The sequence below is a fragment of the Erwinia sp. INIA01 genome (genome assembly GCF_025947915.1).
GTDB lineage: Bacteria > Pseudomonadota > Gammaproteobacteria > Enterobacterales > Enterobacteriaceae > Erwinia > Erwinia coffeiphila.
This window is the reverse complement of record NZ_JAPDNC010000005.1, coordinates 57492-172834: the sequence shown is the minus strand read 5'-3', so window position 1 is coordinate 172834 and position 115343 is coordinate 57492. Positions and strand designations below refer to the sequence as shown.

Sequence of the window (115343 nt, the reverse complement as noted above, 5' to 3'; positions counted from 1 at the left end):
TGATGGCGATTTCGGTGGTGATAACGCCAAAAACAGCCACAGACAGCGCCAGTAAAAGCAGCGCGCTTTTATTTTGCATGAAAAACCCCTGGAAAAATCGCAGATGAAATCTGAAAGTTAAATAGCGAGAAATAACCTTGAAGCATTATTTCCCGCTTAACTTTCTGGAATGTGTATCATCGCTGAGTTTAATCAGGGCGGAAATACGGGTTCAGGCGTATCTATGGTGACATAGATTCTTCAATAAAATAATTATAATTCAGCAAGCAGGGCTGCCTTTACCGCTGGTCGTGACTCGATGTGCGTCATATAAGTCGACAGCGCGGACCAGCGTTTAAGATCGATGGCGAAGAACCTGCACCAGCGCAATACGGTAAACAGATAGGCATCGGCAACGCTAAAAGTATTCCCGGCCAGATAGTCGCTCCCTGAAAGGACCTGCTGGAGGAAATCAAACCGCCGGAACAGTTTTTCGCAAATAGCCGACCGGGCTTCCTCGGGCAACGTGGTGTTAAACAACGGCGCAGACCCGGCGTGGATTTCACTAGTGATAAAATTCAGCCACTCCTGCAAACGCAGCCGCTCCCAGCTTCCTGCCGTTGGCACCAGCCCGCACTCCGGCTTCAGTTCGGCCAGATACTGCACAATAACCGGCCCCTCGGTCAGAATCTGACCTTCTGTAAGCTCCAGCGCAGCTACATAACCCTTGGGATTGATGGCGAGAAAATCACGTCCGTCCTCGGTCTTTTTAGTTTTATTGTCTACTTTGACCAGTTCGAACGGCAGGCCAAGCTCGCGCAGAACAATATGCGGTGACAGCGAACAGGTATTGGGGGCGTAATAGAGTTTCATGATGGCTCCTGGAGTATTAACAATCAGCGATGCGCCTGTCGTAACGCGCTGTGGGCACTATGTTTATCGCGAGTGTTTCTGTAAAATTAATCTTTAAATCAATAAGCATTAGCTGAGCTACTGTTCATCATGATGAATCTCCTCCACTGGCGTCTGCTGGTCGCTGCGGCTGAGGCCAGCAGCATCTCGCGTGCCGCGGAACGCGTTGGCATAACTCAATCCGGTGCCAGCCAGGCGATTGCTCAGCTGGAAGCTTCGCTGGGATTCCAGGTGTTTATTCGTGAAAGGCGGCATTTCTCCGTCACCGCGCTGGGCGAGCAGGTAATCGCCCATGCGCGTAACATGATCGCGGAACTGGACGCGATCCGCGATCTGGCCAACGACAGTAAGGGCTTAAGCCATGGATGCATCCGGCTTGGCAGTTTTCCCTCGGTCATTTCAACGCTGCTACCGACACTGCTGCGTGACTTTCACCGCCTGCATCCGGGGATCGATCTGGTCGCGCTGGAAGGTAGCGATGAGGAAGTTGAGGAATGGCTGGCCGCAGATACTGTAGAGCTGGGAGTGGTGCTTAATCCCGAGCCCGGCCGGGCGGAGGTGGTGCTGGGGCGTGATGAGTGGGTTGCCGTGCTGCCTGCAGGCCATGCGCTTGCCCGGCGCGCAACTACCGGAGGAATCACGCTTGATGAGCTGGCCACTCAGCCTTTCATTCTGGCAACCGGCGGGTGTACGGTGAATGGAAAAAGCCTGGTGGAGCTGGCCGGGCTGCACCTGGCCGATGTAAGGGTAACCGTGCGCGACTGGATCAGCGCCTGCATGCTGGTGCGTGAAGGCATGGGCGTGGCGATTGTACCCGAATCAGCACTGCCTGAAGATCGGCGAGGGCTGCGTATGCTGCCGCTGACGCCGACCATTTACCGTGAGTTCGCTCTGGTGTGCTCCTCGGCAGGCAGGTCTTCCCGGGCAACGCAGGCGCTACTTGCAGGACTGAAAAAAAACGGCCGCTGATGTGCCTTGCAGGGCACTGTACCTAGCGGTTAACCGTAATCCCCATCCTGTCCAGCAGCACCAGCGCCTGCACGCTGTCGAGCGTCACGCCTTCAAGATTCATCCCGCGCAGGTCAAGATCGCCCAGTTCGGCACCGCTTAAATCGCAGTGGGTAACGTTGACGCTTGCCCAGTCAAATGAGGCAAATTCGCCGCCGGACAGGTCTGAGCCACTGAACGTGGCACCGCGCGCGACCACGCCGAGCCAGCGGTTGTCTTTCAGTTCACATTTTTCAAGTATGGTTTTCGAGAGATTGGCATAGCTGAGGTTGCTGCCGGTGATGATCGCGCTGCAAAACCAGCTGCGGGTGGTGATCATGTTCATAAAGCTGGTTTCACGAAAGTCCGCGCCTTGTAACCGACAATCGCGAATTTCAATGCCCAGCGCGCTGGCATTTCTGAAATCGGCCATGGTTAAATCACAGCTTTTAAAGCTGGCATCCTTGAGGATTGCGCGGCGGAAGTTCGCGCCCTGCTGCGTCTCTTTGTTATAAAAAATACAGCCGGTGAAGACGGTACCGGTCAGATCGGCACCGGAGAAATCACAGTTCAGAAAGGACGCGTTCTCAATCTTTTCGCCGGTGAATCTGCCCGCAACAATCTTTTCATTGTTCAGTATCAATGCCATTTAAAAGCCTGTTTATCTGCACAGTTGTTCAGCGCATTCTAATCGGGCTGCAAGGGCAAGGAAACCGCCCCGACGGGTTCAGGGCCGGAGATCGCACAAACGTCAAAATGGAAATGTCATTCAAGAAACCGCCTGCTTAACCATCACCTTGGCTGCGTGAGGTGACTGAGGGTTTCCGTTGAGAAGATTTTTGTGCGCCTTTATACTGTATATATATTCAGTGTTGTTGATAACGGAGTAACAGCGAAATGAGTCGTGACAGATATAACCTATCGATAGCCGTCTTCGTCCTGCTTCTTAAGGGGGATGAAATCTGCATGCTGCGTAGAGGCCATACTGGTTGGATGGATGGTTGCTTCAGTTTACCCGCAGGTGGTCTGGAGCAGGGTGAAACCCTTTGCGCCGCAGCGATCAGAGAATTAAAAGAAGAAACCGGCGTTGATGCCGTGCCTTCAGAACTGACGCTGGCGCATACCATGCACGTATGGACTGAAAACCGCTCATGGATAGGGCACTATTTTATTTGTCGGGAATGGAGTGGTATTCCCTGTCTTGCGGAACCCGACAAGCATGCAGAAATAGCCTGGAAAAAAAGATCGGATCTGCCAGAAGAAACTATCCCCTATGTCCGGCAGGCCATTGCCGCCGTTGAAGACGGTGAACGTTATTCCGAATACGGCTGGTGACAGGGATCGAACACATTGCCAAGATACGGTTAAGCTTTCGAAAGCGGCTTAACCGTATAGCGATCTTTTGCGTATGGCGTTGTCACAACAGAATGGCGTTATTCTGCCTTGAAAATACCCAGCATCGCTGGGAAGTCATCGACCAGATAATCGGCCTGAGAGGCGAGCAGCTGTTCCCGGCTGTGCGCACCCCACGTCACCGCACAAGTCGACACGCCTGCCGATTTTCCCATCATAATATCGGTTGTTGCATCGCCGATCATGATGGCGTTATCTTTCCCTGGCGATTCCGCCCCGAACGACTGGAGCGCGACCTCAATACCCTGAGGGTGTGGTTTATAGTGCTCAACAGAGTCGGAACCAATAAACAGATCGATATACTCCGCCAGGCCAATACTCTGAGCATTACGCTGCGCCACGTCGGTCTTCTTACTGGTGATAATCGCCGTCTTCTTGCCTGCCGCTTTTAGCTGCTGAAGAAACGCCACTGCCCCCGGAAAAGCAGTGATGTGTGTGTCACCCGCTTCCCGATAGATTTCACGGAATCGGCTAAGCAACTGGGAAAATTGTTCTTCGCTAAAGTGTGCCGCACCCATTTCACGGAATGAAATCTCAATAGGTATTCCCATAAAATGGACGATCTGCTCGGCTGAAGGAGCGGACAGGCCGAAGGATTCGAAAGCGCCACGGGTGGCAATCACCGAGCATTCTGATGAATCGGCAAGCGTGCCGTCGAAGTCAAAAAGACAATATTTGTACATTGTGTTATCTCAATTACAGGAGTGAAACATCAATGCTGCGAGATTATTCACTAAAAACCGCGCTCATCAAACCCGACCATTCTCTGGTTTTCAGCAGGCTGGACATCTCATCATCCGTCAGCTGCCTCTTTTCAACGCCATTAGCGGTAACCGTTTTCAGCATATTACCCAGCAGAATCACGCGTCCTTCGGGGAGGTGCTGCACGATTACCAGCTTTTGCACAAAAATGGCATCAGGATGCGTGGAATTAAGGTAGTTGGCCGGGGCGAAATCAATCCACTCCTGCGGGGTCAGATCGAAGCCGTATTGATTGCACCATTCGCCCTCGACCTTCGCCTGTAGCAGATACTCGCCTTTAGCATCACGGGACAGCCGGAAGGTGTCGAAGTCCTGAGAAATATCGCTATCAAGATCGTCCAGCGCCACTGGCGCGCGGATACCGTAGCTGCCGAAACCCAGGTCGCAAAGCCACTGACGGCCATCGACTTCAGCCACCACGGCCATATGGGTTTTCGGCCGACGTACAGGGTAAAACATCGGACGCGCGGCGACGAAACGGTAAGGAATTCCCAGTGCTTCCAGCGCCATGGCAAACAGCCCGTTGACCTCATAGCAGTAGCCGCCGCGGTCCCGCTGCATGAGTTTTTCGGTTATCTCTTCCGGAACCAGTGAAACAATCCTGCCCGCCTGCACATCCAGATTCTCAAACGGCACCGCAAAAAGCTGATGGCGCATGATTGCCCGCAGCGTTTCGGCGCTGGCGGCTGTCGGGCCGGTGTAGTTGATTCGGCGTAAATAGGTAGATAGATCAAAGTTGTTACTGTGCATAATGCCTCCCTGACATGTGTGTGGTTGAGACTATAGATGGTGCAACGCATTGCCTGTATAGTCAGATTTATCGAAAATCAGACTGTACAGATCGCTATGTCCGCCCCGTCACTTTCTACTCCACACTATCGTCGAATCGCTGAAATGCTGCGCCAGACCCTGGCTTCAGGTGCCCTGCGGCCGGGCGATCGGATGATCTCCGCACGTAAACTGGCGGAGCGCGAACAGGTCAGTCTGCCCACCGCGCTCGAAGCGCTTCGCTGCTTGGAGGCCAAAGGGCTGATTGTTGCCCGCCCGCGCTCGGGATATTTTGTCAGTCAGGTAAATGCAGCCCGCAGCAAGCACTCCTTCGCTCCATCAACCGGCCCCGTTCCGGTGACCATGTCCGCCGTTGCCCGTTCGTTGTTCAGTAGTGCTGAAACGCGGCTGGTGCCGCTTGGCGCGGCGCTGCCCGATCCGGCCTGGCTACCCGGGGCGACGCTTCAGCGCGCGCTTCATGCAGCCAGTCGTCGGCTGGATGCGCACGGCCAAAGCTACAGCCTGCCGCCGGGCAGGGCCGATCTGCGCAATAATATTGCCACGCGTGCCGCAAAGTGGGGAGCCCGCTTTAGCGCGGACGATCTGGTGATCGCTGCCGGTGCAACCCAGGCGCTGCGCCTGGCTTTACGCGCCGTGAGCAAGCCTGGCGACGTCGTGGCGATTGAGCAGCCCGCCTACTTCGGTACGCTTTTGCTGCTGGAAGATCTCGGCCTGAAGGCGCTGCAAATTCCTACCGATCCTGCCGAGGGGCTGCTACTGGCGCCGCTGGAAGATGCCATTCAGCGCCATCGCCCGGTGGCGGTACTGGCCTCGCCGACGGTGCAAAATCCGCTCGGTGCCAGTATGACGGTAGCGAAAAAGCAGGCGCTGGTTGCGCTGATGGAACGCGCTGGCATTCCGCTTATAGAGGACGATGTTTACGGCGATCTGGTGGGTGAAGAACAGCGCCCTCCGGCCTGTAAGGCGTTCGACCACAGCGGTAATGTGATTTACTGCAGTTCATTGTCTAAGACCCTGGCTCCCGGCTGGCGAATCGGCTGGATTGCCGCCGGGCGCTACCACCCGCAGGTGATGCAGGCGCGGATGGCCGGGGAGTGGGCCGGTGCGCCGCTACTGGAAGCCGCAACCAGCGAGATCCTGGCGAGCGGTGACTACGAGCGCCATCTGCGCCGCCTGAAAACCCGAATTGCAAAGGGAGTGCAGGCGGTAATCGCGCGGGTCAGATCCAGCTTTCCGGCGGGTACGCAGGTCATCATCCCCGCCGCCGGTTTTCTCTTATGGGTAGAACTTCCCAGGTTGGTCAACGCGCTGGAAGTGCATCGCCGCGCGCTGGCGCTGGGCATCGGCGTCAGCCCCGGTCCGCTGTTTTCCCCTGGTGCGGAACTTCAGAACTTTCTGCGATTGAACTGCGCCAACGAACCGACGCCGCATCTGCTGAATGCCGTGGATCAGATAGGTGCGCTCTGTTATCAGTTGGTGGGGGAGGCGGTAAGGTGAGTCTTTTTATGATCATAATCTTACGTTCTAAATCTAACTGACACTCTTTAGTGTTGCTGGTGGTGATTGATTTATCAGGATATGCTGTTACCCATTCATCAAAGGACTTGTGAATAAAAATGTTTATTTTATGCGTTTCTGTCATCCTTGGAATATATGCTGTGATTGACAGCTACAGGTCGTATAAAAAAGGGATATTCAAAGAGTACAGGAAAATGGCACCCTTTGTGATCCATTATCGAAAAGACCGATCGTTTCTTCCTCATGTTATAGGTAATGCCCTGCTGGGTATTGGCATGATCGGTTTTGGGATTTGGTTTTGGTTTTTCACTCACTAACGGTTTTTGTACTGCAGTATTTTTCACTCATTAATGCACCAGCATAACGCGATGCAGGTTGCTCTGAGGAGGTAATTTAACAATATAATTTCAATCGGATTTTTCCTGGTTAGAGTCAATGATTTCCTTTCTGAACACCTACAATGGCACGGTGAAAACTGTAATTTGACCAAGATAGACTGTACTAGTCTATTATAATTCTAAGGCGTGGACTTGAATGTCCCTGACATGTCATGATGTCGTTTGGTTAAATTTTTGTATATAGCCGCAGGCTGTAGCAGATACAAATGGCATACATATTCAGGCGATAAAAGATGGCATATCTGGACTATTTATTTAAGTTTATGGAAGGGAATCCGGCGCTCGCCGTGGGTTTTAACATTATTTTGCTGATTGTTTCCGGCATGTTTACCCACATTTTGTGCAAATTCCTGCTGATCAAAGTGGTGCGAAGAGTCTTCTTTGCCAGCCACAAGCAGGATGTGCCGCTGGAAAAAGACCGCCGCATCGCCGAGAAGCTGTCGAACTTTATGCCGGTGATTATCGTCTATTACGTTCTGCAGTTTATGCCGAATATGCCGCCATCGCTGGTGACGGCGATTAATACCTTCTGCGGCATTTTGTTTTTTATTTTCCTGTCGATCTTCTTCAATGAAATGCTGGATATCGTCAACAGCTCTTACGTCCGCAAAAGCAAACGTAAAAATCATTCTATTAAGGGCTATATCCAGATAGGGAAGATTTTAATTCACGTTATTGCCGCAATTATGATTCTTGCGGTGATGTCGAATAAATCACCCGCCATTATTATTTCCAGCCTCGGTGCCGTGGCTGCGGTGCTGATGTTAGTGTTTCAGCATACTCTGCTGTCGCTGGTCGCCAACGTCCAGCTCTCTTCGAATGACGTCCTGCAGCTGGGCGACTGGATTGAGATGCCCGACAAGAATCTCAGCGGGGAGGTCACCGATATTGCGCTGCACACCATCACCATCCGCAACTGGGATAATACAATCTCACGTATCCCGACCAAAAACTTCCTCACCGAGACCTACACCAACTGGCAGGCGATGTTTTCTTCCGGCGCGCGGCGGATAATGCGCAGTACCAGCATCGATCAGCACTCGGTTAACTTCCTCTCTCAGGAGATGCTGGCGCCGATGTTGTCTGTTCGCGGAGTCAATGAGCCGCTGGCGAAACTGCTTGATGGCCGTGATCCTGGAGGAGTGGCCGACAGCTGGTTTATTGATAACGGACTGACTAATTTAACGCTGTTCCGCCACTACCTGATGGCCTATCTCGCCGAACGGCCGGACATTATTAAAGACATGTACATTGTGGTGAGAACGCTGAAGCCGTCACCGTCCGGCATGCCGCTGGAAATATATTGCTTTACCTCGTCGATTTATTGGATGGATTACGAAAATACGCAGTCAGAGATCTTCGAATATATCACTGCGGTGGCCGGGAAATTCTCCCTGCGTCTGTACCAGTATCCGGCGGGGCACGATTTCTGGCGGCTATCACAGGAAAGAAGCGGCCGGGATAGCGCGCGATAAATCTCCTGCGGGCCTGCATGTCAGGCAGGCCCGGACACTCTTCTTATTTCTCAATTTCATCCAACGAAGAAAAATCAATAACGAACTGTTTAAGCAGGCGTTCAAGCTGTACACGGTCTTCCGGTTGCCATTGCTGGAAAACTTTCTGGTAAATTTCTTCTCGCGCCGCGTCAATCTTATCTGTCATCGCTTTACCCACTGCAGTGATAACGGCTTCATTAATCCTCTTATCTTTCGCGTTCTTCTGCCGCTGTGCCAGGCCCGCTTCTTCAAGCTTTGTGACCTGACGGCTGACCGTGGTGTAATCGCGGCCCACTCTGTCTGCCAGTTCGACGACACCGATAGGACCAAACCGGCTGATTTGAACCAAAAGAGGAAACAGTGCGCGATCGAGATTAATTGTCGACGCTTTAATCATTAATTCATCACGTTGCGGGCGATTAAACACGCCAACAAGGGTGAGTAATGCATCATGCAGATCGGAAAAACTCTGAGTATTATGTGTATTTTGCACGCTTTTTATTGACGCCGACTTTGGTTGAATTTAATGTGTGCATTATACACATAAATCATATTGGCGACAGGTGAACATTCAAATGAAAGCAGCGATTATCAACCAGCAGGGCGAAAAGCCGGTGTACGGTGAGTATCCCGATCCCCAGGCCAGCGATCGTCAGGCCGTTATTACCGTCACAGCCGCCGCGATTAGCCAGTTGGCAAAATCACGCGCGGCTGGAAAGCATTACAGCTCGATGACCTCTGCTCCCTTCATTCCCGGGATTGACGGGACCGGTTACCTCAGCAACGGCGATCCGGTGTACTTCCTGTCATTTAACGCTCCCTGGGGAAGCATGGCGGAGAAAACGCGGGTTTCACTGGACAATGTTGTGCACTTACCCGCAGGACTGGACCCCGTACTTGCCGCGGCGATTGCAAACCCCGGGATGTCATCCTGGGCTGCGTTAACGCGCCGGGCAATTTTACAACAGGGCGAAACGGTTCTGATCAATGGCGCAACCGGCACGTCGGGCGGTCTGGCCGTCCACATCGCTCGCTGCCTGGGGGCCGGGAAAATTATTGCAACGGGGCGAAATAAAGATGTTCTGAACAAATTACGTGAAGAGGGCGCGGATGTTGTGTTAACGCTGGACTCCCTGCCATCTGAATTACCCGCCTTAATGGCTGAGGGAATTGACGTTGTTCTTGATTATCTCTGGGGTCAAAGTGCACTGGATATTATGACGGCGGCCGTTGCCGGTGGCGCAAAAACCGTGCGCTTCGTTCAGATTGGCTCACTTAGCGGCCAGGAAATTAACCTGCACAGTAAATTGCTGCGTTCATCAGGCTTGACGCTGATGGGGAGCGGGTTGGGTAGCGTTTCAGATGCAGAATTGATTGCCGCGATAGGTGAGCTTTTTCAGGCAGTATCCACCAGTGGCTTGTCTGTTCCGTTTATACAACGTCCTCTGGATGAGGTGGGAGAAGCCTGGGCCGAAGACGACAGCCGCTGTCGGACCGTTCTCATCCCCTGCAACGATCCTGACAGGAAATGGCGTTGATCGGTCGGAATAAGGTCTGACATCCGGACTGAGTCAGGCGCTTCAGTTTCCGCGCCTGGCGTATCGGGGCTGGCCGGAACACGGACCCGCTGTCACTTCCCTGTCCGCTCGGCCTCGCACTTCCCTGTCCGCTCGGCCTCGCACGTCCCTGTGCTCGGACGGTCCGCTTTTCCGGCCAGCCCCGATTGCTTTAAGCATTGATGTTGCTGCATCAATAACGGTATCTTTTCTGCCAGCAACATAATGATCTGAAAGGGAGACAGTGATGGGACAGATTAGCCGGGTTTATGCGGTATGGATGGCGGTAATGCTGATAACCGCCTGCACCAGTAAGCCAAACCTGCCGCCAACCGATACCATTGTGGCGGTTAAACCGACCCAGTCCGGTGTTATCGCCAGCTCGGCAAAATACGGTTATCGTTTTGTTCGTGATGGCACGCCGCAGGAATATCAGCGTTACAAGACATTTTACGAACGTTTCAATCAGCAGGCTTCCGGCGTCAGAGTTAACTTTTTGGTTAAAGAGCATGAGGTGACGGCGGAGTACCTGGTGGTGATGGATAACCGCAAGCTGGACGCCGGGCAACGTGACGTGCTGGTCAATCAATATAAGGCGGTTCCCATTGATAACGATCGCCTGGGCGTCCTGTTTAAAGCTAAAGGATTTTGGTCCTCCTCCCACGCGCCGGAACTGGCTGCCCCTTACCGGCTAGACAGACCGGTCGTGGTCGCCATCAACGACAAAACCCAAACGCTAAGCACCTTCGGTACCATCGCCCTGATACCGCTGTTGCCACTGTTCCCGCTGTTTATGATGTACGGATGTGCCACGGGTCCGTGTTTGTGATGCTCATACCGCAATAAATATCATATCCAAACCTGCCGCGAAAAATGCGGCAGCAGCGTATTTCATTTAGCTCTCCGGTGCGGCTGGCAGAAAATGGGTAGCCGCACACCGCACACCGCACACCGCACACCGCACACCGCACACCGCACACCGCACACCGCACACCGCACACCGCATACCGCATACCGCATACCGCATTGTAGCTGGCTGCCCGTAGCAGCGCAGATGCTCGCCCCGTATTGCTTGTCAGCAAAACCTCTTCCTCTGCTTGACTCGTCAACATTGCTATCCCTTAGAAACTCGCGAATCCATTGTTTCAAATTTGCAATGATGAGTTGCAAACCATTCTATTTTGAAAATTATCGCACGCGGATATGCTTCTCTCATCGCGACAACAAACGTCGTCGCCAACGACAGATGACCCAATAAACCTATCCATACTTAATTTAAGGAACGACATCATGAGTAAAAAACTTTCAGACAAAATTGCGTTAGTGACCGGCGGCAGTTCTGGTATTGGCCTGGCATCAGCACAGGAACTGGCAGCGCAGGGTGCCACCGTTTACATCACCGGCCGTCGTCAGGAAGAACTGGATGCTGCGGTAGCGTTAATCGGACCGTCGGCCAAAGGAATCCGGGCAGATGCTTCTGTTCTGAGCGACCTCGATACCGTGTTCTCTACTATCTTGAGCGAATCCGGCAGGCTTGACGTGCTGTTCGCCAATGCGGGTGGCGGCGACATGATGCCTCTGGGTGCCATTACCGAAGAGCACTTCGACCGTATTTTTGGCACCAACGTGCGCGGTGTGCTGTTCACCGTACAGAAAGCGCTGCCGTTAATGGCTAAAGGGGCCTCCATCATTCTTACCGGTTCAACGGCAGCAGCGAAAGGCACCGCCAGCTTCAGCGTCTACAGCGCAAGTAAAGCCGCCGTCCGCAGCCTGGTCCGTTCCTGGGCACTTGACCTGAAGGATCGTGGTATTCGCGTCAACGTGGTCAGCCCGGGCCCAATCCGTACGCCTGGTCTGGGCGGTCTGGTTCCTGAAGAACATCGTCAGGGACTGTTCGATGCGCTGGCAGAGGGCGTGCCGCTGGGCCGTTTAGGCGAGCCGGAAGAGATCGGTAAAACGGTGGCATTTTTGGCCTCTGACGATGCGAGTTTCATCAACGCGGCGGAAATTTACGTTGATGGTGGATTAGCGCAGATTTAATTCACGGTCAGACCCACACCTTTAAATTTAAAGCCACCACGGCACGATTTTAAATACGTGCCGATGGGATCGCCTGCACATCATTATGGAGAAATAAAAATGAGCTTTATTACTACCTCTGACAAAACGCGCATCTTTTATAAAGACTGGGGCGACAAAAATGCTCAGCCGGTTATTTTCTCGCACGGATGGCCACTGAGTTCAGACGCCTGGGATGGGCAGATGCTTTATCTTTTGCAGCAGGGTTACCGGGTTATCGCTCACGACCGTCGTGGACATGGCCGCTCCGATCAGCCAGCTTTTGGCAATGATATGGACACTTACGCCGACGACCTGGCCGCCGTGATTAATGAACTGGACATTCAAAATGCGGTTCTGATTGGTCACTCAACCGGCGGCGGTGAAGTGGCTCACTATATTGGCCGCCACGGAACCGGCCGCGTGGCGAAAGTGGTGCTGATTGGTGCCGTACCGCCGATTATGATATCTACCGAGCAGTGGCCTGAAGGCACGGATATTTCGGTATTTGATGGTATCCGTAAGGGGGTATTCGACAACCGCTCAGATTTTTATCTTAATCTGGCGATACCTTTCTTTGGCATGAATCGCGAGGGCGTGGAGATCAACGAAGGTCTGCGTCTGAGCTTCTGGAATCAGGGAATGGCCGGTTCAATTGTCGGGCAGTATGCCTGCATCAGGGAGTTCTCTGAAGTTGACTATACGGAGGATTTGAGAAAAATCACCGTTCCGGCGCTGGTTATTCATGGTGATGACGATCAGATCGTTCCAATTAGCCACTCCGGCCTCTTATCGGCTGATATTATTCCTGATGCTGAACTGAAGATATATCCTGGCGCATCGCACGGGCTTGCGGCAACGCATCAACATCAACTTAATAACGATCTGCTGGCGTTTATTCAGTCGTAGTGAAGCTGTGTTTACCACCTCATTAAATAATGAGGTGGTAATGGATTGCATCCGAATACTGGATTCAGTCGTATCAGACTTTGTGCCTGGCTTATCGGGGCTGGTCGGAACGCGGACCCGCAGTCACATCCCTGTACGCTCGACCTCGCACATCCATGTGCTCGGACGGTCCGCTTATCCGTCCAGCCCCGATTGCCTGCATGCATTGGTGGTGCTGCCTGAAACCATTTATTTTGGCAGCAACGCAAGGATTCAAAAGGGAGACCGTAACGGGACAGGTTAGCCGGGTGTCTGCCGCACGGATGCGGCAGCCAAGCCCCCAGGGACCGGGTTCACGGCGACCCGGCGATCTGCCCGCTACGGTCGCCCGCGAACACTGACCTAACAGCGACCTACGGACAATCACTCAGCCGGATGATACTCAATATTAATCGGCTCATCCGGCAGCTTGGTGAACTTCTGGATAATCTGGTGGTAATCTGCCGTCGGATTCATATCCTTAAACTGCTGCGGATAGAAATCCTTCGCCAGCATCTCAATACCGATAATATTGTACGGATGATTGTAGAAGTGATGGTAAACCGCCGCGACCTTGCCCGCCTTCACCGCCGGAATATCCTTCACCCCGTTACGATTACGCAGGCGATCAAAACTCTCTTTGATCTCCTCAACGCTGGTATTGTAACCCAGCGGGATCACCGTACTGGCTTTGCCACCGCGCTTTGAACCGCTCATCACATAGTAATCAGGATTCATCGAAATCACCTTCTCCACCGCCACGTTACCGCTGGTGCCCGGCAGCAGCTCGGAGCCGATATTGCGTGCGCCCGTCGCTTCAACCAGTGCGCCCCAGCCGTTACGGCCGTGGGTAAAGCAGCAGGCATCGCCGCCGCCGCCGATACCGGCAATCGGCTCAACGAACACCAGGGGCTTCGGTGAAATATCCTTCACCTTATTTTGAATGGCAGTCAGCTTCTGCTGATAAAAATCGGTATAGGCTTTGGCGTTGTCTTCCTGATTCAGCACCTTGCCGAGCAGCGTCACGCTGGCGGCGGTGTTCTGCACCGGGTGCAGTTCAACGTCCACAAACAGCACCGGAATATTCAGCGCCGCCAGCTGCTTCAGCACGCCGGTCTGCTGGAGCGACGGCTTCGCGCGCAGCTGGGCAATCATCAGATCCGGATGCTTAGCGATCACCGTTTCCAGATTCACTTCGCCCTGGTCAGAGAAGCCCATATCCAGGATTTTATCCGCCTGTGGCCAGCGGCTTTTCAGCATATTCCAGCTGCCGGTGTCCTGCTTCTTCATCAGGTTGTTCCAGGAAACCACGCGCTTGAACGGATTATCGCGGTCAAGCAGAGCCAGGCTGAGGATCTCGCGGCCGTCCTGCAAAATAATGCGCTGCGGCTCCTGCTTGATCACCACTTTCTGGCCGTCCATATCGGTTACGGTCAGTGGATAGGTTGTGGCGAAAGCCAGGGCGGGAAGGGTGGTAACAAGGAGAGCGGAAAGCTTCAAAGCCGGAACAGTTTTCATATTCGGAAAGACTCGGAATAATAAGGTGATGATAATTATTCTCATTTTTATCTAAACCGCACCTAAACTTTGTAACTTTTTTATAAAAAATTCACACTTTTACCAGTCCAGCCCCTTCATCTTCGTGTTCGTCTTCAGGTGCATCCGGAATCCCGAATTCGGGATCTGGCATCTGCATTTCGCATCCGTTACCCGATATCCGGCTCCTGCATGCTTGTCCGCATCCGCGGCTTTCTGCCCTCATGGGGTACCTGCAACCCTCTGGGGAGCCTTTGCCCAGTGCGAGCGACGAAGAACCCCATCAAACCACATCGGCTATCTTCCGTTAGTTTTGTCATTGCATTGAAATGTAAGCGTAAATTTAAATAAACTTACTGACGAGTAATAAATTTATACGCAGATTGTGATCCCGCTCGCTTTTCCGTACGGATTGTTTGGACAAAAAAGGCGCAATAAATAATAGTGTTTGAATAATAAATCATGCTCGAATAATTATTCACAGCGGAGATAAAAAAAGATGAAACGTACCCTGCTTACCGGACTGTTGCTTTCTGCCATGACCCTCTCATCAGCCTCTTTCGCGGCGGATAAAGGGTTGATCGTCATCATCACCCCGTCCCACGATAATCCATTCTTCAAAGCCGAAGCCGACGGCGCATCGCAAAAAGCGAAGGCGCTGGGCTACACCACGCTGGTGGCATCGCACGATGATGACGTCAGCAAGCAGAATCAGCTGATTGAAACCGCCATTGGCCGCAAGGCAAAGGCGATTGTGCTGGATAACGCCGGTGCGGACGCGACGGTAGGGCCAGTACAGAAGGCGAAAGATGCCGGGATTCCTACTTTCCTGATCGACCGGGAAATCAACAAATCCGGCGTGGCGGTGGCTCAGATTGTTTCCAATAACTATCAGGGCGCGCAGCTGGGGGCGGAAAAATTCGCCAAACTGCTGAACGGCAAAGGGGAATACGTTGAGCTGCTGGGTAAAGAGTCGGACACCAACGCCGGGGTGCGCTCACAGGGCTATCACGACATCCTCGATGACTACCCGGATATGAAAATGGTGGCTCAGCAGAGCGCCAACTGGAGCCAGACCGAAGCCTTCAGCCGCATGGAAACCATTTTACAAAAAAATCCCAATATCGTTGGCGTGATCTCCGGTAACGACACGATGGCGCTGGGTGCGGAAGCCGCGCTGAAAGCCGCCGGAAAAACCAACGTCGTGGTGGTGGGCTTTGACGGCAGTGACTACGTGCGCGACTCCATTATCAATAAAGGCAACATCAAAGCGACGGTGCTGCAACCGGGCTGGGCGCAGGCGCAGATGGCCGTTGAGCAGGCCGATTACTACCTGACTAACGGCAAAGCGCAGAAAGAAGAGAAGCAGCTGATGGACTGCGTGCTGATTGACGACGCCAACGCCAGCAAGCTGAAAACCTTTAATCTCTCTAACTGATTCGGGAGCCGATGATGGTGACGAAACTTCCGCTCGCCGTTCTGCTGAGCGCCAGTATGCTGCTCAGCGGCTGTACGGTGGTTGACCTTGATGAAAACGGTCAGCCGATCCTGCCAAAGGATCCGGCAGCGAAAGCCAGCTTTAGCAGTCAGACCCCGCAGCAGATCGCGCAGGAGAACTGGGACAGCAGGGTACTGAAAGGGGCGCAGGAGCGCGCCCTCACCTGGAATGACATGAAGAATAAAAGCGCCGCGCTGAAAGCGGAGACCAGCAGCAGCGTCTTTGTGCACGCTGCCGGAACGGTTACTGCGGTCAGCGACGCCGCCGAGCGTGAACGCCTGCTGACGGTGACGATTAATGGCGAATCGGTGCCGGTCGCCATCGGGCCGGTGATCCGCAGCAACGCCATTCGGGATGCGGCCGGCTTTAAATTTGAAGAATTCACCAACCAGGTACAGTTCGCCAGGCTGACTAAAGCGCTGAACCAGCAAAACGTTCAGCAACTGCCGAAGATCGACGGCAGCTGGGTTGGCAAGCCCGTTCAGCTGACGCTGGCCGTGACCCTGCAACCGCAGCGGATAGAGGATGCGGTCGCCGTGGTCATCAAGCAGGAGCAGCCGTAATGAGCCACACCGATCCGATTATTCTGCAAACCCGCGCGGTGTCGATGCTGTTTCCCGGCACGCTGGCGCTGGACAACGTCGACTACCGCGTCTGGCGCGGCAAGGTCAACGTCATTATCGGCGAGAACGGCGCGGGTAAATCCACGCTGATGAAAATCCTCGCCGGGGTGCAGCAGCCGACCAGCGGTGAGATCTGGCTCAACGGCAAGCAGGTGCAGCTCAGCAGCACCCGCGCGGCATCGAAGCTGGGGATTGGCATGGTGCATCAGGAGCTGAACCTGTTTGAAAACCTGTCGGTGGCGGAAAATATTTTCCTTGGCCGCGAACTGCAAAAAGGCGTGCAGCCGATCGATGAAAAAGCGCAGGAGGCACGCACCGCCGAGCTGATGCAGCGGCTCGATCAGGCGATTTCGCCGCGCGAGCTGGTCGCTAATCTGAAAGTGGGGCAGCAGCAGCTGGTGGAGATTGCCAAGGCGCTGGCGGAAAACACCGACATTCTGATCCTCGACGAGCCGACCTCGGCACTGAGTAAAACCGAGGTTGAGATCCTGTTCCGGGTGATCCGCGAACTGACCCGTCAGGGAGTGTCGATTATCTATATCTCGCACCGTCTGGAAGAGCTGATGGCGATTGGCGACACCATCACCATCCTGCGCGACGGCCGCTTCCAGGCGGAAGCGCAGGTTAACGAGATTGACGTGCCGTGGATCGTCCGTGAAATGCTCGGTAGCGAGCCGGTCAGCAGCTTCCTGACCCCCGATCGCCAGTTCGGCGCGACGGTGCTGGAAGCGGAAAACATCACCTGCGTCGGCCCTGCCGGTAACGCGGTGGTTAACGACGTCTCATTCAGCGTTCGCGCCGGGGAAATCGTCGGTATTTATGGCCTGATGGGCGCGGGGCGCACCGAACTGTTCGAATGCCTGCTTGGCACCCAGCCTTCGTATCTTGGCAAGCTGTGGCTGGACAGCAAACCGGTGCCGCAGCGACTGTCGACCGCCGACCGCATCCGTATGGGCATGAGTCTGGTGCCGGAAGACCGCAAGCGCACCGGCATTTTCCCCATCTCATCGGTAGCCAGCAACCTGACGATTGCCAGCCTGTGGCAGCGTCTGGAGCACCGTTTTGCCATCTCTCACAAACAGGAGATAGCGGTGGTCAGCAGCACGGTCAGCAATCTGTCGATCAAAATTTCCTCGCCGGAGGTGGCGATCAACGCGCTGAGCGGCGGTAACCAGCAGAAGGTGGTGATTGGCCGCTCGCTGCTGACCAACCCGCGCCTGCTGCTGCTGGATGAACCCAGCCGGGGCATTGATATCGGGGCGAAGGCCGACGTGTTCCGCATGATGGTCAAGCTGTCAGAGCAGGGGATCGCGGTGCTGTTTTCCACCTCGGATCTGAAAGAAATTATGGCGGTTTCCGACCGTATTCTGGTGATGTCAGGCGGCAAGCTGACCGCCGATATTCCACGCGCGGCGGCAGAAGAGTCCGCGCTGGTGAAAGCAAGTGCACAGGGGTTTTAACATGACACAACTTTCCGGGAAAGCGCAGTCGGCGCCTGCGATGAAAGCCTTTAACTCGCGGGAGGGATTGATCCTGCTGCTGTTAAAAATGCGCACCTTTATTGCCCTGATTTTAATCGTTGGATTCTTCGCCATCACCGTGCCGGACTTCCTCGCCGTCGGTAGCATGGTGATCATGATTAAACATATCGCCATCAACGCCTTCCTGGCGCTGGGCATCACCTTCGTGATTATTACCGCCGGGATTGACCTGTCGATCGGGGCCACGCTGGGGCTGTGCGGGATGATTGCGGGCTGGCTGATTACCAAAGGCATCGTACTGCCCGCCTTCGGCATCGCGATTTTTCCCAGCGTCTGGGTGGTGGTGCCGCTGGTGCTGCTGATCGGCGGGCTTATCGGTGCGGCCAACGGCTGGATCATCACCCGCTATAACGTCGCGCCGTTTATCTGCACGCTGGGCACCATGTATATCCTGCGCGGTGCAGCGATGCTCACCTCCGGCGGTGAAACGTTCCCCGGGCTACAGGGCAATCCGCAGCTCGGCAATACCGGCTTTGACAAGATCGGCTCCGGCTACTTCCTCGGCCTGCCGTGGGCAATCTGGATGATGATTTTGCTGGCGCTGGTCATCGCCTACGTCGCTCGCCGCCTGCCGTTTGGCCGCCAGGTCTATGCGATTGGCGATAACGAGCGCGCCGCCGAACTGTCCGGCGTGCGGGTAAAGCGGGTGAAAATCTTTGTTTACGCCATCTCCGGCCTCTGTGCGGCGATCGCGGGCATCGTGGTGTCCTCGCAGCTGGTGGCCGCCCACCCGGCAAACGGTACCGCCTTTGAGATGAACGCCATTGCCGCCGTGGTACTGGGCGGCACCTCGCTGGCCGGCGGGCGCGGCACCATCCTCGGCACGCTGATCGGCGCGTTCGTTATCGGCTTCCTCGCAGACGGCCTGATTATGATGGGCGTCAGCGAATTCTGGCAGATGGTGATTAAGGGCATCGTGATCATCATTGCGGTGATTATCGACCAGATGCAGAGCCGCATGCAGCAAAAGGCGGCGGTGGTGGCGCAGAAGGCGCTGCTGGTTGAAGCCGAAGCCACGCGGACAGCCTGAGGTCCGACCGTGCCAGCCTGACGTATAGCAAAACGATTTCGACCCCGGACGGGTGACCCCGTTCTTATTTTCATCCCCGGGCGGCGGCGGCGGCGTGATCCGCAGCGTGCCGCCCGGCAGATAAATTAACAACCTTGCAGCCCCGGCTGCGTGATATTCAGCATGGAGAAGACCCATTATGACAACCTACAACTACCCAAAATTTGGCGCTGGTCTCTGGCATTTTGCAAACTACGTTGACCGTTACGCGGTAGACGGCTACGGCCCGGCGTTGAGTACTCTTGAGCAGATCAAAGCGGCGAAAGAGGTCGGCGATCTTTCCTATGTTGACGTGCCGTATCCGTTCTCGCCGGGTGTAACCCTCAGCCAGGTGAAAGAGGCGCTGGCCGATGCCGGACTCAAAGCGATCGGCATCACCCCGGAGATCTATCTGCGCAAATGGTCGCGCGGGGCCTTTACCAACCCGGACCCGGTGGCGCGTGCAGAAGCGCTGAAGCTGATGAACGAAGCGGCGGACGTGGTGCGTGAGCTGGGTGCCAGCTACGTAAAAGTCTGGCCGGGCCAGGACGGCTGGGACTACCCGTTCCAGGTCGATCACAAGCAGCTGTGGAAGCTGGCGGTAGACGGCATGCGCGAGCTGGCGTCAGCCAACCCGGACGTGAAATTTGCCATTGAATACAAACCGCGCGAGCCGCGCGTAAAAATGACCTGGGATTCGGCGGCGCGCACACTGCTGGGCATTGAGGATATCGGGCTGGATAACGTTGGTATCCTGCTGGACTTCGGCCACGCGCTGTTTGGCGGCGAGTCCCCGGCGGATTCCGCTCAGCTGATTATCGATCGCGGTCGTCTGTTTGGTATGGACGTTAACGACAACCTGCGCGGCTGGGACGATGACCTGGTGGTGGGTACCGTGCATATGACGGAAATTTTCGAGTTCTTCTATGTACTGAAGATCAACAACTGGGACGGCGTCTGGCAGCTGGATCAGTTCCCGTTCCGTGAAGATAACGTTGAGGCCGCGCGCCTGTCGATTCGTTTCCTCAAGCACATTTACCGCGCGCTGGATAAGCTGGATATTCCTGCATTACAGGAAGCGCAGTCGCGCCAGGATGCGATGCAGGCCCAGCGCATTATTCAGAACGCGCTGCTGTCATCGATCGAAGAGTAATCCCCGCTTCAGAAATCCGTCGGGCAACCGGCGGATTCTCACATTCCTCCCTCTTCAAAGTGTTAAATCCCCGTAAAAATCAGGGTTTGATATCGAAAATCTTAATAAAAATACAAATGAAAATCATTACCATCTGTTTCAAATTTTATATATTCTAAACACACTTCGTTGACGTTGCTGCGCGCGAATCGCGATTTGGCCGATGCATAAAGCCCCGGTTGGATAAACGTTAACGTGTTAACTCTTTGGCCGCGTTAGCGTTTAGCGGCTATCCCTGCTGGGAAACACAGCACTGCAGCAAAGATCGCTGTTATCCAGAGTGTTACTGCGAGGTTTGGTTGATGTGGAACCTGAAAAGCCTGTTTAATAAGCATGCTCAGGAAATTCAACGTTTTTTGCAGAAGCGCGGGCATGGTCCCGACGTGGCTGCGGATTTAACCCAGGATGTGTTTCTGCGGATTTTAGGCTCCGCAGCGCCAAAACGGGATGATAATCCGCGTGCCTATCTGCATATGGTGGCGCGCAGTCTTTCGGTGGATCTCTATCGCCGTGAGAAAATCGCCTCGATCGACTATCTGTCGGAAGAGGCCTACTGCGAGCTGCCGGATGAATCGCCCGATCCGGAAAGGGTGACCTCCGATCGTCAGCAGCTGGCGGTGCTTGACCGTGGTCTGACGGCGCTGCCGGAGCAGACCCGGCGTGCCTTTGAGCTCTATCGCTTAGGGGATATGACCATTGCTGAAGTGGCACAGGAACTGGATTTATCGGTGTCCCATACCTGGACGCTGATCCGCCGTGCCTACCAGCATTTACGCACCACGCTGGATGATGATGCGAAGCACTGATGACTTTGCACAGCGACAGCGCGTGTAATTCCCTATAATCTGAATTACCTTTTATTCCCGTTGCCGCAAAGCCGCCGGAATTTGCCAATAATGACTGAGAAAATGTCGCAACACGAAAAGCTGTTTGAAGAAGCCTTCGACTTGATTATTCGCCTGCACGGTGATCCGGGGAATCCGGCCGCGCGCGAACTGGCCGAACGTTGGCGCGCGCGCGGCAAAGAGCATGAGGCGGTGTGGGCCGAAGCCGTTCATCTGCACGGCATGACCGGCAGGGTGGTTCAGGCCCGCAGCCAGACCGTTGCGCAGCCGGTGGGTATTTCTCGTCGGCGCTTTGTGCTGGGCGGTTCCGTTGCCGTGGCGGCAGCCGCTACCGGCCTGGCGCTGGCACCCGGCGTTCTGTTGCAGATGAAAGCCAGTCATTTAACCTCGACCGGCGAAATCCAGCAAATTCCGCTGGAGGACGGTTCAGAAATTATTCTTGGCCCCAACAGCGCCATTGCTTCCCGTTTCACAGCCGATGAGCGCCGCATTGAACTCCTGAACGGAATGGCCTGGCTTAATGTTGCCGACGACGCCCGTCGGCCGTTTAACGCGGTGGTGGAAGGGATGCAGGTGGTGACGCAGAAAGGGGCTTTTGACCTCAGCCGCGATGCCGACCTGCTGACCGTTGCCGTTGAACAGGGCGCGGTGGACGTCGCCACTCCTGGCCTGTCGCTGTCGCTAAACGAATCGGTCACCGCCGGCAGCTGGCTGTCGCTGGATCGCGATGGCGGTCTGGTGGAGCGCGGCACCCGCAATCCGCAGCAGTTTTCGTCCTGGCGCAGCGGCATGCTGGTGGCAGAGAGTGAAACGGTGGCCGCCGTGGTAGCGCGCATTTCCCGCTGGGTGCCGGGTAAAGTGCTGATTGCCAGCCGCGAGCTGGGCGAACAGCGTATCAGCGGCGTGTATAACCTCGCCAATCCGCAGCGTGCGCTGGCGGCGGTGATCCAACCCTACGCCGGAAAAGTGCGCGAAATTACCCCCTGGTTGACCATTATTTCCGCAGTCTGAAAAAAAATTTAAAATTTCTCAGAAAAATCTCAACTCTCGTTCGTTTTATTAAGTAAGAACTGGCTCGGATACGAATCCGCAAAGCCAGCGTACTGATTAATAACACCTGCGGAGTTAAAATGAAGTCTGTGAAGTGCAAACGCGCGGAATCGCGCAACGGCAAAAAGTGGCTGGTGGCAGCCGTGTTCCGTACCAGCGCAATTTCTCTGGCGCTGATGTCGATGCAGCAAAGTGCGTTTGCGCAAACTTCGCCGGTCTCCTTCAATATTCCGGCTGGCTCCCTTTCCGGCGCTATCGCCGAGTTTGGCCGCCAGTCCGGCGTGCAGGTCAGCTATCCACCGGAATTCGCCGCAGGCAAACAGTCGGCGGGCGTCAAGGGTGCCGTCTCGTCGGAAGCGGCGCTGGGCCGCATTTTACAAGGCTCCGGGCTTTCATATCAGTTTGTGAACAGCGACAGCGTCACCCTGGTTAACGGCGGTGCGGCGGCCAACACGTCTGCGTCTGCATCAGCGGCGGACGACTCGCTGCTGCTGGGCACCATCACCGTCACCAGCCGCGCGGGCAGCGATCCGGCCGATGCGCCCTGGCAGGGGGCCAGCTCTCGCGCCCACCTCTCCGCCGAGCAGGTTGAGCGTTTTAGCGGCACATCTGTTGGTGATTTTTTATCGGGTATCCCGGGCGTACTGAACGGTGACGGCCGCAACTCCGGCGCGGTGGACGTGAACATTCGCGGCCTGCAGGGGCAGGGGCGCGTACCGGTGCTGGTTGACGGCGCCAGCCAGGAAACCACCGTCTATCAGGGCTATAACGGCTCCACGGCGCGCACCTATATCGACCCGGACTTTATCGGCTCGGTTGATATTGAAAAAGGGGCCAGCATGGGGGCCGATTCTACCGGCGCGGTCGGCGGGATTGTGCGAATGAGCACCATCGGCGTGAAGGATATCCTGCTGCCGGGCCACGATTTTGGCGTGCGTCTCAAAGGTAACTTTAATACCAACAGCCGCAGCGCGCCGTCGCCGGGCACCACCGGCGGCCTGACCAACCTCGGCACCTATTACAGCTGGGATGAGTTCCCGAGCGGCTTCGGTGATTCATCCGGGACAAATCGCCCGTCGGCGCTGAAACCGACCGGCGGCTCCGGCAGCATCGCCATCGCTGGCACCACCGATGCGGTGGATGTGCTGGCCGCCTATGCCCAGCGTTATAACGGCAACTATTTCGCCGGTAAACGCGGTGGAGACGATGCTCACGCGGTGATTTCAGGCCCAACCGGGCCATTCGGTGAGGTTAACGTCACCGACGGTAATCCACTGACGGCATACCGTGCGGGCGAGGAGGTATTAAACACCTCGCGCGATACGGAGTCATGGCTGCTGAAAGGCACTTTCCGCTTCCAGGACAACCAGAAGTTTGAGCTGGGCTACTCACGCTATATGACCCGCTACGGCAATATTCTCGGTTCGCAGCTGATGAGCTACTTCAATTCGCAACCCTATCAGGGATTGCTGAGTACCATCGATCTGGCAACATGGACCGGTCGCTACAGCTGGAAACCGGAAGACAGCAACCTGATTGATGTGAAGGTCGATACCTTCTACTCCGACGTAGACAACCGCGTTAACTCTGTATTCAACAGCTCTGGCACGCTGTATCCGCAATACTTCTGGCTGGCGTCGAATCGCTGGGGCGGCAACGCGTCGAACACCTCACGTTTCTATAGCGATATTGCCGATGTGACCTGGCAGTATGGCGGTTCATTTACCCGTGAAAACGTGGGATTGCCTGACGGCGTGGATGAAGCGACCATGTCCGGATCGCGTTTTGGCTGGCGCAAAGAGTACAGCGGATTCAGCACCCTTGAAGTGAAGCCGCTCGACTGGGTGACCCTGAGCGGAAACCTGCGCTATTCCACCTTTGAAAGCTTTGACCGCAGCCCGACGCTTGAATCGCCGTTTACGCGCAAAGATCACGGCTGGTCACCGATCTTCAGTCTGATGGTGGAGCCTCTGGATGGCTTCCAGGCTTATGGTAAGTACGGCAGCGTTCTGCGTTCGCCAAGCATCTTTGAATCGATCACCGGTCCGTCATTCTCGGTACCCACTGCGGATAATCCGGTGGCGCCTGAACGCAACAAGAGCCTTGAGTTCGGTGTTAACTATCTGATGGATGGCGTGTTCTTGCCGGATGATAAGCTGCGTTTCCACGGGGCCTGGTTCAGTAACCACATCGACAACTACATCACGCGCGGAAATATCAAACGCTATACGGCCAGTGGACGGGAAAACTACCAGCTGGGCCGCATGAATCTGGACTATGCAGAAATGCGTGGCATTGAGCTGTCCGCACAGTATGACAGCGGACGGGTGTTCGGCAGCGTGGCGTGGAATCACTACACCGACATTATGTTCTGCGCCAAAGACGGCGTAATACATCCAGCCGCCAGCCGCTGTGCGCCGGGTGGCCTCTACAACAGCTTTGCGCAGCAGCAGGTCCCGCCAAAAGATACCGTGACGGTAAACCTGGGATCGCGCTTCCTGGACAGCGATCTGACTGTAGGAACACGTATTAGCTACATCGGCAGCCGTTTTGTTGAGGGGCTGGGTGCGGACGAAGGGCTCGGGCAGGTTTCAGGTATGTACTCCATCGCGCCGTCGGACTGGAAGCCTTACACCCTGGTCGATCTCTACGCCAGCTACAAACTAAACCAGAACGCCACCTTCGATCTGTCGGTGGATAACCTGACCGACCGTTACTACGTCGATGCGCTGAACACCATTCCGATCCCTGCGCCAGGCCGTACCGTGCGCGGTGGCGTGACGCTGAAATTCTGATGTTAAACAAATGCCGCCTGCCGCAGAGCAGGCGCATGGGAGAAAATCAATGAGCGATGTGAGTACCCAAACCGAAAACCTGACCCGCGCGCAGCGGCTGAAGGTGGCCACCACCAGCAGCCATGACAGCCTGGATCAGCGCATTATGGCGGGCGACCCGTTTGCCAGCCGCGAACGTTACGGTCTGTTTGTGAAGGTGCAGTACCAGTTTCATCGTGAAATCGATGCATTGTATGAATCTGCGCTGTTGGAGCCGCTGCTGCCTGATTTAGCCGGGCGACGTCGCTTCCCGCTGATTGGCCAGGATCTGGCCGACCTGGGGCAGGAACTGCCGCAGCCGGAAAGCGCAACGGCATTCAGTACGGCGGAAATCCCGGATATTGCCAGTGCTCTGGGCTGGCTGTACGTGGCGGAAGGCTCCAATATCGGCGCCGGTTTCCTGATCAAACAGGCGGAGAAGCTGGGGCTGTCCGGCGAGTTTGGTGCGCGCCATCTTGCCGGTGCGCCGGAAGGGCGAGGCCGCCACTGGCGTACCTTTACCGCCGCGCTGGACCAGCTGCCGCTGGACGAAGCCGGGGAAGCGCGCGCAATTGCCGGTGCGCAGCAGGCCTTTGCCCGCGTGCGTGAGTTGGTTGAACACTATTATGTGCGTTAGGCCATAGAGCCACACAGGCAGTGAACAGTCGTCCAGGACGTTGAGATTGTCAGTTAGCTGTTTTGCTGGTGGAAAGGATGCCTGCCAGCTGTCAGTCGTTGTGCCCGAACACAGGGAGTGTGAGGGAGTAAAAGCAGTACCCGAAGTAAGCAGTACGAGTAAGTAGTAAATCCTCCCGACGTCAGGAAGGATTGTACCTACATTATGTAATGATAATCATTTGTGTTTTCATTCAATGTATTTCCACTTTTAACCTATGCTTTTCAGGAAAAATGAAATGAATCAGATTATGAAGAAATCAGTACTTGCTCTTGCTCTGTTTGGCGCAGCCGGTGCTGCTCAGGCCGTAGTCGTCACTAACCAGAGCTACACGGAAACGGGTGGGATTCGCGTTGGTCAGACAACTGCAGCTGTACCGACTCCTGCCGCCGGCGTTGATGGTCAGCTGTATGGTGCCAAAGCTACCTTTACTCACTTTGCTTCACCGACCTATCAGGATGCGAGTGGGGCATTCCACTTCAGCGGTCGCGAAATGGTGGCGGATGGCGCACCGGGTCCTGCGGGTCCTGGCCCGGATCACACTAAACTGGGCGTATGGTCATTTGCCCAAGTCGGTACTCAGGACGTCTGGTTCGGCGAATGGGATGGCGAAGCCACTTCAGGCGCCGTGGGCACCAAAACGGCCGGTACCCACACGGTGTTCTACGCGGGTGAAAACGGTGACGTAGCCACCACGCTGCCAACGGCTGCACCGGTTAGCTACACAATTAAGTCCATCAATCAGTACAGCGGCACGCTGCCAACCAGTACGCTGAGCGCCAACTTCAACACTAAAGTGGCCAGCTCTTCCGGTGACATCAACTTCACCGGCGGCACCATCAGCACTGTCGGTACTGATGTGCGTCTGGCAGCAACCAGCGTAGGCGTGCTGAGTGCTTCCGGCACCGGCGGTACGCTGGACGGTAAATTCTTCGGCACCGGTGCCAGCGCAGTGGCCGGTATCGTTAAGTTTGCCGATCGCAACAAAGATACCGCATTCGGCGGTACTAAGAACTAATCCGGTGGCGAATCTCACCACCTTACGTGCAGGGATCAACCCCTCAGCGGGAACGACGCTGATGGTCTGATTCGCTGCCTTCCCGGGAGCAAAGGCCGCTGGTCTTTGCTCTTTTTTGCGTCCGCTCTGCCCGTTCCGAGCGGCACCGTTGCCTCAGGGATCATGATCTATGCCGACCGTTCCGTTACCCGTTGCCCGCTACTTTACACCGCGCCGCGCCGCACTCAGCCTGATTGCGCTGCTGATGGCCTCCGTTACCGTCACGGCGGTGGCGCAGGAGCGTGAAGATACGCGGCGCATGCTCGAAATGAGCATTGAGCGCCAGGGGGCCGAACGCGAGCGCGAAATACTGAAAGATGAAACGGCCACTGGCCAGCGGCCCACGCTGACCATTGACGGCCAGACCTACCAGGTGGAACACACCGCCAGCGCGCTGGGCCAGGCGCTCTATCTTTCACTGCAGTATCAGCAGTGGCAGGCGGCCAACCGTTTCCTGCAGGAGTACCTGACCCTGCCGGATCGCGACCCGCTGCTGGAACACTATGCCCGCGGAATGCTGGCGCGGGTGGTGGGCGATAACGACACCGCTATTACCGAATTCCGCAAGCTGCTGGCACAGCAGCCGGACTTTATTCTCGGCAGGCTGGAGCTGGCAAGAACGCTGTTTGACGATGCGCAGGAGCGTGAAGCGAAAGAGGCCTTTGCCGATGCGCTGGCGATTATCGACGCCCGCGATCCGCAAACCGCCGGGGTGCGCAAAACCATCGGTGCCTACCAGCAGGCGCTGGAAAAACGCGGCGACTGGAGCGGCTCGTTCTCCTTCGGCCCCAGCTGGAGCGACAACGTCAACCGCACCTCCGCCAGCCGCACCTGTCTGATTAGCGACAGCACCGGTTTCTGCTACTACGAGCGCGCGCTGCCGGAGGCGTTAAAAGCCACCGGCACCGATTTTGACTTCAGCGTTCAGCGCCGACTGGCGATAAAAGGGCATCACGGCGTGTATCTGCGCTCGCTGCTGTACGGCACGCAGTATCGCAATCACGGTGAATTTAACGAAACCACCGTGACGTTACAGGGCGGCTACAGCTATCGCGATGCGCGCCAGCAGCTGATGCTGGCCCCGTCGTTTGAATATTACGAGTGGGGCAACGATGCGATGTACGGCGCGCCCGGCGTGCACGGCGAGTGGAGCTATATGCTGTCGTCCGCCTCGCTGGTTAAGCTGGAGGCGGATTATAAAGACATGCAGTATCGCCGCGCCGACTACGCCCGCAACTTTGACGGCGCGCAGCAGTCGGTGTACGGCACCTGGTACCGTGAGCTGACGCCGGGCTGGACGGTGTTTGGCGGGCTGGATTTTGTCAACAGCCACGCGAAGGACCCGACGGCGGAATATCAGCAGAAGGGCGTGCGGCTGGGGGCCTCGCTGCGCTTTGATGCCGGGTTTGACGGCACGCTTTCCGCCTCATATCGCCAACGTGACTATGAGTTGTACAACCCGCTGATTGAAGTGCGTCGGCGCGACCAGGAGCAGAACTATACCCTGGTTCTGCGTGCGCCGCGCTGGGAGCTGGCCGGATTTGTTCCCAGCCTGACGCTGCGGCACAACCGGGTGAAAAGTAACGCCGACTGGATCTACTCCTACAACCGCAACGACGCCAGCCTGAAGCTGGAGTACAGCTTCTGATCGGGGAAGCCTCTCAGATCGCAATCGCCTTGCCAGCGTGCAGATAACGCTGGCCCGGTGGCGAATCTTAAGCTGAGGTCCGTGCGGGCGTGATTCGGGCTGACAGTCAGGCCTTCCCGACTCGGCGCGGCGTCTCGCGGCGGAAGCCCAGACCGATCATCCAGCCGAAAACGTAAGGCAGGAAGCGGTAGCGTTTCACGATGCGCGGTATCGGGCTGGTCTGGCCCGGCTCACGTTTTTTGCCGCTCATCTTAATCTGAATAAACTGGGTGGCGCAGGTCGGGAACTGGCGGCGGCGCTGCACCTTATTCAGCTGGTGCAGGCTGACCTCGCCATTGAGCAGCGGGCGGGTGAGCAGGTTGGCGGTGGCGACCGCGTCCTGGATCGCCAGGTTCACCCCCACGCCGCCAATCGGTGACATGGCGTGCGCGGCGTCGCCGATGCACAGCAAACCCTCTTTCGCCCAGCTGTCGAGCCGATCAATACGGATCTCCAGCAGCCGCAGCTTGCTCCAGCGATCCAGCTCCGCCAGCCTGTCGGCGGGGAAGGGGGAAACCGTGGCGACCTGCTGCTTAAAGGCATCAATACCGGAGGCCTCCAGCTCGCCAAACTGGCCCTTGGTAATGGAATAGCCGCACTGCCAGAAACTGCCGCGATCGATCATAATAAAGTTCTGCTTCGGCCCCTTATGGCCCATCCCCCACTGCGGGTCCTCTTCGCGCTTATCCAGGCGGAACCAGACTACGTCTCGCGGCGCGCCGAACGATTTTCCGCTCAGCTGCGCTTTTTCCCGCACCTTTGAGTGGCGGCCGTCGCAGCCGACCACCAGCCGGGCACGAATCTCACGCGTCTGGCCGTCGGCAATCGCGCGCACGCCGCATACCCGGCCATCGGCAGTGATCAGATCGTCGAAGGCACAGGATTGCAAAAGGGTAAAACCGGGAAGGGCGCTGGCGCGCTCGGCGAGAAAATTCAGGAAGTCCCACTGCGGCATAAAGGCGATAAATTTGCACTTCACCGGCAGGCGGGTGAAGTTTGCCAGCGTCACCTCTTCGCCACCGACCTCGGCCTGTAGCTTTTCGGCGCGCTGGTGGGGCAGCTTCAGCAGATCCTCAAGCAGCCCGAGGTGATGCATGATCTGCAGCGTTGAGGGGTGAATGGTGTCGCCGCGAAAATCGCGTAAAAAGTCGGCGTGCTTTTCCAGAACCACAACCTGCACGCCTGCCCGTGCCAGCAAATAGCCGAGCATCAAACCGGCAGGACCACCGCCGACGATGCAACAGTCGGCGGTGAGCGTTTCCGCTGTCCGATCCATACAATCCACCTCTGCAATGCGATAAGTGAATTATATGATAATGCTTATCATTATCTATATCGAGTCATGATTCGCCTGCGGGTGAGGATTATTTAATTTCCACCGCGTAGTCTGCCACCGGGGTGATTTTTTTAATCAGCTTATTATCAAACAGGAACTGCTCGTAGGCCTGGTAGCGGGCGGTGTCCAGATGCGCCGGATCGCGGGCGAACAGCGGCAGTGATTTCTGCCACGCCTGGCGGTTCAGATCGGTGTTCAGCTCCGGGTGGCTGCTGGCAAAGGCCTTCCAGGTTTCCTGCGGGTGTGCCTGAAGATAGTCGTTACCCTTCTTCAGCGCGGCGAGGAATTTGGCAATTTTCGGCTTGTTGACGTCATCGCGGTTAGCGACAATCACCAGCTCGTCATAGGCCGGAACGCCGTAATCTTCCACGTTGAACACCTTAGGATCTTTGCCCTGGATTTGCACTTCCAGCGCCTCGATATTGCGATAGCCGCCGATCACCGCATCCACCTGGCCCGCCAGCAGCGCACCGGTCAGCTGGAAGTTGACGTTAACCGGGGTGATATCGGCAGAGGAAATTCCCTCGTGCTTGAGCATGGTGCCCAGCGTGGCTTCTTCAATGCCGGTCACCGAGAAGCCGACCTTTTTGCCTTTCAGATCGGCAGGCGATTTAATGTTTTTATCCAGCGTCATCACCGTGTTTAGCGGCGTATTCACCAGCGTGCCGACGCGTACCAGCGGTAATCCCTGGTCGGCGAAGAAGTGCAGCTGCGGCTGATAGGTGATTGCCAGATCGGCTTTCTTTGCGGCCACCAGGCGCGGCGGCAGGGAAGGATCGGACGGCGGCACGATCTTCACGTCCAGCCCTTCGGCTTCAAACGCGCCAATCTGCTCGGCAACGATAATCGGCGCGTGGTCCGGGTTAACGTACCAGTCCAGCATCAGCGTGACGTTTTCCGCCGCGGCGGCGTGGCCCGCAATGGCCGTTCCCAGCAGCAGGGCGCAGAGGTTCTTTTTCATTGCTGTTATTCCTTGTTATGTCGTTTGCAGGTGATTATTCCGCCGTCCAGTTAATCAGGCGGCGCAGCAGGCTATCGACGGCAACCCAGAGCAGCACCGTCATCAGAATCAAAATAAACAGCGCGGCGAACAGCTGGTCGGTCTGCATCCGCGCATTAGCGTTGAGCATCAGATAACCCAGACCTTCGGCCGAGCCGACCCATTCGCCGATAATCGCCCCGATGGGGGCCACGGCGGCCGCCATGCGCAGCCCGGTGCCGAAGGCGGGCAGCGCCGCCATCAGCCGCACGTGGCGCAGCAGCGCCCAGGGGGAAGCTCCCATCGTGCGGGCCAGATCGAGGTAGTCGTTATTCACCCGGCGCAGACCATCAAAGAATGCCGAAGTGACGGGGAAGAAGATCACCAGCACCGCCATCGCCACCTTGGCGCTCATGCCAAAGCCGAACCACAGCACCAGCAGCGGGGCGAGGGCAAACACCGGGATCGCCTGACTGGTCAGCACCAGCGGCATCAGCCAGCGCTGTAAGCGTGGGGAAAACACCATGCTCAGCGCCAGCAGTGCGCCGAGCAGAACCCCGAGCAGCAGGCCGCTGACCACCTCCGATGCTGTTACCAGCGAGTGGTAGGCCAGGAATCCGCGACCCTCCCACAGCGCCTGCGCAACGGCGGCGGGCGTCGGCAGCAGAAACGCCGGAATATTGCTCAGCGTAGCCAGCCACCACAGCAGTACCAGACCGATAAACACCGTCAGCCCGCGGCCCCATTTAGCCAGACGACTGTCCTGTTGATGGCTCATTCTGCGGCCCTCACCAGCTGTTGCAGCAGCTCGGCCTGACTCTTCAGCAGGTCGGCATCATCCGGCGCGCGCGGCGGCAGGCCACCGATATGATGGCTGTCATCAATACCTGCCGGATGCGGAGACAGCACCAGCAGCCGGTGGCTGAGGCGGCAGGCCTCCATCGGATCATGGGTGATCAACAGCACGGTATGGTCGGCCAGCAGCTCGGCCGCCAGGGTCTGGATGGTGGCGCGGGTGATGGCATCCAGCGCCGAGAAAGGCTCATCCATCAACACGATCGGCTGGCGCTCGTACAGCGTACGGGCGATCGCCGCGCGCTGCCGCATCCCCCCGGAGAGCGCGGCAGGGCGGTCGTCGCCGTGGCCGCTCAGTCCGACCTGTTCCAGCAGATGCTCCGCCCAGGTGAGGTCGGCTTTTTCCCCGCGCAGGCGAGGGCCGAGAGTGATGTTTTCCCGCACCGTCAGCCACGGATAGAGCAGATCCCGCTGGCCCATATAGGCAATGCGCCCCGGAACCGGCAGGCCGTCGCTGGCGGTGACCGAACCTGACGTGGCCTTAGCCAGCCCGGCGATAATCTTCAGCAGGCTGGTTTTCCCCGCGCCGCTGGCGCCAAGCATGGCGACGAAGGTACCGCCCTCAATGCGGAAGTTCAGCCGCTCAAAGATAACCCGGTCGCCGAAGCGCAGGGTCAGATCGCGGATGTCTATGCCGGGGCGGGAAATCACGCCGTTCACCACGCGTTAACCGGGTTGTCGACCGCGTTCAGCCCCATCTGCCAGAAGGCGCCTTCCAGCCGGGTGGCGGTCGTGAAGATTTCACTCAGCCGATCGAAACGGGCGTCGGCACCGCGCTGCTGGCCCACGCGGTCGAGCAGCTCAATCGCCGCTTTCACGCCGTCCAGATAGCCCTGGTCGCTGTAGTTCTGCATCCACGAAGCGTAAGGATTACCCTCCATCACCGTGGCCGGGTCGGCCAGCAGGCGCAGGCCAACTTCCGCATAGCCCGCCACGCAGGGCAGCAGGGCGGCCAGCAGTTCCAGCGCATCGCCCGAGTGGCCGATATCCAGTACGTAGCGGGTGTAGTTGATGGTTTCAGTGGCTTCCTGCTCGTGTTCCATCTGCGTTTCGTTCAGGCCCCATCCGGCGCAGTAGCCGACGTGCAGCGGCAGTTCGGCGACGATGTTGTTCAGCGATCCGGCGGCGGCGCGGATGTCCGGCAGGGTGTGGAATTTGGTGACCAGCAGGGCGTAGGCGCGGGCGAAGTGGACGAGGAACAGATAGTCCTGGGTCAGGTAGCGGCGGAAGGCAATTTCCGGCAGCGTACCGGCACCCAGCTGTTGCAGGAACGGGTGGGCGACGTAGTGTTCCCAGTGCGGTCCGGCATTTTGACGGAGGCGACCAAACAGACCGAATTCGAACATTGAAGCAGGCATAAGATCTCCAAAATCGTGGTGGAGATCCGGGGTGCGGCGGCGGTGTGAAGAGGCAAATACCGATCTGTGTTTGCCAACCCGTCCCTTCGCTGGCATGACCCAGATCAGGTTCAAAGGGTTCGGCATTGCTGCCATCTCAGCCCGTTACAGGACACCCCTCGGAGGCGGTTGTTATACGATATTTATTTTTTGATTACAATCGATTGATTGGGGCCCGTGTTCCAGCAGGCTGGTTGTTCCCCCGGTCGGTCGGTCCTCGCGCCGCTGCGCGGTGCCCTCACTGCGGTCGTCAGCCTGTCGGACCGTCAGAGACGGGCCGTCCATGGCCCGGCTCTGACTTTCCCCCGCGTCCATGCGGGTGAATCCTGGCTTCCTCGCTTCGTTCAGCGCTGCGGATTGCCCGCTCGGGGGAACAGCCAGTCTGCTTTTGACTCAGGAGTTGTTTGTAAAGGAAACATGGCTTCGTGCTTTGTATGATAAATGTCCACTGATGGGGACTTATGGAAGCTCAGCGTTCCATTTGACCGGATGCTTTACGGAATCTCAGTGTTCCAGCAGGCTGGTTGTTCCCCCGGTCGGGCGGTCCTCGCGCCGCTGCGCGGTGCCTTCACTGCGTTCGTCAGCCTGTCGGACCGCCAGAGACGGGCCGTCCATGGCCCGGCTCTGACTTTCCCCCGCGTCCATGCGGGTGAATCCTGGCTTCCTCGCTCCGTTCAGCGCTGCGGATTGCCCGATCAGGGGAGCAACCAGTCTGCTTTTGGCTTGAGTGTTGTCTGAAAGACAGACCTGGCTTCCTCGCTTCGTTCAGCGCTGCGGATTGCCCGCTCGGGGGAGCAACCAGTCTGCTTTTGGCTTGGGTGTTGTCTGAAAGACAGATCTGATTTCTTCGCTCCTTTCAGTGCTGCGTATTACCTGACCGGGGGAGCAGCCAGTGTGCTTTTGACTTAAGTGCTGCCTGTGGGAAGTCCGTGTTGTCGTTTTTTAAACCTGGCAGCGGATGTTTCAAACGCTGGAGCTGGTGGTTTGCATTTGTGGGTGTTTTTATCGGAGTTATATTCAAATTGAATGTTTTTTTCCCGAATTTCGTGCAATTTTGGGTGGTTAGTGATTTCTGGACGATTTACAGAAACTCAATGCTTGCTCTAACTGGCGGCTTTTAACAGCCCGCACAATGCAAGAAAGAGGGGGGGCCTTGGTGGCTGGCGGGTAATCCGCAGCGCCGAGGAGCAGGCATTACGCCAGGAGAAGGCAGCAGGGACGCTGCCATCAGGCCGGGTTTGAACAGGGATGTTCAATCCTGGCCGGTCCGTCGGCGAAATGCCGAAAACGAGGGAACCGCCACGCGGCGCGAGGACCGGCCGCCTGCCACCGAGGCCACCCCTTTTTCACCATTCTCATCGCGATAAAGCGATAAAAAAAGCCAAACTACCCACTACAGATTCGTTCATGGCTCGGCTCTGAATTTCATCACATTGTGCGGCAAACTCCTTGCTCCCAGGCTATTTAAAGCGCTGCGAATTGACCGATCGAGGGAGCAGCCAGTCTGTTTTAGGTTTGGTGAGGGGTAGGGGAAAACATCGCCTCCTTGCTTTGTACTGCACTCGTACTCGGCGGCATGGCGTGCCTTAACAAAATTTAATGCTGCGGCGGTTTATCGCCGGGGGAAATCCGGCATCGAGCCTTACCTGTTGCGGGTTGAGGTAGATACTCGCCCGTTCACGCCCCTGGGTGGATTATTAAGTTCTTTTCAGGTTTCCTGTTTTTACTTGTGGCCCTGAGCGGGCGGCGATCATACTGCGCGCAAATGCCCGATTCTGTAAGGAACCTCACCATGTCGCAGTCGCTTTATTCACGCTATGTTGCCGCCCGTGCGGACCACCCTCAGCTTTATGCCCGCGATCTTGCCGCGCTGCTGGAAACCAGCGAAGCACAGCTCGCCGCCGCGCGCGTGGGCCACGATGCCCGCCGTCTGGCCGATGAACCCAAAGCCCTGCTCGGCGCGCTGGCGTCGGTCGGTGAACTGAAGGCGATTACGCGTAACGACTGGGCGGTTCACGAGCAGGTGGGCCATTACGTTAATCAGCAACTGGACGGCCACGCGGGCCTGATCCTCAATCCGGGCGGCATCGATTTACGCCTGTTCCTCAAGCAGTGGCACAGCGCCTTTGTGCTGGAAGAATCTTCCGCACGCGGCGTGCGCCATAGCCTGCAATTCTTCGATGCGCAGGGTGACGCCATCCACAAAGTTTACACCACCGGAAACAGCGATATGGCCGCCTGGCAGCAGCTGATTGCACAGTTTGCCCGCGAGGAGAACCCGGAGCTGGAAGTGGTTGCCGCCCAGAAGCAGGCGTTCGCCACGGAAGTGGACAGCGCGCGGCTGGAAGAAGAGTGGCGCGGCATGACCGACGTGCATCAGTTTTACATGATCCTGCACCGCCATCGTCTCTCTCGCCAGCAGGCGTTTAACAGCGTCAGCGACGATCTGGCCCGCCGGGTCGACAATCAGGCCGTTGAAGCACTGCTTAACCGCGTACAGCAGGACGGCAATCCGATCATGGTGTTTGTGGCGAACCGTGGCGCGGTGCAGATCTTTACCGGTCCGCTGGCGCGCGTTGAGCCGATGCGCGGCTGGCTGAATATTTTCAATCCAGAGTTTACGCTGCACCTGCGCGACAGCGAGATTGCGGAGAGCTGGATCACCCGCAAACCGACGGTTGACGGCGTGGTGACCAGTCTGGAGTTGTACGCTGCCGACGGTACGCAGATTGCGCAGCTGTACGGCGAGCGTAAAGAAGGCCAGCCGGAGCAGTCGCTGTGGCGCGAGCAGTTAGCCGAGTTGGAAGAGTCAGAGGTAACAGTCTGATTTGAGTGTGTGTGAAATAAGGTCTTTTTGAGACCATTTAGCCGCTATCGATGGACGATGGCGGCTTTTTTTTGCCCTGTTTTTGTCGCGCCAGGAATGGCGGGGAGGGGGCTCTCGGTTCCGTCATTTCGCTTACGGATCCGCCCGTACGCGTCAGCGACAAAATCCGATACCGTGCATGCCAAGATGAAAATGTGAAGCGTGAGCCGCGTTATAGTCAGGCCCCAGCGCATTACCAAAGCTGGCACATCCATTGCGCCAGAGTATATGCAGTGCGGCTGACTCGCTGGCAGGCTCTTGCCAGTTTTTCGCTACCCGCAACCAGCGCCCGTTAGCCAGTTGAAAAGCGGTGATATCCCAGGCCTCTGCGGTGGCATGTTCGCTGCGCCGCCCCTGCTCACGATGATAAATATTGCGACAGGCAAAGCTGCCAACATGTTCAATACGCCGCAGCGGGCTTGCTAGCTCCGACTGCTGCAATAATTGGTGACTGCGTGTGACATACATTGTGCTGGCGACGGCCATGGGGCAACTCGCCAGAAAACTGCTGCTCAGTGACACCGGGCCAAATTTGCTGATGCGAATGGGCTGCGCGATAGTGCATTCTCCTTTGGGCTGTGGCTCTTCACGAAAACTGACCAGTCCCTGCGCACTGGCGCGCTGCAATACCGCCAGACAGGCTTGCGGATCGCCTTTCAACTTCTGCAATTTATAACGGGTTATCCAGCCCGGCGGGTCGGTCACATCCAGTGGAATAAAGGGGTTCCACTGTGCAGGAAGATGAGATTTTAACCAGGGAAGGCTCCACCAGGCTGCCAGCGCCAGAAGCGTTATCACGATAAGTACGCGCAAAATAGGTTACCCGTCATGTTGTCAATATAGATAAGTGTAGCTCTACCGTTTTTTTAGCCAGCTGGCTTCCCTGCATTGCCTGGCTGCGTTAACCAGCAATGGAGCGATGAAGCCAGGGGGCATCCGCAGGGCACGGAAGAAAGCCAGAGCCTGGCCATGGATGAATATCTTGCGGGTGGTTTGGCGTTTTTATCGCGATGGGGCGGTGGAATAGGGGCGGCCTCGGTGGCTGGCGGGAGGTCCTCGCGCCGCGTGGCGTTTCCCTCGATTCCGGCATTTCGCCGACGGACCGGCCAGGATTGAACATCCCTGTTCAAACCTGGCCTGATGGCAGCGTCCCTGCTGCCTTCTCCTGGCGTAATGCCTCCACCTCGGCGCTGTGGATTACCCGCCAGCCACCGAGGCCGCTCCTCTTTTCTTGCATTGTGCGGGCTGTTAAAAGCTGCCAGTTATTGGAAACACGGGGTTTCTGTTAAACGACCAGAGAACCTTAACCATCCGCAGGGTGCGGAAAAAAGCCAGAGCCGGGCCATGGATGAATATGTTGTGGGTGGTTTGGCGTTTTTATCGCGATGGGGGCGGTGGAAAAGGGGCGGCCTCGGTGGCTGGCGGCCGGTCCTCGCGCCGCGTGGCGGTGCCCTCGTTTCCGGCGTTCCGCCGACGGATCGGCCAGGATTGAACATCCCTGTTCAAACCCGACCTGATGGCAGCGTCCCTGCTGCCTTCTCCTGGCGTAATGCCTCCACCTCGGCGCTGTGGATTACCCGCCAGCCCCCGAGGCCGCCCCTCTTTTCTTGCACTGTGCGGGCTGTTAGAAACTGCCAGCACAACGTTCCAATCATCCGCAAACGTGGCATAAAGCACGAAAGCCATGTTTCCTCAACAGACAACGCTTAAGCCAAAAGCAGACTGGCTGCTCCCCCGTGCGGGCAATCCACAGCGCTGAACGGAGCGAGGAAGCCAGGTCTGTCTTTCAGACAACGCTTAAGCCAAAAGCAGACTGGTTGCTCCCCCGAGCGGGCAATCCACAGCGCTGAACGGAGCGAGGAAGCCAGGATTCACCCGCATGGACGCGGGGGAAAGTCAGAGCCGGGCCATGGACGGCCCGTCTCTGGCGGTCCGACAGGCTGACGACCGCAGTGAAGGCACCGCGTAGCGGCGCGAGGACCGCCCGACCGGGGGAGCAACCAGGCAGCTGATCCACAGGGCTATCAGTGAAGGCCCGCGCGGGAGAGCAGGCAGTCCGCTGAAGCACGGAGCAACTATGAGGCAACTAGTCGGCTGAAAAACCGAGTGTCTATCGAGCAGCCTAACCAGCATTTCAGGAAACCCACGTATCCTTCCCCGGCACGCTTCTTGCTTAATCACCTGCATCACCATGACCTGTCAGGCCCGCCTATGCCACTCTCCGCACTCAGCTTCGTCCTTGCATCAAAAAAAAGCGAAATCACCTGTCTACAGCAGCTACTGGAAATGGGCAGACTGGTCGGCGCGGTCAGCCAGCTGATCCACGTCCTGCAACGCGAACGCGGCACGGCCAACATCTTTTTATGCTCCCACGGCGAACTCTGGGCAGAACAGCTCAGCGAACGGGCGCTACAGGTGCAGCTGGCGGAACGGGCGGTGGACGATCGACTACAAACGCTCGATCTCAGCGGGCAAAGCATGACGAATGCGCCGCGCCTGTTCAGCCGCATTGCCGCCGTACTCCACAGCCTCAGCACGCTACCGCTGCTGCGCCGCCAGATTCAGGCACAGGAGATTGGCCAGCCGGAGGCCATGCGCCAGTTTAACGACGTGATCCGTACCCATCTGGCACTGATATTCGAAGCGGCCGATATCTCCGGCGATCCGCCCATCTCGCGGGCGCTGCTGGCGATGTTCAGCTTTATGCAGGGGAAAGAGCTGGCGGGGCAGGAGCGCGCGACGGGCGCTGCGGGATTCGCCGCACGGCGCTTCGACGAAGCGGCACAGCAGCAATTGCTGGATCTGATTGAAGGCCAGGAACGCTGTTTGCAAACCTTCAGCGAATTCGCCGACGCCCGCTGCCTGGCGCTGTGGCAGCAGCAGCTTAACGCCGACAGCAGCGAGTTTGAACGCCTTCGCCGTATTGCCTGCACCCGTGCAACACCGGCAGATAACGGCGGAGATACCGCGCTGCGCTGGTTTGAGGTCACCACGGCGCGCATCGACGGCATGAAAGGGGTGGAAGACCTTCTGGAAGATGTGTTGATGGCCTGCTGCCGTCAGCGGATTGATGACGCGCAGGCGTCGCTGGCGATGCAGCAGCAGGACATCGGCGAGATCCCTCCGCATGAACCACACTATTCGGCGCTGATCCCGCCGCAGCTCAGCCGTTCGGTGCTGGAACTGGTTGAGCAGCAGTCCCGCCAGCTACAGGCGATGGATACCGAGCTGGCCGGGTTACGCGCCACGCTGGCCGAACGCAAACTGGTGGAGCGAGCCAAAGGGTTGCTGATGCAGCATCACGGCATGACCGAACCGCAGGCACATAAAATCCTGCGCGATATGGCGATGAACCAGAACCGTAAGCTGTCGGACGTCGCCGAAGCGATGCTCGCCATGTCGGCGGTGTTGGGTAAAAAGAGCAACTAATACTAAAGGAGTAGTTGCACTATTGGTGTGCCATTGCGCTGTGCAACGCGTGCCGCTGCGGTGCAGTGAAACCCCAGGTGTGGACAGATAATGAGCTAACCGACTGATTTTTCGATGAGCCATGAAGTTGGCATACAAGCTGCATTGTTATTAACCATAACGACTAAGCCAACGGCGGTTTAGTCAGAGTTACGGATAAAGGCGTCCGTCAGCGTTCAGGAAACTGAGCGCTGACAGGACGCTTTTTTTTTGCTCATTTTTCAACATTACAGGAAGCCGCAATGACGCAAGACGACAAAAAAATGCCCGCGCAGTTCTCCCGCCGCCGCTTTATCGCCAGCAGTGCGGCGCTGGGCGGCAGCCTGCTGGTGCCGGGCCTGATGAACAGCGTCTGGGCGGCCGGTTCCGATGCGCCTGAGAAGAAAGCGATCCGCGTCGGCTTTATCCCGCTGACCGACTGTTCCTCGGTGGTGATGGCGGCGGTGAAGAAGTTTGACGAGAAGTACGGCATCAAAATCATTCCCAGCAAGGAGTCGAGCTGGGCATCGGTGCGCGACAAGCTGGTTTCCGGCGAACTGGACGCCGCGCACGTGCTGTACGGGCTGGTGTACGGCCTGCAGCTGGGCGTCTCCGGCCCGCAGCATGATATGGCGATGCTGATGACGCTGAACAATAACGGCCAGGCGATCACCCTGTCGAATCAGTTGAAGCAGGCGGGCGTCAGCGATGCCGCCTCGCTGAAGAAGGTGGTCGATGCCAGCGCCAAAGGCACCTACACCTTTGCGCAAACCTTCCCGACCGGCACCCACGCCATGTGGCTCTATTACTGGCTGGCGAATGCCGGTATCCACCCGTTTAACGACGTGCGCAACGTGGTGGTGCCGCCGCCGCAGATGGTGGTGAACATGAAAATCGGCAACATGAGCGGCTTTTGCGTGGGCGAACCGTGGAATCAGCGCGCCATTCAGGACGATATCGGCTTCACCGCCGTCACCACGCAGGAGATCTGGCCGGATCACCCGGAAAAAATTCTCGGCACCACCGCATCCTGGGTTGATGCCAATCCGAATGCCGCCCGCGCGCTGACCGCTGCGGTGCTGGATGCCTCGCGCTGGATTGACACCTCGGACGCCAATCGCATTGAAACCGCCCAGGTAGTAGCGGCTCGCGCGTACATCAACACCCCGGTGGAAACCATCCAGGGGCGGATGCTTGGCGACTATCAGAACGGGCTGGGCAAAACGTGGCAGGACGCCCACGCCATGCGCTTCTTCAACGACGGCGCGGTCAACTACCCGTACCTCTCCGACGGCATGTGGTTCCTCACTCAGCACAGGCGCTGGGGGCTGCTGGACCATGACCCGGACTATCTGGCGGTGGCGAAAAAAATTAACCGCACCGATATCTACAAACAGGCGGCCAGCGCGGTCGGCGGCATCAACCTGCCGTCCAGTGAGATGCGCAGCAGCACGCTGATCGACGGGAAAGTCTGGGACGGCAGTAACCCTGCCGACTACGCCAACAGTTTTGCTATGAAACGCTAAGAGAGGTCGCCGATGTCCGCCAATGTTAAAACCAAAACCGTCGAGCCGCTCGAAGCGACGAGCGCAGAAATTGTTTCCATAAATCCGGCCGCGCTGCATGCGGCACCACCGGTAACTGCGGTGAAAGCGCCGTCCGCCATATCGCTGCGAGTGATGCTGCGCGGAGCACTGCAAAAAGCCCTTCCGGCATTGCTGGGGGCGATAGTGCTGATTGCGATCTGGCAGATTGCCGCCATCGGCAGCAAAGGATTTCCCACCCCGTTGAAAACCTGGGAAGCGGCGAAGGTGATTTTCGCCGATCCGTTTTACGTCGCCGGGCCTAACGACATGGGCATCGGCTGGAACGTGTTGGCCTCGTTGAAGCGTGTGGCGATGGGCTTCGGGCTGGCGGCGCTGATCGGCATTCCCGCCGGTTTCCTGATCGGCCGTTTCAGCTTTATCGCCAGCATGCTTAACCCGATTATTTCGCTGCTGCGTCCGGTCAGCCCGCTGGCGTGGCTGCCGATTGGCCTGCTGCTGTTCCAGCGTGCCGAACCGGCCTCGGCGTGGACCATCTTTATCTGCTCGATCTGGCCGATGATCCTCAACACCGCCGAAGGGGTAACGCGTATTCCGCAGGACTACCTCAACGTGGCGCGGGTGCTCAAGCTTAGCGAATTCACCGTGATGCGCAAAATCCTGTTCCCCGCCGTGCTGCCCTACATCCTTACCGGCGTGCGCCTGTCGATTGGCATTGCGTGGCTGGTGATCGTTGCCGCCGAAATGCTGACCGGCGGCGTCGGCATCGGCTTCTGGATCTGGAACGAGTGGAACAACCTCAACGTGGAAAACATCATCATCGCCATCCTGCTGATTGGGGCGGTGGGCATGGTGCTGGAGCAGGGGCTGATGGCCATTGCTCGCCGCTTCAGTTACGACAACCGTTAGGAGCCTGAGATAAAAAACGACAAAGCCATTATCCGCGTGCAGAACCTCAGCCAGAGCTTCCCAACGGCCAAAGGTCCGTTCCTGGCGCTGGACAACGTCAGCTTCGATATCGCGCAGGGCGAAACGGTCAGCCTGATCGGCCACTCCGGCTGCGGTAAATCCACGCTGCTGAATCTGATCGCCGGGCTGAGCCGCCCGACCGAAGGGGTGCTGCTGTGCGATAACCAGGAAATTACCGGCCCCGGACCGGAGCGCGGGGTGGTGTTCCAGAACCATTCGCTGCTGCCGTGGCTGACCAGTTTTGACAACGTGGCGCTGGCGGTCAATCAGGTGTTCAGCGGCTCGATGAGCAAAAGCGAAATGCACGACTGGATTAACCACAACCTCGAACTGGTGCATATGGCGCACGCCGCTGACAAACGTCCGGGTGAGATTTCCGGCGGTATGAAGCAGCGGGTGGGCATCGCCCGCGCGCTGGCGATGAAGCCGAAAGTGCTGCTGATGGATGAGCCTTTCGGTGCGCTCGATGCGCTGACCCGCGCTCACCTGCAGGATGCGGTAATGGAGATCCAGGCACGGCTGAACACCACCATCGTGCTCATCACCCACGATGTTGATGAAGCCGTACTGCTTTCCGACCGGGTGATGATGATGACCAACGGACCGGCGGCAAAAGTGGGTGAAGTGCTGCAGGTTGAGCTGGCGCGGCCACGCTCGCGGCTGGCGCTGGCTAACGATCCGTTGTTCCATCAGTACCGTCAGCAGGTGCTGCAGTTCCTGTATGAAAAACACCGGGCGGTGGCCTGATTTATCAGGCGGGATACGCGCAATGAAGAAACTCACCCTGATCGTAGTCGGTAACGGTATGGCGGGCGCGCGGCTGGTGGAACGGCTGTGCGAACGCGCACCGGAGCGTTTCCACATCCAGATCGTTGGCGAGGAGCGGCAGCCGGCCTATAACCGCATCCAGCTGACCCCGGTGCTGTCCGGTGAGAAAGGCTTTGACGATATCATCACCCATGACGCGCCGTGGTATGCGGCGCGCGGCGTGACGCTTATCGCCGGTGCGCCGGTCACGGCAATCGACCGCGATGCGCGCCGGATCAGCATCGGCGACCGGACGCTGGCCTATGACCATCTGGTGCTGGCTACCGGCTCGCGGGCGTTTATGCCGCCGCTGCCGGGCAACGATCTGTGCGGAATCCACGGCTTTCGCGATATGCGGGATGTGGAAAACATTCTCAGCGGTGAGGTTGCCGGGCAGCCTGCTGTGGTGATTGGCGGCGGCGTGCTGGGCGTGGAAGCTGCCGCCGCGCTGGCGCTACGCGGAATGCAGGTCAGCCTGCTGCACCGTGGGCCGCATCTGATGGATGCTCAACTGGATGCACATACCGCTGAGCTGCTGCGGCTCAGCCTGGCGACACGTGGCATCACTTCCGTGTTACAGGCGCAGACCGCCGCTTATCTCGCAGACCACTCCGGCTGCGTAAAGGCGGTGGCGCTGCGTGACGAACGTGAAATCCCGGCGCGGCGCGTGGTGGTGGCCGCCGGGGTACGGCCCGAGATCGCCCTGGCGCGGTCTGCCGGGCTGGCCTGCGATCGCGGTATTCTGGTCAACGATCGGCTGTACACCTCCGACCCCGATATTTCTGCCATCGGCGAATGCTGCCAGCAGGGGCAGCTGACCGTCGGGCTGGTTGCGCCGTGCTGGCAGCAGGCAGAAGCGCTGGCCGCCCGTTTGCTGGCTGACCCCATCGCCGACCCTATCGCCGCCCGCATCGCTGACCCCATCGACGCCCCCGTTCCTGCCGCCGTCAGCCCGACGCTGGCGGTGCGCCTGAAGGTGACCGGCATCGATCTGTTCTGCGCCGGTGAGCTGCACGGCGGCGAGAACGCACAGATCCACAGCGCCTCCGATCCGTTCGACGGGCATTACCGCCGCCTGCTGCTGCGCGATAACCGGCTGGCCGGCGTGGTGCTGTGGGGTGACATCAGCGACGGCCCGGACTATCTGTCCCGCATCAACCAGACCTCTTTTTCGCAGACGCCACCGAGCGTCTTCAGCCCCGGCGATGCGCCTGCCGATTCCGGCCCGTCGCCCGTTAAATCAGAAAAGTTGCCCGTTGAGGCAACGAGGAGCAAAGCAATGTCGAAACCCGTATTAGTGATGGCCGGACACGGCATGGTCGGCCACCATTTTCTGCAGCAGCTGGTGGAACGCGAGCTGCATCTTCACTATCAGGTGATTGTGTTTGCGGAAGAGAAAGCCCCGGCCTACGACCGGGTGCATCTCTCCGAGTATTTCTCCGGCCGCAGCGCGGAATCGCTGTCAATGGTGGAAGATGGCTTCTTTGAGTCGAGCGGGATTGAGCTGCGGCTGGGCCACTGCATCGGCCATATCGACACCCGCCACCGTTTTGTTGTTGATCATCAGGGCCGGCAGACCGCATACGATGTGCTGGTGCTGGCCACCGGTTCCTATCCGTTTGTACCGCCGATCCCCGGGAACGATGCGCCGGGCTGCCTGGTGTACCGCACGCTGGACGATCTGGCAGCGATCCAGGCCTGTGCCGCCAAGGGGAAAACCGGCGTGGTGGTCGGCGGCGGCCTGCTGGGGCTGGAAGCGGCCAATGCGCTGAAGCACCTCGGCCTGCAAACCCACGTGGTAGAGTTCGCGCCCCGGCTGATGGGCGTGCAGCTGGACGAAGGCGGGGCGGCGATGCTGCGGCGCAAAATTGAAGCGCTGGACGTGCAGGTGCATACCGGGAAAGAAACCCGCGCCATCGTCGCAGGGGAAACCGGTGGCTATCGCATGGAGTTCGCCGACGGCGGCCATCTGGATACCGATCTGGTGCTGTTCTCCGCCGGTATCCGCCCGCGGGATCAGCTGGCAAGAGAGTGCGGTCTGGAGGTCGGGCCACGCGGCGGGATTGTGATTAACGATAGCTGTCGCACCTCCGATCCGGCGATTTTTGCCATCGGCGAATGCGCGCTGTGGAACGGGCAGATTTTCGGCCTGGTCGCACCCGGCTACCAGATGGCGCGTACCCTGGCCGATACGCTGGCCGGGAGTGAAGTTGCCTTTAAGGGCGCGGATATGAGTACCAAACTCAAGCTGCTGGGCGTAGAAGTGGCCTCGGTGGGCGACGCCCATGGTCGCACGCCGGGCAGTCAGAGCTACAGCTGGGTAGACGGCCCAGGTGAAGTGTATAAAAAAATCGTGGTGTCAGAGGACAAAAAGCGTCTGCTTGGCGCGGTGCTGGTCGGCGACAGCAGTGAATACAGCACGCTGCTGCAAATGATGCTCAACGACATGCCGCTGCCCGCCAGCCCGGAAATGCTGATTCTGCCTGCCAGTTCCGGCGCGGCACCGCAGTCGCTGGGCGTGGCGGCGCTGCCCGACGGTGCGCAAATCTGTTCCTGCCACAACGTCAGCAAATCGGATATCTGTGACGCGGTGAAGGGCGGCTGCGGTGATATGGCGGCGGTTAAAGCCTGCACCAAAGCGGCAACCGGCTGCGGCGGCTGCGCGGCGCTGACCAAACAGGTGATGGAGTTTGCGCTGACCGAAATGGGCGTGGAGGTGAAAAAGGACATCTGCGAGCACTTTGCTTTTTCGCGGCAGGAAATCTATCACCTGGTGCGTGCGGGCAATATCCGCAGCTTTGAAGAGCTGATCCACAAGCACGGACAGGGCAGCGGCTGCGAAATCTGCAAGCCGCTGGCCGGATCGATCCTCGCCTCCTGCTGGAACGACTACCTGCTCAAGCCGCAGCATCTGCCATTGCAGGACACTAACGACCGCTACTTTGCCAACATCCAGAAGGACGGCACCTATTCGGTGGTGCCGCGTATTCCGGCCGGTGAAATCACCCCGGACGGGCTGATTGCCATCGGTCAGGTGGCTAAACGCTACAACCTTTACACCAAAATCACCGGCGGGCAGCGGTTGGATCTGTTCGGCGCGCGGCTGGAACAGCTGCCGGAAATCTGGCAGCAGCTGGTGGACGCCGGGTTTGAAACCGGCCATGCCTACGGCAAATCGCTGCGCACGGTGAAATCCTGCGTGGGCTCCAACTGGTGCCGCTACGGCGTGCAGGACTCTACCGGTCTGGCCCTGCGGCTGGAGAACCGCTACAAGGGGCTGCGTTCACCGCACAAAATCAAAATGGCCGTTTCCGGCTGCACCCGCGAATGTGCCGAAGCGCAGAGCAAGGATGTCGGGGTGATCGCCACCGAAAAGGGCTGGAACCTGTACGTCTGCGGCAACGGCGGCATGAAGCCGCGTCACGCCGATTTGCTGGCGCAGGATATGAGCACTGACGATCTGATCCGCACCGTGGATCGCTTCCTGATGTTCTACGTGCGGACCGCCGACCGGCTGCAGCGCACCAGCACCTGGATGGACAATCTGGAGGGCGGTCTGGACTACCTGCGCCAGGTGGTGCTGGAAGACAGCCTGCACATCGGGGCAGAGCTGGAAAGCGAGATGGATGCGGTGGTCGGCACCTACCAGTGCGAGTGGCAAACCACGCTGGCCGAGCCGGATCGGCTGGCGCTGTTCCGTCCGTTTGTTAACAGCGCCGAACCGGATGAAGCGGTGGTGATGGTTACCGAACGCCAGCAGATCCGTCCGGCAACCTCGCAGGAGCGCGCAGAGCATCCTGCAAGCGTGGTGGCTCCGACGGTGAGTGCAGTACAGGGCTGGGTGGATCTTTGCGATGTGCAGGCGATCCCGGCCAATGCGGGGATGGCAGCGCGGCTGGCCAACCGGCAGATTGCGCTGTTCCACCTGCCGACGCATCCGCAGCAGGTTTTTGCCCTGAGCAATCACGAGCCGGACAGCGATGCCAATGTGCTGTCGCGCGGGCTGCTGGGCGATGTGAAAGGGGAGCCGGTGGTGATTTCACCGCTCTACAAGCAGCGTTTCCGCCTGCAGGACGGTCGCAGCGTGGATGACGGCCAGCTGGCGCTCAGCGTCTGGCCGGTTAAGGTGGAAAACGGCCGCGTCTGGGTGCAGGAACAGCCGGTCGCGGCGGCGGTGAAAACGGCGGAAATCATAGCGACGGTCAGCTTATGAAATCGACGCCAGCAGCACCGACGCTAACCACCTGCGCCTACTGCGGCGTTGGGTGCGGCGTCAGCATGCAGCCGCAGGGCGATGCGTTCAGCGCCAGCGGGATAAAAACCCATCCGGCCAACCTCGGGCGGCTGTGCGTGAAGGGCAGCGCGCTGGGGGAAACGCTGGGCTTGCAGGGGCGGCTGCTACAGCCGGAGATCGATCGCCAGCCGGTCAGCTGGGCGCAGGCGCTGGGCGCGGTAGCGGAGCGGCTGCGGGCGATTATCAGTGAATACGGTCCGCAGTCGGTAGCGTTTTACGGCTCCGGCCAGCTGCTGACCGAGGATTACTACGTTGCCAATAAGCTGATGAAGGGCTTTATCGGCGCGGGAAATATGGATACCAATTCGCGGCTGTGCATGGCCTCCGCCGTGGTGGGCTATAAGCGTGCGTTCGGTGCCGATGCGGTGCCGTGCCGCTATCAGGACCTGGAACAGGCCGACTGCGTGCTGTTAACCGGTTCGAACACCGCGTGGGCGCATCCGGTGGTCTACCAGCGGCTGGCGCAGGCCAAAAAAGATCGACCGGAGATGCGGATTATCGTGATCGATCCGCGCCAGACCGCCACCTGTGACATCGCCGATATGCATCTGGCGCTGCGCCCCGGCAGCGACGCCGCGCTGTTCTGCGGCGTATTAAATGCAATGACGGAGTGCGGCAGACTGGATAGTGATTTTCTCCAGCTGCACACGCTGGGGGCAGCAGAAACGCTGCGGGCGGCGAGTGAATGGACGCTGGCGCGCACGGCAGAATTCTGCGGCCTGGCGGAGGAACAGCTGCGGACCTTTTACCGGCTGATCGGCGGCAGTGAACGACTGGTGACGCTCTATTCGATGGGCATCAACCAGTCCAGCTCCGGGGTGGACAAATGCAACGCCATCATTAATCTGCATCTGGCCACCGGGCAGATCGGGCGCGAGGGCTGCGGGCCGTTTTCGATAACCGGTCAGCCAAATGCGATGGGCGGGCGCGAAGTCGGCGGACTGGCGAATCAGCTGGCCTGCCATATGGGTTTTACGCCGGAGGATATCAGCCGGGTAGGGCGCTTCTGGGGCAGCGATAGCGTCAGCCAATCCGCCGGACTGAACGCGGTAGATCTGTTCCGGGCGGTGGAAGAAGGGCGGATCAAAGCGGTCTGGATTATGGGCACCAATCCGCTGGTATCGCTGCCGGATGCAGACCGGGTGCGGGCCGGACTGGCGCGCTGCCCGCTGGTGATTGTTTCCGATATTATGCGCGACACCGATACCACCCGCGCTGCCCATATCTGCCTGCCCGCGCTGGGCTGGGGTGAAAAAAACGGCACGGTGACCAACTCCGAGCGCTGTATTTCGCGCCAGCGGGCTTTTTTGCCTGCTCCCGGTGAGGCAAAACCGGACTGGTGGATCCTCAGTCAGGTGGCGCAGCGGCTGGGGTTTACCGACGCCTTCGCGTATCAGCATCCGGCGGAGATCTTTCGTGAACACGCGGCGCTCTCCGGCTTTGAGAATCAGGGTTCGCGGGCGTTTGATATCAGCGGCCTGGCGCAGTTGTCGAATGCGGAGTGAGACGGGTTGCAGCCGATACAGTGGCCGGTCAACGCGTCTAATCCGCAGGGCACGGCGCGGCTGTTTACCGACAAACGTTTTTACCATCCCGATGGCAAAGCCCGGCTGATCGCCGTGACGCCGCGCCTGCCGCTCAACGCACCGAGCGAAGCTTATCCGCTGGTGATGAATACCGGACGGGTGCGTGACCAGTGGCACACGATGACCCGCACCGGCAAGTCGGCGCGGCTGATGCAGCACCTCAGTGAACCGTTTTGCCAGTTTCATCCCGATGATGCGCCGCAGATCCGCACCGGCGATCTGCTGCGCGTGTCCTCGTCACACGGCTGGCTGCTGCTGCGCGCGCAGCCGGACCCGCTGCAACCGCGCGGCAGCGTATTTGTGCCGATGCACTGGAACAGTAACTTCAGCCAGCAGGCGCGGGTGGATGCGCTGATTGAGGCGCACGTCGATCCGCTCTCCGGGCAGCCGGAAAGCAAACATATGCCGGTCAGCCTGCGCCGCTGGCGTGCCGCGTGGCAGGCGGAACTGTTTGTACGCGGCGAAAATAACGTGCCGCCGCTGACGCCGTACTGGAGCCGGATTACCCAGTCGGGCATCGCACACTTTACCCTGGCAGACTCTTCGCGACCGGAAGACTGGCTGGTATGGCTGAGTGAGCAGTACCCCTCCGCTGGCCTGATTTACCAGACCGCCGATCTGGGCGACGACGGTTTCAGCCTGCTGGCCTGGTGCGAGGGGAAACTACAGCTGGCGTTTTACGCCCGTCGCAGGGCACCGTCCGTGGACCGTCAGGCGGTAGTGGCGGCCTTCAGTGCACCGCCGCAAACCGCACCACAGCGGCTGGCGCTGCTGGCCGGTCGCGCCGGAAGCGATAAAGCGCCGACCGGTGCCATCATCTGTAGCTGCTTTTCCGTCGGAGAAATCCCGATTGCGGATGCCGTACGCCAGGGCTGCCGCAGCGTGCAGCAGCTGGGCGACGCACTCAAATGCGGTACCAACTGCGGCTCCTGCATTCCCGAACTCAAAAAAATCATTGCCGCTCAGCTCAGTACGCTGACGGCGGGAGAGGTCAAATGAACACACTTCAACAGGCGTTACGGATGCAGCAGATGGCAACGATTCTGGCGGCGGGCGATCGGCAGCAGCCGGTGCGCGCTGGCGAAGTCTGGCTGGTTGGTGCGGGGCCGGGCGACGCTGAGCTGCTGACCCTCAAGGCGCTGCGGGCGATCCAGCAGGCGGACGTGGTGGTGTTTGACAGGCTGGTTTCCGCGCCGGTGATGGCGCTGATCCCCGATGAAGCGCTGCGCATTGACGTCGGTAAATCGATGCGCGATCACACTCTCGGCCAGGATGAGATTAACCAGCTGCTGGTCAGTCTGGCGCTGAGAGGTCACCGCGTGGTGCGGCTGAAAGGCGGCGATCCCTTTGTGTTTGGTCGCGGCGGCGAGGAAATGGCGCACTGCCAGCGGCACGGCGTGGCATGCCATATCGTGCCCGGTATTACGGCGGCGATGGGCTGCGCGGCCGCCAGCGGTATTCCCTTAACCCACCGCGATCTGGCGCAGTCGGTGCGCTTTGTCACCGGCCACGGCGCGCAGGGCGAGCCGGACGTTGACTGGGCGGCGCTGGCCTCGGCGCGGCAGACGCTGGTGTTTTACATGGGCATTACCCACAGTGACCACATCAGCCAGCGGCTGGTGGCGCACGGGCTGCCTGCGAGTACGCCGGCGGCGGTGATCGAACGCGGCACTCAGCCGGAACAGCGGGTGCTGACCGCCACGCTGGATTCGCTGGCGCACATTATCGCCCGTGAAAAGGTTAAAACGCCTGCACTGTTAATCATCGGCGAGGTAGTGAAAATGTACCGGGGCGATAACGACCGCAGCGGCAGCGCGAGTAAGTCCGGTGCCGAAAATCAGTCCGAAAGCGCCGCTCTCACGGTAAGTTAAAGCCGGGCGATGGTGAACCGCGTTTTTGCCCTCAGCACAGCGGCTGCCGGGGGCCAGCCATAATTCCAACGCACCAGCATTAAATTTCGTTAAGGTTCCGGCGTGCCTCATCACGCCGTTCGCCTCTAACCCTTGCCCGCCGGGGCTTACACTCTGAATCCTTCTTTGTGCAAACGCTTACACAAACATTGCAAATATCTTGTAATCAAATGATAATGATTGTTATTATCTGTTAGAGTATTTAGTCGGTTGTTACCGGCCGCCTCCCTTCCTGTGTAGCAAAGTAATAACTGATTTATATTAATAACAAGTACCTGCATTCAGCGGGCGGGCTGAAAGAAAGTGCAGTTCAGGGGAATTTTATGCGCGTTTTAGTGGTTGATGATGATTCCACGCTTTGCCAGTGGCTGAGTGAGAAATTACACGCCCACGGACACTCCTGTCGTCTGGTTCACGACGGCGCGTTAGCGCTGGAAGCTATCGAACAGGAAGTCTATGACGTGGTTCTGCTGGACCGAATGCTGCCCGGAATGGACGGCTTCAGCGTCCTGCGTGCGCTTCAGGGCCGCCAGCATCCGCCGGTAATGCTGCTGTCGGCGCTCGATCGCGATATCGATCGGGTGATGGGCCTGGAACTGGGGGCCGAAGATTATATGGGCAAGCCGTTCAATATGAACGAACTGCGCCTGCGGCTGGATATTATCGTTGGCCGCGACAAGCGCCGCAGCGAGCACAGCCAGGTGCTGACGTTTGCCGATCTGAAAGTCGACTGCCTGCAGCGATCGGCCTGGCGCGGCGGCAAGCGCATTGAACTGACCGATAAAGAGATCAAGCTGCTGATGCTGCTGATGGAGCATCCCGGCAAAGTGCTCAGCCGCACGCTGCTGCTTGAGCGGGTCTGGGGCTATCAGTTCGATCCGCAAACCAACCTGATTGACGTACACCTGTCCAAGCTGCGGGCCAAGATCGATAAGGGCTTCTCGCTGCCGCTGATCCGTACTCTGCGCTCGGTGGGGTATTGCCTTGGTGAAGTGGAGAAGAGGTAGGGGTGTCGTCCGTTAACAATCTGCGCGAGCACGGCCTGCGCCTGCGTCTTTTCCGACGCCGGGCGCTGATGAAACTGCATCAGTGGCAGGCCATTCTTGCCAACTACGATCCGGCGTTTCTGTCGACCTCCAACTTTCGTCAGGCCATTACCATCGCCTATCTGTTTATGATGATGATGCTTGGCTGTATCGTTGGTGTGAGTGTGCTAAGTGAATCACTGTTACGTACCCACGTGCATGATATTATCACCAACGATATCTACAGCTATTCCGCTAAATCACGCTTGAAAACCAGCGAAAGCCTGGTGGATTTTTTGCGCCAGGAGCGCGACGAGCAGAGCGGCGAGCTGCCGATGGTAATGGTGCTGGCCGCTGACGGCGCGCTGATTTATCACAACGCGCCGGTGACGCCCGCGCGCGGCCACTGTGGCATGGATATTGAATGTCTGAAAGGTCTGCTCGGCGTGGCGGGCAGCAACCAGGTTATCGCGCTGGCGGTAAGGCTGGACGATGGTGCCACGTTCTTCCGCGCGTATAATATCGTGCCGATGATGGAGCGGCTGAGGACCATCCCGCTGGTGGCGGGGGCCGGGGTGTTTATTCTGCTGATGTGCTGCCTGCTGGTTAGCAGCCGCTTCAGTCAGCGTAACCTCAACAGCGTGCGGCAAATCCGCGAGGCGCTGCGCCGCTACAGCACCGGCGAGCAGCACGTGAGGATGCCTGTCTCACCGTGGGGCAACGATTTCGACGGACTGTGCACCGATATTAACCAGAATCTGGAGCGTATCGATCGCCTGATGAATCAGGTGCGCAGCACCGCCGGGCACGTGGCGCACGAGCTGCGGACGCCGCTGACGCATTTGCAGAATCGTCTGTTCAGCCTCGGCGAGCGCGACGATCTCAGCGGCAGCGTGCGGCGGGAGATCGACGCGGCGACTACCGAAGTGCAGGATGTGCTGGCGCTGTTCCGCAACGTGATGCGCATTGGTGAAATCGAAAGCGGCCGCTGCGTGCACCAGTTTGAACAGTTCAGCGCGCAGGATCTGCTGAACGATTTAGCCGAGTATTATCAGCCGCTGGCAGAAGAGAAACAGTGCCTGCTGGCGGTTGAACTGAAAGCCTCGATGCCGCTGTTTGGCGATCGGGCGCTGGTGTTCCAGGCGATGGCGAATCTGATTGAGAACTCGCTGAAGTACGCCGCCGAACGCGGACGGATCACTCTCAGCGTACAGCTGCATCGCGGCTGGCTGGCGCTGGTGGTGGCGGATCTGGGCCCGGGTATTGCACCCGACCTGTATCCGCGGGCGACGGAGCGCTTTGAACGACTGGGGCAGGACGGTACGCACAGTGGTTTTGGGCTCGGACTTTCGCTGGTAAAAGCGATTGCCGAATTACATCATGGTAAACTCTATTTTGGATCTGCCGATCCCGGGCTGGTGGTCTATTTGTGTCTTAATCGCAGCTAGTGAAGGATATCTCCAGGAAAGTCTTAGTATTAATCTGGCTATATTTATGCCATTTGTTCTTTGTGTAATATTATTTACCATTAAGAATTATTAATTCTCCCTCTACGCGCAGGGAATTATTCTCTGCGCGAATCCCCTGCAAAATATAATCCCTTCACGTAGTCCGGTTTTATTTTTCCGGGCAACGTTTCTCACCGCGAAAATTACGGTTATTCAGACAAGAAAATAGCGAAAATTAACGTATCTTAATCTTCGGCATCTTGTTGTTCGTGAGAATAAGTCTCATTATTGACGCCTCTGGTTGTGCTTCTGCCGTGCGCGGAAGGCAACGCAATAACCTGAAAGAGAGTAGCGGAATAATGAAACAGTTAAGTGCAAAACTGCGTGCCTTTTTCCATGACGAAAGCGGCGTAACAGCCATTGAATACGGCATTCTGGCAGCGGCGATGGCGGCAGCGATTGCGGCCATCTTCGGCGATGACGGTATCTTTGTGAAGGCGCTGAACGACAAGTTTACTCAGATTGCCGATCAGATCACCGGCTCCGGCACCACCACTAAATAATGGCGATACAGTCAGGCGTACAGATTGCCTGGTATGTCCTGCTGGTTGTTGGTTTGCTGTGGTGTGTGTTTAGCGACCTGCTGCAGCGGCGCATTCCCAACCGCGCCGTGCTGCTGCTGTTACTGGGCTTTCTGGCGCTTTGCGCGCTGGCGGCTGAAGGAATAGCCGGTCCGCTACCGCGCATTTCCGGGACCCTGCTTCAGGCGTTACCCGGTGCCGGTCTGGTGTTTGTCATTGGTTTCGCGATGTTTTTGACCGGCCGTCTGGGTGCCGGAGATGTGAAACTGATGAGCGTGCTCTGCCTCTGGGTTGGCTATGGGCATCAAACCCGGTTTGTGATGATCACCGCGATTGCAGGTGGGGTACTGGCGCTGGCGCTGCCGCTGCTGAATACCTTAACCACCGGTATTGCGTTGTTTATTGAACGGTTGAACAGCAACTTACGGATAAATATTACACCGCCGCCGGTATTACCCGATGAATTATCACGGGGTATTCCCTACGGAATTGCCATTGCATTTGGTGCGGCTTATATCCTTATTTGGCCTCAGTTCTGAATAAAAGAATCTGAACCGGTAAATATAAAAAAATGAAAATTAATTCAACGGTATTATTAGCCGGGGCGCTAATTGCTGCCGGTGTGGTCGCGTTGGTCGTCCGCAGCCAGCTCTCTGCACCGGTTGCTAAACAGGCGGCAAAGGCTCCAGTGGAAAAAACCGCAGTATTAGTCGCCGCGCGCGATCTCTCTCCGGGTGATTTTATCGATCCCTCTGCCCTACGCTGGGAAGAAACGGCGGAGTCCGTTTCCCGCTCGTTTTATTTCGTCAGCGGTAAAGACTCAGAAAATAAACTGTTCGGCGCCACGCTGCGCGAACGTATTCCGGCAGGCACCCGCCTCAGCAGCAATATGCTGGTTCGTCCAAACGAACCTGGATTTGTCGCCGCCGTGCTGCATCCGGGTATGCGTGCCATCTCTATCCCGACCAGCGCCGTCGCCAGCAACTCCGGTCTGGTTTCCGCCGGTGACCGCGTGGATGTGATCCTCAGCCTGCGCCGCGACGAACAGCCAGAACTGGCTCCCACCGCCGATAAACCCGTTGTCGTACCCATGCTGGCCGCCCAGACCGTGGCGCGCAATCTGCGGGTACTGGCGATGAACAGCCAGACCGACACCGACGTGCGTCCGCGCCAGGACGTTGACGGCGACGCGACGGGTAAAAATGCCCCGGCGCGCCCGCGCAATCCGGTCTATCAAACCGTGACCGTGGAAGCCACGCCGCAGCAGGCGGAGGTGCTTGCCGTAGCCAAAGAGGTCGGTTTGCTACAGCTGGCGCTGCGCAGTCCGGTTGAGGTCGTGGATGATGCGGATGAAGGATTGACGCCCGTTACTCGCCTGGCCGATACCACCAGCATTTACGGCGGTTCACAGGGCAATGTGAAGGTGAAAACGTTCCGGGCCGATAAGCAGGACGTGCAGCAGTTCCCGGCAAGATGACAGCGTGCTGCCGCAGGTTGCGGCAGCACGGATGAGATAATCCCAGTCACGGATATTCCTAAATGAAGATGAAACCTACCGACTTTTGCCGCCGCCCGGCTGGCAAACGATTGCTGACGGCCGTCAGCTGGGTGTTAGCCACCCTGGTACTGCCAGCGGCTGCGGTCACCCAGATTGACGCCACCAGCGAGATCCACCTGAACGTTCACCAGGGGCGCATGCTGCAGCTGGATGAAGTCCCGGACAGCGTGCTGGTTGCCGACCCGGAAATCGCCAGCTTTGAGCTGCCATCCCCGGGCAATGTGTTTGTCTATGCCAAAACCGTCGGCACCACCACGCTGTATGCGATGGATGCCGACGGCCAGGTGATCAGCGCGATTCGCCTGGTAGCCGAGCACGACCTGGCGGCGCTGAAAGAGCGTCTGCGCCGTGAGTTCCCGGATGCACAGATCCAGCTGGAAGCCTCGGTGCCGAGCGGCGTGATCGTGCGCGGCAGCGTGGAAACTCCGCAGGATGCCAAGAAAGTTATCGACAGCGTGCAGGCATGGATCGGTTCTTCCGGCGGCGCGGGTGGATCGGGTGGCGGTAGCGGTGGCGGACAAGGCGGCGGAGCCGGTGGTGGTTCTGGCGGCGGTGGCGGTTCAGGCAACGCTCAGCCTGGCTCCAGCACCACGTCACCCAACGTAGTGAACCAGCTGAAGGTGCGTACCCCTTCACAGATCAACATTCGCGTTCGCGTGGTGGAAGTCTCCCGCAAGCTGACCCACGAACTGGGCTTTAACTGGGATGCCTCGCTGAATCGCGGCGGCAACAGCTTCGGCTTCGGCAGCGGTGCGTTGACCGACTTCTTCAGCGCCACCAGCAACACCTTCACCCGTGAAGGCGGCAGCGGCATGCTGGGCTACAGCAGCACCGGCAGCGACGGTTCGCTGAGCACGCTGCTCTCGGCGATGAACTCGCAGGGCCTGGCCTCGGTGCTTGCCGAGCCGAACCTGACGGCGATGTCCGGTGAAACCGCCGCGTTTGCCGCCGGTGGTGAGGTGCCGATTGTTCTGGTCACCGGCAACAGCATCAGCATCGACTACAAATCCTACGGCGTGATCCTGCGCATGACGCCAACCCTGCTGTCGGGCAACCGCATCAGTCTGCATATTGCACCGGAAGTCAGCGAGCTGACTTCGGTCGGTTCGGTTCAGCTGGAAGGGGGGTCCACCATTCCTGCACTGACCGTGCGCCGTGCCGACACCACCGTCGAGCTGGCCAGCGGACAGAGTTTTGCCCTGGCAGGCATGTTGCGCAGCAGCAACAGCCAGACGGTAGACGGCGTGCCGGGTCTGTCATCTATTCCGGTGGTGGGCCGCATGTTTGAGAAAGAGTCAACCAGCAGCGAAGAAACCGAACTGGTGATCATCGCCACCGCCTACGTGGTTGCCCCGGTAAGCGCCGGTCAGCTGCAAACCCCGGGCAGCGGCGTGAAGATGATCGATGCCGTAACTCCTGAATTCGGTGCCGCTGGCTACCTCTACTGACAGGCGATAAACATGAAAAATTATTCTTTATTTACCCTGCGCCTGAGCGGTATTGCGCTGCTGATGACCACGCTGGCCGCGTGCAGCGACCGCGATATCAGCGCCGAACGCATGGAGCGTTTCAATCAGCCGGATCTGGCGGCGGTGAAGGTGAAGCCGTCCTCGCTGGCGGTCAATCTTCAGGTCGATCGTAACGGCCAGGGGCTGACCCCGGAATCGCTGGCGGCGGTTAATCAGCTGCTGAAACAGCAGGGCAGGCTGGAAAAACAGACCCTGACGCTGACCCCGTGGACCCCACGCGGCGAACAGCTGGCGAATCGTCTGGCGAACGCCTTACAGAATGCCGGTGCCGACAAGCGCCACATACGGGTGATGGGCCGCGTGCCGTCCGCCGGGCGCGGTGGCGATCTGCAACTGCAGTCGCAGGCGCTGGCGGTGACCAACACCCGCTGTCAGATCAACGATCCCAACCTGCTGATGGTCAAGCCGTATGAGGCCGTGGGCTACCTCGGCTGTGCCAACCAGAGCAACCTGGCGCAGATGGTGGCGGACCCGCGCGATCTGATCCAGGCGCGCAGCCTGGATGATGCCGACGGCGTGGTGATCGTCAACAGCATCGAACGCTACCAGCAGAACGAGGTGAAAGACCTCATCGACATTAACTTCGACGAAGATTAACGGAAGGTTAAGCGTATGAGCGAGGCAACGAATTCCGCCCAGCAGGAAGGCGAAGAGTGGGGCACCGGACTGGTGGCGTTTATCCAGGGCAGCGGGCCGCAGAGCCAGCTGCGTGAAGATCTGGCGCGGCTGAAGCGCAGCGATGCGCAGGTGCTGGCCGGTGGCCTGAGCGCCGCCGCGCAGTGGTGCGAAGTGAATCTGCCGCCGCAGGTGCTGCTGGTGGATCTGGACGGCGAAGCCTGGCCGCTGCCAGCGCTGGAAAGCCTGATGGCGATGTGCGGCCCGCAGACGCGGATTATCGCGCTCGGACAGGGGCAGGATATTGGTCTGTACCGCGCGCTGTTGCAGCTGGGTGTGACCGAGTATCTGGTGAAACCCTGCACCCTCGATCTGCTCTCCGCCACGCTGGCGAAATGCGACGGCCAGCAGTCCGGCCCGGAATATGCCCGCACCGGGCGCACCGTGGCGGTTGTCGGTGCCAGCGGCGGCGTGGGCACCAGCACTGTTGCTGCCGGGCTGGCACAGCTGATGTCCGGCGAACGGCATCTGCCGGTGGCGCTGGTGGACTTCGACCGCCGCCACGGCGATCAGCTGCTGCTACAGGGCGTAAGCGAGAGCGGTGGCCTGTCGGCGGTGCTGGAAAGCAGCCAGCTGGATACCCGTCTTCTCCAGCGCGCGATGTTGCAGGTGGACACCCGTCTGCACCTGCTGGCGCAAAAACCGGATTTAGGCCCGCTGAGCGAACCGGATGCCGACGCGGTGCTGCACCTCGGCGGCAGCCTGTGCCGCATGTTCAATCAGGTGGTGTGGGATCTTCCCGGCTCGTTCCCGAACGGCGCGCTGGATGTGATCTGCTGTGCTGACCTGCGCATTATCGTCACCGAACTGACGGTGCAGGACGCGCGCAACGTTAAGCGCATCATCCAGGCCATCGGCGACGAGAGCGAAGGGCAGCGGCTGATGCTGGTGCATAACCAGAGCCACTATGCCGCCGCCGCACCGCTGACCCGCGCGCAGTTTGAAGCGCTGGTTGGCCGTCCGCTGGACCTTGTGCTGCCGCATGCCGGTGTTGGACTCGGGCAGAGCCTGAGCCTGGGGGCGCTGGATCTGGCCGCCAGCGGTCCATTCCGCCAGGCGATGCGCCAGCTGGTGGATCTCGCCTGCGGGCAGCGTCTGCAGCCGGTGAAAAAGAACTGGCTGAACGGCCTGCTTAAGCGCGCCTGAGCGAACTAACGTGAGGAAAAATCCCATGCTGATGCGTAAACCCGCGCCCCCGCGCCGCGAAGAGCCGGTCAGAAAACCGGACGCCGCACCGCAGGCGGCCAGCGTTGCCGAAGTGCCGGAGCCGCGCCAGGTTTCTGCCGCGCCGCGCCCGCAGGTGGAAAGCCGCAACGGCAACCGTCGACTGATCCGTTCGCAGCTTTACGACCTGATCGATGCCGGTCGTGCAGCGGCGATGTCCCGCGACAAGCTGCTGCTGCAAATCCAGTCGGCCATTCGCCAGCTGTGTGATGATCAGCGCCTGCAGCTGTCGCGGCAGGAAGAAGAGCTGATTGCCGGTGAAATGCTGGACGAGATGACCGGTATCGGTCCGATCCAGCCGCTGCTGTCTGACGACACGGTCAACGACATTCTGGTTAACGGTGCCGGACAGGTGTTTGTCGAGCGCTTCGGCAAGCTGGAGCTGTCGCCGATCACCTTTATCGACGAAGAGCACGTCTTTAACACCGCCCAGCGCATTGCCGCCGGTGTGGGTCGCCGCATTGATGAATCCAGCCCGATGGTCGATGCCCGTCTGCCGGACGGCAGCCGCGTCAACGTCATTACCTATCCGCTGGCGATCGACGGCACCACCATCTCGATCCGTAAATTTATGCGACGCAACCTGTCGCTGGAGCACCTGGCCTCGCAGGGCTGTATGTCTCCGGCGATGGCGGACGTGCTGAACAAAGCGATGCAGGCGCGGCTGAACGTGATTGTTTCCGGCGGAACCGGTGCCGGTAAAACCACGCTGCTGAACGCGCTGTCGCAGAAAATCGACAGCACCGACCGCATTATCACCATCGAAGATGCCGCCGAGCTGCAATTGCAGCAGGAGCACGTGGTACGCCTGGAAACGCGCCCGGTCAGCGCCGAGGGCAGCGGCAAAGTCGACCAGCGTGACCTGATGCGTAACGCCCTGCGTATGCGTCCGGACCGCATTATTTTGGGTGAGGTGCGCGGCGGCGAGTGCTTCGACATGCTGCAGGCGATGAACACCGGCCACGACGGTTCGCTGTGTACCGTGCACGCTAACACCACCCGCGATGCGGTTCAGCGCCTGGAAAACATGGTGATGATGGCCAACATGCAGCTGCCGCTGATGGCTATCCGCCGCCAGATCTCCAGCGCGGTACATCTGATCGTACAGATTGAGCGTATGCGCGACGGTATGCGCCGCGTGGTGGCGGTCAGCGAACTGTGCGGCATGGAAAACGAGGTGCTGCAAATGCAGGACCTGTTCAACTTCCGCGTCACCGGTTCAGATGGCCAGGGACGCATCACCGGCGAATACGTGCAGACCATCCAGCGCCCGCAGTTCTACGCGGACAAAGCGCACCTGTTCGATGCGCATTAAGGGAGCCTGATGAACGCGTTTAAGCTGAATCTGATCACCGGGCTGGTATTTCTCAGCGTGCTGATTGTGGTGCTGGCCGTCAGCCACTGGCGGCGTCAGCGCCAGCTGGACGAACAGCGCCGCCTGCGCTTCGCACAAATTCTCGGTGAGGGGGCGGAAGCCGCCGGTGAAGAGGATGTGTCGATTCTGCGCAGCCAGGCGCAGACGCCGCTGGCCTCGGTGCCGCTGCTCGGGCCGCTGCTGGCGAAACTGTGGCAGCAGCTGGCGTTTATCGGCTGGCAGCCAACCTTGCGCAAGCGCCTGCTGATCCTTTCCGCCGTCGGGCTGCTGGTCGGTATGACCCTTGGCCAGCGCACACCGATGCCGCTGACCTTTGGCCTGCTGTTCTCCGTGTTGGTCACGCTGGCGATCGCCGTGCTGCTGTTCCGCAGCAGCCTGCAAAAACACCTGCATCAGCTGCGCGAAGGGCTGCCGGATGCCATTGACGCCATCACCCGCAGCGTGCGCGCCGGGGTGCCGATGGCCGAATATCGCTTCTTCGCGGTGATCCTGATTATCAACCAGGAAGCGGGTGGTCGTCTGGGGGAAACCCTGGAGCGGCTTGCCACCACGCTGCGCCAGCGCCGCGAGCTGGCGATGAAGGTGCAGTCGAAAACCTCAGAGGCCCGCGCGTCGGCCAAGATCGTCGCCGCGCTGTTCCCCTGCTGCCTGGGCTACATGTACCTCAAATCGCCGGAGGACATCACCTTCCTGTTCAGCGATCCGGTGGGCAGCACCATTCTGATTTACGCGCTGTGCAGCATCACGCTGGGCATGTTGATCACCCATCTGATGGTTAAACGCATCGCGTAAGGAGCCGTAAACCATGAGTCATAACCCGGATTCTATGCTGTGGCTGGCGCTGCTGCTGATTGTTGCTGGCCTGTGGCTGCTGCTGAGAAGCCGCCGCAGCGGCGCGTTGCAGCGCCTGCAGGCGCGGCTGGCACCGCATATCGGTGGCGGTGACGCAGAGCAGGGCGGCACGGCGGATGAACTGAGCATTCTGCGTAATCAGGGGGCCGCACTGTCGCCGCAGCTGGAGAAAGTTCTGCTGCCGGTGGCGAGTTTCGGCGAGCGCATGGCGGGGTCGGACCGCGATCGCCAGCAGCTGCGCCGTCTGCTGGATCTGGCCGGATTCCGCCGCGTGGAAACGCTTGGCTGGCTGCTGAGCGGCAAGCTGGCTTTCGGCGTGGCGCTGGGATTACTGCTTAACATCGGCGCACTGCCCGCCGGGGATCGCTTCAGCCTGACCGGGCTGGCGGCGATGCTGATTGGCTTTTTCGTTGGCGGGCTGCTGCCGGAGTTCTGGCTGAAGATGCGCGCCGCCGGTCGCGGTGAGAAGCTGGCCCGTGCGGTGCCCGATGCGCTGGATCTGATGGTGGTCTGCGCTGAAGCGGGCCTGCCGATTGGCCGTGTTTTGCAGGTGGTCTCGAAAGAGCTGGGCCTGTCCGCACCGGAAATGGCCGACGAGCTGCGCTATACCGCCGCCGAACTGCAAATTCTTGCCGACCGTAACACCGCGCTGTATCACCTGGCCGAACGCACCCGCGTGGCGGAAATCGAAAGTATGGTCGCCACCCTGCTGCAGGCGGAGCGCTACGGCACACCGCTTTCCGCCGCGCTGCGTACCATCGCCGATGAAAGCCGTAAAACCCTGCTGCTGACCCTGGAAGAGAAGGCCGGGAAGCTGCCCGCGCAGCTAAGCGTACCGCTGATGGCCCTTATTCTGCCGCCGATTATCGCCATTATGGCCGCTCCCGCGCTGCTGCGCGTGATCCGCCTGCTGGCCCAATAACGAGAGATCCTGAAATGCTGATGAAAAACGCTCCGTCACTGTTTACCCCGCGCCTGCTGCTGGCGCTGATCTGCGGCCTGATGCTGGCCGGGTGCAGTTCCGGCCTGGCCCTGAAAGGCAGCAAAGATGAAGGGCTGAAGCTGGCGCGCCTGCTGCGCGATCAGGGTCGGCTGGAAGCAGCCAGCGAAGTCTATGCCCGCCTGGATGCACGCGGCAAGCTGAGCGGGGCCGAGATGCTGGAATACGCCACCGTCAGCGCACCGGTGCAGCAGCCTGCTCAGGCGCTGGCGCTGTATGGCCGTGCCCGCAACGCGCTGGGCGGCAATATCGACAAAATGGCGGACACCGAAGCGCTGGCACTGTGCCTCGGCATGGGCCGTGCCGAGCTGGCGCTGGGCCGCATGACCACCGCCGGAAAAGACTTCGAGTGCGCGCTGCGCCGCGACGGCAGCAACGCCACTGCACTCAACGGCATGGGCGTACTACTTGATGCCCAGGGCCGCCACGACGAGGCCCGCCGCCGCTTCGAGCAGGCGCTGCAAAGCGAGCCGGGCAACGTGGCGGTGATGAACAACCTCGCGCTCTCCTGGCTCTCCAGCGGTCAGCCGGATCGCGCCATCGGCCAGCTGCGCACCGCCGATATGAACAACCCGTCGCTGCGCCTGAATCTGGCGCTGGCGTATCTCTACAAAGGGGATGAGTCCGCCGCGCGCGACACGCTGTCCCATCTGGCCGCGTCCGACCGCATCGACGGGCTGATCGCCACGCTGAGCACCCGCGCCGACGAGCTGAAACAGAAAGGCGGTAACGGCAATCCGCTGCTGCTGGCCAGCACCCAGATGCTGCCGCTAAGCGAAAACGCCCAATGACAGGCGGAAAACTGCGCCGCCTCTCCGCCGCCGCCCGCTGCGAACGCGGGGTGATTGCCACCGAGCTGGCGTTCCTTGCGCCGGTGGTGCTGGTGGGCGTGATGATGTTGTTTGAGCTGGCGCGCATCGGTCTGGTGATCGGCATCGGCAGCGTGGCGCTGGATAACGCCGTGCAGTCGTTTCGCCTGGATACGCTGGAAAGCGAAAGCGCCAGCGATATGGCCGATTCGTTGCGTAGCCGCATGGTGAAAGCGGGCTACGGCTATATCTCCGCCGACGATCTGTCGGTCAGCGTGCTGCACTTTGACAGCCTGAGCGAGCTGGGGGGCCTGACGGTATCCGACGACGAGCAGGGCGAAAACCGCCAGAAGCTGCCGGTCTGGTCGGTGACCGTACAGATCAAAAAGGAGTTTCTCTCGCCGCTGCCGGAAGTGTTGTCGCTGGGGAACACCTTCCGCTACCAGTACAAACACGTTTTCGGCACGGAACTGAACGATGAATAACCTTCTGCGTCGCCTGTGGCGGCAACAGCACGGCTCGCTGGCGGTGGAAACCGCGCTGGCGCTGCCGATTGTGCTGGCGGCAGGGGCGGTACTCACCGACCTGATTACCGTTGAGCTGGAGCGCGAGCATATGGAGCAGCGCGCCGGGGCGATTGCCTCAGTGCTGGCGATGCAAAGTGAACTGAGCCGCCAGGGTCTGAGCGGGCTGCTTGCCGCGAGTATCCCCGATGAAAACACCGGCAGCTACCAGCTGAATATCGCCAATGTGCGGCAGAACGGCCAGGTCTACTGGCAGCTGTTGCGCGGCAATAACACCGGTATCTGCACCGATAACGTGGTGCCGACAGGTAGCACCTGGCCCGGTGAACTGCCGGAAGTGAATGAAGAGTCGGGTAAAGAGAATGTGTCGATGATTGTGGTGGAACTGTGCCGCAACGGCAGCGATATCACCATGCTGGGTGGCCTGACGGTGAAAAACCAGCTGAAGGTTTCAGCCATTAACCGTGTTACCCGCAATACCCTGACGCTGGACGCCACGCTGGCGGCGGAAGCCGGGCTGGAGGAAGGCGCCGATGAATAACTCCCTCAGCGTACTGAACCGCGCGGTTCGCCGTTTCTGCCGCCAGGAAAAAGGCGCAGGAACCGCTTTTTACGTGCTGGGCATGATGGCGCTGCTGGTCAGCGGGGCCTTTATCCTCGACAGCGTACAGACCACAGGCGACGCGGCGCAGATCAAGCGCGCGGCGGATGCGGCGGCGCTGGCGGTAGGGCGCGAGTCGTTGATTAAAAATAACAGCAGCTTTGGCGACGGCGAAAAGCAGCAGCTGGCCTGGGAATACGTGCGGACCAACCTCGGCCTCAACAACCGTCTGGCGGAACAGCTGCGCATTTCCGATATTGCGGTCAGCGAAGGGCGGACGGATAAAGCCCATCGCACCTTTACCGTTAGCGTCAGCTACGCCAGCGATCCCGAACTGCTGGATGTCGGCTCGCAGGAGCAGGAGATCTATTCCACCGCCGAGGTGATTTATCGCCCGGCAGAACTGGCGATGATTCTGCCGAACACCTCCAGCGAGCAGGCTGGCGACCTGGCTGTGCTGCGCCGCCTGACCAATACCTTTGCCGATGATTTTCTCACCGACTTCCCCGATCGGCGGATGGCGCTGGTGCCCTACAGCCAGTCCGTCAGCGTCTGGGACGCCGATAACTGGAGCACCCGCATTCGCAGCTGGTCGCTGACTCAGGCGCTGACGCCGGTCGAACTGACGTCGCTGTTTCGGAACAACGACTACGGTATTGCCAGCATGGCCAGCCGCATGATGCCCGATTTGCAGTCGAAGCGGATGTGCCTCTATCGCGGGCTGGATCAGGGGGATAACTACTTCTGGGAAGAGGCACCGGCCAAAAGTTTCTGGATACATTATCGCCACGATCTGCCGATTAACGCCACCTGGATGCCGTTTATTCAGTGGGTGGGGCCGAACCCGGACTTCGGGCAGGCCACCGGAGTGAACGACACGCGCTTTATCGTCGGCGATAAGGGCTGCCCGACGGCGGCGCTGCTGCCGCTGACCGACGATCTCGGCAAGATCTCCGACCGCCTTGACCAGATGGAATCGCAGTTCAACGTTAACTACGCCATTGCCATGGGCTGGGGCGCAATGGCGCTGTCCCCGGCATTCCGCGGCGGTGACGGCTGGGGCGACAGTGAATACCCGCTGGACTTTAACGACAGCGGCAGCGGCAACCTGAAAGTGATTGTGATGATGGCCAACACCACCGGCGACTGGTTCGACACCGACTCCTACAACGCCTGGGTGGGCGAGGCGATCGACGGCGGCGAAGAAACCGGCCAGGCCACCACGGCCGCCACCGCGCGCTTCCGTTCGCTGTGCGAAAGCTTCCGCAATCGCGATATCAAGTTCTATTTCATCGGCGTGCGGCCGGGCGATCCGGAAGATTTTGGACGCGGGCTGTTTGACCGCATTGCGCTGCCCGGATTGCAGGTGTGTACCAATAACAATGGCGGTTCGGTGGAGTTTGCCGACAGTTCCAGCTTCTCCGGGGCAGAAGGTCAAATCAGCAACAAGCTGGATGACATTCTGGCGAGTATCGATAAACAGAGTAGTTCCGTACGCCTGATCGAGTAATTCATCCGGCAGAACGCGTTAATTATTAGGTGAACTCATGAAAAAATCATCCACACGCCCGGCCTGGAGCCTGACACTGGCGCTTGAGCCGCGCATGATGTTTGATGCCGCTGCGGTCACCACCGCCGCCGACGTGGCCGACGCTACCGCCGTTGCCACCACCGCACCGGTCGCCACCGCTACGCCGGCCAGCGATGCGGTGTTTAGCATTGACGCTTCCGGCACGCCGGGTGCCGACGTGCACCTGTTCAGCAACGCCAGCGTATCGGCGGACAGCACCGGCCACGAAATCAGCAAGCTGACCATCAGCGTCAATACCAGCGGCAGCAACCAGGCGCTGGTGATTGACGGTACGGCGATTACGCTGACCACCACCGGCGCTTTTGGTGAAACGGCCAACAGCCACTACTCCTATAGCGTGGCGATTGCCGATAACACCACCACGATAACGCTGTTTCTGACCAATGCGGGTACTGTGACCCCCGATGCGGTGGAGAGCCTGATTAACGGTATCAGCTATCGTGCGCTGGACGGTGAGGTGGGTAACGGCACCGTCACCGTGCGGCTGGGTAACCTCAGCGACGTTGACGGCGATACCACCGATCTCGACATCAGCAGCACGGTGACCATCGATAACGATAAAAACCTCGCGCCCGAAGTGGACAGCAGCGGCGATCTGACGCTGCTGGACGATCTCACCGTGTCCGACCTTGCCGACGGCGCGAATGCCGTGAGCTATTCGCCGGACGGTGCATTCGCCTACGTCGCCAGCAGCAAGGGAAGCGTGGTGGTTTACAGCGTCTCCGACAGCGGCGTGTTGACCAAACTGCAAACCTTTAGCGACACGGCGAATTTTGCCGTGACCAGCGGCATGGCGGTGGGCGATAAGGCGGTTTATCTGCTGAACGTGGTGCCGAATGAAGGAGGATACGGCTCGACCAGCGCAATCATCACCCTGACCCGCGCCGCGGACGGTACGCTGACCTTCGCCAGTAAAGAAGCCATCGGCGATACGCCGACCAATATGGCCATCAGCGAGGATGGTAAACAGCTGTATATCAGTTCGGATGTGAACGGGATTTATATCTACGATATCAATGCCCAGGGCGCACTGACCTTTACCTCTCGTCTTACCACCAACGTTGACCGCCACGCGGGATTGACCTCGGTGGGCGACTATGTGTTTGTGATGAACCCCGGCGGCGAGTTTGAAACGCTAACCGTGCTGAAACGCGTGACCAAAGATGGCGTGAATACGCTGGAAGAAGTGACCAATACCACGGTCACCTCGACGCGTGATTTCACCTATCAGTATCAGGTGACCGCCAGCAGCGACGGCAGCGTGATTTATACCCTGAATACCAACAACGGCAAACTGATTGCCTGGAGCTTCAACGGCAGCGTTTTGACGCAGATTGAAAGCCGCACCATTTCCTCGGCGAAAGACGTGGTCATCAGCAGCGACAACACTTTGCTGTACGTTAGCACTAGCAGCGGCGAGTTGTCGGTCTATGCCATTGCCAGCACCGGCGCGCTCACCCTTGTCAGCAGCCAGACCACCGGCGGCAGCACCGCGCTGGCCAGCAACGGCACCTCGCTGGCGGTGGTCGGCGGCAGCAGCGTGGAGGTGTATACCTCGCTGATCACCTATACCGTCGGAGGCAGCCCGGTGGCGGTGACCACCGGCATGAACGTCTCCGACAGCAACTTTGACGTGCTGAACAACGGCGCGGGCAACTATAAAGGCGCCTCGATCACCCTGACCGCCTCCGGCAGCAGCGACAGCCAGTACAGCTTCGCCAGCGACGGCGGCCTGACCCAGCAGGGCAGCCAGCTGCTGCTGAACGGCAGCGTGATTGGCACCGTTGCCGCCAGCGGCAATACGGTGAAAATTACCTTCACCGCCGACGTGACCACTGCCACCGCCAACCAGGTGCTACAGCAGGTGATGTGGGCGACCACCGGGACCAGCAGCGCGCTGGTGACGCTCAGTGTGGTGGTCAATGACGGCCAGCTGAACAGCAACACCGGCACCGTGCTGCTGCGTGTCAACACCAGTCCGCTGCTCAACCAGGAGGTTGTCGCCGGTTATACCCTGCCGCAGGCCACTACCGAGACGGACTACTGGCTGGAGCTGCCTGCGCTGTTTAGCGATGCCGACGGCGAAAACCTGATCTGGAGTGTCACCGGCCTGCCGGACGGTCTGACCTTTAATGCCGAGACCCACACGATTTCCGGCTCCACTACGGCAGTCGGCACGTTCAGCATCACCATCAGCGCGAAGGACAGCACCGGTGCCTCAGCCAGCCTGACTCTGTCGCTGGCGGTCGCGCAGATTGATAACCGTGCGCCGCAAACCAACTGGGACGCCAGCAGCCAGCTCAGCTCGGCGGTGGTCAACGAGTCGTTCACCCTGAAGCTGGACACCACGCTGTTTAACGATGCCGATGCCATTTACGGCGATACGCTGACGTGGACGGTGGAGGGCCTGCCGGAAGGGCTGACCTTCGATGCAGAAACCCTGACCATTAGCGGTACGGCGACCTCGCTTAGCGATAACTACCTGACCATTACCGTCACCGATAAGTCCGGCGACAGCGCCAGCCGCGATATGACCCTGCGGGTGATTACCGCCGATGAAGCCGCCAACACCACACCGACGCTCGGCCCGCAGTCCAGTTCGCTGATCTACACCAGCGAAGGCGGCCTGTCGGGCTATGGTTATTATGTCGATGCGATCAATCTTTCCGACGATGGCACCAGCCTGGTGGTGATCGGCGGCACCAGCACCAACTGGGGCGGCACCATTTACGTTAGTGTGTACAGCCGCGATACCAGTACCGGCGAGCTGACACTGCAAAAAACCTATACCCAGGGCAGCGTCAATGACGGTAACGACGCCAACGGTATTGAAATCGACGGTATTCAGGGCACCACCCAGTCGGCCTTCTCCGCCGATGGCAACACCCTGTATCTGTCCGGCACTAACAGCAGCGGCAAAGCGGTGCTCCAGGCATTTACTCTCGGCGACGACGGTTCGCTGACGCTGATTTCTGGCGCGGAAATCGGTGCCACGGCAGTGAAGCTGGTGGTGTCCGATGATGGCAGCAGCGTTTACGCGGTGAGCGCCAGCGGGCTGTACCGCTACAGTGTGGATGCCCAGGGCAAACTGACCGCACAGGAAAGTTTTACCGGGCTGAGTAGCGCACTGAGCATGAGCCTGGACGCCAACGGTACGCTGTACGTCATCAGCAGCACCGGCAACATGAGCCTCTATAGCACCGACAGCAGCGGCGTATTGAGCTATGCCGGGAAGCTGACCCGCGATGGCACTGCGCTGACCTGGACCGATAAAGACGGCAACGCCAGCAGCGCGGGCACGCTGGGCTCCAGCAGCGGACTGAACGGCACCTTTACCCAGATGTCGGTTTCCGATGACGGTTATGTCTATGTGGTGACCGGCACTAACGGCTATCTCACCGTGCTGCATTACGATGCGGCGAACGGCAGCATGAGCCTGATCTCGTCAAAATCTGTCAGCTCCGAGGTCGGCGGTTTCCCGATGTCGGTGACGGTTTCCGCCGACGGTACGGCGCTGTACGTTGGCACCAATGCGGCCAGCCTGGCCGTGTACACCATCGGTGAAGATGGCAGCCTGACTTTCCGCAATACCATTCAGGGCGACGGGGCGATGATTGCGGTGGCGGTCTCCGCCGACGGAAAATCGATTTACGGCGGTTCGCGCTACTACAAGAGCGGCCTGCGCTCATTCGACAGTTCAACGGATCTGGTCTCCGTGGCGTGGACCGAACGCGGCAGCAGCGAGATCGCCAGCCAGCTGGTGCTCGGCGACGTCGACTATGATGCGGCCAACGGCGGTGCGGGCAACTACAACGGCGCCACCATTACGATGGAACGCGAGGGTTGGGCCAACGCCGACGACAGCTATAGCCTGAAAGAGGGGAACGGGCTGACGCTGGAGAACGGCAATATCCTGCTCAACGGCACCGCCATTGCCAGTTTTACCGTCAGCGAAGGTACGCTGACCGTCACCTTTACTGCCGACGTCACGACCGCCGTCGCCAACCAGGTTCTGCATCAAATCAGCTGGCAGAGCACCAGTAAAGCACCGGGCAGTACCCTGACGATGGTGGTCAGCATCAGCGATCCCTGGACGACCGCCAGCCAGTCGGTGAAGGTCAACATCACCCAGATTAACGACGCGCCGGAAGCCAGCAGCCAGGCGACCGACCCGACCTATCGCGACACCAGCGGCAGCACGCTGGTGTTCAGCAACACGGTGGTGGATACCATCGAAGACGGCCAGAGCATCGTACAAATCACCCTCAGCGTCAGCGGACTGGTAAGCGGCGAGAGCGATTATCTGGTGATTGACGGTAAAAATGTCCTGCTGGCCGACGGCGTTCGCGTGCTGACCGACAGCAATATCGTGGTCACCGTCAGCGTCACCGACGGCGTGGCCTCGGTTACTATCGTCAGCGACGCGGGCATCAGCGCCGAAAAGGCCCAGACGCTAATCAACACCCTTAGCTACGGCAACCCGGATGCCTATCTCGGTAGCCGCGAAATCGTGCTGACCGGCATCAAAGACAACGGCGGCACCGCGCTCGGCGGCAGCGACAGCACCGATCTGGATATCCATTCGGTGATTACGCTACAGGCGCAGGACGCCGGTCCGCAGCTCAGTTCACCGGATAGCGATAAGCTCAGCTGGGCCGGAAGCCTCAGCGAAGTCAGCGGCCTCGGCACGATTACCCAAAGCGTGCTGTCGGATGACGGCACCAGCCTGTACGTTATCGACAGCAGCGGCAAGATTGCGCTGTTCAGCCGCGATACCGCCACCGGTGCGCTGACCTGGCTCGGCAACATGGACAGCGGGCTGGGTAAAATCGACAAGATCGCCCTGATTGATAACGGCAGCAAGCTGGTGATCAGCACCAGCGGTGTGCCCGAGGGCGGATCTGACGATGACTACAACTACAGCATTAATACCTTCAGCATCGGCGCGGACGGCACGCTGACGCAGGACGACAGGATGGAAATGTGGGATATCAGCTCGGTGCTGGTCTCCGGCGACGGCCTGACTATCTACGTGTATAACCAGAGCGGTCTCAGCGCGATCGCCATCGATGCCGAAACCGGCAAGATGACCAGTCTCGGGGATGTCGAAGCCAATGCCTTCGATCCGCCGCATCTGTGGCAGCCGGTGGCGCAGGCAATCAGCGGCGATTATCTGTTTATCGTCACCGATCCGGTATCCAGCCAGTTCCCCAACGCCATTATCGTCTACCAGCGCCAGGCTGACGGTACGCTGGCGCTGCTCGGCGCGGTCTTCGATCAGGACACCGACGCCAGCGGCAGCAAGCTGTCCATCGACTCACCGTCGGCGATTACCGCCAGCGAAGACGGTAGCCTGATCTATGTCGCCACCAGCAGCGGCCTGCAAATCTTCAGCCTGAACCAGAAGAGCGGCCAGATCGTGCAGACCGGCGTGATGAGCGATATCAGCGGCGTGACCGCGCTGGCGACCAGCAGCGACAGCCTGTACGTCACCCTGAGCGACGGCACGTTGCAGGTTTACAGCATCGGCAACAGCGGCAAGCTGACCCTGACCTCCAGCTGGAGCAGCAGCGAGTACGCGGCGCTGAATGGCGCAACCAAAATTATCACCACCAGCGACGGTGGGGTGATCGTCAGCGGCAGCCAGCTCGCCAGCCTGATTACCGTGGTGGAAGAAGTGCGCTACACCGTCGGCAGCGGCGCGGAGCTGAACTTCAGCAGCGACGTGACGCTGAAGGATAAAGCGCTGGATCTGCTTAACGACGGCAGCGGCAACTACGGCGGGGCGAGCGTGACCGTCACCGACAGCAGCGGGCTGGGCAGCTTTGCCTTCACCGCTGACAGCGGCCTGACGCTGAACGCCGACGGCCAGGTTGTGGATAACGGTACGGTGATTGGCAGCTTCAGCCAGCACGATGGTGTGCTGGTTGTGACCTTCGCCGACGGCGTCAGCAGCGCCACCGCCGGGCGGGTGATTAGCAGCCTGGTCTGGAACAATGCGGACAACAGCACTGGACGCACGGTGACACTGTCACTTATTGTCAGCGACGGTGAGTTGACCAGCGGTGCCTGGCAGCAGGCTGTCACCATTAACCACGCGCCGCAGAGTACCGACGTCAGCTATCAGCCTGCGGTGATCACCCTTGGTACGGCGTACACCGCCACGCTGCCACAAGGGATGTTTACCGATGCTGATAACGACACGCTGAGCTGGAGCATCAGCGGCCTGCCGGACGGGATCACCTTTGATGCGGCCACCCGCACGCTGAGCGGCACCGCCACCTCGGCAGGGGTCTATTCCCTGACCATCACCGTGACCGACGGCGACGGTGCCAGCGCGACCCGCCAGCTTGAACTGCGGGTGAATACCACGCCGGAGTTGGGCACGGGCGAAACCAGCTTCAGCGTCTCGTCCGGTACGGCCATTAGCGTGGCGCTGGCCGATACGCTGTTTACCGACGCCGACGGCGATGCACTGACCTGGCAGGCGGATAACCTGCCTGCGGGACTCAGCTTTGATGCCGAAACCCACACGCTGAGCGGCACGCTGCCGTCCGGGCACTACACCCTGACGCTGACTGCGACCGATGCCTGGGGTGCCAGCGTCAGCCGCACGCTGGTGCTGCTGGCTAACCGCGCGCCGCAGGTCACCGACGCGACCTTTACCCCGGACCAGCCGATTGCCGGCATCAACTGGCAGCAGACGCTGCCCGCGGATCTGTTTAACGATGCCGATGGCGATGACCTCACCTGGAGCGTCAGCGGACTGCCGGACGGGCTGAGCTTTGACGCCGACAGCCGCACCCTCAGCGGCCGCGCCGCCACAGACGGCAGCTACCTGATTACCGTTAGCGTCACCGATCCTTACGGCGGCGTGGCCAGCCGCACCTTTACGCTGACTATCCAGCCTGCGGGCGCGGGAGTCTCACCGGTAGTGATGACCCCGGTCACGCTGTTCCCGCAGGCGGACGGCGATGCTGAACGCTTTATCTGGCAGGAGCGCGAGCCGGAATTTATCCCGGTCAGCGCCGAGGCACCGCGCGATCCGCTGGTGCTGAGCGATACCCCGGTGCTGGCCAGCGGCCCGCTGGACTACCAGGCCACGCCGTGGCAGCTCGATCCGCTGATGCCTGCGCTGATGCCGACGCTGGAAAAAGTTAACTTCACGTCCCGCACTGCGGATAACCCGGCGCTGGCGCGCGCCACAACATGGCGCGGTGAATGGCACGACGGAGGCAACGGTCAGCTGGTCTATGCGCTGCCGCCTGGCCTGGCGGGGCGCGGCGGCATTGTGTCGGTTCAGCTGGCCAACGGTCGCCCGCTGCCGGAGTGGATACGCTATGACGCTGCGCGCAGCGAACTGCAGATTAACGCCGCCGATGCCGGCCGCGTTGGTCAGGTTCAGCTGCGTCTTGAGCGGGCAGGAGGTGCGCCGGCGCTGCTGTTAACGCTGCACGGTAGTGAGTCTGCGCGTGCGGCAGCGGAAACCAGCGAACGGTTCCTGATACCGACCACCGGGGTACGCGCACAGACGCAGCCGGATGTGGCCTTTAATCAGGGTGTATCACACTCGCTGAATGCCCTGCGCGGCGACGGCGACGATTTGCTCCAGGCGCTGAATGCGCTGGCGCGTGACTAACAGGGATTTAACTTTATAAATGAATAATTTCAATACGATGGGAACGCTTTCAGTGACTCACTTTACCTCTGTTTCTGCACCAGTACAGGCGCCGTTCAGCGCGCCGCGTCGTTTAAGTCTGGCCGTCGCGCTGGCCTGCTCTCTGCTGGCCGGATGCGCCGTCACCCCCGAGGCAATGACCCCCGCCGAGCAGGTGACCCAGGCGATGACCGACCGCACCCAGATGTTCAGCGATCAGGAACCGGTGCGCGGCAACATTACCCTGGATGAAGCGATTGCCCGCGCGCTGAAGTACAACCTGCAGCAGCGCGTGGCGCTGATGGAGCAGGCGATGCAGGACGATCTGCGCAGCGTGGCCAGCCTGGATATGCTGCCGAAGCTGGCGGCCCGTGCCGGGCTGCAAACCCGCGACAACGTAGCCGGTTCCAGCAGCCAGTCGGTGACCACCGGCCAGCAGTCGCTGGAATCGTCCACCAGCCAGGATCAGACCACTCGCACCGCCGACCTGACCATGAGCTGGAACGTGCTGGACTTCGGTATCAGCTACGTTAACGCCCATATGCAGGCGAATAAAACCCTCGCCGCCGAGGAGCGCCGCCGCAAAGTCGTGGCGGATATTACCCGTCAGGTGCGTACCGCCTGGTGGGAAGCGGCGACCGCACAGCGCCTGAAGCCGGAAGTGACCCGTGCGCTGGGCGAGGCGAAACGCTCGCTGGAGTACGCCCGCGCTACCGAACGTGAGCGCCTGCTGCCGCCGGTAGAATCCCTGCGGTTCCAGAAAAATATGCTGGAAATGGTACGCCAGCTGGAAGTGGTGGACAGCGACCTGGCGCTGGCGAAAGCCCGCCTGTCGTCACTGATGAACCTGCCGCCGGCCAGCGACTTCAGTCTGGTGGTGCCTGCTGAAAGCAGCATGGTCGCACCGAAGATGAGCTACACGCTGGGCGATCTGGAAAATATTTCCATGGTTCGCCGCCCGGAAATCCGCGAGGAGAGCTACGAAGCGCGCAATGCGGTGCTGGAAACCCGCCGCTCGCTGCTGCGCCTGATGCCGGGTGCGACGCTGTTTGCCGGGGTGAACGGCGACAGCAACAGCTACCTGGTGAACCACGGCTGGGCCTCTGCCGGGGTGCAGGTCAGCGGCAATCTGCTGAACGTGCTGGCGTGGTCGTCAGTGAAGCGTGCGGGCGAGTCGGCCGAACAGGTGGCGGAAGCCCGTCGCCAGGCGATGCGCATGGCGGTTATGGCGCAGGTTAACGTCTCCTGGCAGGAGTACCTGAGCAGCGTGCAGATGTTTAACCGCTATCAGGAACTGGCGCGCGTGCAGCAGGGTATCTACCAGCAGACCGATCTTAGCTACCGCAACCAGGCCGCCACCCAGATGGAGCAGATCCGCGTCAGCACCGAAACCATTCTGACTACCCGCGCCCGCGACCGCAGCTTTGCGGTGATGCAGAACGCGCTGGGCAGCATCTGGCAGGCCGCCGGTCTGGATATTCTGCCGGACCGCGTTAAGGACACCAGCCTGGCCGCGCTGAGCAGCAGCATTAACAGCACCAGCAAGCAGATTGAAAACGGCGCGATTGCCGTGCCTGCACTGGGTGCACCGACCGGTAACGTGACCACCGCCGCGCCTTCCGCCGCGCTGCTGGCCGCCAGCCGTCCGGCACCGGCCCCGACGCCTGCACAGCAGGCTGTGAGCAGCCAGCCGTACGCGGTGAGCTCAGGCAATATGTGGGACAGCTACAGCTCCCTGTCCGGCGGTGCGCAGTGATGAGCAAAAAACGGGCGTATCCGCTGCTGCTGGCGCTGATGATGGTGTGTGCTGACCGCGCGCTGGCGGAGGATGCGCCGCCGGAACCGGTGCGCGTCCAGCTCAGCGCGGTACAGCAGACCACGCTTTCCAGCGGCATTGCGGCGCGGATCAATACGCTGACGGTGAAAGAGGGCGATCGGGTGAAGCAGGGTGCCACCCTGCTGAGCTTCGACTGCACCATGCTGAAAGAGAAGCTGAACTATGCCAGCGCCAACGAACAGGCGGCGCGGAAAAAGCTGGCGGTGGCGAACCGGTTGGATCGCCTGAACTCAATTAGCGTCTCGGACGTTGAGCAGGCGCGTTCGGCGGTGAGCATGGCGCAGGCGGAAAGCGGCGTAAACCGGGCGATGCTCGACCGCTGCGTGCTGAAAGCGCCGTTCTCCGGCCGCGTGACCGAAACGCTGGTGCGCAACTGGGAAACGGTGCCGGAAGGCAAGCCGCTACTGACGCTGTACGACGACAGCGCCTTTGAGCTGGAAATGATTGTGCCGTCGCGCTGGCTGCGCTGGCTGAAAGCCGGCACGCCGTTTACCGTGGCGCTGGATGAAACCGGGAAAAGCTATCCGGCGAAAATTGTCCGCCTCTCCTCGGCGGTCGATCCGGTCAGCCAGTCGGTGAAGGTGTTTGGCCGTATTGAAGAGAAGGGCGACGGCCTGCTGCTGCCTGGCATGAGCGGCGCGGCGCAGTTCAGCCTGCCTGCCACCTCCGACACGGCGGCGCAATGAGTGAGATGAACCACGCTGCGGCAGCGGAAGGGCATCTGCGGGCGCTGAGCGAGCTGCTGCGCCTGCAGGGACGGGTGCGTGAGCTGGCCAGCAGTGACGAACTGGCCTTCTTTATGGTCAATGAAACTCATCGGTTGACGCCCTACCGCCAGGCGCTGCTGTGGGACGGTGCCAGCGGCAGGCTGCGTGCCGTTTCAGGCATCGCCGCTCCGGACGGCCACGCGCCGTTCAGCCAGGAGATGGCCCGGCTGTGTTCGCGCTGGCAGCAGAGTTACAGTCAGCCGTCGCGGCTGGATGCCAGCGTGCTGGACCCCGCCGACCGTGCGGTGTGGCAGGAGTACCTGCCCGCGTACGGGTTGTGGCTGCCGCTGCCTGCCGCCCAGGGCGAAACCGCACTGGCGCTGCTGCTGCTGCGTGAAACGCCGTGGCAGGACGGCGACCTGCTGCTGCTGAAAGAGCTGGGCGGTGCCTTTGGTCACGCCTGGTTCGGCCTGAATAACCGACGTGGCGCTAAACGGCAGAAGCCGAAGCGCGGTAAAGTGATTGCCGCCTGCGCCGTGCTGCTGGCGCTGATGCTGATCCCGGTGCGCCAGTCGGTGATTGCACCGGCGGAGGTGGTGGCGCATCGCCCGGCGCTGCTGCGTGCGCCGCTGGCCGGGGTGATTGATGAGATCCTGGTGCGGCCCAATCAGGCGGTGAAGCAGGGCCAGGCGCTGGTGCGGCTGGACTCCCGCGAATTTCAAAATCAGCTGGAAAGTGCCAGACAGCAGTTTGCCGCCAGCGACGGTGAATATCGCCAGGCCCAGCAGCAGGCACTGAGCGATACCGATGCTAAAGCACAGCTGGCAGTGCTGGCCAGCCGCCGCGAGCAGGGGCGCACTGAAATGGCCTTCCTGCAGGCGCAGCTGGCGCGTACCGAGCTGGTCGCCCCGCGCGACGGCGTGGCGATTTTTGATGACGTCAGCGATCTTACCGGCCGTCCGGTGGCGGTCGGCGAGAAAATAATGCTGGTGGCCGATCCGGCGGACAGCGAACTGGAGATCCAACTGCCCGCTGCCGACGCCATCGCGCTGGCACCGGGTGCCGACGTGCGGCTGTTCCTCAACGTTGCGCCGGATAAATCGGTGGCCGCTACGCTACAGCAGACCGGCTACCGGGCGGCGCTGACGGCGGAAAATATTATGGCCTACCGGCTGCGCGCCGGATTCAGCCAGCCGGACCCGCTGCTGCGCGTTGGGCTGAAGGGCAGTGCGAAAATCTACGGCGAACGCACGGTACTGATTGCCTGGCTGCTGCGTAAGCCGTGGTCGGCGATGCGCGTCTGGCTGGGAGTATAACCGTGGGGGCTTCTGTAAACGGCACTGCGGCGGGTTCACACCCGGATTCTGAGGCTGCTCTGGCTGCCCGGGGCGTGACGGCTTCCGGCGTTGAGGCGCTGCTGCATTCCGGCGGGGCTTCGGCGGCACGTTCTGCCGCAAATTCAGCACCGTTACCGCCGCTGCGCGAAGAGTTAATTCTGCATCGCGGCCCGGCGAACTGGGACGGTTCCCCCAGCTGGACGCTGGAAGATCCGCAGCGCGGGCGCTTTTTCCGCCTCGGCTGGCTGGAGATGGCGTTGCTGTCGCGCTGGTCGCTGGGCGATCGTCAGAGGCTGATTGCCGAAGTGAATCAGCGGCTGCCGCTGGAGATCGGCGACGAGGACGTGGAGAACTTCAGCCGCTTTCTGCAGTTTCATTCCCTGACCCGGCCCGAGGGCGAAGCCGCGCTGAAGCAGTTCCTTAATCAGCAGCAGCAGAGCCGCAGCGTCTGGTGGCGCTGGCTGCTACATAACTATCTGTTTATGCGCATTCCGCTGCTGCATCCGCACCGTATGCTGCAACGGCTGCTGCCGCACGTAGAGCTGTTCTATCGGCGACCGTTCTGGCTGGCGACCCTGGCCGCCGGGGCCTGCGGGCTGCTTTTCGCCAGCCGCCAGTGGCAGACCTTTCTGCATACCTTCCTGCACTTCTTCACCCTGGAGGGAGCGCTGCTGGCCGGGGGGACGCTGGTAGTGACCAAGTGCCTGCACGAGCTGGGGCATGCCTTTACCTGCACCCGCTACGGCGCGCGCGTCTCTACGCTGGGGGTGGCGCTGCTGGTGCTGATGCCGGTGCTGTACACCGATACTTCGGCGTCGTGGAAGCTGCCGAAGCGCCGCCAGCGGCTGGCGATAGGGGCTTCCGGCATGCTGGTTGAGCTGGCACTGGCGGCCTGGGCGACGCTGGCGTGGAGCTTCCTGCCGGACGGCATGTGGCGTAGCGCGGCGTTTATGCTGGCGACCACCACCTGGATAATGACCCTGCTGATCAACCTCAGCCCGCTGATGCGCTTTGACGGCTACTTCCTGCTTTCCGATGCGCTGGGCGTACCGAATTTGCAGGCGCGCGGCTTTGCGCTGGCCCGCTGGCGGCTGCGCGAATGGCTGTTCGGGCTCGGCGATGCCCCGCCCGAGCAGTGGCCGGACTGGCTGCGGCGCACGCTGCTGAGCTACGCCTTCGCCACCTGGGTGTATCGCCTGTTTCTGTTTACCGGTATTGCGCTGCTGGTTTATCACATGGCGTTTAAGCTGCTGGGCATGGCGCTGTTCGCGGTGGAAATTGGCTGGTTTATCCTGCTGCCGATCTGGCAGGAGCTGCGTGAATGGACCAAACGACGTAAGGATTATCGAATGAATCGTCATCTTGGGGTGACACTGGCGGGGGTCACGCTGGCTCTGCTGGCGCTGATCGTGCCGTGGCAGCGCACCGTTACCGCTCCGGCGCTGCTGCGTGCCGCCGAGCAGCACAGTTTTTACATGCCGCTGGCCGGACGGGTTGGGGAGATCCTGGTGAAACCCGGACAGCAGGTGAAGAGCGGGGAGCCGCTGTTTATCCTGCAGGCCGACGGTGAGTCGCACCAGCGCCAGCAGCTGGAAAAGCAGGTGGCCACCCTCAACTGGCAGCAGCAGTATCAGCTAATGAACCGCCGGGCGGCGCAGAATCATCAGCGCGTGCGGCAGGAGCGTGAGGCCGCAAATCAGCGGCTCCAGGTGCTGGAACAGCAGCAGCAGGCGCTGACCGTGCGCGCTCCGGCCGGGGGTGTGATGGTGGATCAGATGCTGCCGCTCACGCCGGGCGAATGGCTGCCTGCGGGAGAATGGCTTGGTACGCTGATCGGTCCTCAGGGCGGCGTGGTGGAAGCGCTGGTATCCGAACAGGACTGGCGGCGGCTGAAGGTGGGCGACAGCGGCACCTTCTACCCACGCGATGCCTCCCGCGACGCCAGTGAGATTACCGTGGTAGATATAGAACATGCGGCGCTGGTGGACATGAAGCCGCTGGCGGAACTGGCTTCGGTCTACGGCGGTCCGGTGGCGACGCTGAGCGACGCGCAGCGCAGGCTGATGCCGGAACAGGCGGTGTATCGCGTGGTCCTGAAACTGCCGGCCGACAGCCCGGCACCACAGCAGGTACTGAGCGGCACGGTATCGCTGAAGGGGGAATCACAAAGTCTGGCGGTTAAACTGTGGCAGCGGGTACATGCGGTATTGATACGCGAGCTGTCGTTTTAATCAATCCGGCGCGTTGTCCAATGATAACGTGCCGGATCGTTAACGATAATTAGTTAGCCCACACATAAAGGCAGGGAATGATAACCAGCAGGACTGCCAGTATAAACTGCGTAACGCATTCACTAATAATTGCCGTGTAACCGTATTTGCCAAAGTATTCCATCACGCCAAAGCCGGCAAGACAGAAAATAAAGATGCCAATCAGTTTGGCGGTACAGATGGTGTAGCCTGGAGGGAAAATGGGAGTAAGGGTGGCGGCGAACAGGCCAACCAACATTCCCAGCCCTGTAATCGTAAACACCTTGCCTGTATTAATGATAGGAAAGATAACATAGTGAAAGAACCAATTTTTAATCAGGGGGATTCCGCCATTCGGACCCGTTGCCATCATTCTGAACACAGTCAGCATTCCGCCAGCTGTCGCTAGAATCATTATTGTGTCGGGCGCAAAGTTCTCAAAGAATACGCTGAAAAATTTTTTATTCATCAGCCCGTCATTATTAAACCTGATACCCAGCTGAAGTAAAAAACTTAAGACGATATAAAAAACGCTGCCGCGAACTGTTTGACCCGCTATTGTTAAAAGAAACCTGACTATACGATGGCTGTTTTGGGGTTTATCGGTACCAGAGACCTCAGTGGTCATGCGTGCAATCCATTTTGTTTGTGGTTTTATTGGTAAGTAAATCTTACATTTTCTTGACCTTTTTGCAAAAAAATTATGAGCGTGGTGGATACACAAAGAGAGAGGTGGAACCAGATAAGCTCTGGGTTGGGGAAAGCGCCGTTATCGAATATTTTATTTTCGGTATAGTTGGCGACCGGAGGTTACTGCGTGGTTGATCGACTTGCTGTATCGCTATTGTTTGAATACGGCCCCGATTAATAAACCCGGAACCGTATGATCGCCGAGTGGTGGTTTAAATAATCGAGCAAAGATAGGCATTGCCCTGGAAATAGCTGCCGTCCGCTTTTTTCGCATGCGGATGATAGCCAATCGCCGCGCCTTTATGCTGTGCCGCACATTTCACATCGCCTTCATGCTGCAGATTTGATGGCACTTTGCCGAACAGCGTGGCGTCGTTCCATAACTGTGTTTTTCCTGAAGCCTGGAGCTGTGGCGGCGTAGCGGACGGTTTCTCGCTTGGGCTAAGCGAAATACAGCCGGTGGAGAGCAGGGGAATAACGGTGAGTAAAATTGCTGCTGTTATCTTTGCCATAATAAATACCCTGGTTGGAGTTGGACTTTTTGTCTTTTATAAAAAGAAGAGTCTGATAGTGATAAATCGCGCTAATTAAAGTCGGTGTATTAACGCAAGTTCGTCTACGCTCAGGTGGCGTATTATTTTTAACCATCATTTCGATGGGGTTTACGGCAGGAATCTACACCTGAAAAGGATGAAAGGCAACGAGGATTACGCGACGTAGATCGTAAATTTACTATTATTTTTCAGTGGGATGATGGGTGTTAAAATGAAATTTCTAATTGATTGGTGACGTTTGTTCTAAGTTTGAATTTTGTTTGATAAATAACATTACAGATTTATTAAATAAAGGGATTTGCTCAGGGCCGACAATTAATCAAGCCTTCTGATTAATAAATGAATCATCCGTTTCGTCCAGTGCATGCGTTGACATCAAATCTGAATAAAAGCGCAGTTATGGCTGGTAGTAACACTACGGTACTTTTTATTATCATTCCCATCCCACCGGGCTGAGTTACCCTCAAGGCATCTGCATCGATTGGCAAAATGGCATGAGTTTGCTGATAAAAGAGTTATCGCGAAACATCGTTGCTTTTGGCAGGTAATGAAAAGTCCGGCTGCCCGGATAATCAATAAAACACCCACGTTTATGTGGATGTTTTATCGCAGGATCTTTTCGACCCTGCACTAGAAATATCCTAAAACCTGCGTAATAATCCCCGACCAACTGACCAGCAGCGCAGACTGATGGCACAGGATCGTTGTGTATTTCAGTATTTTTCTTTACCTTCCGGGACTCGATCTTATGGCCGATAAAGGCAAGGATCTCGCAGCGCTGTATCTTTCCGAACGTAAACGTCTGGAGCGCCAGATAGACCGCAAAGTGGGCTGTCGCAGCACGGCCAGCGATCTGGTGCAGGATATTTTTCTGCGGCTGTGGGAAAAGGCCGTCGAGTGGAAAGGCGATTCCGCTGCCTATCTGAGCCGCTGCGCGCGCAACGCCGCCATCGATCATCTGCGCGCTGAGAAAACCCGCGAAGCGTATTTGCAGGGCGAGCTGCCGGAGTCGTTTTCCGAGCCGCCGCTGTCACCGCACGAGATCCTGGCCGCCGAACAGAACATTCGCCACATCGATGAGGTGCTGGCCTCGCTGCCGGAAAAAACACGCCATATTTTTCTGCTAAACCGGGTACACGGACGCAGTTTTTCTGAGATCGCCGGGGTGATGGGGATATCATCGCGCGCGGTGGCAAAGCATATGGCACGCGCGGTTGCCGCCTGTGAAGGTCCATCCGCGACGGGAGTGAACAATGTCGATTAAACCTGAATCAAACGACGCCGCAGTACGTGGCGAAGCGCGTCGCTGGTTTCTGGCGATGCAAAACGGCCCGTCGCGTCGTCAGCTGGCCGCCTGCGATAAATGGCGGCAGGCGCATCCGGCGCACGAAGAAGCCTGGCTGGCGATTGAGTCCGTCTGGCAGGACACCGCCGCACCGGGCCAGCAGCTGGCGGAAAAAGAGGCCGATGTGCTGTCCGGCTATCTGGCGGCGATGGATAAAAACCGTGCGCGAAAGGCGACGCGTCGCCGCGCGGGTTCTGCCGCTGCGCTGTGCGTCACGCTGGTGATGCTGGCCGGTCTGTGGCTGCAAAATCCGTCGTGGATGCAGAATTTGTCTGCCGATCGGGTGGCGGCAAAAGGCGAGCGGCGCGAGGTGCTGCTGGCCGACGGCTCGAAAGTGCTGCTGGATGCCGACAGCGCCTTCAGCGTCGATTTCACCCCGGACGTGCGCCGCATTCATCTGCTGCGCGGCGGCGCGTTTTTCGATGTGGTGTCTTCCAGAACGCCGTTTATTGTGGATACCCCTGCGGGCAGCGTCCGCGTTCTGGGGACGCAGTTTGACGTGCGCCTGCAGGAGAGCGGCGGCGTGGTGACGCTGGCGCGCGGCAGCGTGGCGGTCAGCAGCGAGGGGCAGCCGCAGCCGACGATGATTAAACCCGGCCAGCAGGTCGCGTTTAGTCCGCAGGGGGTGGCAGCCCCGGCCAGCGTCAACGTTCAGGACGCGATGGCGTGGCACGGCGGTCGCTATATTTTCTATCGCGCGCGTCTGGGCGATGTGATGCGCGAGGTGGAACGCTATCGGCCTGGTCGCGTGCTGATGCCTTCTTCTGCGCTGGCGGATCAGCGGGTGACCGGCAGTTTCTCCCTGGCCGACACCGACAAAGCGCTGGATTCGTTACAGGCCAGCGTCGGCTTCCGTATGCGCAAGGTGACTGATTATTTGGTCATTATTACGCAATAAAAGCGTCTTATTTTCAGCTGGTTATGAGTTTTTTATAAAAAAGTGTCTTTTTCAGGTTCAGTGGTGCGCCTGCTGATGCGTGATCGTAGTGATAGTGAAAATGATAATAAATATTATTTTCGTTTAATTGCGATCGTCTTATCAGATATGGGGCACGTTAATGAACAACAAGAAAGTTCGTCGCGCAGGCTATGCATTAGCCTCGGCACTGCTGGCAGGCGCAGGCGCAACGGGTATGGCGGTGGCCGCCGTACAGCAACCTCAGGTTCAACAGTTCAGTTTTACGATTCCGGCAAAACCGGTCACCCAGGCCGTCAATGAGATTGGCCGGATTGCCGGTCTTTCCGTGGTATTCCGAGAAGATACGGCGATTGAGGTGACGGGCCGACCGGTACAGGGCCGGATGAGCGTCGAGCAGGCGCTGACCACTCTGCTGAACGGTACGGGACTGGGCTACCGCTTCAGCAACGACAGCACCGTGCAGATTTACCGGTTGCCGCCGGACGCGGCCGCTAACGCCAGTACGATGGTGGTCAGAGCCTCGGATAACGGCAGGCTCGGGCCGGTGACCGGCTATGTCGCCAGCAACAGCACCGCCGGGACCAAAACCAACACCCCGCTGATGAAAAATCCGCAGTCGGTCAGCGTAATCACCCGGGATCAGGTGGATGTGCAGGGCGCACAGAGCCTGACCCAGGCACTGCGCTATTCGGCCGGGGTATCGGCGGAAGTGCGCGGGTCGGCATCACGCTACGATCTGCCTTATATCCGTGGCTTTGGCTCGCCGACCGACGGTAACCAGTATCTGGACGGTCTGCGCCTGCTGCGCGGCGGCGGCTATGTGATCCCGCAGATTGAAACCTTCGGCATTGAACGCATTGAGTTCCTCAAGGGGCCTTCATCGACGCTGTACGGTGGCGTGAATCCCGGCGGACTGATTAATGCAGTCTCTAAAGTGCCCTCCAGCGAAGCGCAGAACTCGGTGGAGATGCTGTACGGCAGCCACAAGCGTATGCAGCTGGGGCTGGATTCCACCGGGCCGCTGGCCGACGATAACTCCCTGCTGTACCGGGTCATTGCCCTTGGCCGTAAATCGAATACTCAGGTGGTGAACACCAAAGAAGAACGGCTGTTCGTTGCGCCGTCGCTGACCTGGATACCCGATGCCGATACCTCCTTTACCCTCAATATGAGCTATCAGCGCGATCCGGAAGGGGGCTACTACGGCGTTCTGCCGACGGTGGGCAGCCTGTGGTCCAGCCCGGCCGGGCAGATCGCGCGTAATTTTAACGACGGCGACCCGGAGTACGACGAGTTCAGCCGCACGCAAACGGCGGTGGGCTGGCAGTTTGAACACCGCTTCAACGACACCTGGACAGTGCGCCACAATCTGCGCTACCTCGATCTGACTACCGTGACCAAAAGCGTCGGGACCGCCGCGCTGGCCGCCGACGGACATACCATTTCCCGCTATGCCCTGGGCACCGATGAATCGCTGCGGGGGATAACGTCCGATATGCAATTGCAGGCGGAGTTTGATACCGGGCGCTTCTCGCATACCACCGTGGCCGGATTCGACTATCAGGAGTCATCATGGCGGCAGATCCGCGACTACGGCGCGGCACCGTCGATTGACTATCTCAACCCGGTTTACGGCGTGGCGACCAACCTGGCGCTGGCACCGATCACCAATCAGAAACAGCACATCACCCAGGCCGGGTATTATTTGCAGGATCAAATCGAGCTGGATAACTGGACGCTGGTGGCGGGCGGGCGCTACGACACCGCGCGTACCCGTACCGATAACTATCTCAGCGCCTCGCACGGCGTTCAGGATGATGAAGCGTTCAGCGGCAAGATCGGTCTGATTTACAACTTTGATAACGGCATTGCGCCGTATGCCAGCTACTCCACCTCGTTCCTGCCGGTGACCGGCACCGGCAGCAACGGCAACGCCTTTAAACCCAATACTGCGCAGCAGCGTGAGGTTGGCGTCAAGTACCAGCCGACCGGACTGGATGCGCTGTTTACCCTGGCCTGGTTCGATATTACCCAGAAAAACGTGGTGACCTACGCCAACGCACTCACCTCTTATCAGACCGGGGAACAGCGTTCACGCGGGGTGGAGTTTGAAACCAAAATGGCGGTAACCGACAGCATCAATGTGACCGGTGCCTTCACCTATACCAAAGCCGAAGTCACCAAAAGTCTGGCGGTTGATGCCGGTCAGCGGCCAATCGGCATCCCGGATTACACCGCTTCGCTGTGGGCCGATTACACCTTCCGCAGCGGTCTGATGCAGGGGTTGACCGTTGGCGGCGGCGGGCGCTACGTGGGGGAAACGGTGGGGGGCTATTCACCGAATGTGTACAGCGCCAGCGCCGTTCGCCTGGATGCGCCGGGGTATACGGTGTTTGATTCGGCAATTGGCTACGACTTCGGCAAGCGGTTTGGCAACCTCGATGGTTTAAGCACCCGGGTGAGCGTCAACAATCTGTTCGATAAAAGCTATGTCACCTGCCTGTCCAACAACTTCTGTAACTACGGTAACGAACGTGTGGTGAACGTGTCCGTGAACTATCGCTGGTGAGGCCGATGAGCGTAATGGAGCAAAATACGCATCGGGCGCACACCGGTAGCGGGCAGCTGGCGGTGCTGCTGGCCATCAGCGCGCTGTATATCGGCTTTGGTATGACCATGGGGCTGATCCAGGGCGGATTCCCGGCCATTATGCGGGCGCAGGGAATGAGTCTGGGGGCGGTAGGCTGGCTGTATGCGCTGTATCTGCCGCTGGGCGTGGCGTTTCTGTGGTCGCCGCTGGTCGACCGCTGGCGGCCGCCGTTTCTGGTGGTGGAGCTGGCGTGGATTGTGCCGATGCAGCTGGCCTCCGCGCTGGTGGTGGCCGCCGTGGCGCTGATGCAGGGGGCCGATCTGCGTCTGCTGTTTGCGATGGGACTGTTTGTCGCCTTTGCGATGGCAACGATGGATATTGCACTGGACGCGCTGGCGGTGGAGCGCATTGATCCGACCTGGCGACCACGTGCGGCGGCCTGCAAGCTGGCGGCGCTTTCCATCGGCGCGATGATCGGCGGCGGGGCGTTTGTTGCCCTGTTCCAGCGCTTCGGCTGGGCCACCATCTTCCTGTGCTATGCCGCCAGTCTGCTGCTGCTGATTGTGCCGATGCTGCTGGTCAGCAGAGCAAAGTCGCCGGTGGCTACGCCGTCCGTCGCGCCGCAGCAGCAGAAGGCCAGCTTCCGCCGACTGCTGCGCAATTCGCTCCAGCGCAGGCGGCTGGTGCTGCTGACGCTGACCTGCTGCGTGATCTTCCCGCTGTCGGCACTGAACCGCTTAATGCTGATCGATATGCAGGTATCGATGGACGTCATCGGCGGCGTGGTGGGCACGCTGGGGCCGGTCACCATGCTGATGACCGCCGGGATCGCCGCGCCGATGATGCACCGTTTCGGTTTGTCGCGGGCGATCTGGCTGTTTACCGCTCTGGGGATCGTCGCCCTGGCGGCAATGGCGGCAGGCTATCTGCTGGCGCTGCCGTGGCTGGCGATAGCCGGTGCGGTCACCATGGGCGCGGCGGTCAGCGGAATTTATGTTGTGCTCAGCGCCCGCATCCTCGGCTGGTCGCGCGGGGAACAGCCCGCGACCGACTACGCCACGTTTTACGGCGTCGGGCGCTTTGTCAGTACGCTGGCCACCATCGCTTTTGCGCAGATGGTCGCGCTGATCAGCTGGCCGCTGTTTTACCTGTGCGGCGCACTGGCGCTGCTGACCGTAGTGGCATTACTGCGCCGTTCCGTAGAAGAAAAGGAAACAGAACATGAATGACAAGAGCGTTTACACCGGCGCACAGCCGGATGCCGAAATTTTTGATATCAGCCACTGGCCGATTGTGTTTATCCGCTTTCCGCAGCTGGGTATGCCGGACCGAACCAACCGTCTGCTGAACGGCCTGACCGACTTTCTGCTACAGCAGCAGCGTGTGGTGTTTGTCTGGATACCCGCGCGGCACGGACACGAGCGCGAGCCGCATGAAGAAGAGAAGCAGTCCACCCGCTGGATGAAACAGTATAAAACCGAGCTGCGCGACTGGTGTGCGGGCTACGTTTATCTGACCACCGACGAGGAGGTGCGCGCCAGCCTGAGCACGCTGTTCCCGAAACTGAAGAAGATTATGCCGTTCCCGAAAACGCTGGCGGATGACCCGGAAGATGCCTGTAAGAAGGCGCGCGAGTTTCTGGCTTTGCCGGTGCAATAAGCTCCGCCGGGCCTGAAGCAGGCAGTCCGGCGGCAGTCATTGCCGCCGGACTGGCGCGTGGAGCGAGTATTTATCCTCAGGGACTCGCGGGCGACTTTACCAGGTCATTGCTCCGTCACCCACTTAGCCCTTCAACCTTCAGCTTTTCAGTTCGCGCAGATATTTATAAACGGTGGTGCGCCCCAGCGACAGCACGCTGGCGATGTAATCTGCCGAGTTTTTTGCCCGGAACGCTCCTTCCTTATGCAGATCCATCACCAGATCCTTTTTCTGTCCGCGGGTCAGCGCGCTCAGCGAGGTGTTTTCACGCCGAATCCAGTCGTGCAGGAAGGTGTTGATTTTCTCCTGCCAGTCGTCGCGGAACAGTGCTTCCGGCTGCGGCTGCAGGCGGGTGACGGACAAAAACAGCTCCAGGGCGTTGCGCGCTTCTTCAAAGGGCGCGGTGCTGAAGTTAATGCACAGCAGATAGCCGGGATCGGTTTCATTCCCCGTGGCGATGGTCACCGAACGCATCTTTTTGCCGTCCCAGTTCAGCTTCTCGTAAGGCCCGGTGACGGCGGCCAGCGTCTGGCCTTCAAACTCATCCAGCCCGGCATCATCGCCGATATTGCGCTGAGACAGGTTATTGGCGATATAGGCCACTTTGCCTGCGACCACGTCGTGGATAACCACCTCAACGCTGGGAAAGAACAGCGCAGCGATGCCGTCCGCCATTGATTTTAGCAGCGGGAAGGGCGTTTTTTCGCTGAGCGTTACGTTTGCCACTGTGTTGTCCTCTTAGTTCTGCGGGCGCCAATCATAGCCGATTTCTGCCGCGCGCTGTTCGCTTCTGCCGTTCTGTTTTACGCAATCAGATTTTCATTGTAAACAAAAAGTGCATGATGTACTTTTTAGTTCATCTGCTGTTCCGGGAATAGAAGATATCGCCGATGCGATGCTGACTTATCTTAACCAACAGGATAAATAACATGAAGATCAGACCTTTTGGCGTTGAACAGTGGATGAACGAGTGGGAAAACCACTGCGAGTACAACCTGGCGGAAACCTGCGTGGAGTCGCTGACCATGAAGCAGCTGCTGGCGATGTCGGGCGATACCGCTGCGGTGCTGGATGAGATGCTGAACATCAAAATGACCTACGGGGCTATCACCGGCTCCGAGCGGCTGCGCCGGGTGATTTCGATGCAGTACCAGGCGCAGTCGGCTGACAATATCCTGATTGCCCACGGCGCTATCGGTGCCAATGCGCTGATTTATCAGGCGCTGGTGGAGCCGGGCGATACGGTGATTTCCGTGCTGCCGACCTACCAGCAGCACTACTCGATCCCCGCCAGCCTCGGCGCGGAAGTAAAGATCCTGCCGCTGCGCGAGGAGAACGGCTTTCTGCCAGATGTCGCCGAATTGAAGTCGCTGATTGATGATAAAACCCGGCTGATCGCCATCAATAACCCGAATAACCCCACCGGCGCGCTGATGGATGACGCGCTGCTGAAGGATATCGTGGCGGTGGCGCGGGAGGCCGGGGCCTGGCTGCTGTGCGATGAAGTGTATCGCGGCACCAATCAGGTCGGCGACGGCTATAGCGCGGCGGTGGCCGATCTGTACGAGAAGGGCATCAGCACCGCCAGCATGTCAAAAACTTACTCGCTGGCGGGCCTGCGCCTCGGCTGGATGGCTGGCCCGGAATCGCTGCTGAAGGCGGTGGAGATCCGCCGTGATTACAACACGGTCAGCGTTGGCGTGCTGGATGACTACTTCGCCACCATCGCGCTGGAAAATCGCGATAAAATTCTCAGCCGTAACCAGACGATGCTGCGCGACAATTTGCAGCTGCTGGATGAGTGGGTGAGCCGCGAGCCGCTGATCGACTATACAAAGCCGCAGGCCGGTACTACGGCGCTGCTGAAATACCATTTGCCGCTGGGTTCCCGCCAGTTTTGTATCGGTCTGCTGGAGCGCTACGGGGTGATGTTCACTCCCGGGGAGGCGATGGATATGGAGGGCTATGTGCGTATCGGCTTTGCCAATAACGGCGAGGTGATGAAAAAAGGCCTGGCCCGGGTCAGCCAGTATCTGCGTGAACTGCAGGACGAGCTGAAATAATTTGCGGCAGGTGGGTGCGAGAGGCGCTTACCTGCTATTTTCTTTGGCGACTTATGGTATAAATTCAACACTAAAATAAAGAAAAGGTAAGTGTTATGTCGTCGCAGAAGTTGGCCAACAGAGTTAAAGACCTTCAGTCATCGGCAATCCGTGAGCTGTTAAAGCACAGCAAGATGGAAGGTGTGATCTCGTTGGGCGGAGGAATACCGAATCCGGATCTGTTCGATACGGAAGGCCTGAGAATCGCTATGGACCGCGTGCTGACTGAAGACGGTCACAATGCGTTTCAGTACGGCCTGAGTGAGGGTGACCCCAAATTACGTGAAGCGATCTGCCAGATTTCGGCGGAGCGCGGCATTCAGTGCACGCCGGACGATGTGGTTATCACCTCCGGTTCGCAGCAGTCGCTGGATATTGTGGCGCGGGCAATCATCAATCCCGGTGATGTGATTGTGGTTGAGCGTCCTACCTACCTGGCGGCGCTCCAGGTGTTTCAGCTGGCCGAAGCCGAGTTGAAATCGGTGGGCACCGACGGCGAAGGGATGATTGTTGACGAGCTGGAAGAGCTGGTTAAACAGACCCCGATTAAAGCCGTTTACATCGTGCCGACCTTCGGCAACCCGGGCGGCGTGACGCTGACCGATGCCCGTCGTCAGCAGCTGGTGGCACTGGCCGCTCGCTATGACTTCCTGATTTTCGAAGACGATCCCTACAGCGAAATCAACTTCTCCGGCGAAACCTTCCGCACGCTGAAGTCCCACGCGCAGGCGATTGGCGTTGGCGAGCAGGTGATCTACACCTCAACGTTTTCCAAGATCCTGGCCCCGGGCGCACGCGTGGGCTGGATCACTCTGCCATCGTGGTTGAAACAGCAGGCGGTGATCCTCAAGCAGGCCACCGATCTGCACACCAGTTCACTGTCGCAGGCGCTGACCCGCCACTATCTGGAAAGCGGCCGTCTGCGTCCGCAGATTGCGTTAATCAGCAAGGCCTATCAGCAGAAGTGTGATGCGCTGGTCTCGGCGCTGCAAAACGAGCTGGGCGATCGCATTCGCTTCCACCGTCCGCAGGGCGGGATGTTCCTGTGGGCTACCTTTACCGAGGCGTTTAACACCACGGAGTGGCTGAAAACCACCCTGAATAACGGCGTAGTCTACGTTCCCGGTGAGTTCTTCTACTGTGACCGCCCGGATACCTCAACGCTGCGCCTGTCCTATTCGACCGTGTCCGAAGCCAACCTGGCCGAAGCGGCAAGAAGGCTGAAGGCCTCGCTGCCGCAGTAATCGCTCAGCTTATTCATCTGGCCCTTTTGCAAGGGCCATTTTTTTGTGCCTTACGTTAACTTAGCGCTGCCAGAGTTTTTTGCTGGCGATATCTGCCCCGGCGCGCAGCGCGCGGAATTTCTCGCGCACCACCGTCGGATGCACTTCGGGTTTGTAGGTGGCCTGGGAGGAGAAGCCGCAGTCGGCACCGGCGATCACATTCTCGCGGCCCACGCGCTCGGCGAAGCGCACCAGACGCTCGGCGATCAGCTCCGGGTGCTCAACGGTGTTGCTGGCGTGGCAGATCACGCCCGGGATCAGTCGTTTGCCCTGCGGCAGCTTCACCTGCTCCCAGATATGGTATTCGTGTTCATGGCGCACGTTACCCGCTTCAAAGGAGTAATCCGCCACGTTGATATTCAGCATATAGCGCACGAATTCAATAAACGGCACGTCGTGAATGCGCGGGCCTTCATTGATGCTGTAGCAGGTGTGGTAGCGGATTTTTTCCGCCGGGATGCCGCGCAGCGCGTGGTTAAGGATCTCCACGTATTCATTGGCTTTGGCGATAATCTGCGCGTTGTTCAGCTGCGGATCGGCAAAAAGATCCGGCAGGAACGGGTCGTCAATTTGCAGGCCAAAACCGGCGTCGATAATCGCCTTGTACTCCACGCGCAGCGCTTCCGCTACCGCTGACAGATAGTCGCCTTCCGTTTTATAAAACTCGTTACTGCCCACGCCGGTCGGCGCGACCGACGGCACAAACGCGCCAAATGCACCGGCAGATTTCGCTGCATCGGCCAGGTTGGTCAAGTCGCGCTGTAGCTGTGCCACGCCGTGATAGGCAATCGGCCCGGTGCAGGCGACCGGTACAAACGGCACCAGATTACCGCCGAGCATCGCTTCACCAAAATACTGTTTATAGTACTCAGGGAAGGCATTCACTTCGGCATCAAAGGCGGTGTAGCGCTGGCCCGGGCGCGGATCGAACCCGCTCATTCGGTCGCGAACGTAGGCAAAGAAGCCCACTTTAGACATTTCACCGTCGGCCACGATATCAATACCGTCAGCGACCTGCTGCTGAACGGACTCAAACACCGCATCGCGGATATGACTTTCCAGTTCGGCATGGTTATCCGCGCCCTGGATGTTGGCCTTCATCACGTCCAGCAGTTGGACCGGACGGGCCAGGCTGCCCACGTGGGTGGTTAAAATACGGTTTTCGGCTGACACTGCGTTCTCCCTGGAGGATTGAATCGGTAAGGTTACCCGCCGTGGCTCCAGCGGTTTTTTGTGGCTATACCTGAATACAATCCGGCGAAAGTGTCAATTGAATCATTGGGTAATAATTGCGAAGGGGAATAGTACCAGAAGGTTATGGCTGACTCTGTCGTTGAATCCTGACCCTGCCTTCAGCGCGGCGACTTTAATTTCTCTGCGGTGGCGGCCTTTAACCAGCGCTGAAAGGTCGGGCACTCTGCATGGCTGGCGGCCGGGCATTCCGCCACGTGGCGCAGCCCCTTGCTCATTGCACGCAGGCGGCTGATGGTGGCATCAATCTCATCGGCCCGGGTCAGTAACACCGCCCGGTCAACCTGCGGTTCGCCGCCGGGAGACAGCATGCTGCGGATCTCATCCAGCGAAAGCCCGCCAGCCTGGCCCAGGGCAATCAGCGCCAGCTGGTCCAGCACGTCTGCGGCAAAGTGACGCCGCTCTCCTTCGGGACTGATTGCGCGGATCAGGCCCATTTTCTGATAGTAGCGCAGCGTGGAGGCGGGCACCCCTGAACGCCGGGCAGTCTCGGAGATATCCATTGTGAGCCTCTTGACTTGAAGTTGACTTCAACTTCTATCATGCCTGCAACCGTTAAAATGAGAAAGAGGAACAGGCTGTGATGGGCATTTTTGATGAGGCGATAAAAATTATTCTGGTGGGGACAGGCGCAACGCTGGTGATGGACATCTGGTCTTCGATCCTGAAACGGCTGGGGAACCCCACTCTGGATTACGCACTGGTCGGTCGCTGGGTCGGCCACATGCTACATGGGCGGTTTGCGCACGAGTCGATCGGCCGCGCGTCGCCGATTGCGGGGGAGCGCTGGATGGGCTGGATGATTCATTATGCCACCGGCGTGCTGTTCGCGGCTCTGCTGGTGGCTTTCACCGGCAGCGGCTGGCTGGCGAACCCGACCTTATTGCCTGCCTTATCCGTTGGTGTAGCAACCGTTGCATTTCCGCTGTTTATTATGCAGCCCGCGATGGGCGCTGGATTTGCCGCGTCGCGCACGCCCACACCGATGAAAAACCGCCTGCGCAGCCTGGCAACGCATGCGGTCTTCGGCTGCGGGATGTATCTGGCGGCGGTGTGCTTGTTGGGATTTTGGGGAGGGTGAGGTTTGGAATGTAAGCCGAATTTGAACGACAGATATATAAGTAAATATTGTCAGTTACTTGTCAGTTGCGAAATACTTTGTTACAGGCTAATTTGGGATCGATCCTGACTGGAGGCGAAGCATGGCAACGAAACCACCTCGTACTTTTAAGTATGGAAACCAACCGATAAGAACGATCATTGTTCAGGTTATTGAAGAGTTGGGAGGCTCTGCGACAGCAAACGAAGTTGATGCGGTCCTCAAAGACAAATTTCCTCATTACCAGGACAATACTTACCTAAACCTTATTGCTAATACGGTGAACTGCAATCGAAGCCACTGGAGCTTCAACAAGACGGCCAGGCGTTCAGACGATTCAGCACACCGACACCATCAGTACGACCGCTTATTTAAACGTGGAAACATATACGAAATTTATAACCCGCAGATCCACGGTGTGTTTGAGCTTTATGAAAATGACGCAGGTAAATGGTGTTTTCGAGAAGTTAAGTCTGAATTTGAAGAAGCGGTAGAATCAGCCTTAAAGCTAACCGCGAAAGAACGCGCGGAAATTTTATCCGCAGCGAGTAAAACCCCTGAGGTGACTGAAGTCATTAGTCGTGTCTTCAAACGGAATCCGGTCGTGGTCGCAGAGGTACTTTTTCGGGCAAATGGTCAGTGCCAGAACTGTAAGCGTGATGCTCCCTTCAATCGGGAAGACGGTTCGCCTTATCTTGAAGTTCATCACATCGAATGGTTATCCCGGGGTGGGGAAGATACGGTGGAAAATGCGATGGCTTTGTGTCCTAACTGCCATCGACATGTTCATCATGGCGGGCTTGATCTCACTTAAAGAAGCACGGGAAATTACAGAGTGCTGAGTGGCTAAGTACAACAGCTTACAGCCTGATGAATTTGTTGATGATAGCTATCGGTGAGTAAAGGTTGAAGGAGAGGACGTCGGAAATGCTGGAAGTTGAATTTCGGGAATGGCTGGAGGCCAGAGGTGAAAAAACTCAGGCGGCTCTCGACTCTCGTATTTATGCGCTCAAAACTATCGAAAAAAATCTCGCCGCGCTGGGTTCTCCTTATGCGGATCTGGATGCCGCCTATCAAGCGGATAGATTTGCGCAACTGCGCGAACGGATCAAACAGATTCGCCACGATGCTAAAGACAACGGCGATGACTATCGACTGCTGATGCCCAACTCAGAACAACCGCTTAACCGGTTATCCAACTGGAACAGCTGGCTCGGGCAATATGGGCGCTTCCTTGGCGGTGATGACTCTCAGGCCGATGAGATTCGGGATTACGTTCTTGAAAACTACATCACCCCAGCCCGCGAGCGCGGTGATGACAGTGTGAGCGTGGTCGTTGGCCCGCTGAATAATCAAATGGGCCTTAAAATGGCATGGCCGAACATCTGTCAGGCACTCGATGGGAAAATATTTCAGGAGCTGGCTGATGTTCCCCCTCCGCGAACGGAAGGACCAAAGAAGAGCACAACCCGCAAATATACCTTTATCCTCACTGCAGGAGATCGTCCGGTGCCCCAGGCTAAACCCATGCCGACTAACCTCATTCTTTACGGTCCTCCCGGTACCGGTAAAACCTATCATACGGCGAGGGAAGCCGTAGCGCTCTGCGATGGTGACGCCGCCTATCCGCAGTCAAAGGAAGGGCGCACAGCCCTGATGGCGCGTTACAACCAACTGATGGCAGAAAAAAGGATTGCCTTCGTTACCTTCCACCAGAGTTATGACTACGAAACCTTCGTTGAGGGTCTTCGTCCTGAAACCGGTGAAGAGGAGGCTTCTTCTGCAGGATTCAGACTCGCCCCTAAACCGGGACTCTTCAGGGACATTTGCGCCCTGGCCGATCAGGCGAGAACGCAGACTCGTGTGCCTGCCGGCATTTCTGCAATCGATCTGTCGCGAAGACAATTCTGGAAAATGGGGCAGGGGACTATTGGTTCAGAAGATGATGTTTATGAAGACGCGCTGGCTAACGACTATATCGCCCTGGGGTGGGGCGGAAGAATCGACTGGAGTGCGGATAAGTTTTCATCGTTCAACGCGATTCATGCTGAGTGGGTCAAACAAAACCCGGCAAACCTGACGCCGAGTAACTGGACGCAGACTTATCCCTTCCGCAGCGAAATGAAACCCGGCGATATCGTGATTGTCCCTTACGGGAATACCGCGTTTCGTGCTATTGCGGAAATAACGGGCGATTACTTTTTCGTTCCTGAGGCTGAAGGTTACTATGCCCACCGCCGCGCTGTGCGCTGGCTACTGACCCTCGATGAACCACTCGCGCTGGATACCATCATTAATGTTAACTTCACAATGCGGACGCTCTATTCAATCCCTGGCAACCGTGTCAATTTTCCGGCTCTGGGCAGGCTGATATCGGATACAGAAGATAAAAAGCCAGATGCCGAAGGTCAGCCGGAGCAGTTCGTCCTCATTATTGATGAAATCAACCGGGCGAATATTTCGAAGGTGTTTGGTGAGCTGATTACGTTAATCGAGCCGGACAAACGTCTGGGCATGCCGGATGCGCTTACCGCCATGCTGCCGTATTCGAAAAAGAAAGACTTTGGGGTTCCCGCCAACCTTCATATCATCGGCACCATGAACACCGCCGATCGCTCCATCGCTTTGCTCGACACGGCATTGCGGCGACGGTTTAACTTCCGGGAAATGGCTCCCGACGCCAGCCTGCTGGGTGAAGTAGAGGGTATCGATCTCACCGCCGTCCTGACCACCATCAACCAGCGAATCGAATATCTCATCGGCCGGGAATATCGTATCGGACACGCCTTCTTCATCAATTGTGAAAACAGAAAAGAGGTTGAAGATGTTGTGCGCAATAAGGTCGTACCGCTGTTGGAGGAGTATTTCTTCGAGGACTGGGGCCGTATCGCCGCTGTACTGGGTGATGGGTTCATGCAGAAAAATCAGATCCCTCCACCGCCAGGAATAGAGGGCGAGCCATTATCAAGCTGGTCGGTACGTGCGTCGTTCACGAATGACGCCTTTGAACGGCTGGTGGGGAAAGCCAGAACGCTTAACGCCACGGCTCTCAAGACTTCCGGTACCTCTGAAGAATGACGCACCTCACCGTTCATGAATGGCGGGGCGTTGGTGTGGGGACGCAAAGCAGCTCAAACTCTTCTGATGCGTTTACCCGCTCTCAGGCTAATGCGCTGCTTGCAGCGGCGCGGGCGCATCCGCTGGCGAATCAGCACGGCACCAATATCTTAATTGATAGTCACAGCAAAATCATTGCCGGGCAAATGGTTGGGGTCATTAGCGCTCCGGGGTGTAGCCTTGAGATCCTGCCAAAGATTGACGACGAGACAACAGAATCTCCCGCCACAGTCCGACATCGCCTGATTCGGATGCTTGATGTCGCCCTCGGACTTAATCTCGGCAGTGGACAGGCCTCAAAAATGGCGAGACAGGCTGGAAGCCTGCTTGACATATTTATCCGCCTGTTCGCTGAGCGACTCCTGGCCGAAGTACGACGGGGCTTGCCGCATGACTATCTGGCCCAGGAAGACGATTTACCCGCCCTGCGTGGACGGCTCAATATCAGGCGGCAATTCACTACGCTGGCCGTGCGCCCTGACAGCCTCGCCTGTCGTTATGATGTTCTGTCGGCAAATCCCCCTCTGCTCCGCATTATGAAGGCGTGCGTTGTTATGCTTCGCCATTATGCGCGGTCTGCGGATACGCTCCGACGTCTGAATGAGCTGCGCATCATGCTGGTGGACGTGAGCGATATCCCAATAAGTCATCTTCCATGGTCTCAGGTGCGGATCGACAGGACTAACCACCGCTGGGATACGCTCTACAAGCTGGCGCGCCTCCTGCTGAAACGCGACTGGCAGGCCACGCACCGCGATAGCCGGGCGCAGCAAGGGATCACATTGCTTTTCCCCATGAACGATCTGTTCGAGGCCTATATCGCGGCACTGGCGAAGCGAGCCGTACGCGGCACGGAGTGGACGGTCCGCGCGCAGGCCGGCAGATTATACTGCCTGATTGAGGACGGAAAAGAGGGCAGGCCGCGCTTTCAGACCCGGCCGGATCTGCTTATTGAGCGGGATAACCAGACGGTGATGATCATCGACACTAAATGGAAGCGAATTGGTAATAATCCCGAAGATGCCAGGTACGGCGTATCGCAGACCGATGTTTACCAGATGATGGCCTACGCGCGGCTGTATAAATGTCCGCAGGTTATGCTCCTCTATCCGCATCATGCGGGTCTGGGTGCTCAGCGCCTGAGAGCAGATTACAGGATTGTAGCGGGCGAAGAACGACTGCAGGTGGCGAGTGTCGATCTGATTCCCGACGAAGCCGCCGTTGTCGAGCAGTTAACTCACCTTATTGGCATCAATACGCAGAAGGGCGAGGGGAAGGGCGCAGCCTGAAATCTGGCCCGTAATAAATCTCAGCAACACGCAGGAATGATTTTGCATTAGCGTTTGAATGTGCGCCGGTAGACCTGGGGGGCATCTGGGGGAAAATGGGGGAAGGTTTGGGGGCTGGTTGTTTGGGTAGAGGGAGAAGCGGACTCTCGTAATGGTTCCGTAGCAGGTAAAAGGGTTCTGGCATGGTTACGTATTAATTAGCTGGGAATTGGTTTGAAAATTAAATTGAAAAAACCGCAATTTTACGGTTTTTTATAAAAAATATTAAATTGTTACCAAGTGCCGGACTAGTTCGTCTGGAACACTGATAAAGGGTTCATGCCCACTTTCCAAAACGCGAATATCACTGATTCCAGCTCTTTCAGCCATATAGTGCTGAAGCGCAGGAGACACCGCTCTGTCTTGAGTGCAAATGATGAATGTCCTGGCGAGTGGTATCGACTCGACTCCAGAAATTAATGGTGTGATAACCGGTCCCAATGGCTGGGGTCTGAAATATTGCAGAAGATGCTGGTATTTATCTTCCCTACAGTCATTGAAAAATGTGCCGGGGATGTATTCAGGTGTTAGTGTAGCAATACCATCTTCTAAATTTATATCAGCCTTGGGCCCAGTTACACCTAATTGATTACTTTCCTCACCCAATCCTGCTACTGATTCCCCCGTTCGAGGGGCGAACGCACATACATACACAATACGACTAAATAGTTCCGGTGCTAAAGCCGCAGCAAGAGTTACAGCCGCGCCCCCCATACTGTGACCGACCAGAGTAACATCACCTGCAGTGGAAAATTTACTTGCTCGGGAAATGATTGTCTCTGCATAACCTTCAAGCGTTACATTTCCTGGTAATGTTAAGTCTTGCCCGCTTCCCGGCAGATCAAAAGTAAGAACTTCCTTCCCTTCAGATCGAAGTTTTTCAGCAACTGACAGCCATGCCCACTCGCCTTGCCATGCACCATGGATTAAAACGTACTTTTCGGTCATTAGGAATTCCTGCTATAGGGCTAATTGTGCGAAATGGAATCTTACTCATCGCTGATGAGAAAGAAAATAATCAGTAAATGCGACTATTTGCATAACAGTTGAACAGTTCCGCGCTGAACTACGCAGAAAGGTGTTTTCGCCGTCCGCTCCTGCCAAAGAGCGGGCGCAACCCGCGTCCCGCATCGATCAAAACCTGCCTAATTCAAAATAAGGATGCTGGCGGACAGCCCTGCCACTAACTCAATCCCGGCGGGCAAGGTATCTAACTGGATACGCACCGGTACGCGCTGGGCGAGGCGCACCCAGTTAAACGTCGGATTGACATCCGGCAGTCCAAGCGCGCCCGTCTCGTCGTTGTTGTCACCGATCCCACGTCCGATACTCTCCACGTGCCCCGAAATGAGCGGGTCAAACCCCATCAGTGAAATCTGCGCGCTGCTGCCAACGCGGATATGACGCAGTTTCGTCTCTTCAAAATAGCCCACCACCCAAAAACTTTTTGCATCGATAATCGCAACTTTTGTTTCTCCCGCCGTGGCATAGTCGCCGGGGCGCAGCCGGAGGTGGGTGACGTAGCCCGTAACGGGTGCGCGAACGGTGGCATGGGATAAATTCAGCTGCGCCAGCTCAAGCGCGGCCAGTGCACCCTGATAATTGGCCGCCGCGATGCTGGCCGTACTGCCCGTTTGCCGGATGTCCTCGCCGGAAATCGCACCTTTGATCAACGCACGTCGCCTGGCGGCATCCTGACGCATCAGCATCTCATGGCGTTTTGCTTCAACATCGGCCTGTGCGCTGAGCACGGCCAGCTTCAGCCAGTGCGGATCGACAGCATAAAGTACATCACCACGGTTAACCCACTGATTATCGCGGACAGCCACACTGCTCACCGGCCCGGAAACATCCGGTGCAATTTGCACCACATCTGCGCGAACTCGCCCATCCCGGGTCCAGGGTGTTTGCGCATAGTGCTTCCATAAAATAAATGCCAGAACTGATGCCACCGCCACGGCCGTGAATGTCAGTGCGTAACGTGCCAGCAAAGAGAGTAAAGATTTCATGCGAATAACCCCAAAATGGTCAGACCCTGTAAGAGCAGGAAAAAGGTAACGACATACGCCGAAAAATCTATCAGCGGGCGAAAGGGCAGGCGGCGATAAACTCGGCTGAAAGAGAAAAGCGGTACAAGTGAAAGCGTGCAGACCAGAGCGGCGAGCGCTGTCACCAGCAGGCCGGGGATAAACACGCCCCCGATATTGATGTCATTGATCATTGGCGGGTTCCTTATCCTGCATCCTTAATGCGCAATGCAGATCGACAAGCCCGTCGGCGAACTGGCGCGATTGTTCGTCTGCGGCGGGCAGGCAAAATTCTGCCATTGCCCGAATTTGCTCGCGTAAAGCGTCGATCTGGGTGGTGCAGGTGAGGCAATGCAGCAACTCGTTGATTTCGCAGCCCGCGGGGATGGCGCAGCGGCGCAGGCGCATGACGCAAAGACCAATGCGCAGAAAGTGCAACAGATGATCGAGTGCCAGTGCGGAGGACGGCCCGCTGCGCTGTAAACGCGGCAATAGCAGGGCAGCCCGGTCAATCATCAGATTGGTCCAGTGCGTCTCATTGCCTTTAAAAACGCCGTTCACGCTGCGTCGAATATCGCGCTGGCAAAGTTTCAGCAGGCGTTTAATCGCTGCGTCTGCCTGGACGGTTTGCAGCAGGCTCATGCTGATAACCGCGAAGCCTGTCGCGAAAAATAACGCGATAGCCGTGTTGGCCGCACTGGCGAAGTCGCCGGTGTAGTGCGCACCCAGTTCACATAGCACAGGCAACGTTAACGTGATCCCCATCGCCATAAAGGTTGTTGGCGGCCGCGCCTGGAGCGACCCGGCAAACAGAAAAGCGGGGGCGAAAACGGCCACCAGAACGGGGAAATCGCTGACCTGTGGCAGCAGGGCGAAGCTGTAGACAAGGCTTATCAGTACGCCCCACACGGAGCCGATAATGTATTTCACGATATGCGGGGCTGGCGTATCGAAACTGCCAAACAGCGTGCAGCAAACCCCAAGAATGGATACGGCCGTGCCGCCCTCTGGCCAGGCTGAGAAAATCCAGAGCAGACAGCCACCGAGGATGATAGCGAACGCCCCCAGTGCCGTTCGGCCAGCACTTAAAGGATCGCGATGGAAAACATACCCCTTCACTGCGCTACCTTCCTCCAGCGTGAGGGTGGGTTTTGCGTGACGGATGGCATCCGAAAGGCGCTCACACTGTTGTATAAGGGCGATCAACTCAGCGATATAGCCAACGAAATTCGCCCGCAGCGCGTCCTCAAACGTCAGTGCCTGTGCTGCGTGCGACGCCATCAACTGCGCGCTGCGTTTTTGTAGCGCATCCGCCGCGCTTTTGTGTTTCCCGGTATCGTCGCTGGTAAGCCAGGCCTGAATATCACCCAGCAGCGTCTGTATATCGGCTGGCATATTCGCGATTGTCCGTAAGCGATCGTGTAATTCACTGTTCACAATCACTAACCGTGCCAGCCGGTCATGAAGTGCTTTCCTTGCCTGACGGACGGGAGCCGAAAGGGAAAAATCATACGGGATGTGGTGGCTGATGCCCTGTAGAAACTGCAGGGCCAGTGCGAGGTGCAGCGGTTCTGACACCGCATCGGACCTGCCTGCCAGGGTGTCGGCAATCCGCCGTCGCGCGGTGTGCATCACTTGCGCTAATTTGTTGTTAAACAACCCGGATATGCGGGTGGGCAAAATGTATCGGTGAATCAGTGCCGCGCAAAGGATGCCGATCGTTATCTCCTGTACGCGGACGATAGCGATAGTAAACACCGAGCCAGGATCGGAGACGGCGGGAAAACCAATCAGACTTGCGGTGTAACCGGCCAACACAAAGGCATAGGCGCGGGGTGTGCGTTCAAGCAGCGATAACCAGAGGCAAAAGGTTATCCAGCCGGTCAGCATCACGCTGCACAGGATGGGCATATTCACAAATGTCGGCACGATCAACACCGTTGCCGCCGCGCCTGCCACGGTGCCCGCCAGGCGATAAAGGCTCCTGCTCAGTGACGCACCGACTGACGTTTGCGAAACGACATAGACGGTGATGATGGCCCAGGAGGGGCGATCAAGACCGATCGACAGGGCGATATAATACGCGAGCATCGCGGCCGCAAAACTCCTGACGGAATAGAGCAGGGCATGGGCATCGCCAAGCAGCGTGGGAGAGGTGATGCGCCACGGCCAGCGACTTATCGCGTGCAGAGAATGTCTGTAATGAAGGTTTATTTTGCTCATGCCCGGGATTATTCACGGTTTGCACATGTCCTTAAATACTCTATTCTGTCAAAAAATACCTAAATGTTGCCAACGCTATGCCATCCAGACTTGCCCATACTCTGTTCGATCCCGACAGCACGCCCGTCCCGGCCGTCGCACGCCAAATCGACTTCGTGGACTACGCAGCAGAAGTGCCGGTTCACACGCACCGTAAAGGGCAGTTGATCATCGCCCTGTATGGCGCGGTGATTTGCCGTGCCGAAAATGATATCTGGATAGTGCCGCCGGATTGCGCAATGTGGATTCCAGGAGGCATCCCGCATAGTGCCAAAGCTACCTGGAATGCCCATCTCAACTACTTATTTATTGAACCTGGCGCTGCCGATCTGCCGGAGAAATGCTGCACGCTGGCGATTTCACCGCTGATTAAAGAGTTAGTTGAGCGTTTAACGAATGAGGACGTTGATTACGCGGCGGAGAGTCATGCTGGCAGACTGACCAGAGTGACGCTCGACGAACTCGTAACCATGCCACAGCAGAAATTAAGCCTGCCGGTTTCGACGCACCCTAAAATTCGCGCCATGGCCGATGCGCTGGTCAGCCAGCCGGAAGACCGGAGCACGTTTAAAGTCTGGGCAAAGCGGCTGGCAATCAGCGAGCGTTCATTAGCCCGTTTGATGCTGCGTGAAACCGGCCTGACCTTCGGGCGGTGGCGCCAGCAGCTGCATCTGATCATTGCGCTCCGGGAGCTGGCAAGCGGCGTATCGGTACAAAACGTGGCGGCTAATCTGGGCTATGAGTCGGTTAACGCGTTTATCACCATGTTCAGAAAAACGATGGGCAGCACGCCGGCGCAGTATTTTGCGGTTCAAAGAGCGGCGAATGCTTGAGTTAGCGGGATGTTTGCTGCGGTGTCAGGTTTTTGACAGGCGTTGCGTCACGCAGAAACTCGGTAATTTAATGGCATCAATAAAAAATCCACGCCGTTGCGTGGATTTTATAGGGTTTGTCAGTCTTCATGCGATGCTTCGAGAGCGCATGAGACAACAGAATCCGGTTACACGTTAAACAGGAAGTTCATCACATCGCCATCTTTCACGATGTAGTCTTTACCTTCTGAACGCATCTTACCGGCTTCTTTCGCACCCTGTTCACCCTTGCAGGCGATGTAGTCGTCAAAACCGATGGTCTGCGCGCGGATAAAGCCTTTTTCGAAGTCGGTGTGGATTTTACCGGCGGCCTGTGGCGCGGTCGCACCAACAGGGATAGTCCAGGCACGCACTTCCTTCACGCCAGCGGTGAAGTAGGTTTGCAGGTTCAGCAGGGCATAACCAGCGCGGATCACGCGGTTCAGGCCCGGCTCTTCAATACCCAGCTCGGCCATAAACTCTTCGCGGTCGCCGTCTTCCAGCTCGGCAATATCAGACTCAACGGCAGCGCACACTGGAACCACAACGGAACCTTCAGCGGCGGCGATTTCGCGCACTTTATCCAGGTACGGGTTGTTCTCGAAGCCGTCTTCGTTGACGTTCGCGATGTACATGGTTGGCTTCAGAGTCAGGAAGCTCAGGTAGCGGATGGCCGCTTTGTCTTCTTCGCTCAGGTCCAGCGCGCGCAGCATGCCAGCTTTTTCCAGCTGCGGCAGGCATTTTTCCAGCGCGGCCTGTTCGGCTTTCGCGTCTTTATCGCCGCCTTTGGCTTTCTTCTGCACGCGCTGCAGGGCACGTTCGCAGGTATCAAGGTCGGAAAGCGCCAGCTCGGTGTTGATGGTTTCGATATCGTCCGCCGGATCGACCTTGTTATTCACGTGAATAATGTTGTCGTTCTCAAAGCAGCGCACCACGTGGCCAATCGCTTCGGTTTCACGGATGTTGGTCAGGAACTGGTTGCCCAGGCCTTCACCTTTAGATGCGCCTTTAACCAGGCCCGCGATATCCACGAATTCCATGGTGGTTGGCAGAATGCGCTGCGGCTTAACGATTTCGGCCAGCTGATCCAGACGTGAGTCAGGCATTGGCACTACGCCGGTATTCGGCTCAATGGTGCAGAACGGGAAGTTAGCTGCTTCGATGCCCGCTTTGGTTAACGCATTGAACAGGGTGGATTTCCCGACGTTTGGCAGGCCCACAATACCGCATTTGAATCCCATGTTTGAATCACCTTAATAGCTTGATAATCAAGGTATTGTTAAATACCTCAATGTTGTCACAGACAGTGTCTTAAAAGTTTCCGCGCATTATACACGTAAAACCGGCTGCGATGGCGTTGATTTGTCGCGCCCCGGGCAGGTTTAACTTGAGATCGCCTTCACAATTTCCCATACTGACATATCTTTACCCTTATCGGAGAACCGCGCAGATGCATTGCTTCCTGCTTACGCCACCCTGAGAATGCTCCCTTCTGCGCAACGGATCCGTTGCCTTCACTCGTCGCATGAACGAGTCCGCTGTACCCGCTGATAGCCTGAATCGCGCGGTGCAGAACTTCTGTCTGTAAAAAATAACTGGAAATAACATGTTTAACCTGAGCAATTTCAGGGCGAGAGACGTCAAAAATGACGTGCTGGCCGGTGCTGTCGTCTCGGTGGCGCTGATCCCGGAAGCGACTGCCTTTTCCCTGCTGGCCGGGCTGTCGCCGACTATCGGCCTGCATACCGCCTTTATCCTCGGCATTATCACCGCCTTCTTCGGTGGCAAGCCGGGAATGATCTCCGGTGCGGCCGGGTCGATCGTGGTGGTACTGATTAGCCTGATTACCCAGCACGGCTACGAGTATGTGCTGGTGGCCAGCATCCTCGCCGGGCTGATTCAGTTGGCGATTGGCGTGCTCAAGCTGGGCAAGTTTATCCGTCTGGTGCCGCAGCCGGCGATTTATGGCTTTGTTAACGGTCTGGCGATTGTCATTATGCTGGCGCAGTTCCCGATGATTAAAGGGCAGGGGCCGATGATGTACGCGCTGGTCGCGCTGGCGATGCTGATTGTCTGGCTGTTCCCGAAAGTGACCAAAATTATTCCCGGTTCGCTGGCGGCGCTGCTCGTGATTAGCGCGATCGCCATTGGCTTTGGGCTGGATACCAAACGCGTTGGCGATCTGGCGGATATCTCCGGCACGCTGCCGATGTTCCACCTGCCGCAGGTGCCGGTGAGCTGGGAAACGCTGAAAATCGTGCTGCCGTATTCGGTGGTGATTGCGCTGGTCGGACTGATCGAGTCGCTGCTGACGCTGGCGGTGCTGGATGAAATGGGCAGCAAAAAAGGCGCGGGTAATCAGGAGTGCGTGGCACAGGGCATCGGCAATACGCTGTGCGGCTTCTTCGGCAGTTTTGCGGGCTGCGCGATGATCGGCCAGTCGATTATTAACTTCACCTCCGGCGGCCGCGGGCGCATCTCAAACCTGGTCGGTGCCGTACTGCTGATTCTGTTTGTTGTCAGCCTGTCGCAGTACATCGCGCTGCTGCCGGTGGCGGCACTGGCCGGGATTATGTTTGTGGTGTGCATCAATACCTTTGAGTGGAGTTCAATCAAGCGCCTGAAGCGGATGCCGAAAGCGGATGCGGTGATAATGATTGCCGTGACGCTGGTGACGATCTTTACCGATCTGGCGATGGCGGTGATTTGCGGGGTGATTATCTCCGCGCTGGTCTTTGCCTGGCAGCATGCGCGCATCACTATCGTCGCGCAGGAGAGTGAAGAAGGGCAGAAAACCTATCGTCTGGAGGGGCCGCTGTTCTTTGGTTCGACAACCAGTTTCCAGGAGCTGTTCGATCCGCAGCAGGACCCGGATCGGGTGGTGATTGATTTTGCGCGTACCCGGGTGATGGATTCCAGCGGCGTGGAGGCGATTGATAAGCTGACCGCGCGCTATCTGGAAGCAGGAAAAACCCTTCGCCTGCGCCATCTCAGCGAGGACTGCATCAGCCTGCTGAAAAAGGCGGGGCCATACTGTACGCATGAACTGGACGACCCCGATTATAAGGTCGCCAGCAACGACGCCTGACGTAGAGCGTCGCAAGCAGGCCCGAATCCGGGCCTGCTGCTATCAACCCGCTTTATAGCTGTGCAGGCGGTTCATTGCCTTCAGCTTATCTTCCTTCAGCCACACTTCGGTGCAGCGCGCCGCTTCGTCAATGGCGTTATCAATCAGCGGCTGTTCAGAGGCCATCGGTTTACCCAGCACGAATCCCACCACTTTATTACGATCGCCAGGATGGCCGATGCCGATGCGCAGGCGGTGGAAGTTCAGGTTATTACCCAGCTTGCTGATGATATCTTTCAGGCCGTTGTGCCCGCCGTGGCCGCCGCCCTGTTTGAATTTTGCCACGCCCGGCGGCAGGTCCAGCTCGTCGTGCGCGACCAGAATCTCTTCCGGCGCGATGCGATAAAACGTCGCCATCGCCGCCACGGCTTTACCGCTGAGGTTCATAAAGGTGGTCGGCACCAGCAGGCGCACATCTTCACCGCCGATATTCAATCGCGCGGTGTAGCCATAAAATTTACTTTCTTCCTTTAGCGACTGATTGTGACGTTCAGCCAGCAAATCAACATACCAGGCGCCGGCATTATGGCGCGTAGCGGCGTATTCAGCGCCGGGATTGGCAAGGCCAACAATCAGTTTGATGCTGCTCACGGTGTATTTTCCTGAAGCGTACGAATTAAGGCAGGTAGTTTACTGAAGCGGAAGGGATAACTCAAAGGCCACCGGACGCTCTCTGCGAATGGCAGATAGTTAGTCAGCGTGATAATACATTTTCTATACAAATTCAGTCGATTAGATGTAAAGAACTGTCAAAGATTTAGCAATAAATGTGATCACGCCCGCAACGAGAGCCCAGACGATTTCCTACACTATGGACATCTGGCAATGGAATTTGCCCTGTTAAACCGTCTGGAGGTGCGTAATGAAACGTAAACATACACATGTAATGGGCAACGCCCTGATGGTGCTGGGTTTAGTGGTGATGATTTTCGGGGTAGGTTACTCGGTTCTTAATCAGATGCCGCAGCTGCAGTTACCGCAGTTTATGGTGCATGGGGCGATTTTCAGTATCTTCATCGGTGCGCTGCTGTGGTTGGTTGGTGCCCGCGTTAGCGGACGGGAAAAAATTGCCGACCGCTACTACTGGGTGCGTCACTGCGGCGATAAACGCTGCCGTCAGGGTAATCGCCAGCACTAATTAAGTCCCGCAGTGGACAATAGGGTTAAATCATCTAGCTTTGCTGACCTTCATTAATGCCCGCCTTCGCGGGCATTATGTCTTGTTCAGGCGTAGTTAAAGCCATCAGCTTGAGACAGCGAAGCTCGTCCGTCAATTGTTTAACCGGCTACCGGCAGGGTTTGTAACCGCTGTTCGTCCGGATGATACACCTTTATCTGATTACGTCCGGCTGCTTTGGCCTGATACAGCGCATCATCCGCCGCAGCAATCAGTGAATCCACGAGCAGGGGTCCATAAGAGCTGCTGGCAACGCCAATGCTGACGCTGTAGTGCACCTGCTGCGGTCTCGAAGCTTCTATTATCTGACGAATCCGCTCTGCCGTTTCCATACCCACTTTTTCATCGCATAAAACAATGGCAGCAAATTCCTCGCCCCCAAGCCGGGCAAAAAAGCTGTCCGCGGGTAGCTCAGTGACCACTTTGTGGCAAAAATCGATCAGCACCTGATCGCCATGATAGTGACCATAGCGGTCGTTGATGCTTTTAAAGTGGTCGAGATCGAACAACATCACGGTGATCTCGCGGGCGGCGCTGGCAGGGTTTGCCAGCTGGTCGGCTTTTTCAAACAGCGCACGGCGATTCCAGACGCCGGTCAGCGGATCGAGCAGCGAAGCCTGTTTGTACTTGATCAGTGTGCGTTCGTTAACCATCGCCATCAGGGTAAAACTCATGCCGATCACAATCAGTATTGATTCCAGGATGACATAAACCGAGAAGGTCGAACCGCCAATCGCCCCGTAGAGCGGGCTGGGTATGCCGCCGTCCAGTAGCGCCCGCAAAACGCTAAACAGAAGATGTATCCACAGCAGAAGTCGGGCGGGCCAGAAGGTCACCGGTAGCATGGCACGCGCGCGGTGCAGTTCGCGGATCATCGCTGCGGTGTAGATAATACACATCAGGCAGGAAACCAGAATCCGGTTGTGCATTGAGTTCCAGAACCACGGGAACAGGCACAGCACGCCCCAGAGCACCATGCCCAGCGTCCAGTCGTAGCCGCACCGCGCGCCTCGAAAGGCGCGAAAGGCGCTGAGTAACAGACCATAGGCCAGCAGCACGCAGATATTGCCCACCGCCACTGACCAGAACAGCAGGCCTTCGCTACGAAGGCTGCTTAACCAGACGGCAATAACACTGACAATCAGCGAGATACAGTTAAATCCCAACACTTTATCGTACTGTGCGCCGCTCCAGGCAAAGGCGGTGATGACGATAAGAAACAGCAGTACGTACAGCTCGCAGATAAACAGGGTTGCGACGTCTAGCGCCATATAAGAATATTCCGATTAAGTCAATTCGAGCAAAGTAGCATTAATAAATGGTCCTCAAAAGGGGGGGTTATGCCAAATTGCTAAAAAAAACTGTCCGGCATCACTATCCGCTTAATTAATCTGCTTACCCCGGGGAACCAGGCACAGCCAGATCGCGATGGCACAGATCACGGTAACAACCAAAAGTACCCAAAGCAGCTGTGCGAAGGCGTGCTCCGCCATCGGTAACAGTGCGGAGTCGATGGCCGATCCGGCACTCAATGTCGGTAGCGATTCGGCAGAGGCGTGGTGAAGATTTGCCAGGCGGGCCAGCAAAAAGGTAAACAGACTGCTGACGCTTGCCAACGCCACGCCTTCCCCGGCTACGCGCACCGTACTGAAAATTCCGGTCGCCATACCCGCACGCTGCGGCGGCACCACGCTGACCGACAGGTTGTCCATCAGCCCCCACGGCAGCCCGCTACCTGTTCCGATCAGTAACATCGCCAGCAGGGTTAACAGCAGCGAGCTTTGCGGCGTTACCACACTCAGCAGCCCGATACCCGCAGCGGCCAGCTGCAGACCACCCGCGCTGACCGTGCCGGGATGGTAGCGGCGGGTCAGACTGACCGCGATCGAGGGAATAATCAGCATTGGCAGCGAGATGGCTAACATCAGCAAACCCGTGGTTAAAGCGTCATAGCCGTAAAATCCCATAAATCGTAGCGGCAGCAGCACCAGCAGTACCACGAAACAGTAGCAGGTCGCGACCGGCAACAGTTGTACACCAACGAAGCGGCCGTAGCGGAACAGGCTGAGGTCGAGCATCGGGAAGGCCGTGCGCCGCTCAATAAAGACAAACAGCGCACCCGTCAGCAGGGAAGCCAGCAGCAGAATGCGGGTGAGCGGCGTACTGCCGCCGTCGGCCATTTGCAATAATCCCCAGGTAAACAGCGTCAGCGCGGTGCTGAAGGTGATGATACCGGCCCAGTCCAGCGGCTGCGGGTCGGGGTTGCGTGACTCGGCCAGATAGCGGGTGCCAAAAAGTAATGCCACCGCACCAAACAGGGCACAGCAGAGGAAAACGCTGTGCCAGCCCGCCGCCTGCATCAACATTCCTGCCACCACCGGTCCCGCCGCCAGCCCCACGCCGAAACTGGTTCCCAGCATGCTAAAAGCCCGGGCGCGCGCTTCGCCGTTAAAACTGTTGGCCATGGCTGCTGAACCTCCGGCCAGTGCGGCAGCGGCAGCCGCCCCTTGTAGCGCGCGAACAATATCCAGCCAGACTACTGAAGGCAGCCATGGGGTCAGCAGTGAAAGCAGGGTGAATACCAATACGCCGCTGATAAACAGGCGCTTGCGGCCATAGCGATCGGCCAGGGAGCCAGCGGCCATCAGCAAACTGCCGAAGCTGAGCAGGAATGAGTTGGTTATCCAACTCAGCGCGAGGGGAGAACCGCCGGGATGAACGGCAATCGCTGGCGTGGCGATGACCCCGGCAGAAAAACTCAGCGGCAGCATCAGCGCCGCGCTGCAAACGGCCAGCACGCTCCAGCGGCTGCTTTGGGCTTCAAGTGTCAGGGAACTCATTTTTTATCTCCGCTTTCATCAGTCAAAAAAGCAGGATAGATTGGCATGTGTGGGTGATAAACAGGCCGAATGGCCGAAGATAAAGGACAAAAAGTATCGAATGAGCAGCGTGGAAAGTCTGAGTGGTTTGACGGCCTTTGTGAAAGCTGCGCAGGCGGGGAGTTTCGCTTCGGCGGCAGAGCGCCTTGGCGTATCGGCGTCGGCGGTGGGTAAAAGCGTGGCGCGGCTGGAAAGCAGCCTCGGGGTGAGCCTGTTCAACCGTAGTACGCGCAGCCTGAGCCTGACGGAAGAGGGGGCGCTGTTTTATGAGCGCAGCCAGCGCATTGTGCAGGAGCTGGAGGAGGCCGAGCAGGAGCTGTCGCGGTTGATGTCCGCCCCGCGCGGACGTTTGCGGCTGAGTTTTCCGGCGATTGGCTACCGTCTTTTGCTGCCTCTGCTGCCCGGGTTCACCGCGCAGTACCCGGATATTGAGCTGGATCTTGATTTCAACGATCGTCTGGTGGATGTGATTGGTGAGGGTTATGACGCGGTGCTGCGCAGCGGTGACTTTGCCGATTCACGGTTGAAGGCGCGGCGGCTGGGGGGCTTTCGTTTTTGCCTTGTTGCCTCCGCCGATTATTTTTCCCGTCGTGGCCGGCCGCAGCAGCCTGCCGATCTGAGCGATCATGAATGCCTGCTGTACCGGTTTTCCGGCAGCGGTCAGCTTCAGCCCTGGCAGTTTGACGGCGTTGATGCGCGTCAGCTTACGCTGCAGGGGTCGCTGGTGTTCAATAATCTTGAAGCGCAGATTTCGGCCGCCCGGCGTGGGCTTGGGTTGATTTACGTGCCGGATTTTTCGGTGCAGGAGTATCTGGATAGCGGGGAGTTGGTTTGTGCTCTGGATGATTGTATCAGTGCCGGAGGGCAGTTTTCGCTGCTGTGGCCGGGGAATCGGCATTTGTTACCGAAGTTGCGGGTGTTTATTGATTATCTTGCGGAGCATATCGGGTTGGATCGGTGATTTGCTGCTTAGGTGTTTTCTGCAACTTCGGTGTTTGCGCTGACTGGCGGGTCCATCGGTTGGGCTGGTCCTCGCGCCGCTTCGCGGTGCCTTCACTTCGTGCGTCAGCCGGTCGGACCGTCAGAGACGGGCCGTCCATGGCCCGGCTCTGACTTTCACCCGCGTCCTGCGGGTGAATCCTGGCTTCCTTACTCCGTTCAGCGCTGTGGATTGCCCAACCGATGGACCCGCCAGTCTGCTTTTAAATTCTGTGTTGGTTGCGAAAAAATAACGACGCTTATTCTGCCTGGCCGACCTGGTGATCAAATTCCAAATTAGGTGTGTATGCTGAGGGTAGGTTCTACGAGTCTGCTTATTTAATATGATGTTACCTGTCATTACAGAGCAACATCGGGATGAGTTCGGTTACGAAGCTTCGCTATTGAGCAAGATCTGGGATGGATTGATTCAATGACGCTATTTGATTGAATGAAAATCAATGGAAATGCGCTACGAAATACGAAATGGGTTATCAACACTTGTTGAATTCAAGAGGTTTTTAATCCGTTACTCATCAACAGCGACGCCATTTAGTCAAGAGGGCCGGTCTGCGCCACTGCCGGGTAATCCGCAGCGCTGAGGTGGAGGCAGATGGCCAGGAGACGCCAACAAGGACGTTGGCGTCAGGTGAAGCTGGTGCATGGATGCACCATCTTCACCGGTCCGACAGGCCAGATGCCGTAACCGAAGGAACCGCGAAGCGGCGTGAGGACCGCCCGGCAGTGGCGCAGACTGGCCCCAAAACCCGGAAGCCGCAGCAATGATCGTTCGGCAGTGGCGCAAACCGGCCCAAAAGTACCTGTCCGTTAGCAACCAAAACAAAAAAACCGCCGTCCCGAAAGACAGCGGCTATATAAAACTGAACGCTAAAAACAAACCGGCCGGAATAACCCGGCCAGTGAATTAATGCTCAAACATCGCAGAAATGGATTCTTCGTTGCTGATACGACGAATCGCTTCCGCCAGCATGCCTGACAGCGTCAGGGTGCGCACGTTTGGCAGCGCTTTAATTTCTTCTGGCAGCGGAATCGTATCGCACACCACAACCTCATCAATCACCGAATGACGCAGGTTCTCAACCGCGTTACCGGAGAAGATTGGGTGAGTGGCATAAGCGAATACACGCTTGGCGCCACGCTCTTTCAGCGCTTCCGCCGCTTTGCACAGGGTGCCGCCGGTATCGATCATATCGTCAACCAGTACGCAGTCACGGCCAGCAACGTCACCGATGATATGCATCACCTGAGACACGTTAGCACGTGGGCGGCGCTTGTCGATAATCGCCATATCGGTATCGTTCAGCAGCTTGGCAATGGCACGGGCGCGAACTACGCCGCCAATGTCCGGGGAAACCACAATCGGGTTCTCCAGGCCAATCTGCATCATATCTTCCAGCAGAATCGGGCTACCGAAAACGTTATCAACCGGAACGTCGAAGAAGCCCTGAATCTGTTCGGCGTGCAGATCAACGGTCAGAACGCGGTCAACGCCAACGCTTGACAGGAAATCAGCAACCACTTTAGCAGTAATGGGTACACGAGCAGAGCGCACGCGGCGGTCCTGACGGGCATAGCCAAAATACGGAATGACCGCTGTAATACGACCAGCGGAAGCACGACGCAGGGCGTCAACCATCACAACCAGTTCCATCAGGTTATCGTTGGTTGGGGCACAGGTGGACTGGATGATGAAAATATCACCACCGCGTACATTTTCATTAATCTGTACGCTCACTTCACCATCGCTGAAACGACCGACGGCGGCGTCGCCCAGGCTGGTGTAAAGGCGGTTGGCAATACGTTGTGCTAGTTCCGGGGTGGCGTTACCAGCAAAAAGCTTCATATCAGGCACGAGAAGAACCTCAGGCTTTGCGTCGAGAGAATGAAATTAAGTCAGGGTTGGCGCAAGACCACTGACGATTTCATGCGGGTGTTAAATGAGCCTGGTGCAGCGTCCGGATCATGGTGACGCTGTCACTTCAGCTCGAATGCTCTGAAAGAATGCGGTGAAGCGGCGAAACGTTTGCGCCTCGCGCTACGAATCCCTGCAATTCTTTCGGGGCCAGCTCAAGCACCTGGCGTGCGGCGGACTCGGTGTCAAATTCAGCAAACACACAAGCACCCGTTCCAGTCAGGCGCGACGGCGCATATTCTAGCAGCCAGGAAACAAGCTGTTCAACCTCGCGGAAACGTTTTCTGACGACGGCCTCACAATCATTGCGGAAATCGGCCTCTAACAGCTCATTGATTTGCCGATATGGCGTATCTCTGGTCAATAACGGATCGTTGAACACCACCGGGGTCGCCACGCTGACGCCGGGGTGCATGACCAGATACCATTTTTCCTCCGGGGAGACGGGCGTTAGCTTTTCACCCACGCCTTCTGCATAGGCTGCAAACCCCTGCACGAACACCGGTACGTCGGCACCGAGGCTCAGGCCCAGCGCCGCCAGCTCTTCAAAACTGAAACCGGTCTGCCACTGGTGATTCAGCGCAACCAGCACCGTAGCCGCGTTAGACGAACCACCGCCCAGGCCGCCGCCCATTGGCAGGCGTTTATCTACCGCCAGGCTGGCTCCGGCATTGGCGGGCAGGGTGCCGCGCGCTGCTGCCTTCTCGCGCAGCAGTCGGGCGGCGCGAACAATCAGGTTCTGTTCATCCGGCACGCCGACAACCGGCGTTAACAGTTTTAGTTCACCGCTGCTGTCGGCGGTAATGGTCAGCGTGTCACCGTAGTCCAGAAACTGGAACAACGTTTGCAGATTATGATAGCCGTCTTCACGACGGCCGGTGATATAGAGAAATAAATTTAGTTTTGCCGGTGAGGGCCACTGTTCGATCATTTAACGGTCCAGCTATCCATTTTCAACTTGATGCGCTGGCTGCCTTCCTGCAGTTCCAGGTTTGACGGCAGCGTCGGGTTCTGTTTGCTGTCGTAGCCCTGATAGGTCACGTGCCATGTTTTGCCGTCCTGGCTGTAGTTCAGCTCGCGCAGGTGATACTGGTCGTCAAGCGAGTAGTCGGTGGCATCGCCCGGTAGGCCAAGGATCCACTGACGTAAATTATCCAGCGGAATGGTCATGCCGGTCAGCTGTGAGATCATCTGCGCGGCATCGCGGCTGACGTAGCGCTTACCTTTGTTATCCACGATTTGCGCCACCTGGCCCTGCTGGTCGAGCTGTAGCTCGGTACTGCCCAGCGGATTGGTCAGCAGCAGGCGATAGCGGTCCGGGGCGGTTTGCTGCCAGTTAAAGCGGGCATAAACTTTCTGCTGGTCGGAAAGGAAAGCAAAGGCACCGCGAGTTTGATACTGAGTAATTTTTTCCACCGCCTGCTGATGGTCGCGCCACTGCGGTGAGGTCGGGCTCTGGCCGGGAGTCTGTGGCTCTGGCGTGATGCTACAGGCCGCCAGCAGCACGCTGGCAAGGGGAATAAGCCGCATCAGGCGGCGATTCGACAATAACATTATCAGGTCAACTCCTCGGACGTAATTCGGGCATACTTGCCGCAATCAACCGCTCACGCTAACCAGCTTGCCGGGCGGCGTCAACGCTCAAATTGTCTGATTTGCGCTACAACAGGTAAATCTTGTTGCAGGGATAGGCCACGCATGACTTTTATTGATCCCGCGCATCTTGTAGAATGCGCTTCAGAAAACCCTATCAACTGTGGGATATACCCAATCTGGCACCATGACGTTACTGGCTCTTGGCATTAATCACAAAACCGCTCCTGTTGCGCTGCGTGAACGTGTTACGTTCGCGCCGGATACGCTTGACCAGGCTTTAAACAGCCTGCTGGCGCAGCCGCTGGTGCAGGGTGGCGTGGTGCTCTCCACCTGCAACCGCACTGAAATCTATCTCAGTGTAGAACAGCAGGAGAATTTGCAAGAGCAGCTGACCAAATGGCTGTGCGATTACCATCAGTTAAGCCCGGAAGACCTGCATAAAAGCCTCTACTGGCATCATGACGATGGCGCAGTCAGCCACCTGATGCGCGTGGCCAGCGGTCTGGATTCTCTGGTGCTTGGCGAACCGCAAATCCTCGGGCAGGTGAAGAAAGCCTTTGCCGACTCCCAGCGCGGCCATTCTCTTTCCAGCGAACTGGAGCGGATGTTCCAGAAGTCGTTTTCGGTGGCCAAACGCGTGCGTACTGAAACCGAAATCGGTGCCAGCGCCGTTTCAGTGGCGTTCGCGGCCTGTAGCCTGGCGCGGCAGATTTTCGAATCACTTTCCACGGTCACCGTACTGCTGGTTGGCGCGGGCGAAACCATTGAACTGGCGGCCCGCCATCTGCGTGAACACAAGGTCAGTAAACTGATGATTGCCAACCGTACCCGCGAACGCGCTCAGGTGCTGGCCGATGAGGTGGGTGCTGAAGTGATTAGCCTGCCGGACATTGATTCTCGCCTGGCCGAAGCCGACATCATTATCAGCTCCACCGCCAGCCCGCTGCCGATTATTGGTAAAGGCATGGTTGAGCGGGCGCTGAAGCAGCGCCGTAACCAGCCGATGCTGCTGGTGGATATTGCCGTACCGCGCGACGTTGAGCCGGAAGTGGGTAAATTACCTAACGCCTATCTGTACAGCGTGGACGACCTGCAGGCAATCATCGAAAGCAACCTTGCACAGCGCAAAGCGGCGGCGGTACAGGCCGAAACGATCGTGGTGCAGGAAAGCAGCGAATTTATGTCATGGCTGCGCGCACAGGGCGCGGTGGAAACCATTCGCGAATATCGTTCTCAGGCCGACCAGGTCCGCAGTGAGCTGGAGGCGCGCGCGCTGGCCGCGCTGCAAAACGGCGGTAATGCGGAAGAGGTCATTCGCGACCTCGCGCATAAGCTGACCAACCGTCTGATCCATGCCCCAACCAAATCTCTTCAGCAGGCCGCACGCGATGGCGATGGCGAACGTCTGCAAATTTTACGCGACAGCCTCGGGCTGTAATAGCGTTTCAAGCCTCTATTAACAAGGTAAAACTACACGAATGAAGCCTTCTATTGTTGCCAAACTGGAAGCATTACAGGAACGTCACGAAGAAGTCGAGGCGATGCTGGGTGATGCCGGTGTGATTGCCGATCAGGAACGTTTCCGTGCGCTGTCACGTGAATATGCT

93 protein-coding genes, 1 pseudogene and 1 riboswitch (2 of these 95 cut by a window edge) are annotated in these 115343 nt (G+C 58.2%); of the genes and pseudogenes, 64 read left to right on the top strand and 30 right to left on the bottom strand.

Going from position 1 to position 115343, the window contains the following annotated elements; genetic code table 11:
* On the bottom strand, window positions 1-79 hold the 5' portion of the coding sequence (locus OMR58_RS10910) for an MFS transporter (RefSeq protein WP_264545909.1). It extends 1100 nt beyond the left edge of the window; the window shows 79 of its 1179 coding nt (coding positions 1-79); its start codon is at window positions 77-79; the stop codon falls past the left edge of the window.
* Window positions 80-252: 173 nt separating this feature from the next.
* Window positions 253-852, bottom strand: coding sequence for a glutathione transferase GstA (gene gstA / locus OMR58_RS10905; RefSeq protein WP_264545908.1), 600 nt, complete (start codon window positions 850-852; stop codon window positions 253-255).
* A 129-nt stretch (window positions 853-981) separates the two neighbouring features.
* Here gstA and OMR58_RS10900 point away from each other — a divergent pair, with 129 nt between their 5' ends.
* Window positions 982-1860, top strand: coding sequence for a LysR family transcriptional regulator (locus OMR58_RS10900; RefSeq protein WP_264545907.1), 879 nt, complete (start codon window positions 982-984; stop codon window positions 1858-1860).
* Window positions 1861-1882: 22 nt separating this feature from the next.
* Here the strand turns inward: OMR58_RS10900 and OMR58_RS10895 are convergent, their stop codons facing one another.
* Window positions 1883-2527 carry a Qnr family pentapeptide repeat protein gene (locus OMR58_RS10895; RefSeq protein WP_200560842.1) on the bottom strand — a complete coding sequence of 215 codons (645 nt, stop codon included), beginning with the start codon at window positions 2525-2527 and terminating at the stop codon, window positions 1883-1885.
* 248 nt (window positions 2528-2775) lie between these two features.
* Here OMR58_RS10895 and OMR58_RS10890 point away from each other — a divergent pair, with 248 nt between their 5' ends.
* On the top strand, window positions 2776-3213 hold the full coding sequence (locus OMR58_RS10890) for an NUDIX hydrolase (RefSeq protein ID WP_200560843.1): 438 nt from the start codon (window positions 2776-2778) through the stop codon (window positions 3211-3213).
* A gap of 98 nt (window positions 3214-3311) precedes the next feature.
* Here the strand turns inward: OMR58_RS10890 and OMR58_RS10885 are convergent, their stop codons facing one another.
* Both OMR58_RS10885 and OMR58_RS10880 read right to left on the bottom strand, forming a co-directional pair.
* Window positions 3312-3974, bottom strand: a complete 663-nt coding sequence (locus OMR58_RS10885) for an HAD family hydrolase (protein ID WP_264545906.1) — start codon at window positions 3972-3974, stop codon at window positions 3312-3314.
* A 43-nt stretch (window positions 3975-4017) separates the two neighbouring features.
* Window positions 4018-4803: an arylamine N-acetyltransferase family protein gene (locus tag OMR58_RS10880; protein ID WP_200560845.1), complete on the bottom strand. Its 786-nt coding sequence runs from the start codon at window positions 4801-4803 to the stop codon at window positions 4018-4020.
* 96 nt (window positions 4804-4899) lie between these two features.
* Here OMR58_RS10880 and OMR58_RS10875 point away from each other — a divergent pair, with 96 nt between their 5' ends.
* Entirely contained in the window at window positions 4900-6339 is a 1440-nt protein-coding gene (locus tag OMR58_RS10875) for an aminotransferase-like domain-containing protein (RefSeq protein WP_370569895.1), read from the top strand.
* A 652-nt stretch (window positions 6340-6991) separates the two neighbouring features.
* Window positions 6992-8233, top strand: a complete 1242-nt coding sequence (locus tag OMR58_RS10865; RefSeq protein WP_200560848.1) for a mechanosensitive ion channel domain-containing protein — start codon at window positions 6992-6994, stop codon at window positions 8231-8233.
* A 43-nt stretch (window positions 8234-8276) separates the two neighbouring features.
* Here OMR58_RS10865 and OMR58_RS10860 read toward each other — a convergent pair whose 3' ends face one another.
* The gene (locus tag OMR58_RS10860; RefSeq protein WP_264546050.1) at window positions 8277-8756 is read right to left on the bottom strand and encodes a MarR family winged helix-turn-helix transcriptional regulator; all 480 of its coding nucleotides are present in this window, start codon (window positions 8754-8756) and stop codon (window positions 8277-8279) included.
* 73 nt (window positions 8757-8829) lie between these two features.
* On the opposite strand from OMR58_RS10860, the gene OMR58_RS10855 reads away from it, so the two are divergent.
* From OMR58_RS10855 to OMR58_RS10840, 4 genes are all read left to right on the top strand, one after another.
* Entirely contained in the window at window positions 8830-9792 is a 963-nt protein-coding gene (locus OMR58_RS10855; RefSeq protein ID WP_264545905.1) for a quinone oxidoreductase family protein, read from the top strand.
* 298 nt (window positions 9793-10090) lie between these two features.
* Window positions 10091-10639: a hypothetical protein gene (locus OMR58_RS10850; RefSeq protein WP_200560863.1), complete on the top strand. Its 549-nt coding sequence runs from the start codon at window positions 10091-10093 to the stop codon at window positions 10637-10639.
* 461 nt (window positions 10640-11100) lie between these two features.
* A complete protein-coding gene (locus tag OMR58_RS10845; RefSeq protein WP_105594917.1) occupies window positions 11101-11850 on the top strand; it encodes an SDR family NAD(P)-dependent oxidoreductase in 750 nt (249 codons plus the stop codon).
* 99 nt (window positions 11851-11949) lie between these two features.
* A complete protein-coding gene (locus OMR58_RS10840) occupies window positions 11950-12777 on the top strand; it encodes an alpha/beta fold hydrolase (RefSeq protein WP_264545904.1) in 828 nt (275 codons plus the stop codon).
* 402 nt (window positions 12778-13179) lie between these two features.
* On the opposite strand, the gene OMR58_RS10835 is transcribed toward OMR58_RS10840, so the two are convergent.
* Window positions 13180-14313 (bottom strand): ABC transporter substrate-binding protein, encoded by a 1134-nt coding sequence (locus OMR58_RS10835; protein WP_200560853.1) that lies wholly within the window; start codon window positions 14311-14313, stop codon window positions 13180-13182.
* Window positions 14314-14830: 517 nt separating this feature from the next.
* Between OMR58_RS10835 and OMR58_RS10830 the strand changes: the two genes are divergently transcribed.
* From OMR58_RS10830 to OMR58_RS10780, 11 genes are all read left to right on the top strand, one after another.
* Window positions 14831-15769 (top strand): D-ribose ABC transporter substrate-binding protein, encoded by a 939-nt coding sequence (locus tag OMR58_RS10830; protein WP_105594285.1) that lies wholly within the window; start codon window positions 14831-14833, stop codon window positions 15767-15769.
* A gap of 14 nt (window positions 15770-15783) precedes the next feature.
* Window positions 15784-16392, top strand: coding sequence for a DUF2291 family protein (locus OMR58_RS10825; protein ID WP_264545903.1), 609 nt, complete (start codon window positions 15784-15786; stop codon window positions 16390-16392).
* Window positions 16392-17912: a sugar ABC transporter ATP-binding protein gene (locus tag OMR58_RS10820; protein ID WP_264545902.1), complete on the top strand. Its 1521-nt coding sequence runs from the start codon at window positions 16392-16394 to the stop codon at window positions 17910-17912. The genes OMR58_RS10825 and OMR58_RS10820 overlap by 1 nt, the downstream gene beginning before the upstream one ends.
* 1 nt (window position 17913) lies before the next feature.
* Window positions 17914-19023: an ABC transporter permease gene (locus OMR58_RS10815; RefSeq protein ID WP_200564084.1), complete on the top strand. Its 1110-nt coding sequence runs from the start codon at window positions 17914-17916 to the stop codon at window positions 19021-19023.
* Between the two features lie 178 nt (window positions 19024-19201).
* Entirely contained in the window at window positions 19202-20194 is a 993-nt protein-coding gene (locus tag OMR58_RS10810; protein WP_105594288.1) for a sugar phosphate isomerase/epimerase family protein, read from the top strand.
* Window positions 20195-20535: 341 nt separating this feature from the next.
* On the top strand, window positions 20536-21039 hold the full coding sequence (locus OMR58_RS10805; protein WP_105594289.1) for an RNA polymerase sigma factor: 504 nt from the start codon (window positions 20536-20538) through the stop codon (window positions 21037-21039).
* A gap of 102 nt (window positions 21040-21141) precedes the next feature.
* Window positions 21142-22089 carry a FecR family protein gene (locus OMR58_RS10800; protein WP_234472124.1) on the top strand — a complete coding sequence of 316 codons (948 nt, stop codon included), beginning with the start codon at window positions 21142-21144 and terminating at the stop codon, window positions 22087-22089.
* A gap of 119 nt (window positions 22090-22208) precedes the next feature.
* Complete coding sequence (locus tag OMR58_RS10795) at window positions 22209-24923, top strand: TonB-dependent receptor (RefSeq protein WP_200564088.1); 2715 nt, start codon at window positions 22209-22211, stop codon at window positions 24921-24923.
* A gap of 58 nt (window positions 24924-24981) precedes the next feature.
* Window positions 24982-25578, top strand: coding sequence for a biliverdin-producing heme oxygenase (locus OMR58_RS10790; RefSeq protein ID WP_264545901.1), 597 nt, complete (start codon window positions 24982-24984; stop codon window positions 25576-25578).
* Window positions 25579-25855: 277 nt separating this feature from the next.
* Window positions 25856-26635: a Slam-dependent surface lipoprotein gene (locus tag OMR58_RS10785; protein WP_264545900.1), complete on the top strand. Its 780-nt coding sequence runs from the start codon at window positions 25856-25858 to the stop codon at window positions 26633-26635.
* Window positions 26636-26804: 169 nt separating this feature from the next.
* Window positions 26805-28322, top strand: coding sequence for a surface lipoprotein assembly modifier (locus OMR58_RS10780; RefSeq protein ID WP_264545899.1), 1518 nt, complete (start codon window positions 26805-26807; stop codon window positions 28320-28322).
* A gap of 106 nt (window positions 28323-28428) precedes the next feature.
* Here the strand turns inward: OMR58_RS10780 and OMR58_RS10775 are convergent, their stop codons facing one another.
* The 6 genes from OMR58_RS10775 to OMR58_RS10750 form a co-directional block, all read right to left on the bottom strand.
* A complete protein-coding gene (locus OMR58_RS10775; protein ID WP_264545898.1) occupies window positions 28429-29637 on the bottom strand; it encodes an FAD-dependent oxidoreductase in 1209 nt (402 codons plus the stop codon).
* An 88-nt stretch (window positions 29638-29725) separates the two neighbouring features.
* On the bottom strand, window positions 29726-30658 hold the full coding sequence (locus OMR58_RS10770; RefSeq protein ID WP_264545897.1) for an ABC transporter substrate-binding protein: 933 nt from the start codon (window positions 30656-30658) through the stop codon (window positions 29726-29728).
* Window positions 30659-30692: 34 nt separating this feature from the next.
* Window positions 30693-31454, bottom strand: a complete 762-nt coding sequence (locus OMR58_RS10765; RefSeq protein WP_264545896.1) for an ABC transporter permease — start codon at window positions 31452-31454, stop codon at window positions 30693-30695.
* Window positions 31451-32182, bottom strand: coding sequence for an ABC transporter ATP-binding protein (locus tag OMR58_RS10760; protein WP_444861311.1), 732 nt, complete (start codon window positions 32180-32182; stop codon window positions 31451-31453). The genes OMR58_RS10765 and OMR58_RS10760 overlap by 4 nt, the downstream gene beginning before the upstream one ends.
* A 5-nt stretch (window positions 32183-32187) precedes the next feature.
* Entirely contained in the window at window positions 32188-32889 is a 702-nt protein-coding gene (tenA, locus tag OMR58_RS10755; protein ID WP_264545895.1) for a thiaminase II, read from the bottom strand.
* Between the two features lie 64 nt (window positions 32890-32953).
* Window positions 32954-33058: riboswitch (TPP riboswitch) on the bottom strand.
* Between the two features lie 374 nt (window positions 33059-33432).
* A complete protein-coding gene (locus OMR58_RS10750) occupies window positions 33433-33573 on the bottom strand; it encodes a hypothetical protein (protein ID WP_264545894.1) in 141 nt (46 codons plus the stop codon).
* Between the two features lie 1147 nt (window positions 33574-34720).
* Between OMR58_RS10750 and OMR58_RS10745 the strand changes: the two genes are divergently transcribed.
* Window positions 34721-35755, top strand: coding sequence for a hemin-degrading factor (locus OMR58_RS10745; RefSeq protein WP_264545893.1), 1035 nt, complete (start codon window positions 34721-34723; stop codon window positions 35753-35755).
* Window positions 35756-35908: 153 nt separating this feature from the next.
* Here OMR58_RS10745 and OMR58_RS10740 read toward each other — a convergent pair whose 3' ends face one another.
* Window positions 35909-36607, bottom strand: coding sequence for an extensin-like domain-containing protein (locus OMR58_RS10740; RefSeq protein WP_264545892.1), 699 nt, complete (start codon window positions 36605-36607; stop codon window positions 35909-35911).
* A 1398-nt stretch (window positions 36608-38005) separates the two neighbouring features.
* On the opposite strand from OMR58_RS10740, the gene OMR58_RS10735 reads away from it, so the two are divergent.
* The 27 genes and pseudogenes from OMR58_RS10735 (at window position 38006) to OMR58_RS10605 (ending at window position 78912) form a co-directional block, all read left to right on the top strand.
* On the top strand, window positions 38006-39223 hold the full coding sequence (locus tag OMR58_RS10735) for a nitrate regulatory protein (RefSeq protein ID WP_264545891.1): 1218 nt from the start codon (window positions 38006-38008) through the stop codon (window positions 39221-39223).
* Window positions 39224-39504: 281 nt separating this feature from the next.
* Window positions 39505-40767: a CmpA/NrtA family ABC transporter substrate-binding protein gene (locus OMR58_RS10730; protein ID WP_264545890.1), complete on the top strand. Its 1263-nt coding sequence runs from the start codon at window positions 39505-39507 to the stop codon at window positions 40765-40767.
* Between the two features lie 12 nt (window positions 40768-40779).
* Window positions 40780-41694 carry a nitrate ABC transporter permease gene (ntrB, locus tag OMR58_RS10725; protein WP_264545889.1) on the top strand — a complete coding sequence of 305 codons (915 nt, stop codon included), beginning with the start codon at window positions 40780-40782 and terminating at the stop codon, window positions 41692-41694.
* Window positions 41695-41703: 9 nt separating this feature from the next.
* Window positions 41704-42501, top strand: coding sequence for an ABC transporter ATP-binding protein (locus OMR58_RS10720; RefSeq protein ID WP_264546048.1), 798 nt, complete (start codon window positions 41704-41706; stop codon window positions 42499-42501).
* Window positions 42502-42523: 22 nt separating this feature from the next.
* Window positions 42524-46774 carry a nitrite reductase large subunit NirB gene (gene nirB, locus OMR58_RS10715; RefSeq protein WP_264545888.1) on the top strand — a complete coding sequence of 1417 codons (4251 nt, stop codon included), beginning with the start codon at window positions 42524-42526 and terminating at the stop codon, window positions 46772-46774.
* A pseudogene (locus OMR58_RS10710) lies at window positions 46771-49440 on the top strand (nitrate reductase). The gene nirB and the pseudogene OMR58_RS10710 overlap by 4 nt, the downstream one beginning before the upstream one ends.
* Before the next feature lie 23 nt (window positions 49441-49463).
* Window positions 49464-50312 carry a uroporphyrinogen-III C-methyltransferase gene (gene cobA / locus OMR58_RS10705; protein WP_444861314.1) on the top strand — a complete coding sequence of 283 codons (849 nt, stop codon included), beginning with the start codon at window positions 49464-49466 and terminating at the stop codon, window positions 50310-50312.
* 362 nt (window positions 50313-50674) lie between these two features.
* On the top strand, window positions 50675-51358 hold the full coding sequence (locus OMR58_RS10700) for a response regulator transcription factor (RefSeq protein WP_105594307.1): 684 nt from the start codon (window positions 50675-50677) through the stop codon (window positions 51356-51358).
* Window positions 51359-51360: 2 nt separating this feature from the next.
* Window positions 51361-52824, top strand: a complete 1464-nt coding sequence (locus OMR58_RS10695) for a HAMP domain-containing sensor histidine kinase (RefSeq protein ID WP_347710566.1) — start codon at window positions 51361-51363, stop codon at window positions 52822-52824.
* A 359-nt stretch (window positions 52825-53183) separates the two neighbouring features.
* Window positions 53184-53387, top strand: coding sequence for a Flp family type IVb pilin (locus OMR58_RS10690; RefSeq protein WP_105594308.1), 204 nt, complete (start codon window positions 53184-53186; stop codon window positions 53385-53387).
* Window positions 53387-53944 carry an A24 family peptidase gene (locus tag OMR58_RS10685; protein ID WP_105594309.1) on the top strand — a complete coding sequence of 186 codons (558 nt, stop codon included), beginning with the start codon at window positions 53387-53389 and terminating at the stop codon, window positions 53942-53944. Before OMR58_RS10690 ends, OMR58_RS10685 begins: the two co-directional genes overlap by 1 nt.
* A gap of 32 nt (window positions 53945-53976) precedes the next feature.
* Window positions 53977-54882: a Flp pilus assembly protein CpaB gene (gene cpaB, locus OMR58_RS10680; RefSeq protein ID WP_200562591.1), complete on the top strand. Its 906-nt coding sequence runs from the start codon at window positions 53977-53979 to the stop codon at window positions 54880-54882.
* A 62-nt stretch (window positions 54883-54944) separates the two neighbouring features.
* Window positions 54945-56411, top strand: a complete 1467-nt coding sequence (locus tag OMR58_RS10675) for a type II and III secretion system protein family protein (protein WP_200562593.1) — start codon at window positions 54945-54947, stop codon at window positions 56409-56411.
* A 12-nt stretch (window positions 56412-56423) separates the two neighbouring features.
* Window positions 56424-57089 (top strand): CpaD family pilus assembly lipoprotein, encoded by a 666-nt coding sequence (locus OMR58_RS10670; protein ID WP_200562595.1) that lies wholly within the window; start codon window positions 56424-56426, stop codon window positions 57087-57089.
* Window positions 57090-57104: 15 nt separating this feature from the next.
* Window positions 57105-58313: an AAA family ATPase gene (locus tag OMR58_RS10665; RefSeq protein ID WP_105594313.1), complete on the top strand. Its 1209-nt coding sequence runs from the start codon at window positions 57105-57107 to the stop codon at window positions 58311-58313.
* A 25-nt stretch (window positions 58314-58338) separates the two neighbouring features.
* Entirely contained in the window at window positions 58339-59706 is a 1368-nt protein-coding gene (locus OMR58_RS10660) for a CpaF family protein (protein WP_200562597.1), read from the top strand.
* Window positions 59707-59715: 9 nt separating this feature from the next.
* Window positions 59716-60558 (top strand): type II secretion system F family protein, encoded by an 843-nt coding sequence (locus OMR58_RS10655; RefSeq protein ID WP_264545886.1) that lies wholly within the window; start codon window positions 59716-59718, stop codon window positions 60556-60558.
* Between the two features lie 13 nt (window positions 60559-60571).
* Window positions 60572-61540: a type II secretion system F family protein gene (locus OMR58_RS10650; protein ID WP_264545885.1), complete on the top strand. Its 969-nt coding sequence runs from the start codon at window positions 60572-60574 to the stop codon at window positions 61538-61540.
* A gap of 14 nt (window positions 61541-61554) precedes the next feature.
* Complete coding sequence (locus OMR58_RS10645) at window positions 61555-62409, top strand: tetratricopeptide repeat protein (protein WP_105594317.1); 855 nt, start codon at window positions 61555-61557, stop codon at window positions 62407-62409.
* On the top strand, window positions 62406-62912 hold the full coding sequence (locus tag OMR58_RS10640) for a TadE/TadG family type IV pilus assembly protein (RefSeq protein ID WP_264545884.1): 507 nt from the start codon (window positions 62406-62408) through the stop codon (window positions 62910-62912). The genes OMR58_RS10645 and OMR58_RS10640 overlap by 4 nt, the downstream gene beginning before the upstream one ends.
* On the top strand, window positions 62905-63492 hold the full coding sequence (locus tag OMR58_RS10635) for a TadE/TadG family type IV pilus assembly protein (protein WP_264545883.1): 588 nt from the start codon (window positions 62905-62907) through the stop codon (window positions 63490-63492). Before OMR58_RS10640 ends, OMR58_RS10635 begins: the two co-directional genes overlap by 8 nt.
* Window positions 63485-65062 (top strand): hypothetical protein, encoded by a 1578-nt coding sequence (locus OMR58_RS10630; protein WP_264545882.1) that lies wholly within the window; start codon window positions 63485-63487, stop codon window positions 65060-65062. The genes OMR58_RS10635 and OMR58_RS10630 overlap by 8 nt, the downstream gene beginning before the upstream one ends.
* 37 nt (window positions 65063-65099) lie before the next feature.
* Complete coding sequence (locus OMR58_RS10625) at window positions 65100-72782, top strand: beta strand repeat-containing protein (RefSeq protein ID WP_264545881.1); 7683 nt, start codon at window positions 65100-65102, stop codon at window positions 72780-72782.
* Window positions 72783-72801: 19 nt separating this feature from the next.
* Window positions 72802-74556, top strand: coding sequence for a TolC family protein (locus tag OMR58_RS10620; protein WP_264545880.1), 1755 nt, complete (start codon window positions 72802-72804; stop codon window positions 74554-74556).
* Between the two features lie 38 nt (window positions 74557-74594).
* The gene (locus OMR58_RS10615; protein WP_264546047.1) at window positions 74595-75323 is read left to right on the top strand and encodes an efflux RND transporter periplasmic adaptor subunit; all 729 of its coding nucleotides are present in this window, start codon (window positions 74595-74597) and stop codon (window positions 75321-75323) included.
* Window positions 75320-76660: an efflux RND transporter periplasmic adaptor subunit gene (locus tag OMR58_RS10610; protein WP_264545879.1), complete on the top strand. Its 1341-nt coding sequence runs from the start codon at window positions 75320-75322 to the stop codon at window positions 76658-76660. Before OMR58_RS10615 ends, OMR58_RS10610 begins: the two co-directional genes overlap by 4 nt.
* 98 nt (window positions 76661-76758) lie before the next feature.
* Window positions 76759-78912: an HlyD family efflux transporter periplasmic adaptor subunit gene (locus OMR58_RS10605; RefSeq protein WP_444861313.1), complete on the top strand. Its 2154-nt coding sequence runs from the start codon at window positions 76759-76761 to the stop codon at window positions 78910-78912.
* A 49-nt stretch (window positions 78913-78961) separates the two neighbouring features.
* On the opposite strand, the gene OMR58_RS10600 is transcribed toward OMR58_RS10605, so the two are convergent.
* Together OMR58_RS10600 and OMR58_RS10595 are read right to left on the bottom strand one after the other, a co-directional pair.
* Window positions 78962-79558 (bottom strand): hypothetical protein, encoded by a 597-nt coding sequence (locus tag OMR58_RS10600; RefSeq protein WP_200562617.1) that lies wholly within the window; start codon window positions 79556-79558, stop codon window positions 78962-78964.
* Window positions 79559-79832: 274 nt separating this feature from the next.
* A complete protein-coding gene (locus OMR58_RS10595) occupies window positions 79833-80132 on the bottom strand; it encodes a hypothetical protein (RefSeq protein WP_200562619.1) in 300 nt (99 codons plus the stop codon).
* 790 nt (window positions 80133-80922) lie between these two features.
* Between OMR58_RS10595 and OMR58_RS10590 the strand changes: the two genes are divergently transcribed.
* From OMR58_RS10590 to OMR58_RS10570, 5 genes are all read left to right on the top strand, one after another.
* Window positions 80923-81438 carry an RNA polymerase sigma factor gene (locus OMR58_RS10590; protein WP_264545878.1) on the top strand — a complete coding sequence of 172 codons (516 nt, stop codon included), beginning with the start codon at window positions 80923-80925 and terminating at the stop codon, window positions 81436-81438.
* The gene (locus tag OMR58_RS10585; RefSeq protein ID WP_264545877.1) at window positions 81428-82417 is read left to right on the top strand and encodes a FecR family protein; all 990 of its coding nucleotides are present in this window, start codon (window positions 81428-81430) and stop codon (window positions 82415-82417) included. The genes OMR58_RS10590 and OMR58_RS10585 overlap by 11 nt, the downstream gene beginning before the upstream one ends.
* Before the next feature lie 160 nt (window positions 82418-82577).
* Window positions 82578-85007: a TonB-dependent siderophore receptor gene (locus OMR58_RS10580; RefSeq protein WP_264545876.1), complete on the top strand. Its 2430-nt coding sequence runs from the start codon at window positions 82578-82580 to the stop codon at window positions 85005-85007.
* A gap of 5 nt (window positions 85008-85012) precedes the next feature.
* Window positions 85013-86257 (top strand): MFS transporter, encoded by a 1245-nt coding sequence (locus OMR58_RS10575; RefSeq protein ID WP_264545875.1) that lies wholly within the window; start codon window positions 85013-85015, stop codon window positions 86255-86257.
* A complete protein-coding gene (locus OMR58_RS10570) occupies window positions 86250-86687 on the top strand; it encodes a hypothetical protein (protein ID WP_264545874.1) in 438 nt (145 codons plus the stop codon). The genes OMR58_RS10575 and OMR58_RS10570 overlap by 8 nt, the downstream gene beginning before the upstream one ends.
* 138 nt (window positions 86688-86825) lie before the next feature.
* Here the strand turns inward: OMR58_RS10570 and OMR58_RS10565 are convergent, their stop codons facing one another.
* Complete coding sequence (locus OMR58_RS10565) at window positions 86826-87401, bottom strand: helix-turn-helix transcriptional regulator (RefSeq protein ID WP_264546045.1); 576 nt, start codon at window positions 87399-87401, stop codon at window positions 86826-86828.
* A gap of 254 nt (window positions 87402-87655) precedes the next feature.
* Between OMR58_RS10565 and OMR58_RS10560 the strand changes: the two genes are divergently transcribed.
* Together OMR58_RS10560 and OMR58_RS10555 are read left to right on the top strand one after the other, a co-directional pair.
* Window positions 87656-88789, top strand: a complete 1134-nt coding sequence (locus OMR58_RS10560; protein ID WP_264545873.1) for an aminotransferase — start codon at window positions 87656-87658, stop codon at window positions 88787-88789.
* Between the two features lie 95 nt (window positions 88790-88884).
* Window positions 88885-90072 (top strand): aminotransferase-like domain-containing protein, encoded by a 1188-nt coding sequence (locus OMR58_RS10555; RefSeq protein WP_105594333.1) that lies wholly within the window; start codon window positions 88885-88887, stop codon window positions 90070-90072.
* A gap of 60 nt (window positions 90073-90132) precedes the next feature.
* Here the strand turns inward: OMR58_RS10555 and OMR58_RS10550 are convergent, their stop codons facing one another.
* On the bottom strand, window positions 90133-91284 hold the full coding sequence (locus tag OMR58_RS10550) for a methionine synthase (protein WP_200562636.1): 1152 nt from the start codon (window positions 91282-91284) through the stop codon (window positions 90133-90135).
* A gap of 179 nt (window positions 91285-91463) precedes the next feature.
* Window positions 91464-91865, bottom strand: coding sequence for a helix-turn-helix domain-containing protein (locus OMR58_RS10545; protein ID WP_264545872.1), 402 nt, complete (start codon window positions 91863-91865; stop codon window positions 91464-91466).
* Between the two features lie 80 nt (window positions 91866-91945).
* Between OMR58_RS10545 and OMR58_RS10540 the strand changes: the two genes are divergently transcribed.
* From OMR58_RS10540 to OMR58_RS10525, 4 genes are all read left to right on the top strand, one after another.
* Entirely contained in the window at window positions 91946-92443 is a 498-nt protein-coding gene (locus OMR58_RS10540) for a DUF2938 domain-containing protein (RefSeq protein ID WP_264546044.1), read from the top strand.
* A 121-nt stretch (window positions 92444-92564) separates the two neighbouring features.
* Window positions 92565-93275 (top strand): HNH endonuclease, encoded by a 711-nt coding sequence (locus OMR58_RS10535; RefSeq protein ID WP_264545871.1) that lies wholly within the window; start codon window positions 92565-92567, stop codon window positions 93273-93275.
* A 113-nt stretch (window positions 93276-93388) separates the two neighbouring features.
* The gene (locus OMR58_RS10530) at window positions 93389-95539 is read left to right on the top strand and encodes an AAA family ATPase (RefSeq protein ID WP_264545870.1); all 2151 of its coding nucleotides are present in this window, start codon (window positions 93389-93391) and stop codon (window positions 95537-95539) included.
* Window positions 95536-96867 carry an McrC family protein gene (locus OMR58_RS10525; protein WP_264545869.1) on the top strand — a complete coding sequence of 444 codons (1332 nt, stop codon included), beginning with the start codon at window positions 95536-95538 and terminating at the stop codon, window positions 96865-96867. The genes OMR58_RS10530 and OMR58_RS10525 overlap by 4 nt, the downstream gene beginning before the upstream one ends.
* Window positions 96868-97131: 264 nt before the next feature.
* Here OMR58_RS10525 and OMR58_RS10520 read toward each other — a convergent pair whose 3' ends face one another.
* The 4 genes from OMR58_RS10520 to OMR58_RS10505 all read right to left on the bottom strand — a co-directional run bounded on the left by OMR58_RS10520 (window position 97132) and on the right by OMR58_RS10505 (window position 101156).
* Window positions 97132-97854 (bottom strand): alpha/beta fold hydrolase, encoded by a 723-nt coding sequence (locus OMR58_RS10520; RefSeq protein WP_264545868.1) that lies wholly within the window; start codon window positions 97852-97854, stop codon window positions 97132-97134.
* Window positions 97855-98051: 197 nt separating this feature from the next.
* Window positions 98052-98915 carry an efflux RND transporter periplasmic adaptor subunit gene (locus OMR58_RS10515; RefSeq protein WP_264545867.1) on the bottom strand — a complete coding sequence of 288 codons (864 nt, stop codon included), beginning with the start codon at window positions 98913-98915 and terminating at the stop codon, window positions 98052-98054.
* Window positions 98912-99127 carry a DUF1656 domain-containing protein gene (locus OMR58_RS10510; RefSeq protein WP_264545866.1) on the bottom strand — a complete coding sequence of 72 codons (216 nt, stop codon included), beginning with the start codon at window positions 99125-99127 and terminating at the stop codon, window positions 98912-98914. The genes OMR58_RS10515 and OMR58_RS10510 overlap by 4 nt, the downstream gene beginning before the upstream one ends.
* Entirely contained in the window at window positions 99117-101156 is a 2040-nt protein-coding gene (locus OMR58_RS10505; RefSeq protein ID WP_264545865.1) for an FUSC family protein, read from the bottom strand. Before OMR58_RS10505 ends, OMR58_RS10510 begins: the two co-directional genes overlap by 11 nt.
* A gap of 77 nt (window positions 101157-101233) precedes the next feature.
* On the opposite strand from OMR58_RS10505, the gene OMR58_RS10500 reads away from it, so the two are divergent.
* Window positions 101234-102028, top strand: a complete 795-nt coding sequence (locus OMR58_RS10500; protein WP_200562650.1) for an AraC family transcriptional regulator — start codon at window positions 101234-101236, stop codon at window positions 102026-102028.
* 167 nt (window positions 102029-102195) lie between these two features.
* On the opposite strand, the gene ychF is transcribed toward OMR58_RS10500, so the two are convergent.
* Window positions 102196-103287, bottom strand: a complete 1092-nt coding sequence (ychF, locus tag OMR58_RS10495; RefSeq protein ID WP_105594342.1) for a redox-regulated ATPase YchF — start codon at window positions 103285-103287, stop codon at window positions 102196-102198.
* A 365-nt stretch (window positions 103288-103652) separates the two neighbouring features.
* Between ychF and OMR58_RS10490 the strand changes: the two genes are divergently transcribed.
* The gene (locus OMR58_RS10490; RefSeq protein WP_264545864.1) at window positions 103653-105134 is read left to right on the top strand and encodes a SulP family inorganic anion transporter; all 1482 of its coding nucleotides are present in this window, start codon (window positions 103653-103655) and stop codon (window positions 105132-105134) included.
* Window positions 105135-105176: 42 nt separating this feature from the next.
* Here OMR58_RS10490 and pth read toward each other — a convergent pair whose 3' ends face one another.
* On the bottom strand, window positions 105177-105764 hold the full coding sequence (gene pth / locus OMR58_RS10485; RefSeq protein ID WP_105594344.1) for an aminoacyl-tRNA hydrolase: 588 nt from the start codon (window positions 105762-105764) through the stop codon (window positions 105177-105179).
* Window positions 105765-106035: 271 nt separating this feature from the next.
* On the opposite strand from pth, the gene ychH reads away from it, so the two are divergent.
* On the top strand, window positions 106036-106311 hold the full coding sequence (gene ychH, locus OMR58_RS10480; protein WP_105594345.1) for a stress-induced protein YchH: 276 nt from the start codon (window positions 106036-106038) through the stop codon (window positions 106309-106311).
* 140 nt (window positions 106312-106451) lie between these two features.
* On the opposite strand, the gene OMR58_RS10475 is transcribed toward ychH, so the two are convergent.
* Together OMR58_RS10475 and OMR58_RS10470 are read right to left on the bottom strand one after the other, a co-directional pair.
* Complete coding sequence (locus OMR58_RS10475; protein ID WP_264545863.1) at window positions 106452-107621, bottom strand: GGDEF domain-containing protein; 1170 nt, start codon at window positions 107619-107621, stop codon at window positions 106452-106454.
* A gap of 111 nt (window positions 107622-107732) precedes the next feature.
* The gene (locus OMR58_RS10470) at window positions 107733-109190 is read right to left on the bottom strand and encodes an MFS transporter (RefSeq protein ID WP_264545862.1); all 1458 of its coding nucleotides are present in this window, start codon (window positions 109188-109190) and stop codon (window positions 107733-107735) included.
* Between the two features lie 109 nt (window positions 109191-109299).
* On the opposite strand from OMR58_RS10470, the gene OMR58_RS10465 reads away from it, so the two are divergent.
* Window positions 109300-110190 (top strand): LysR family transcriptional regulator, encoded by an 891-nt coding sequence (locus OMR58_RS10465; protein ID WP_200562681.1) that lies wholly within the window; start codon window positions 109300-109302, stop codon window positions 110188-110190.
* A gap of 942 nt (window positions 110191-111132) precedes the next feature.
* Here the strand turns inward: OMR58_RS10465 and prs are convergent.
* The 3 genes from prs to lolB form a co-directional block, all read right to left on the bottom strand.
* On the bottom strand, window positions 111133-112080 hold the full coding sequence (prs, locus tag OMR58_RS10460; RefSeq protein ID WP_105594349.1) for a ribose-phosphate diphosphokinase: 948 nt from the start codon (window positions 112078-112080) through the stop codon (window positions 111133-111135).
* 127 nt (window positions 112081-112207) lie between these two features.
* Window positions 112208-113071: a 4-(cytidine 5'-diphospho)-2-C-methyl-D-erythritol kinase gene (ispE, locus tag OMR58_RS10455; protein ID WP_264545861.1), complete on the bottom strand. Its 864-nt coding sequence runs from the start codon at window positions 113069-113071 to the stop codon at window positions 112208-112210.
* Complete coding sequence (gene lolB / locus OMR58_RS10450; protein WP_264545860.1) at window positions 113068-113694, bottom strand: lipoprotein insertase outer membrane protein LolB; 627 nt, start codon at window positions 113692-113694, stop codon at window positions 113068-113070. Before lolB ends, ispE begins: the two co-directional genes overlap by 4 nt.
* Before the next feature lie 226 nt (window positions 113695-113920).
* Here lolB and hemA point away from each other — a divergent pair, with 226 nt between their 5' ends.
* The gene (hemA, locus tag OMR58_RS10445; RefSeq protein ID WP_264545859.1) at window positions 113921-115174 is read left to right on the top strand and encodes a glutamyl-tRNA reductase; all 1254 of its coding nucleotides are present in this window, start codon (window positions 113921-113923) and stop codon (window positions 115172-115174) included.
* 40 nt (window positions 115175-115214) lie between these two features.
* A protein-coding gene (gene prfA, locus OMR58_RS10440) for a peptide chain release factor 1 (RefSeq protein WP_105594353.1) crosses the window boundary here: on the top strand, window positions 115215-115343 show its start. 954 nt of this gene lie beyond the right edge of the window; the window shows 129 of its 1083 coding nt (coding positions 1-129); it begins with the start codon at window positions 115215-115217; the stop codon falls past the right edge of the window.

Bases quoted from the DNA above. Each gene is read 5' to 3' on its own strand.
- OMR58_RS10765 (WP_264545896.1), bottom strand. From the start codon at position 31,454: ATGAGCCATCAACAGGACAGTCGTCTGGCTAAATGGGGCCGCGGGCTG.
- OMR58_RS10900 (WP_264545907.1), top strand. From the start codon at position 982: ATGATGAATCTCCTCCACTGGCGTCTGCTGGTCGCTGCGGCTGAGGCC.
- OMR58_RS10745 (WP_264545893.1), top strand. From the start codon at position 34,721: ATGTCGCAGTCGCTTTATTCACGCTATGTTGCCGCCCGTGCGGACCAC.
- OMR58_RS10500 (WP_200562650.1), top strand. From the start codon at position 101,234: ATGCCATCCAGACTTGCCCATACTCTGTTCGATCCCGACAGCACGCCC.
- OMR58_RS10590 (WP_264545878.1), top strand. From the start codon at position 80,923: ATGGCCGATAAAGGCAAGGATCTCGCAGCGCTGTATCTTTCCGAACGT.
- hemA (WP_264545859.1), top strand. From the start codon at position 113,921: ATGACGTTACTGGCTCTTGGCATTAATCACAAAACCGCTCCTGTTGCG.
- OMR58_RS10575 (WP_264545875.1), top strand. From the start codon at position 85,013: ATGAGCGTAATGGAGCAAAATACGCATCGGGCGCACACCGGTAGCGGG.
- tenA (WP_264545895.1), bottom strand. From the start codon at position 32,889: ATGCCTGCTTCAATGTTCGAATTCGGTCTGTTTGGTCGCCTCCGTCAA.
- OMR58_RS10635 (WP_264545883.1), top strand. From the start codon at position 62,905: ATGAATAACCTTCTGCGTCGCCTGTGGCGGCAACAGCACGGCTCGCTG.
- OMR58_RS10845 (WP_105594917.1), top strand. From the start codon at position 11,101: ATGAGTAAAAAACTTTCAGACAAAATTGCGTTAGTGACCGGCGGCAGT.
- OMR58_RS10625 (WP_264545881.1), top strand. From the start codon at position 65,100: ATGAAAAAATCATCCACACGCCCGGCCTGGAGCCTGACACTGGCGCTT.
- OMR58_RS10475 (WP_264545863.1), bottom strand. From the start codon at position 107,621: ATGGCGCTAGACGTCGCAACCCTGTTTATCTGCGAGCTGTACGTACTG.
- OMR58_RS10795 (WP_200564088.1), top strand. From the start codon at position 22,209: ATGAAGTCTGTGAAGTGCAAACGCGCGGAATCGCGCAACGGCAAAAAG.
- OMR58_RS10675 (WP_200562593.1), top strand. From the start codon at position 54,945: ATGAAGATGAAACCTACCGACTTTTGCCGCCGCCCGGCTGGCAAACGA.
- OMR58_RS10535 (WP_264545871.1), top strand. From the start codon at position 92,565: ATGGCAACGAAACCACCTCGTACTTTTAAGTATGGAAACCAACCGATA.
- OMR58_RS10700 (WP_105594307.1), top strand. From the start codon at position 50,675: ATGCGCGTTTTAGTGGTTGATGATGATTCCACGCTTTGCCAGTGGCTG.
- OMR58_RS10670 (WP_200562595.1), top strand. From the start codon at position 56,424: ATGAAAAATTATTCTTTATTTACCCTGCGCCTGAGCGGTATTGCGCTG.
- OMR58_RS10730 (WP_264545890.1), top strand. From the start codon at position 39,505: ATGACGCAAGACGACAAAAAAATGCCCGCGCAGTTCTCCCGCCGCCGC.
- OMR58_RS10540 (WP_264546044.1), top strand. From the start codon at position 91,946: ATGGGCATTTTTGATGAGGCGATAAAAATTATTCTGGTGGGGACAGGC.
- OMR58_RS10660 (WP_200562597.1), top strand. From the start codon at position 58,339: ATGCTGATGCGTAAACCCGCGCCCCCGCGCCGCGAAGAGCCGGTCAGA.
- OMR58_RS10815 (WP_200564084.1), top strand. From the start codon at position 17,914: ATGACACAACTTTCCGGGAAAGCGCAGTCGGCGCCTGCGATGAAAGCC.
- OMR58_RS10520 (WP_264545868.1), bottom strand. From the start codon at position 97,854: ATGACCGAAAAGTACGTTTTAATCCATGGTGCATGGCAAGGCGAGTGG.
- OMR58_RS10770 (WP_264545897.1), bottom strand. From the start codon at position 30,658: ATGAAAAAGAACCTCTGCGCCCTGCTGCTGGGAACGGCCATTGCGGGC.
- OMR58_RS10530 (WP_264545870.1), top strand. From the start codon at position 93,389: ATGCTGGAAGTTGAATTTCGGGAATGGCTGGAGGCCAGAGGTGAAAAA.
- OMR58_RS10855 (WP_264545905.1), top strand. From the start codon at position 8,830: ATGAAAGCAGCGATTATCAACCAGCAGGGCGAAAAGCCGGTGTACGGT.
- OMR58_RS10640 (WP_264545884.1), top strand. From the start codon at position 62,406: ATGACAGGCGGAAAACTGCGCCGCCTCTCCGCCGCCGCCCGCTGCGAA.
- OMR58_RS10645 (WP_105594317.1), top strand. From the start codon at position 61,555: ATGCTGATGAAAAACGCTCCGTCACTGTTTACCCCGCGCCTGCTGCTG.
- nirB (WP_264545888.1), top strand. From the start codon at position 42,524: ATGAAGAAACTCACCCTGATCGTAGTCGGTAACGGTATGGCGGGCGCG.
- OMR58_RS10830 (WP_105594285.1), top strand. From the start codon at position 14,831: ATGAAACGTACCCTGCTTACCGGACTGTTGCTTTCTGCCATGACCCTC.
- OMR58_RS10665 (WP_105594313.1), top strand. From the start codon at position 57,105: ATGAGCGAGGCAACGAATTCCGCCCAGCAGGAAGGCGAAGAGTGGGGC.
- OMR58_RS10620 (WP_264545880.1), top strand. From the start codon at position 72,802: ATGAATAATTTCAATACGATGGGAACGCTTTCAGTGACTCACTTTACC.
- ispE (WP_264545861.1), bottom strand. From the start codon at position 113,071: ATGATCGAACAGTGGCCCTCACCGGCAAAACTAAATTTATTTCTCTAT.
- OMR58_RS10800 (WP_234472124.1), top strand. From the start codon at position 21,142: ATGTCGCAACACGAAAAGCTGTTTGAAGAAGCCTTCGACTTGATTATT.
- OMR58_RS10630 (WP_264545882.1), top strand. From the start codon at position 63,485: ATGAATAACTCCCTCAGCGTACTGAACCGCGCGGTTCGCCGTTTCTGC.
- cpaB (WP_200562591.1), top strand. From the start codon at position 53,977: ATGAAAATTAATTCAACGGTATTATTAGCCGGGGCGCTAATTGCTGCC.
- OMR58_RS10510 (WP_264545866.1), bottom strand. From the start codon at position 99,127: ATGATCAATGACATCAATATCGGGGGCGTGTTTATCCCCGGCCTGCTG.
- ntrB (WP_264545889.1), top strand. From the start codon at position 40,780: ATGTCCGCCAATGTTAAAACCAAAACCGTCGAGCCGCTCGAAGCGACG.
- OMR58_RS10600 (WP_200562617.1), bottom strand. From the start codon at position 79,558: ATGACCACTGAGGTCTCTGGTACCGATAAACCCCAAAACAGCCATCGT.
- OMR58_RS10525 (WP_264545869.1), top strand. From the start codon at position 95,536: ATGACGCACCTCACCGTTCATGAATGGCGGGGCGTTGGTGTGGGGACG.
- OMR58_RS10840 (WP_264545904.1), top strand. From the start codon at position 11,950: ATGAGCTTTATTACTACCTCTGACAAAACGCGCATCTTTTATAAAGAC.
- OMR58_RS10685 (WP_105594309.1), top strand. From the start codon at position 53,387: ATGGCGATACAGTCAGGCGTACAGATTGCCTGGTATGTCCTGCTGGTT.
- OMR58_RS10850 (WP_200560863.1), top strand. From the start codon at position 10,091: ATGGCGGTAATGCTGATAACCGCCTGCACCAGTAAGCCAAACCTGCCG.
- OMR58_RS10565 (WP_264546045.1), bottom strand. From the start codon at position 87,401: ATGGCGGACGGCATCGCTGCGCTGTTCTTTCCCAGCGTTGAGGTGGTT.
- OMR58_RS10555 (WP_105594333.1), top strand. From the start codon at position 88,885: ATGTCGTCGCAGAAGTTGGCCAACAGAGTTAAAGACCTTCAGTCATCG.
- OMR58_RS10515 (WP_264545867.1), bottom strand. From the start codon at position 98,915: ATGAAATCTTTACTCTCTTTGCTGGCACGTTACGCACTGACATTCACG.
- OMR58_RS10470 (WP_264545862.1), bottom strand. From the start codon at position 109,190: ATGAGTTCCCTGACACTTGAAGCCCAAAGCAGCCGCTGGAGCGTGCTG.
- lolB (WP_264545860.1), bottom strand. From the start codon at position 113,694: ATGTTATTGTCGAATCGCCGCCTGATGCGGCTTATTCCCCTTGCCAGC.
- OMR58_RS10735 (WP_264545891.1), top strand. From the start codon at position 38,006: ATGCCACTCTCCGCACTCAGCTTCGTCCTTGCATCAAAAAAAAGCGAA.
- OMR58_RS10570 (WP_264545874.1), top strand. From the start codon at position 86,250: ATGAATGACAAGAGCGTTTACACCGGCGCACAGCCGGATGCCGAAATT.
- gstA (WP_264545908.1), bottom strand. From the start codon at position 852: ATGAAACTCTATTACGCCCCCAATACCTGTTCGCTGTCACCGCATATT.
- OMR58_RS10895 (WP_200560842.1), bottom strand. From the start codon at position 2,527: ATGGCATTGATACTGAACAATGAAAAGATTGTTGCGGGCAGATTCACC.
- OMR58_RS10545 (WP_264545872.1), bottom strand. From the start codon at position 91,865: ATGGATATCTCCGAGACTGCCCGGCGTTCAGGGGTGCCCGCCTCCACG.
- OMR58_RS10615 (WP_264546047.1), top strand. From the start codon at position 74,595: ATGATGGTGTGTGCTGACCGCGCGCTGGCGGAGGATGCGCCGCCGGAA.
- OMR58_RS10805 (WP_105594289.1), top strand. From the start codon at position 20,536: ATGTGGAACCTGAAAAGCCTGTTTAATAAGCATGCTCAGGAAATTCAA.
- OMR58_RS10885 (WP_264545906.1), bottom strand. From the start codon at position 3,974: ATGTACAAATATTGTCTTTTTGACTTCGACGGCACGCTTGCCGATTCA.
- cobA (WP_444861314.1), top strand. From the start codon at position 49,464: ATGCAGCAGATGGCAACGATTCTGGCGGCGGGCGATCGGCAGCAGCCG.
- OMR58_RS10610 (WP_264545879.1), top strand. From the start codon at position 75,320: ATGAGTGAGATGAACCACGCTGCGGCAGCGGAAGGGCATCTGCGGGCG.
- OMR58_RS10890 (WP_200560843.1), top strand. From the start codon at position 2,776: ATGAGTCGTGACAGATATAACCTATCGATAGCCGTCTTCGTCCTGCTT.
- OMR58_RS10650 (WP_264545885.1), top strand. From the start codon at position 60,572: ATGAGTCATAACCCGGATTCTATGCTGTGGCTGGCGCTGCTGCTGATT.
- OMR58_RS10595 (WP_200562619.1), bottom strand. From the start codon at position 80,132: ATGGCAAAGATAACAGCAGCAATTTTACTCACCGTTATTCCCCTGCTC.
- OMR58_RS10880 (WP_200560845.1), bottom strand. From the start codon at position 4,803: ATGCACAGTAACAACTTTGATCTATCTACCTATTTACGCCGAATCAAC.
- OMR58_RS10655 (WP_264545886.1), top strand. From the start codon at position 59,716: ATGAACGCGTTTAAGCTGAATCTGATCACCGGGCTGGTATTTCTCAGC.
- OMR58_RS10750 (WP_264545894.1), bottom strand. From the start codon at position 33,573: ATGGACGCGGGGGAAAGTCAGAGCCGGGCCATGGACGGCCCGTCTCTG.
- OMR58_RS10780 (WP_264545899.1), top strand. From the start codon at position 26,805: ATGCCGACCGTTCCGTTACCCGTTGCCCGCTACTTTACACCGCGCCGC.
- ychH (WP_105594345.1), top strand. From the start codon at position 106,036: ATGAAACGTAAACATACACATGTAATGGGCAACGCCCTGATGGTGCTG.
- OMR58_RS10585 (WP_264545877.1), top strand. From the start codon at position 81,428: ATGTCGATTAAACCTGAATCAAACGACGCCGCAGTACGTGGCGAAGCG.
- OMR58_RS10820 (WP_264545902.1), top strand. From the start codon at position 16,392: ATGAGCCACACCGATCCGATTATTCTGCAAACCCGCGCGGTGTCGATG.
- OMR58_RS10810 (WP_105594288.1), top strand. From the start codon at position 19,202: ATGACAACCTACAACTACCCAAAATTTGGCGCTGGTCTCTGGCATTTT.
- OMR58_RS10490 (WP_264545864.1), top strand. From the start codon at position 103,653: ATGTTTAACCTGAGCAATTTCAGGGCGAGAGACGTCAAAAATGACGTG.
- OMR58_RS10690 (WP_105594308.1), top strand. From the start codon at position 53,184: ATGAAACAGTTAAGTGCAAAACTGCGTGCCTTTTTCCATGACGAAAGC.
- OMR58_RS10865 (WP_200560848.1), top strand. From the start codon at position 6,992: ATGGCATATCTGGACTATTTATTTAAGTTTATGGAAGGGAATCCGGCG.
- OMR58_RS10835 (WP_200560853.1), bottom strand. From the start codon at position 14,313: ATGAAAACTGTTCCGGCTTTGAAGCTTTCCGCTCTCCTTGTTACCACC.
- OMR58_RS10825 (WP_264545903.1), top strand. From the start codon at position 15,784: ATGGTGACGAAACTTCCGCTCGCCGTTCTGCTGAGCGCCAGTATGCTG.
- OMR58_RS10785 (WP_264545900.1), top strand. From the start codon at position 25,856: ATGAATCAGATTATGAAGAAATCAGTACTTGCTCTTGCTCTGTTTGGC.
- OMR58_RS10505 (WP_264545865.1), bottom strand. From the start codon at position 101,156: ATGAGCAAAATAAACCTTCATTACAGACATTCTCTGCACGCGATAAGT.
- OMR58_RS10775 (WP_264545898.1), bottom strand. From the start codon at position 29,637: ATGGATCGGACAGCGGAAACGCTCACCGCCGACTGTTGCATCGTCGGC.
- OMR58_RS10560 (WP_264545873.1), top strand. From the start codon at position 87,656: ATGAAGATCAGACCTTTTGGCGTTGAACAGTGGATGAACGAGTGGGAA.
- OMR58_RS10875 (WP_370569895.1), top strand. From the start codon at position 4,900: ATGTCCGCCCCGTCACTTTCTACTCCACACTATCGTCGAATCGCTGAA.
- ychF (WP_105594342.1), bottom strand. From the start codon at position 103,287: ATGGGATTCAAATGCGGTATTGTGGGCCTGCCAAACGTCGGGAAATCC.
- OMR58_RS10580 (WP_264545876.1), top strand. From the start codon at position 82,578: ATGAACAACAAGAAAGTTCGTCGCGCAGGCTATGCATTAGCCTCGGCA.